Origin of the sequence: Comamonas sp. CMM03 (assembly GCF_019218715.1) — a bacterium.
Lineage (GTDB): Bacteria > Pseudomonadota > Gammaproteobacteria > Burkholderiales > Burkholderiaceae_C > Comamonas > Comamonas terrigena.
The window spans coordinates 284,750-397,216 of record NZ_JAHUXB010000004.1; the positions used below are offsets into that span (position 1 = coordinate 284,750).

The 112,467-nt window shown below is 65.3% G+C and carries 101 protein-coding genes, 2 tRNA genes and 1 pseudogene (2 of these 104 only partly in view); 48 read left to right on the forward strand and 56 right to left on the reverse strand.

Annotated elements, in window-relative coordinates:
• The 9 genes from KW830_RS15175 to KW830_RS15215 all read left to right on the forward strand — a co-directional run.
• On the forward strand, positions 1–223 hold the 3' portion of the coding sequence (locus KW830_RS15175) for a homoserine dehydrogenase (RefSeq protein WP_066536988.1). 1,112 nt of this gene lie to the left of the window's left edge; 223 of the gene's 1,335 nt are visible here — the last part of the coding sequence; its start codon lies off the left edge, out of view; it ends in the stop codon at positions 221–223.
• Positions 224–380: 157 nt separating this feature from the next.
• A complete protein-coding gene (thrC, locus tag KW830_RS15180; protein ID WP_066536987.1) occupies positions 381–1,805 on the forward strand; it encodes a threonine synthase in 1,425 nt (474 codons plus the stop codon).
• Positions 1,806–1,934: 129 nt separating this feature from the next.
• Entirely contained in the window at positions 1,935–2,510 is a 576-nt protein-coding gene (mobB, locus tag KW830_RS15185; protein ID WP_066536986.1) for a molybdopterin-guanine dinucleotide biosynthesis protein B, read from the forward strand.
• Positions 2,492–3,739, forward strand: coding sequence for a gephyrin-like molybdotransferase Glp (gene glp, locus KW830_RS15190; RefSeq protein ID WP_218333608.1), 1,248 nt, complete (start codon positions 2,492–2,494; stop codon positions 3,737–3,739). Before mobB ends, glp begins: the two co-directional genes overlap by 19 nt.
• Positions 3,740–3,749: 10 nt before the next feature.
• Complete coding sequence (gene moaD, locus KW830_RS15195) at positions 3,750–4,001, forward strand: molybdopterin converting factor subunit 1 (RefSeq protein ID WP_066536983.1); 252 nt, start codon at positions 3,750–3,752, stop codon at positions 3,999–4,001.
• Positions 4,002–4,011: 10 nt separating this feature from the next.
• Entirely contained in the window at positions 4,012–4,350 is a 339-nt protein-coding gene (locus KW830_RS15200) for a recombinase family protein (RefSeq protein WP_066536981.1), read from the forward strand.
• Between the two features lie 205 nt (positions 4,351–4,555).
• On the forward strand, positions 4,556–4,930 hold the full coding sequence (locus tag KW830_RS15205; protein ID WP_218333609.1) for a GIY-YIG nuclease family protein: 375 nt from the start codon (positions 4,556–4,558) through the stop codon (positions 4,928–4,930).
• On the forward strand, positions 4,927–5,346 hold the full coding sequence (locus KW830_RS15210) for a hypothetical protein (protein ID WP_066536977.1): 420 nt from the start codon (positions 4,927–4,929) through the stop codon (positions 5,344–5,346). Before KW830_RS15205 ends, KW830_RS15210 begins: the two co-directional genes overlap by 4 nt.
• Positions 5,343–5,849, forward strand: coding sequence for a hypothetical protein (locus KW830_RS15215; RefSeq protein WP_225608719.1), 507 nt, complete (start codon positions 5,343–5,345; stop codon positions 5,847–5,849). Before KW830_RS15210 ends, KW830_RS15215 begins: the two co-directional genes overlap by 4 nt.
• A gap of 55 nt (positions 5,850–5,904) precedes the next feature.
• Here KW830_RS15215 and KW830_RS15220 read toward each other — a convergent pair whose 3' ends face one another.
• Positions 5,905–6,231, reverse strand: coding sequence for a hypothetical protein (locus tag KW830_RS15220; RefSeq protein ID WP_218333610.1), 327 nt, complete (start codon positions 6,229–6,231; stop codon positions 5,905–5,907).
• 19 nt (positions 6,232–6,250) lie between these two features.
• Entirely contained in the window at positions 6,251–6,505 is a 255-nt protein-coding gene (locus tag KW830_RS15225; protein ID WP_066536971.1) for a hypothetical protein, read from the reverse strand.
• Between the two features lie 118 nt (positions 6,506–6,623).
• Between KW830_RS15225 and moaE the strand changes: the two genes are divergently transcribed.
• The 6 genes from moaE to KW830_RS15255 all read left to right on the forward strand — a co-directional run bounded on the left by moaE (position 6,624) and on the right by KW830_RS15255 (position 14,147).
• Positions 6,624–7,118: a molybdopterin synthase catalytic subunit MoaE gene (gene moaE, locus KW830_RS15230; protein WP_218333611.1), complete on the forward strand. Its 495-nt coding sequence runs from the start codon at positions 6,624–6,626 to the stop codon at positions 7,116–7,118.
• Between the two features lie 403 nt (positions 7,119–7,521).
• Positions 7,522–10,137, forward strand: coding sequence for an ATP-dependent chaperone ClpB (gene clpB, locus KW830_RS15235; RefSeq protein ID WP_066536967.1), 2,616 nt, complete (start codon positions 7,522–7,524; stop codon positions 10,135–10,137).
• A 35-nt stretch (positions 10,138–10,172) separates the two neighbouring features.
• Positions 10,173–10,538 carry a hypothetical protein gene (locus KW830_RS15240; RefSeq protein WP_218333612.1) on the forward strand — a complete coding sequence of 122 codons (366 nt, stop codon included), beginning with the start codon at positions 10,173–10,175 and terminating at the stop codon, positions 10,536–10,538.
• A gap of 124 nt (positions 10,539–10,662) precedes the next feature.
• Positions 10,663–12,099, forward strand: a complete 1,437-nt coding sequence (locus KW830_RS15245) for a coniferyl aldehyde dehydrogenase (RefSeq protein WP_218333613.1) — start codon at positions 10,663–10,665, stop codon at positions 12,097–12,099.
• Positions 12,100–12,409: 310 nt separating this feature from the next.
• Positions 12,410–12,931: a GNAT family N-acetyltransferase gene (locus KW830_RS15250; protein ID WP_066536963.1), complete on the forward strand. Its 522-nt coding sequence runs from the start codon at positions 12,410–12,412 to the stop codon at positions 12,929–12,931.
• A 40-nt stretch (positions 12,932–12,971) separates the two neighbouring features.
• Complete coding sequence (locus KW830_RS15255; RefSeq protein WP_066536960.1) at positions 12,972–14,147, forward strand: class I SAM-dependent methyltransferase; 1,176 nt, start codon at positions 12,972–12,974, stop codon at positions 14,145–14,147.
• A 132-nt stretch (positions 14,148–14,279) separates the two neighbouring features.
• On the opposite strand, the gene KW830_RS15260 is transcribed toward KW830_RS15255, so the two are convergent.
• A complete protein-coding gene (locus KW830_RS15260) occupies positions 14,280–14,834 on the reverse strand; it encodes a hypothetical protein (RefSeq protein ID WP_218333614.1) in 555 nt (184 codons plus the stop codon).
• 189 nt (positions 14,835–15,023) lie between these two features.
• Between KW830_RS15260 and KW830_RS15265 the strand changes: the two genes are divergently transcribed.
• Complete coding sequence (locus KW830_RS15265; RefSeq protein ID WP_218333615.1) at positions 15,024–16,064, forward strand: tRNA-dihydrouridine synthase; 1,041 nt, start codon at positions 15,024–15,026, stop codon at positions 16,062–16,064.
• A 51-nt stretch (positions 16,065–16,115) separates the two neighbouring features.
• Here the strand turns inward: KW830_RS15265 and KW830_RS15270 are convergent, their stop codons facing one another.
• From KW830_RS15270 to KW830_RS15290, 5 genes are all read right to left on the reverse strand, one after another.
• Positions 16,116–17,918, reverse strand: coding sequence for a phospholipase D family protein (locus KW830_RS15270; RefSeq protein ID WP_218333616.1), 1,803 nt, complete (start codon positions 17,916–17,918; stop codon positions 16,116–16,118).
• A gap of 129 nt (positions 17,919–18,047) precedes the next feature.
• Positions 18,048–20,318, reverse strand: coding sequence for a bifunctional (p)ppGpp synthetase/guanosine-3',5'-bis(diphosphate) 3'-pyrophosphohydrolase (locus KW830_RS15275; RefSeq protein WP_066536946.1), 2,271 nt, complete (start codon positions 20,316–20,318; stop codon positions 18,048–18,050).
• Positions 20,319–20,417: 99 nt separating this feature from the next.
• Positions 20,418–20,621 (reverse strand): DNA-directed RNA polymerase subunit omega, encoded by a 204-nt coding sequence (gene rpoZ, locus KW830_RS15280; RefSeq protein ID WP_042417268.1) that lies wholly within the window; start codon positions 20,619–20,621, stop codon positions 20,418–20,420.
• A 23-nt stretch (positions 20,622–20,644) separates the two neighbouring features.
• Positions 20,645–21,265, reverse strand: coding sequence for a guanylate kinase (gmk, locus tag KW830_RS15285; RefSeq protein WP_066536937.1), 621 nt, complete (start codon positions 21,263–21,265; stop codon positions 20,645–20,647).
• Positions 21,266–21,331: 66 nt separating this feature from the next.
• Positions 21,332–22,225, reverse strand: coding sequence for a YicC/YloC family endoribonuclease (locus KW830_RS15290; RefSeq protein WP_066536935.1), 894 nt, complete (start codon positions 22,223–22,225; stop codon positions 21,332–21,334).
• Positions 22,226–22,315: 90 nt separating this feature from the next.
• Between KW830_RS15290 and KW830_RS15295 the strand changes: the two genes are divergently transcribed.
• From KW830_RS15295 to hemW, 4 genes are all read left to right on the forward strand, one after another.
• Complete coding sequence (locus KW830_RS15295; RefSeq protein ID WP_066536933.1) at positions 22,316–23,332, forward strand: serine/threonine-protein kinase; 1,017 nt, start codon at positions 22,316–22,318, stop codon at positions 23,330–23,332.
• Positions 23,329–24,132, forward strand: coding sequence for a PP2C family serine/threonine-protein phosphatase (locus tag KW830_RS15300; protein ID WP_066536931.1), 804 nt, complete (start codon positions 23,329–23,331; stop codon positions 24,130–24,132). Before KW830_RS15295 ends, KW830_RS15300 begins: the two co-directional genes overlap by 4 nt.
• A 189-nt stretch (positions 24,133–24,321) precedes the next feature.
• On the forward strand, positions 24,322–24,927 hold the full coding sequence (gene rdgB, locus KW830_RS15305; protein ID WP_218333617.1) for an RdgB/HAM1 family non-canonical purine NTP pyrophosphatase: 606 nt from the start codon (positions 24,322–24,324) through the stop codon (positions 24,925–24,927).
• A gap of 67 nt (positions 24,928–24,994) precedes the next feature.
• Positions 24,995–26,257 (forward strand): radical SAM family heme chaperone HemW, encoded by a 1,263-nt coding sequence (gene hemW / locus KW830_RS15310; protein ID WP_218333618.1) that lies wholly within the window; start codon positions 24,995–24,997, stop codon positions 26,255–26,257.
• 162 nt (positions 26,258–26,419) lie between these two features.
• Here the strand turns inward: hemW and KW830_RS15315 are convergent, their stop codons facing one another.
• The 3 genes from KW830_RS15315 to KW830_RS15325 all read right to left on the reverse strand — a co-directional run bounded on the left by KW830_RS15315 (position 26,420) and on the right by KW830_RS15325 (position 28,591).
• Complete coding sequence (locus KW830_RS15315; RefSeq protein ID WP_218333619.1) at positions 26,420–26,608, reverse strand: CsbD family protein; 189 nt, start codon at positions 26,606–26,608, stop codon at positions 26,420–26,422.
• A gap of 200 nt (positions 26,609–26,808) precedes the next feature.
• Positions 26,809–27,126: an I78 family peptidase inhibitor gene (locus KW830_RS15320; protein ID WP_066536909.1), complete on the reverse strand. Its 318-nt coding sequence runs from the start codon at positions 27,124–27,126 to the stop codon at positions 26,809–26,811.
• A gap of 130 nt (positions 27,127–27,256) precedes the next feature.
• Entirely contained in the window at positions 27,257–28,591 is a 1,335-nt protein-coding gene (locus KW830_RS15325) for an SPOR domain-containing protein (RefSeq protein WP_218333620.1), read from the reverse strand.
• Between the two features lie 458 nt (positions 28,592–29,049).
• Between KW830_RS15325 and KW830_RS15330 the strand changes: the two genes are divergently transcribed.
• Positions 29,050–31,290, forward strand: a complete 2,241-nt coding sequence (locus KW830_RS15330) for a hypothetical protein (protein WP_218333621.1) — start codon at positions 29,050–29,052, stop codon at positions 31,288–31,290.
• Positions 31,291–31,458: 168 nt separating this feature from the next.
• Here KW830_RS15330 and KW830_RS15335 read toward each other — a convergent pair whose 3' ends face one another.
• The gene (locus KW830_RS15335; RefSeq protein ID WP_066536904.1) at positions 31,459–32,085 is read right to left on the reverse strand and encodes a TetR/AcrR family transcriptional regulator; all 627 of its coding nucleotides are present in this window, start codon (positions 32,083–32,085) and stop codon (positions 31,459–31,461) included.
• 107 nt (positions 32,086–32,192) lie between these two features.
• Between KW830_RS15335 and KW830_RS15340 the strand changes: the two genes are divergently transcribed.
• From KW830_RS15340 to KW830_RS15350, 3 genes are read left to right on the forward strand one after another with little or no spacing between them, the layout of a single operon-like run.
• Positions 32,193–33,716: an efflux transporter outer membrane subunit gene (locus tag KW830_RS15340; RefSeq protein WP_218333622.1), complete on the forward strand. Its 1,524-nt coding sequence runs from the start codon at positions 32,193–32,195 to the stop codon at positions 33,714–33,716.
• 59 nt (positions 33,717–33,775) lie between these two features.
• A complete protein-coding gene (locus tag KW830_RS15345; RefSeq protein WP_218333623.1) occupies positions 33,776–34,951 on the forward strand; it encodes an HlyD family secretion protein in 1,176 nt (391 codons plus the stop codon).
• 7 nt (positions 34,952–34,958) lie between these two features.
• The gene (locus tag KW830_RS15350; protein ID WP_218333624.1) at positions 34,959–36,509 is read left to right on the forward strand and encodes a DHA2 family efflux MFS transporter permease subunit; all 1,551 of its coding nucleotides are present in this window, start codon (positions 34,959–34,961) and stop codon (positions 36,507–36,509) included.
• 148 nt (positions 36,510–36,657) lie between these two features.
• On the opposite strand, the gene KW830_RS15355 is transcribed toward KW830_RS15350, so the two are convergent.
• The gene (locus KW830_RS15355; RefSeq protein WP_218333802.1) at positions 36,658–38,538 is read right to left on the reverse strand and encodes a radical SAM protein; all 1,881 of its coding nucleotides are present in this window, start codon (positions 38,536–38,538) and stop codon (positions 36,658–36,660) included.
• A gap of 376 nt (positions 38,539–38,914) precedes the next feature.
• Here KW830_RS15355 and KW830_RS15360 point away from each other — a divergent pair, with 376 nt between their 5' ends.
• The 3 genes from KW830_RS15360 to KW830_RS15370 all read left to right on the forward strand — a co-directional run bounded on the left by KW830_RS15360 (position 38,915) and on the right by KW830_RS15370 (position 41,542).
• Entirely contained in the window at positions 38,915–39,838 is a 924-nt protein-coding gene (locus KW830_RS15360) for a DMT family transporter (RefSeq protein WP_255578440.1), read from the forward strand.
• A gap of 190 nt (positions 39,839–40,028) precedes the next feature.
• Positions 40,029–41,369, forward strand: coding sequence for an MFS transporter (locus KW830_RS15365; RefSeq protein ID WP_115594690.1), 1,341 nt, complete (start codon positions 40,029–40,031; stop codon positions 41,367–41,369).
• Positions 41,370–41,465: 96 nt separating this feature from the next.
• Positions 41,466–41,542 (forward strand) — tRNA-Gln (locus tag KW830_RS15370).
• 183 nt (positions 41,543–41,725) lie between these two features.
• Here KW830_RS15370 and nirK read toward each other — a convergent pair.
• Positions 41,726–43,192, reverse strand: coding sequence for a copper-containing nitrite reductase (gene nirK, locus KW830_RS15375; protein WP_218333625.1), 1,467 nt, complete (start codon positions 43,190–43,192; stop codon positions 41,726–41,728).
• 183 nt (positions 43,193–43,375) lie between these two features.
• On the reverse strand, positions 43,376–44,926 hold the full coding sequence (gene norR / locus KW830_RS15380) for a nitric oxide reductase transcriptional regulator NorR (RefSeq protein ID WP_218333626.1): 1,551 nt from the start codon (positions 44,924–44,926) through the stop codon (positions 43,376–43,378).
• A 150-nt stretch (positions 44,927–45,076) separates the two neighbouring features.
• On the opposite strand from norR, the gene ytfE reads away from it, so the two are divergent.
• Positions 45,077–45,772 carry an iron-sulfur cluster repair protein YtfE gene (ytfE, locus tag KW830_RS15385; RefSeq protein WP_192334226.1) on the forward strand — a complete coding sequence of 232 codons (696 nt, stop codon included), beginning with the start codon at positions 45,077–45,079 and terminating at the stop codon, positions 45,770–45,772.
• A 58-nt stretch (positions 45,773–45,830) separates the two neighbouring features.
• Here the strand turns inward: ytfE and KW830_RS15390 are convergent, their stop codons facing one another.
• The 10 genes and pseudogenes from KW830_RS15390 to KW830_RS15430 form a co-directional block, all read right to left on the reverse strand.
• Positions 45,831–46,625 (reverse strand): N-acyl homoserine lactonase family protein, encoded by a 795-nt coding sequence (locus KW830_RS15390; protein ID WP_218333627.1) that lies wholly within the window; start codon positions 46,623–46,625, stop codon positions 45,831–45,833.
• Between the two features lie 12 nt (positions 46,626–46,637).
• Positions 46,638–47,864, reverse strand: a complete 1,227-nt coding sequence (locus KW830_RS15395; protein WP_218333628.1) for an ABC transporter substrate-binding protein — start codon at positions 47,862–47,864, stop codon at positions 46,638–46,640.
• 52 nt (positions 47,865–47,916) lie between these two features.
• Complete coding sequence (locus KW830_RS15400; RefSeq protein ID WP_066536877.1) at positions 47,917–48,765, reverse strand: alpha/beta fold hydrolase; 849 nt, start codon at positions 48,763–48,765, stop codon at positions 47,917–47,919.
• Positions 48,762–49,115, reverse strand: coding sequence for a hypothetical protein (locus tag KW830_RS15405; RefSeq protein WP_066536875.1), 354 nt, complete (start codon positions 49,113–49,115; stop codon positions 48,762–48,764). Before KW830_RS15405 ends, KW830_RS15400 begins: the two co-directional genes overlap by 4 nt.
• Positions 49,112–50,005 (reverse strand): NAD(P)-dependent oxidoreductase, encoded by an 894-nt coding sequence (locus KW830_RS15410; RefSeq protein WP_192334235.1) that lies wholly within the window; start codon positions 50,003–50,005, stop codon positions 49,112–49,114. The genes KW830_RS15405 and KW830_RS15410 overlap by 4 nt, the downstream gene beginning before the upstream one ends.
• Positions 50,002–51,432, reverse strand: coding sequence for an NAD-dependent succinate-semialdehyde dehydrogenase (locus KW830_RS15415; RefSeq protein ID WP_218333629.1), 1,431 nt, complete (start codon positions 51,430–51,432; stop codon positions 50,002–50,004). The genes KW830_RS15410 and KW830_RS15415 overlap by 4 nt, the downstream gene beginning before the upstream one ends.
• A 20-nt stretch (positions 51,433–51,452) precedes the next feature.
• Positions 51,453–52,430, reverse strand: a complete 978-nt coding sequence (locus KW830_RS15420; RefSeq protein ID WP_218333630.1) for a tripartite tricarboxylate transporter substrate binding protein — start codon at positions 52,428–52,430, stop codon at positions 51,453–51,455.
• A gap of 65 nt (positions 52,431–52,495) precedes the next feature.
• The gene (locus KW830_RS21365; protein ID WP_255578667.1) at positions 52,496–52,930 is read right to left on the reverse strand and encodes an NAD(P)-dependent oxidoreductase; all 435 of its coding nucleotides are present in this window, start codon (positions 52,928–52,930) and stop codon (positions 52,496–52,498) included.
• Positions 52,916–53,392: pseudogene (locus tag KW830_RS21370) on the reverse strand (NAD(P)-dependent oxidoreductase); the annotation flags it as partial. The gene KW830_RS21365 and the pseudogene KW830_RS21370, both read right to left, overlap by 15 nt.
• Positions 53,393–53,979: 587 nt before the next feature.
• A complete protein-coding gene (locus KW830_RS15430; protein ID WP_218333632.1) occupies positions 53,980–54,963 on the reverse strand; it encodes a LysR substrate-binding domain-containing protein in 984 nt (327 codons plus the stop codon).
• Positions 54,964–55,059: 96 nt separating this feature from the next.
• On the opposite strand from KW830_RS15430, the gene KW830_RS15435 reads away from it, so the two are divergent.
• Together KW830_RS15435 and KW830_RS15440 are read left to right on the forward strand one after the other, a co-directional pair.
• Positions 55,060–56,448: a D-serine ammonia-lyase gene (locus KW830_RS15435; protein WP_218333633.1), complete on the forward strand. Its 1,389-nt coding sequence runs from the start codon at positions 55,060–55,062 to the stop codon at positions 56,446–56,448.
• A gap of 76 nt (positions 56,449–56,524) precedes the next feature.
• Positions 56,525–57,703 carry a DSD1 family PLP-dependent enzyme gene (locus KW830_RS15440; RefSeq protein WP_218333634.1) on the forward strand — a complete coding sequence of 393 codons (1,179 nt, stop codon included), beginning with the start codon at positions 56,525–56,527 and terminating at the stop codon, positions 57,701–57,703.
• A 116-nt stretch (positions 57,704–57,819) separates the two neighbouring features.
• Here the strand turns inward: KW830_RS15440 and KW830_RS15445 are convergent, their stop codons facing one another.
• The 3 genes from KW830_RS15445 to KW830_RS15455 form a co-directional block, all read right to left on the reverse strand.
• The gene (locus tag KW830_RS15445) at positions 57,820–59,058 is read right to left on the reverse strand and encodes an FAD-binding oxidoreductase (protein WP_218333635.1); all 1,239 of its coding nucleotides are present in this window, start codon (positions 59,056–59,058) and stop codon (positions 57,820–57,822) included.
• Between the two features lie 43 nt (positions 59,059–59,101).
• Positions 59,102–59,452 carry a RidA family protein gene (locus tag KW830_RS15450; protein ID WP_218333636.1) on the reverse strand — a complete coding sequence of 117 codons (351 nt, stop codon included), beginning with the start codon at positions 59,450–59,452 and terminating at the stop codon, positions 59,102–59,104.
• A gap of 178 nt (positions 59,453–59,630) precedes the next feature.
• Positions 59,631–60,647, reverse strand: coding sequence for a LysR family transcriptional regulator (locus KW830_RS15455; RefSeq protein ID WP_218333637.1), 1,017 nt, complete (start codon positions 60,645–60,647; stop codon positions 59,631–59,633).
• Between the two features lie 209 nt (positions 60,648–60,856).
• On the opposite strand from KW830_RS15455, the gene KW830_RS15460 reads away from it, so the two are divergent.
• Positions 60,857–61,840 carry a tripartite tricarboxylate transporter substrate binding protein gene (locus KW830_RS15460; RefSeq protein ID WP_218333638.1) on the forward strand — a complete coding sequence of 328 codons (984 nt, stop codon included), beginning with the start codon at positions 60,857–60,859 and terminating at the stop codon, positions 61,838–61,840.
• A 77-nt stretch (positions 61,841–61,917) separates the two neighbouring features.
• Entirely contained in the window at positions 61,918–63,456 is a 1,539-nt protein-coding gene (locus KW830_RS15465) for an amidase (RefSeq protein WP_218333639.1), read from the forward strand.
• Positions 63,457–63,671: 215 nt separating this feature from the next.
• On the opposite strand, the gene KW830_RS15470 is transcribed toward KW830_RS15465, so the two are convergent.
• From KW830_RS15470 to KW830_RS15480, 3 genes are read right to left on the reverse strand one after another with little or no spacing between them, the layout of a single operon-like run.
• Complete coding sequence (locus KW830_RS15470; protein WP_218333640.1) at positions 63,672–64,472, reverse strand: amino acid ABC transporter permease; 801 nt, start codon at positions 64,470–64,472, stop codon at positions 63,672–63,674.
• The gene (locus KW830_RS15475) at positions 64,469–65,131 is read right to left on the reverse strand and encodes an amino acid ABC transporter permease (protein WP_218333641.1); all 663 of its coding nucleotides are present in this window, start codon (positions 65,129–65,131) and stop codon (positions 64,469–64,471) included. Before KW830_RS15475 ends, KW830_RS15470 begins: the two co-directional genes overlap by 4 nt.
• Before the next feature lie 3 nt (positions 65,132–65,134).
• Positions 65,135–66,037, reverse strand: coding sequence for a glutamate ABC transporter substrate-binding protein (locus tag KW830_RS15480; RefSeq protein ID WP_066537409.1), 903 nt, complete (start codon positions 66,035–66,037; stop codon positions 65,135–65,137).
• A gap of 209 nt (positions 66,038–66,246) precedes the next feature.
• On the opposite strand from KW830_RS15480, the gene KW830_RS15485 reads away from it, so the two are divergent.
• Complete coding sequence (locus KW830_RS15485; protein WP_218333642.1) at positions 66,247–66,870, forward strand: glutathione S-transferase family protein; 624 nt, start codon at positions 66,247–66,249, stop codon at positions 66,868–66,870.
• A gap of 157 nt (positions 66,871–67,027) precedes the next feature.
• Positions 67,028–67,411, forward strand: coding sequence for a cytochrome c (locus KW830_RS15490; RefSeq protein WP_218333643.1), 384 nt, complete (start codon positions 67,028–67,030; stop codon positions 67,409–67,411).
• Between the two features lie 277 nt (positions 67,412–67,688).
• On the opposite strand, the gene KW830_RS15495 is transcribed toward KW830_RS15490, so the two are convergent.
• Entirely contained in the window at positions 67,689–68,894 is a 1,206-nt protein-coding gene (locus KW830_RS15495; protein WP_218333644.1) for a serine hydrolase, read from the reverse strand.
• Positions 68,895–69,176: 282 nt separating this feature from the next.
• On the opposite strand from KW830_RS15495, the gene KW830_RS15500 reads away from it, so the two are divergent.
• The 4 genes from KW830_RS15500 (at position 69,177) to KW830_RS15515 (ending at position 73,196) form a co-directional block, all read left to right on the forward strand.
• Positions 69,177–70,538 (forward strand): NTP/NDP exchange transporter, encoded by a 1,362-nt coding sequence (locus KW830_RS15500; RefSeq protein ID WP_218333645.1) that lies wholly within the window; start codon positions 69,177–69,179, stop codon positions 70,536–70,538.
• Positions 70,539–70,567: 29 nt separating this feature from the next.
• On the forward strand, positions 70,568–71,485 hold the full coding sequence (locus KW830_RS15505) for an aldo/keto reductase (protein WP_218333804.1): 918 nt from the start codon (positions 70,568–70,570) through the stop codon (positions 71,483–71,485).
• A gap of 555 nt (positions 71,486–72,040) precedes the next feature.
• Positions 72,041–72,406: an Arm DNA-binding domain-containing protein gene (locus KW830_RS15510; protein ID WP_218333646.1), complete on the forward strand. Its 366-nt coding sequence runs from the start codon at positions 72,041–72,043 to the stop codon at positions 72,404–72,406.
• Positions 72,388–73,196 (forward strand): IS5 family transposase gene (locus tag KW830_RS15515; protein ID WP_218333805.1). Its coding sequence is split into 2 segments (ribosomal slippage): positions 72,388–72,718 and positions 72,718–73,196, totalling 810 coding nucleotides; the frame shifts between segments, so codons are not numbered across the junction. The genes KW830_RS15510 and KW830_RS15515 overlap by 19 nt, the downstream gene beginning before the upstream one ends.
• Before the next feature lie 100 nt (positions 73,197–73,296).
• Here the strand turns inward: KW830_RS15515 and KW830_RS15520 are convergent.
• The 9 genes from KW830_RS15520 to ureE form a co-directional block, all read right to left on the reverse strand.
• Positions 73,297–74,475 (reverse strand): restriction endonuclease subunit S, encoded by a 1,179-nt coding sequence (locus tag KW830_RS15520; protein WP_218333647.1) that lies wholly within the window; start codon positions 74,473–74,475, stop codon positions 73,297–73,299.
• A 10-nt stretch (positions 74,476–74,485) separates the two neighbouring features.
• Entirely contained in the window at positions 74,486–76,120 is a 1,635-nt protein-coding gene (locus KW830_RS15525; protein WP_218333648.1) for a class I SAM-dependent DNA methyltransferase, read from the reverse strand.
• Positions 76,114–79,206 (reverse strand): type I restriction endonuclease subunit R, encoded by a 3,093-nt coding sequence (locus KW830_RS15530; RefSeq protein ID WP_218333649.1) that lies wholly within the window; start codon positions 79,204–79,206, stop codon positions 76,114–76,116. The genes KW830_RS15525 and KW830_RS15530 overlap by 7 nt, the downstream gene beginning before the upstream one ends.
• A gap of 13 nt (positions 79,207–79,219) precedes the next feature.
• Positions 79,220–79,426: a helix-turn-helix domain-containing protein gene (locus KW830_RS15535; protein ID WP_218333650.1), complete on the reverse strand. Its 207-nt coding sequence runs from the start codon at positions 79,424–79,426 to the stop codon at positions 79,220–79,222.
• A 489-nt stretch (positions 79,427–79,915) separates the two neighbouring features.
• Positions 79,916–80,005, reverse strand: a tRNA-Ser gene (locus KW830_RS15540).
• A gap of 53 nt (positions 80,006–80,058) precedes the next feature.
• Positions 80,059–80,724: an urease accessory protein UreG gene (gene ureG / locus KW830_RS15545; protein WP_066536813.1), complete on the reverse strand. Its 666-nt coding sequence runs from the start codon at positions 80,722–80,724 to the stop codon at positions 80,059–80,061.
• Entirely contained in the window at positions 80,721–81,431 is a 711-nt protein-coding gene (locus KW830_RS15550; RefSeq protein ID WP_218333651.1) for an urease accessory protein UreF, read from the reverse strand. The genes ureG and KW830_RS15550 overlap by 4 nt, the downstream gene beginning before the upstream one ends.
• Positions 81,428–81,760, reverse strand: coding sequence for a multidrug efflux SMR transporter (locus tag KW830_RS15555; protein WP_218333652.1), 333 nt, complete (start codon positions 81,758–81,760; stop codon positions 81,428–81,430). The genes KW830_RS15550 and KW830_RS15555 overlap by 4 nt, the downstream gene beginning before the upstream one ends.
• On the reverse strand, positions 81,757–82,344 hold the full coding sequence (gene ureE, locus KW830_RS15560) for an urease accessory protein UreE (protein ID WP_218333653.1): 588 nt from the start codon (positions 82,342–82,344) through the stop codon (positions 81,757–81,759). Before ureE ends, KW830_RS15555 begins: the two co-directional genes overlap by 4 nt.
• Before the next feature lie 48 nt (positions 82,345–82,392).
• Between ureE and KW830_RS15565 the strand changes: the two genes are divergently transcribed.
• Positions 82,393–82,863 (forward strand): gamma-glutamylcyclotransferase, encoded by a 471-nt coding sequence (locus KW830_RS15565; protein WP_255578458.1) that lies wholly within the window; start codon positions 82,393–82,395, stop codon positions 82,861–82,863.
• 18 nt (positions 82,864–82,881) lie between these two features.
• Here the strand turns inward: KW830_RS15565 and ureC are convergent, their stop codons facing one another.
• From ureC to KW830_RS15585, 4 genes are all read right to left on the reverse strand, one after another.
• Positions 82,882–84,600: an urease subunit alpha gene (gene ureC, locus KW830_RS15570; RefSeq protein WP_218333654.1), complete on the reverse strand. Its 1,719-nt coding sequence runs from the start codon at positions 84,598–84,600 to the stop codon at positions 82,882–82,884.
• Positions 84,600–84,905, reverse strand: coding sequence for an urease subunit beta (locus tag KW830_RS15575; RefSeq protein ID WP_066536775.1), 306 nt, complete (start codon positions 84,903–84,905; stop codon positions 84,600–84,602). Before KW830_RS15575 ends, ureC begins: the two co-directional genes overlap by 1 nt.
• A gap of 13 nt (positions 84,906–84,918) precedes the next feature.
• Positions 84,919–85,527: a HupE/UreJ family protein gene (locus tag KW830_RS15580; RefSeq protein WP_218333655.1), complete on the reverse strand. Its 609-nt coding sequence runs from the start codon at positions 85,525–85,527 to the stop codon at positions 84,919–84,921.
• A gap of 101 nt (positions 85,528–85,628) precedes the next feature.
• Positions 85,629–85,931: an urease subunit gamma gene (locus tag KW830_RS15585; RefSeq protein WP_066536769.1), complete on the reverse strand. Its 303-nt coding sequence runs from the start codon at positions 85,929–85,931 to the stop codon at positions 85,629–85,631.
• A 246-nt stretch (positions 85,932–86,177) separates the two neighbouring features.
• Here KW830_RS15585 and KW830_RS15590 point away from each other — a divergent pair, with 246 nt between their 5' ends.
• The 7 genes from KW830_RS15590 to urtE all read left to right on the forward strand — a co-directional run bounded on the left by KW830_RS15590 (position 86,178) and on the right by urtE (position 96,877).
• A complete protein-coding gene (locus KW830_RS15590) occupies positions 86,178–89,798 on the forward strand; it encodes an ATP-binding protein (RefSeq protein WP_218333656.1) in 3,621 nt (1,206 codons plus the stop codon).
• Positions 89,795–90,772 carry a response regulator transcription factor gene (locus KW830_RS15595; protein ID WP_218333657.1) on the forward strand — a complete coding sequence of 326 codons (978 nt, stop codon included), beginning with the start codon at positions 89,795–89,797 and terminating at the stop codon, positions 90,770–90,772. Before KW830_RS15590 ends, KW830_RS15595 begins: the two co-directional genes overlap by 4 nt.
• A gap of 148 nt (positions 90,773–90,920) precedes the next feature.
• Complete coding sequence (gene urtA / locus KW830_RS15600; RefSeq protein ID WP_218333658.1) at positions 90,921–92,189, forward strand: urea ABC transporter substrate-binding protein; 1,269 nt, start codon at positions 90,921–90,923, stop codon at positions 92,187–92,189.
• 116 nt (positions 92,190–92,305) lie between these two features.
• Positions 92,306–93,907, forward strand: a complete 1,602-nt coding sequence (gene urtB / locus KW830_RS15605) for an urea ABC transporter permease subunit UrtB (RefSeq protein ID WP_218333659.1) — start codon at positions 92,306–92,308, stop codon at positions 93,905–93,907.
• A 132-nt stretch (positions 93,908–94,039) separates the two neighbouring features.
• The gene (gene urtC, locus KW830_RS15610; protein WP_218333660.1) at positions 94,040–95,260 is read left to right on the forward strand and encodes an urea ABC transporter permease subunit UrtC; all 1,221 of its coding nucleotides are present in this window, start codon (positions 94,040–94,042) and stop codon (positions 95,258–95,260) included.
• Positions 95,257–96,129: an urea ABC transporter ATP-binding protein UrtD gene (urtD, locus tag KW830_RS15615; protein WP_218333661.1), complete on the forward strand. Its 873-nt coding sequence runs from the start codon at positions 95,257–95,259 to the stop codon at positions 96,127–96,129. Before urtC ends, urtD begins: the two co-directional genes overlap by 4 nt.
• 55 nt (positions 96,130–96,184) lie before the next feature.
• Positions 96,185–96,877, forward strand: coding sequence for an urea ABC transporter ATP-binding subunit UrtE (gene urtE / locus KW830_RS15620; protein WP_218333662.1), 693 nt, complete (start codon positions 96,185–96,187; stop codon positions 96,875–96,877).
• Positions 96,878–96,978: 101 nt separating this feature from the next.
• Here urtE and KW830_RS15625 read toward each other — a convergent pair whose 3' ends face one another.
• Positions 96,979–97,953, reverse strand: a complete 975-nt coding sequence (locus KW830_RS15625; RefSeq protein ID WP_218333663.1) for a tripartite tricarboxylate transporter substrate binding protein — start codon at positions 97,951–97,953, stop codon at positions 96,979–96,981.
• Between the two features lie 1,089 nt (positions 97,954–99,042).
• On the opposite strand from KW830_RS15625, the gene KW830_RS15630 reads away from it, so the two are divergent.
• Positions 99,043–100,605, forward strand: coding sequence for a PAS domain-containing methyl-accepting chemotaxis protein (locus KW830_RS15630; RefSeq protein ID WP_218333664.1), 1,563 nt, complete (start codon positions 99,043–99,045; stop codon positions 100,603–100,605).
• Between the two features lie 90 nt (positions 100,606–100,695).
• Here KW830_RS15630 and KW830_RS15635 read toward each other — a convergent pair whose 3' ends face one another.
• From KW830_RS15635 to KW830_RS15665, 7 genes are all read right to left on the reverse strand, one after another.
• The gene (locus KW830_RS15635; protein ID WP_218333665.1) at positions 100,696–101,526 is read right to left on the reverse strand and encodes an urease accessory protein UreD; all 831 of its coding nucleotides are present in this window, start codon (positions 101,524–101,526) and stop codon (positions 100,696–100,698) included.
• A gap of 110 nt (positions 101,527–101,636) precedes the next feature.
• Positions 101,637–102,164 carry a nucleoside deaminase gene (locus KW830_RS15640; protein ID WP_225608723.1) on the reverse strand — a complete coding sequence of 176 codons (528 nt, stop codon included), beginning with the start codon at positions 102,162–102,164 and terminating at the stop codon, positions 101,637–101,639.
• Between the two features lie 257 nt (positions 102,165–102,421).
• Entirely contained in the window at positions 102,422–102,838 is a 417-nt protein-coding gene (locus KW830_RS15645; RefSeq protein ID WP_370626142.1) for a cupin domain-containing protein, read from the reverse strand.
• Between the two features lie 151 nt (positions 102,839–102,989).
• A complete protein-coding gene (locus KW830_RS15650) occupies positions 102,990–103,766 on the reverse strand; it encodes an ABC transporter permease (RefSeq protein ID WP_172591775.1) in 777 nt (258 codons plus the stop codon).
• A 17-nt stretch (positions 103,767–103,783) separates the two neighbouring features.
• The gene (locus KW830_RS15655; protein WP_066536706.1) at positions 103,784–104,614 is read right to left on the reverse strand and encodes an ABC transporter ATP-binding protein; all 831 of its coding nucleotides are present in this window, start codon (positions 104,612–104,614) and stop codon (positions 103,784–103,786) included.
• A gap of 59 nt (positions 104,615–104,673) precedes the next feature.
• A complete protein-coding gene (locus KW830_RS15660) occupies positions 104,674–105,708 on the reverse strand; it encodes an ABC transporter substrate-binding protein (RefSeq protein ID WP_066536701.1) in 1,035 nt (344 codons plus the stop codon).
• Between the two features lie 75 nt (positions 105,709–105,783).
• On the reverse strand, positions 105,784–106,809 hold the full coding sequence (locus KW830_RS15665; RefSeq protein WP_218333667.1) for an ABC transporter substrate-binding protein: 1,026 nt from the start codon (positions 106,807–106,809) through the stop codon (positions 105,784–105,786).
• 329 nt (positions 106,810–107,138) lie between these two features.
• Between KW830_RS15665 and KW830_RS15670 the strand changes: the two genes are divergently transcribed.
• Positions 107,139–107,792, forward strand: a complete 654-nt coding sequence (locus KW830_RS15670) for a flavin reductase family protein (RefSeq protein ID WP_066536696.1) — start codon at positions 107,139–107,141, stop codon at positions 107,790–107,792.
• A 132-nt stretch (positions 107,793–107,924) separates the two neighbouring features.
• Here the strand turns inward: KW830_RS15670 and KW830_RS15675 are convergent, their stop codons facing one another.
• From KW830_RS15675 to KW830_RS15685, 3 genes are all read right to left on the reverse strand, one after another.
• On the reverse strand, positions 107,925–110,222 hold the full coding sequence (locus KW830_RS15675) for an NADP-dependent malic enzyme (RefSeq protein ID WP_066536694.1): 2,298 nt from the start codon (positions 110,220–110,222) through the stop codon (positions 107,925–107,927).
• A gap of 206 nt (positions 110,223–110,428) precedes the next feature.
• A complete protein-coding gene (locus tag KW830_RS15680) occupies positions 110,429–111,916 on the reverse strand; it encodes a nucleobase:cation symporter-2 family protein (protein ID WP_192334262.1) in 1,488 nt (495 codons plus the stop codon).
• A 323-nt stretch (positions 111,917–112,239) separates the two neighbouring features.
• A protein-coding gene (locus KW830_RS15685; RefSeq protein ID WP_066537384.1) for an ArgE/DapE family deacylase crosses the window boundary here: on the reverse strand, positions 112,240–112,467 show its 3' end. Its footprint extends 1,041 nt past the window's final position; 228 of the gene's 1,269 nt are visible here — the last part of the coding sequence; the start codon falls outside the window, past its right edge; it ends in the stop codon at positions 112,240–112,242.

Genomic DNA, 112,467 nt, shown 5'->3' on the forward strand with positions numbered 1-112,467 from the left:
GGCCAAGATCACCACGCTGCTGGCCAACACCGGCATCAGCATCGACGCCGTGCTGCAGCGGGAAGCCGATGAAGTGGGTGGCGAAGGGTCGACCCAGACCGATCTGATCATCCTGACGCACGACACGCGCGAAGGCGACATGGACAAGGCGCTGGCCGAAATCCAGGGCCTGCCCACCGTGCTGGCCCCGATCACCCGCATCCGCAAGGAAGAGTTGAACTGATTCTCCCCGTGAGCGGCTGCGCCGCCGCCCCCGTGCCGGCTGTGCCGCAGGGGGCTGGCGCTTTCGCTGCGGGGCGCCCCGGCCCGGCGCTCCTGGGCCGGGCCCAGCCTGTTTTCCGGTAGCGCCCGGCGCTACCGACCTCTGACAAGGAAGCACCATGCTTTATCTGTCCACCCGCGGTCACGCCGACCGCAAACGCTTTTGCGACATCCTGCTGGAAGGCCTGGCTCCCGATGGCGGCCTGTACCTGCCGGTGCAGTACCCCCAGATCGACGATGCCAAGCTGACCCAGCTGCGCACCACGCTGGCCACCCAGGGCTATGCCGCGCTGGCGTTCGAGATTCTGTCGCTGTACATCGACGACATTCCGGCCGACGATCTGCGCGCCCTGTGCGCCAAGACCTATACGAAGGAAGTCTTCGGCACCGAGGCCATCGTGCCGGTGCGCCAGCTGGACGGCGTGCTGCACATCGAAGCCCTGTCCAACGGCCCCACGCTGGCCTTCAAGGACATGGCCATGCAGCTGCTGGGCAATCTGTTCGAGTACGAACTGGCCCGCCGCGGTGAAGAGCTGAACATTCTGGGCGCCACCAGCGGTGACACCGGCAGCGCGGCCGAATACGCCATGCGAGGCAAGCAGGGCGTGCGCGTCTTCATGACCAGCCCCCATGGCCGCATGAGCCCTTTTCAGCAGGCGCAGATGTTCAGCCTGCAGGATGCCAACATCCACAACATCGCCATCGAAGGCGTGTTCGACGACTGCCAGGACATCGTCAAGGCGGTCTCCAACGACCACGCCTTCAAGGCCAAGTACAAGATCGGCACCGTCAACTCCATCAACTGGGCCCGTCTGCTGGCCCAGGTGGTGTACTACTTCGCGGGCTATCTGCAGGCCACGCGCAGCAACAGCGAGCAGGTGAGCTTCACCGTGCCCAGCGGCAACTTCGGCAACATCTGCGCCGGCCATGTGGCACGCCAGATGGGCCTGCCGATCGCCAAGCTGGTGGTGGCCACGAATGAGAACGATGTGCTGGACGAGTTCTTCCGTACCGGCGTCTACCAGGTGCGTGGCGCGGCCAACACCTATGAGACCTCCAGCCCCTCGATGGACATCTCCAAGGCCAGCAACTTCGAGCGCTTTGTGTTCGACCTGGTCGGCCGCGATGGCGCGCGCACCAAACAGCTGTTCGCCGAAGGCGTGGCCAAGGCCGGCAAGTTCGATTTGAGCGCGGATGCGGCCTTCCAGGGCGCCAAGGCCAAGTATGGCTTCGAGAGCGGCAAGAGCACCCATGCCGACCGCCTGGCTACGATCAAGGACACCTTCGAGCGCTTTGGCCAGATGATCGACACCCACACCGCCGACGGCGTGAAGGTGGCGCGCGAGCACCTGGGGGCCGAGCCCATGATCGTGCTGGAAACCGCCTTGCCCATCAAGTTTGCGGAGACCATCGAAGAGGCGCTGGGCCGTCTGCCCGACCGTCCTGCCAAGTTCGACGGCATCGAAGACCTGCCCAAGCGCGTGGTGGTGATGGCTGCCGATGTGGACCAGGTCAAGGCTTTTATCACCGAACACTGCAAGTAACACTGTGCAGCGTTAAGCTTGAAAAGCACCTGGAGCCTGGCTGCAGGTGCTTTTTTCTTTTGGATTCAGAATGCGATCCAGCGCAATCCCATATTGCGCCGGTAGCTATCAAAACCGATACTCACCACCATGAAGGCCATTGGCTTTGTCGCCTACTCCGGCGCCGGCAAGACCACGCTGCTGGAACGCATCATTGCCGAGCTGCGCGCGCGTGGGCAGACGGTGTCCAGCGTCAAGCATGCCCACCATGATGTGGACATCGACATCCCCGGCAAGGACAGCTGGCGCCACCGCCAGGCCGGCGCCCAGGAGGTGCTGCTGGTCTGCGACCGGCGCCTGGCCCTGGTGCGCGAATTCGGCGAGACGCGGGATCTGGATGTGCACGCCATGCTGGCCGAGCTGGACCCGCGCGTGGACTGGGTGCTGGTGGAAGGCTTCAAGCAGGGCGACCTGCCCAAGATCGAGCTGTGGCGCCAGCCGGAGCCCGGCAGCAAACCGCGTGCGCTGCGCTTTCCGCAGGACCCGCAGGTGCTGGCGCTGGCCACCGACGACCCGGCCGCCTTGCCCCAGCAACCACCGGCCGGCGTGGCGCTGCTGGACCTGAACCAGCCTACGGCCATCGTGGACTGGATGCTGGCGCATGCCGGCCGTTTGGAATACCGGGCTGCGGCCCAAGGAAGCACTGCATGCAGTCCCCGACTTTGACCTCCCTTGACGACGCACTGGCTGCGGTGCTGGCCCAGGCCCAGCGCCTGGATGGCCCGGAATCGGTCGATCTGTTCAGTGCCGACGGCCGGGTGCTGTGGTCGGATTGCGTATCCGCCCTGCAGGTGCCGCCGCAGGACAACTCGGCCATGGACGGATACGCCGTGCGCCTGGCCGATGTGCCCACGCCCGGCACGGTGCTGCCGGTGAGCCAGCGCATTCCTGCCGGCCACGTGGGCACCGATCTGCTGTCCGGCACGGCCGCGCGCATCTTCACCGGGGCCCCCGTGCCGCCGGGAGCGGACTGCGTGCTGATGCAGGAAGACTGCGAAGCCCTGGAGAACGCCGATGGCAGTGTCGGCGTGCGCATCCAGGCGGTGCCCAGGCCGGGCCAGCACATCCGCCGTGCGGGCGAGGACATTGCCCTGGGCGGCACCATCCTGGCCGCCGGCACGCGGCTGACGCCACCGGCCCTGGGCCTGGCCGCCAGCATCGGTCTGGCGCAGCTGCCCGTGGCCCGCAGGCCGCGCGTGGCCCTGTTCTCCACCGGCGACGAACTGGTGCTGCCCGGCACCGTGGCGCCGCAGGACATGCCGCCCGGCAGCATCTACAACAGCAACCGCTACTTTCTGCGCGCGCTGCTGCAGCGCCTGGGTTGCGAGGTGGTGGACGGCGGCATCCTGCCGGACGACCGTGCACAGACCGTGCAGGCCCTGCACACCGCGGCCCAGGACTGCGACCTGATCCTGACCAGTGCCGGTGTCTCCGTGGGCGAGGAAGACCATGTGAAGCCCGCCGTGGAGCAACTGGGCGAGCTGGGCCTGTGGAAAATCGCCATGAAGCCCGGCAAGCCGTTTGCCTATGGCAAGGTCGGTCGGGCCGATGGCGGGTGTGCCCACTTCATGGGCCTGCCGGGCAACCCGGTCTCCAGCTTCATGACCTTTCTGGTGCTGGTGCGACCGTTTGTGCTGCGCCTGCAGGGCATGCAGGAGGTGGAACCCCGCGCGGTGGAGGCCGTGGCCCATTTCGATCTGCCCAAGGCCGACAAGCGCCGCGAGTTCCTGCGCGTGCGCCACGACGGCCAGGGCGGGCTGGAGATCTTCCGCAACCAGAGCTCGGGCGTGCTGACCAGCGCCGTCTGGGGCGATGGCGTGGTGGACAACCCGCCGCAGACCACGATTGCACGCGGTGACCGCGTGCGCTTCATTCCGTTCGCGGAATGGTTCTGAGGACAATTCCATGAATATCACCGTGCGCTACTTTGCGTCCATCCGCGAAGCCATGGGCAGCGGCAGCGAAGCGCTGGACACCGCTGCCGCCACCGTGGGCGCGCTGCGCGACGAACTGATGGCCCGCGGCCCCGCCGCCGCCCAGGCCCTGGCCCATGGCAAGGCCGTGCGCATGGCCTTGAACCAGGACATGTGCAGCGCCGATGCACCACTGAAAGCCGGCGATGAAGTGGCTTTCTTCCCGCCGGTGACCGGCGGTTGAGAGCTTGCACATGAGCGAGACCCCCAAGGACGTGGACGCCGCCATCAGCGCCCGCACGCGGCTGGCCCTGAGCGAAGCCAAGGCACGCGGCGTGCAGCTGGGCAAGGCCGGTGCCGACAACATCCGCGCCACCGTGGAAAAGCGCAAAAGTGCGGCCGATGCCTTTGCCCGGCAGCATGCGGCCCTGTTTGCCGAGCTGGTGGCCCAGGGCCTGACCCACCGCAAGATGGCCGAGGTGCTGAACGAGCGCGGCATTGCCGCCGCCAAGGGCGGCCCCTGGACCCATGGGCAGGTGCAGCGCATTCTGAACCGCTATGCCGACTGGGCGGCGGAGTCCGGCGCGAAGTAAGGCACGCGGGGAGGGCGCGCGGGAGCCGGCGCCTGCTGCTGCAGCTTTCGCGGTGGGGCTCTACAATCTGCGTTCCAGGTGCCAAGGGGGCGCCTGCCCGCACAAGAGGCTCTCACCCCTGTTTTGACGCATTGCATGTTCTGACAGACATGGTTGCCGTACGGGCCCAGCGCGGGGGGCTGTGCATGCAACCTGGAGCCCTGTCATGACAGTTTCTCTTCTGCTTTCCTCCCAGGCGCGGCGCGCGCGGGTGCAGGACTACAAGCAAATTTTCCCTCCTTTGGGCATTTATGCCGTGCGCTGCGAAGCCGCAGGGCTGCTGCGCCTGGGCGCCAGCCGCCATGTGGATGGCACGCTCAACCGCTTGCGGTTTGAGCTGGCCCACGGCACCGCGCGCGATGCCGCACTGGCCCAGGCTTGGGCCCGCCATGGCGAAGCGGCGTTTTCCTTTGCGGTGCTGGACCGTGTGAAAGAGCGCGCCGATCCGGATTTTGATTACGAGGCCGAACTGCAGGCCTTGCTGGCGCTGTGGCAGGGCGAGCTGCAGGCCGCTGCGTGCGCCCCTGGAGGCCAGCCATGAGCGCGGCCGCACTGTACTTTGGAGCTGCCTTGCATCGTGCCCATGCCGTGCTGCAACAGCGCCTGGATGAACGCCTGGGCGACTGGCATGGGCTGAGTCTGGGGGGCTACCACCTGCTGCAGGCCCTGGAGGCCACCCCGGGTCTGGCCCTGCCGGCCTTGGCCCGCGCACTGCTGCAGCCCATGGTGCCCACACTGCGCCAGGTGCTGCCCATGGAGAAGACCGGTCTGCTCGAGCGTGTGGACGGACGGGTGCGGCTGCGCCCGGCGGGCCGCCAGTTGCTGGTGGAGGCGCGACAGACGGTGGAAGCCGCCTATGCCCGCGCCTTGCAGGCCCCGGGCGTGGAGGCCGACCGTGTCGCGGTCTGCCTGCCGCTGCTGGAGCAACTGGCCCTTGCGGTGCGGGGGATGCGATGACGATGCGGGACATGGCGCCGCACACGCTGGCGGAGCAGGCCCTGGTGGACGAACTCAAGGTGCGTGCCCGTGTGCGGTTGAACCGGGCGCGCCGCGAAGGGCTGGCCGGTGCGGAGCGCTTGCGCGATGCCTTGCACGAGGTGGCCCGCGGGCAGGGCTTTACCGACTGGGAGCACGCACGCCGCGTGCTGTCCGGCCTGGCCTTGCCCGGGGATGACATGGGCAGCTTCTGGCATGCGCCGCGTACCGGAATGCTGCTGAACCTCTGGTTCAGCAGCTATGTGCAGGCACAGGCCGTGCTGCAGCAGCTGGGCGAAGGCTTTTTGCTGCCTTACCGGCGCCAGTGCTTCATTGTGCAGGCGCCTTTCATCGAAGCGCTGGGCGTGAATCCGGCCGATCCCGGCTGGGCTGCAGCCGGGCACGATCTGGTGGCAGCCTATGGCACGCCGGTCTGGCGGGGGCTGGCGTGGCAGCGTCTGCGCGCCTCCGTGGGAACAGGGTGAGCCGCGCCAGGGCAGCCTTGGGCCGCCCTCTGGGCTGCAGCCCGTGCCGGATCGCTCAGGCGGCGGCCACCGGGGGCGGCAGCTGCGGTGCACGCCATTCCAGCAGCTCGGCCAGGCGCTGCACCACCCAGCCGGCCTCGGCAGGGCTGACCACCGAGCCTTCGTCGCTCAGGCCCGCATGAAAGCCCAGCAGCACGCCTTCCTCGCTGGAATTGCCGCTGTAGTACAGCGTCTGCGCCTGCTCCACCAGGTGGCAGGCCAGGTCTTCGCACAGCTCGTAGCGGGTTACCACTTCGGCGATGGGCGTCTTGAGCACGCCGGCGCGGCTGCGGAACAGCGCGGCAAAGCTGTCGGGGGGCTGGATTTGGCTGGTGTCGTCCATGGCAATCGGAATCCAGGGCTCAATCGGGTTCGAACAGGCGCTCAAAACGCACCAGATCCTCGGCCAGCTCGCAGGTCACCAGCTGGCCCTGCTTGCCGTCGCTCTTGCGCTGGGCCGAAAACAGCGTGGCCTTGCCGCGGAAGCCGTAGTCGGGCAGGTGGATCAGCGTGTACATGTGCGGCACAAAGCTCTGGTGCTCAAAGATGATGCGGTGCTCATTGCGCGGCGAGGGGTAGAGCATGTACTCCAGCGTGTGGATGGTTTCGGTGGCCATACGGGTCGACTCAAGGAGGGCAGCGGAGCAGCGCCCCGGGGCGGCAATGCTACCGCGTGCCGGTGGGGCATGCAGCCGGGGTGGAATTGGGGCCGGGGCTGCTGCGACAATCGTGGGCATGTCCTCTGCCCGCACCGCACCCCTGACCGCGCACCCGCCTGCTGCGCGCGTGGTCATCCAGACCCAGGACTTCGACCTGGGGATCGAAGTCGCCGCCCTGCGGGCGGGCGATGCGGGCGTGGGCGCGGTGTGCAGCTTTGTGGGGACGGTGCGCGACCGCAATGCAGGTGACGCCGTCTCGGCCATGGAGCTGGAGCACTACCCGGGCATGACCGAAAAAAGCATCGAAGCCATCATCGACCGTGCGGTGGCGCGCTTCGGTATCCATGCGGCCAAGGTCATCCACCGCGTCGGGCCGCTCGCGCCCATGGACCAGATCGTGCTGGTGGCCGTCACCTCGGCCCACCGGGGAATGGCTTTTCAGGCCTGCGAGTTCATCATGGACTACCTCAAGTCCGAAGCGCCGTTCTGGAAGAAAGAGCAGACGGCCGACGGCGCCCGCTGGGTGGATGCGCGGGTCAGCGACGAGCAGGCCCTGGCCCGCTGGGCCTGACGGCCGCGCCGGCGCCGGGCTGTCTGCCGGCAGGATGCGGGCCATGCTCCGAGGTCGATAGCTGTTGCCGCCCATGCTGCCTGGTGGTGGCGCATGAAAATGCGTCAAACCCAGGGTGCATGCAGGCAGGCAGTTCCTGCATCGGGAGCAATGGGCGGGGCGTGGTCTCGCCCCTGAGATAGGTTGGACCGGGTGGCGGGCCGGCAGACCGCTCTTTTGGCTGACAGACAATGGCGTACCGGCCCGGCACAGTGCAGTCCGGTGGGGGTGGACGCAGGTGCGGCGAGCTTGATCCAGGTCAAGCGTTCGCCGGACCGAGCGGGACAGGCGCCTTGAAGGCGGCTGAAATGTCCCCACGTGAAATGCAGTCCTAATACTTTGCTGTTGAGAAAGCTTTGCAACCATGCGTATCGACAAGCTCACCACCAAATTCCAAGAAGCCCTGGCCGATGCCCAAACCCTGGCACTCGGCAACGACCACAACCGCATCGATCCCCTGCACCTGTTGGCAGCCATGCTGCGCCAGCAGGACGGCCCCAAGGCGCTGCTCGAGCGTGCTGGCGCCAAAGTCAGCGCCATGCAGACGGCCGTGGAAAACGCCATCAAGGCGCTGCCCACCGGCGACAGCGGTGCGGAAGTGCAACCCAATTCCGACCTGATCAAGCTGCTGCAGGCCACGGAGAAAGAATCCATCAAGCGCGGCGACCAGTTCATCGCCAGCGAACTGTTCCTGCTGGCGCTGGCCGACAGCGATGTGCAGGCCGCCCGGCTGGCCAAGGAAAACGGCCTGTCCCGCCGGAGCATGGAAACCGCCATCGAGGCCGTGCGCGGCGGACAGAAGGTGGACAGCCCCGAAGCCGAAGGCCAGCGCGAAGCGCTGAAGAAATACACCCTGGACCTGACCGAGCGCGCCCGTCTGGGCAAGCTGGACCCGGTGATCGGCCGCGATGACGAGATCCGCCGTGCCATCCAGGTGCTGCAGCGTCGCAGCAAGAACAACCCTGTGCTGATCGGCGAGCCCGGCGTGGGCAAGACCGCCATCGTGGAAGGTCTGGCCCAGCGCATCGTCGAAGGCGAAGTGCCCGAGACGCTGAAAGAAAAACGCGTGCTGGTGCTGGATATGGCCGGCCTGCTGGCCGGTGCCAAGTACCGCGGCGAGTTCGAAGAGCGCCTGAAATCCGTGCTGAATGAAGTGGCCAAGGAAGAAGGGCGCATCATTCTGTTCATCGACGAAATCCACACCATGGTGGGGGCCGGCAAGGCCGAAGGCGCCATGGATGCCGGCAACATGCTCAAGCCCGCACTGGCGCGGGGCGAGCTGCACTGCATCGGCGCCACCACGCTGGACGAATACCGCAAGTACATCGAAAAGGATGCTGCGCTGGAGCGCCGTTTCCAGAAGGTGCTGGTGGAAGAGCCCTCGGTGGAAGACACCATCGCCATCCTGCGCGGTCTGCAGGTGCGCTATGAAGCCCACCACGGCGTGGACATCACCGACCCCGCGATCGTGGCAGCCGCCGAACTGAGCAACCGCTACATCACCGACCGTTTCCTGCCCGACAAGGCCATCGACCTGATCGATGAGGCCGCGGCCAAGATCAAGATCGAAATCGACTCCAAGCCCGAGGAGATGGACAAGCTCGAGCGCCGCATGATCCAGCTCAAGATCGAGCGCGAGGCCATGAAGAAGGAAAAGGACGAGGCGTCGCAAAAGCGCCTGGCCTTGATCGAGGAAGAGCTCGAGAGCCTGGAGCGCGAGTACGCCGATCTGGAAGAAGTCTGGAAGAGCGAAAAGGCCAGCGCCCAGGGCTCCGAGCAGCTGCGCAAGGAAGTGGACCAGATCCGCATCCAGATCGACGAGCTCAAGCGCAAGGGCGACTTCAACAAAGTGGCCGAGCTGCAATACGGCAAGCTCCCCGAACTGGAGAAGAAGCTCAAGGAAGTCCAGGCCAGCGAGGCCGATGGCGGCGTGGGCACTGCGCCCAAGCACCGTCTGCTGCGCACCCAGGTCGGTGCGGAAGAGATTGCCGAAGTCGTCAGCCGCGCCACCGGCATCCCGGTGGCCAAGATGATGCAGGGCGAAAAAGACAAACTGTTGCACATGGAAGCCAAGCTGCACGAGCGCGTGGTGGGCCAGGACGAGGCTATCTCGGCCGTGTCCAATGCCATCCGCCGTTCCCGCTCGGGCCTGTCCGACCCGAACCGGCCGCTGGGCAGCTTCCTGTTCCTGGGCCCCACCGGTGTCGGCAAGACCGAGCTGTGCAAGGCGCTGGCAGGTTTCCTGTTTGACAGCCAGGACCACCTGATTCGCATCGACATGAGCGAATTCATGGAAAAGCACAGCGTGGCACGGCTGATCGGCGCGCCCCCCGGCTATGTGGGCTATGAGGAGGGCGGCTACCTGACGGAAGCCGTGCGCCGCAAACCCTATAGCGTGGTGCTGCTCGATGAGGTGGAGAAAGCCCACCCCGACGTGTTCAACGTACTGCTGCAGGTGCTGGACGACGGCCGTCTCACGGACGGCCAGGGACGCACGGTGGACTTCAAGAACACGGTGATCGTGATGACCAGCAACATCGGCTCGATGCTTATCCAGAGCATGGTCGGCCAGGATGCCGAGGACATCAAGGAAGCGGTGTGGGGGGAACTTAAAACCAATTTCCGACCCGAATTCCTGAACCGCATCGACGAAACCGTGGTCTTCCACGGACTGGATGCCAAGAACATCGAAGCCATTGCCCGGATCCAGCTGCGCCTGCTCGAAGGCCGTCTGGAAAAGATGGAGCTGCAAATGCAGGTCTCGGAGCAGGCTTTGGCGGAACTGGCTAAAGTGGGCTTTGACCCGGTCTTCGGTGCCCGTCCGCTCAAGCGGGCCATCCAGCAACGCATCGAGAACCCGCTGTCCAAGCTGCTGCTCGAGGGCAAGTTCCCGCCCAAGAGCGTCATCGAAGTGGCGGTGGATCCGGTGCAGGCGCCCGGCGTGTTCCAGTTCACGCAAGCTGTCCCCATGGGCAGCTGAGCTGAAGCCCGCCGGCACACATGAAAGGTGATGTTTTGAACGATTTCGCACACACGGCAGCCCGCTGGGCTGTCCGCATCTTCCTTCTTGCGGCAGGTGCGGTGTTCTTTCTGTGTCTGCTTGCCGTCGCCAGCCTGCTGGCCCTGGCCTGGGGCGCCCGTGCGCTGTGGGCCCGGCTCACCGGTCGCCCGGTGATGCCCTGGGTCATGCCCACGATGCGCCCTGGCACCTCTTGGGGCATGTACCGCAGCAGCGGCTGGGCCAGCACCATGGCCGGTGCGGCCGGCGGCGCAGCCCATGATGCCGCTGACAGCACCGACGGTGCCGACAGCAAGCGCAGTGGCGTGCTGGCCAGTGTGGCACGCGACATCACCGACGTGCAGCCGCGCGAAGTGCGCTGATATTCTGTTGCTTCCACCAGTGCCATGGCGCTGGTGGGCTTTGGCAACAGAGAGGGCCAGCATGGCTGGCCGCGACAGGGACTCCCACCGGCAAGCGGTGGTTTCACAGGATGCACGGCCACGCATGAACCCAGTTTCCCCCCTGCAACAGGCTTTCGACCTGCAATACCTGGCCAGTCGCCAGCACCTGGAAGTGCCGGCCATGTTGCGCAAGGAGCGTTTGCTGCGCGTGCAGCGCATGCTGGACGAGCATGGCCCCGTGCTCACCGCAGCCGTGCAGGCCGACTTTGGCATCCGTTCGCCGCAGCTGACCGAGTTTGCCGACCTGCTGGTGCTGCGATCCCAGCTCAAGCAGGCACTGCGCAGGCTGGAGCGCTGGATGCGCCCCCGCCACGTCTGGACCCCGCTGCACCTGCTGCCGGCGCGTGCGCGCATCGAGCGCCAGCCGCTGGGCGTGGTGGGCATCATTTCCCCCTGGAACTACCCGCTGCAGCTGTCGCTGGGCCCGGCTATCACCGCGCTGGCTGCGGGCAACCGCGTGATGCTCAAACCCAGCGAACTGGCGCCGCACACCGCGGCCCAGCTGGCGGTGGCGGTCGAGCAGTACTTTGCCCCGGACGAGTTCTGCGTGGTCCAGGGCGACAGCTATCTGTCCAGCCAGTTTGCCGGCCTGCATTTCGACCATTTGATGTTCACCGGCTCCACCGCAGTGGGCCGGCGCGTGGCCCAGGCCGCGGCTGTGCACCTGACGCCGACGACCCTGGAGCTGGGAGGAAAGTCGCCCTGCATCCTGGCTTCCGACTGCGACATGGCACAGGCGGCGCTGCGCGTGGCCCATGGCAAGCTGCTCAATGCCGGCCAGACCTGCATTGCGCCCGACTACGTGCTGCTGCCCCGTGGGCAGGAGGCGGCTTTCGAACAGGCCTACCGCCAGGCGGTGGCGCAGCTGTTCCCGCGCATCGTGGGCAACCCGGATTACGCCTCCATCATCCACCAGCGCCACCTGGTGCGGCTGCGCAATCTGCTGCAGCAGGCCCAGAGCCTGGGGGCCCAGGTGCAGGTGATCGACCCTGCCCAGGGCCAGCAGGCGGCGGCCCCCGGCTGGGGGGATGCCGCACAGCGCCAGATGCTGCCCACCCTGGTGTGGAATGTGCAGCCCACGATGACGCTGATGCAGGAGGAGATCTTCGGTCCCGTCCTGCCCGTGGTGCCCTATGACCGGCTGGACGATGCCATTGCCGCCATCAATGCCGGGCCGCGCCCGCTGGCGCTGTACTGGTTCGGCAAGGACGAAAAGGCGCGCGACACCGTGCTGCGCCGTACCGTGAGCGGCGGTGTCACGGTGAATGACACCCTGCTGCATGTGGCCCATGACAATCTGCCTTTTGGCGGTGTGGGAGACAGCGGCTGGGGCGCCTACCATGGCGAGCAGGGGTTCCTGCGCTTTTCGCACCAGAAGGCGGTGTGCCTGCAGGGGCGCTGGTCTGCCGTGCAGTGGCTGTACCCGCCCTATGGCGCCCGCTTCGACAAGATCATGGCCCTGCTGCGCCGATGGGTGTGACGCACGCAGCGCTTGCCGCGGTGTGGCGGGCGTTCCGCTGCGCCGATTCGGGGCGCCAGCGCACGGCCCAGGGCGGGGCCGGCAGCTGTCTTTAGGGGCGCGCTCCGTGATTCCGCGGCTGCAAGGCCCATGGCAGGCCAGCGGGCTGTGGGTCTGAAACAGGCGCTATCACATCCGCTATACCACGGCAAGAAGGGCTCTACAGCCGTACTGGTGCAAATGGCTACAACATTAGGGCGTGCGTCTGCGGAGCGTTTCACAGACAATTGCGACCTTTCGTTTTTCAACTGCTGTTTTCGTTTCGCTTTCCATGTCCAGTTACCAGGTCCGTCCCGCTACGCTTCGCGATGCGAAGGCCATCGCACAGATCCACACTTCGTCCGCCCAGGAGGTTTACCGAGGTATCGTGCCAGACGACCAATTGAAGGCCATGTCGTCGGTAGAGAAGCGCCAGGCCTATTGGCGCGAGGCCATTGAATATTGTGAGCCCCAGGTGCAGGTTGCCATTGATGGCGACAAGATCGTGGGCTTTGTCGGTTTTGACCGTTCCCGTGACGAGAAGTCGCGCCAGACCACCGGTGAGATCTGGGCCATCTACGCGGCCCCGACCCATTGGGACCAAGGCGTGGGCGTGGCCCTGTGGGATGCCGCCCGTGACGGTCTGGTCGAAGAAGGCTGCACCAACGTCACCTGCTGGGTGCCGCTGCGCAATGAACGCGCTCTGCGCTTTCACGAGTCCGCCGGCTTCAAGCGCGAGATGACCACGGCCAAGACCGCGGTCGTCGGTGGTGTCAAGATCGAGGAAGTGCGCCTCAAGCGCGCCTTGAGCTAAATCTTCGTTTGCGGGCTGTTCAGCCCAGAAAGTGCACCCCATGCTGCAATGGCAACACCAGGGCAAGGATTTCCAGGCAGCATGGCACAGCGAAAGCGGTGCCCCGGCACCGCGCCGGCTGCAAGTGGTGGACGACAGTCTGCCCGCGGATACCGCCTATCGCCTGGCCTGTGAAGGCACTTCCCTGCTGTGGCAGGGCGACTTCCAGAACGCCCGCCACCTGCTGGACGCGCTCAAGCGCCGTCTGGACAAGCCGGTGCGTGCCGAGTCTGCCAAGGCCCGGCACCAGCGGCGCCAGGCCGGAGCCCAGGCCGATGCGCCCACCTTTCCCCATGCCTTTCACCTGTACCGCCAGTCCCAGGCCCAGCGCGCCCGCGTGCTGAACAGCCTGCTGGTGGTGGTGCAGCCCGACTACGTTATCTCGCTGCGCCGCGCGCCCGATTGGCGGCTGGCCTTCAACGAAGCCTGGGGGGCGGCTGCCGTCCTCAAGGGCCCGCGTGTGGTGGCCTTGCGGGAATTGCTGGGTGTGGTCGCCGCGCACGAGTGGCGCAAGAAAGGCGTGCCCATGCCCTTGCTGGGGGACGATGTCCGTGTGCATGCGCACTACGGTGTGTTCTCTCCGGTGCGGGGCGAGTACCTGGATCTGGTGGCCGAAGCCCCGCTGCCGGAAGCCGGCGAAGCCCTGGCTTTCGACATTGGCGTGGGAACCGGTGTGCTGTCGGCGCTGCTGTTGCAGCGTGGCGTGCAGCGCGTGGTGGCCACTGACCTGTCGCCCCGCGCCATCTCCTGCGCCAAGGACAACTTCCGCCGCATGGGGCTGAGCGACCAGGTGGATCTGCAGACCTGCGACCTGTTCCCCGAAGGAAAGGCCGGCCTGATCGTCTGCAACCCGCCCTGGCTGCCGGGCAAGGCCACGACCACGCTGGAGCAGTCGGTCTACGACCCCGACAGCCGCATGCTGCGCGGTTTTCTGCAAGGTCTGCGCGCCCATCTGGCACCGCAGGGTGAAGGCTGGCTGATCCTGTCCGATCTGGCCGAGCATCTGGGCCTGCGCAGCCGTGCACAGCTCGAAACCTGGATTGCCGAGGCCGGTCTTGCCGTCGCCGGCAAGCTGGACACCCGTCCCCACCATGGCAAGGTCCAGGATGCCCACGATGCGCTGCACAGCGCCCGTGCCCAGGAAGTCACCTCGCTGTGGCGCCTGGTGGCCCAATAAGGCCGTAGCGCCGCCCGTGCGGATGCACGGCGGCCTACCCGTCGTTCTCCTCCCTTTGCTGCTGGGCGGCTGCAGGAGCCGTGCTCCAGAGCGTCCAGAGCCGATGCCAGTGCCCAGAGAGGGCCCTGGTCACTACGCAAGCTGCAGTGACGGCGGCAGACCCGGGCCGGCAGCGGCTTCGTCCGCACTTTCCATTCCCTCCATGCCTTCAGCCATCGGCGGCGGTGCCAGCAGCACCGCCAGCTGGGTGCGCAGGCAGTGGATGCGGCGTGCGCCCCCCTGGCGCACCAGGGTCTGCATCCAGCGCGCGCAGGCCAGACGCAGGCTGGGCAGATCGGGGGCCTGCAGCAGCAGCTGGCGCAGCTGTGGTGCCAGATCGCATTCCTGCTCGTGCAGCAGGCGCTCGCACAGCTCCAGCAACTGGGCGCGCAAACGGGCCAGACGCACCGGGGCACTCAGCGCTGGGCCTTCGGGTGCGGGTGGGGTCTCGGTCAGATAGCCGGCGGCCAGCAGTTCCTGCACCAGGGCCGCGCCCTGGCCGTGGAACAGGGCTTCCAGCACCGGGCGGGGTGTGCCTTCGGCCATCAGCAGTACCGATCGCTGGCGCAGCGTGAACGCGGCCCGGCCGGCCAGTGCCTGGGCGGCCAGCGGGGTGCGCAGCACCAGACAAGGAGGGCTGTGGGACATGGCCCGATTGCAGCACCGCCGCATGACAAAGCCATGACCCCTGCAGCCAGCAGGGAGGTTGGGGACAATAGCGGTCTCCGAGCGGCGTTGCTTCACCAGAGAGCACCGCCGCCTGCGCTCCTGTGCGGGGCGCCATCTGCCGATTTGACTTGAATATGTGACCAGGCCCAGACCCGCCTGGGTGACCCCATGAAACTGTTGCTGGCCCCGATGGAAGGGCTGCTGGACTTTGTGCTGCGCGATGTGCTGACCCAGGTGGGCGGCGTGGACCGCTGTGTGTCGGAATTCATCCGCGTCAGCGGCTCGCTGCTGCCCGACCGGGTGTTCCTGGGCTATATGCCCGAGCTGCTCAACGGCAGCCGCACGCTGGCGGGCGTGCCAGTGCGGGCGCAGCTGCTGGGTTCGGACCCGGTTAGCATGGCCGAGAACGCTGTCAATCTGTGCCGCCTGAACCCCGAGGGCATCGACCTGAATTTCGGCTGCCCGGCCAAGACCGTGAACCGCCATGGGGGCGGGGCTTCGATGCTGCAGGACCCGGAAGCCATTGCCCGGCTGGTGACCGCCGTGCGCCATGCCGTGCCGGCGGCGCTGCCGGTGTCGGCCAAGATGCGCCTGGGCTTCCACGACCGGGGCCTGATGCGCGAATGTGCCCAGGCCATGGCGGAGAGCGGGGCCTGCGAGATCGTGGTCCATGCCCGCACCAAGCTGGACGGCTACCGCCCGCCGGCCTACTGGGAGCTGATTCCGCAGATCCAGCAGGCAGTCAAGGTGCCGGTGATTGCCAACGGCGAGATCTGGACCGTGCAGGATGCGCTGCGCTGCCGCGAACAATCGGGCTGCAGCGATCTGATGCTGGGGCGTGGCAGCGTGGCCGACCCCGGGCTGGCCTGGGCGCTGCGCGCCGCCGTGGCCGGCGGTGTGGCCCAGGCCGATGCCGTTCCCTCCGCGCAGCCGCCCGTCGTGTCCTGGGCGCAGATGCTGCCGCGCCTGCAGCGTTTCTGGGACCTGGTGTGCCGTGACCTGAACCCCGGCCAGCGCGCCGGTCGCCTGAAGCAGTGGCTGAACCTGATGCGCCGCCGCTACCCCGAGGCCGAAGAGGCTTTCCAGACCGTGCGCGTGATGACCAACCAGCAGGTGGTGGGCGACTGGATCCGCGCACAGCATGCGCGCCACGGGGTGGACTGGGCCCTCAGCGACCCTGCCAGCCTGCCGCACGTCGTCGACCGGTAAGAGGGCTGCAGGCAGCTCCACTTGCACCGCTGCCGCCCGTGGGAGCGGGGCTTACAGCAGGTGGTCCGGGGCCAGCGGGCCAATCAGGCGGATCAGCATGCGCAGCGGCAGACTGGCATCGGGCTCGCTGGTCTGGTCGCCCCAGTCGCTGCCGCTGGGTGCACGCCACAGCAGGCGCTTGCCGTCCTCCAGGGTGACATGCCAGGCCGATTCGTCCAGGCTTTCTTCGATGTTGCGCGCGGCCTCGGCCGACAGCTTGCGTGAGGCCACCAGCAACGCGATTTCGGTGTTCTGCAGCTGGGAACGCATGTCCAGGTTCATCGAGCCCACCACGGTCAACTGCCCGTCCATCACCATCAGCTTGGTGTGGAGCATGGCGCGCGACTGGCCGCTGGAGCCACTGATCTGCCCGGCCGAGCTGCGCAGCGTGCTGCGGCTGCCGGGCTGGACGCTGCGCAGCTCATACAGCTGCACGCCCATGTCCAGCAGCTCCTGGCGGTGGCGGGCATAGCCGGCATGGGCCAGCGGGGCATCGTTGGAGGCCAGCGAATTGGTCAGAATGCGCACCTGCACGCCGCGCTGCACGGCACGGCGGAAAGCGGCCTTCATGTCCGCTCCGGGCACGAAATAGGGCGACACGATCAGCAACTGGCTGCGCGCCCTGTCCACCAGGGCCAGCAGACCGTCGACCACGCTGTCCTGGGCATCAACCGGAGCCAGCACCCGGCCCAGGGCCTTCTGGTTGGCGGTGGGTGCACGGGGGAGGGCGGGGCGTGTGCCGCTGGCGGCCGAAGGTAGGCCGGCCAGCAGGGAGCTGTCGTCTTCGTCCTCCGGCGGTGCGGGGCTGTCTTCGTCCGGGGACGGCGCGCTTTCATCGGGTAGGGCCACCTTGGTGGGGCGGTCGGCCAGCACCACGCCGGGTGCCCAGATCCAGGCCATGGTGGCCAGGTCCATGGGCGGCAGCAGTAGGAGCTGCTGCTGGGTGAAGGCCTGGGCTTCATCGGCCGGGCTGGGCGGGCTGGCGCGGTGCTGCAGCCTGGCGTGCTGCGCGGGGCTGAGCATGGCATCCAGTTCGGTCAGGCTCAGCAGCGATTCCACCGGGTAGGCACGGGGGTCGTTCCAGTAGGTGTCAAAGCTGCGCGAGAGCAGGCGCACCACGGCGCCGCCTGCCATGATGTCCAGGTCGATGAAATTGTCGCTGTCCAATCCGTCAAAGTAGGCATCACCCAGGTTGCGCCCGCCGGCAATGCCCACCATGTTGTCCGCCAGGAACAGCTTGTTGTGCATGCGCTGCTGGGCGCGGCTGAAATCGGTCAGCGTGCTCAGGGCGCGCAGCGGCGGCGAGCTGCGCGCGCCCATTACCGGGTTGAACATGCGCATTTCCACGCCGGGGACAAAGGCCATGCGCATGACCTGGGCGTCCTTGCCGGCGCTGTGGAAGTCGTCCAGCAGTATGCGTACCCGCACACCGCGGGCGGCGGCACGGGCCACTTCCTCCAGCAGCCGGGCGGTGCTGGCATCGGCATGGATGGCGTAGTACTGGATGTCCAGCGTCTTCTGGGCAGCCTGCACCAGGGCCAGGCGGCTGGTGTAGGCCGCTTCGGCACCGCCCAGCAGCACAAAGGCCGAATGGTAGGGCGTGCCGGCCTGCTGGCGCTGCCGGGCCAGCAGCTGGCCCAGGGGGGTGGCTTCCGGCTGTGCCAGCGCGCTGGAGGGGGTGCGCTGCACCTGTTGGGGCAGCTGGGCGCAACCTGCGAGCCACAGACTGCCCAGGCACAGCAGCAGGGCACAGGTCCAGCGGTGCCAGGACAGGAGGGGCAGGCCAGGGGCGGGCAGAGCGGTCCGAACGGTCATGCGCCAGGGTACCAGTTCTGCATGTCGGCACGCTGTCGGACACGGGACGAATCACGGTGGCCCATGTGCATGCCAGGCGCATGAAAAAGCCGCACCCTGGAGGATGCGGCGTGCCCGAGCCTGCGGTGCTTAGTCCTGCGGGAAGATGCGCACGGCGCGCACCACGGTGGGGATGCGGCGCAGATTGCGCAACGCGCTGTCCAGCTGGTCCAGGTTGTGGACCGAGATGATGAAGCGCAGGTCGGTGGTTTCCATGGCCGCTTCGTCGTCCATGTCCACATGGCGGATGTCCACATTCAGCGCCGACAGCTCGCCCGCCACCCGGGCCAGCACACCCTTGCTGTTCTTGATGGTGACGACAATGCCGCTCTCGAACAGATGCTGCTGGCTTTCCTCACCCCATTCCACGGCGATGAAGCGTTCGGCATCCTTGGCCTGCAGGCGCTTGGCATTGGCGCAGCCGGCATGGTGCACCACCAGGCCGTCGCCATGGCCCAGATAGCCCACGATGGGGTCGCCGGGCACCGGACGGCAGCAGGGCGCATAGCGTATGGACGCAGTGCTGGGGCTGTCCAGCACCACCGTACCCTGGCTGAGCTTGTCCTCCTTGGCGGTGAAGCGCGACTGGGTCAGCAGCAGCGCATCGGGGCGCTGGCCATGGTTGGAGAGCTGGGCCAGGATGTGCGAGGCCACCAGACTGGAGATGCGCCGGCCCATGCCGATGTCGGCCATCAGCTCCGCCCGGCTGCGGCTGCCGGTCTTGCGCAGCACCTCGTCCCACAGCGCCTGGTTGGCTTCGGAGCCATCGGGTGTGGTGGCAATGCCGGCCTGGCGCAGCGACTGGTTCAGCAGTTTTTCGCCCAGTTCCACCGATTCGGACTGGGCGGTGTTTTTCAGGTGGTGGCGGATCTTGGAGCGGGCGCGCCCGGTCTTGACAAAGCCCAGCCAGGCCGGGTTGGGCGTGGCGTCGTCCGAGGTGATGACTTCCACCACATCGCCGCTCTTGAGTTCGGTGCGCAGTGCCACGTACTCGCCGTTGACCAGGGCGGCCGTCACATGGTTGCCGATGTTGCTGTGGATGGCATAGGCAAAGTCGACCACGGTGGCGCCGCGCGGCATGGCCAGGATCTTGCTCTTCGGCGTGAACACATAGATGGAGTCCGGGAACAGGTCCACCTTGACGTGGTCCCAGAACTCGGTGGCATCGCTGTTCTCGTTCTGGATGTCCAGCAGCGACTGCAGCCACTTGGTGTTCAGGTGGGCATCCTCGCCGGCCTGGGCCTTGTACAGCCAGTGCGCGGCCACACCGGCTTCGGCCACGATGTGCATCTGCTCGGTGCGGATCTGGAATTCCACGCTCACGCCCGAGGGGCCGACCAGCGTGGTGTGCAGCGACTGGTAGCCATTGTTCTTGGCAATCGCGATATGGTCCTTGAACTTGCTGGGCACCGGCTTGTAGAGCTGGTGCAGTACGCCCAGCGCGGTGTAGCAGTCGATGACCGTGGGTACGACGATGCGAAAACCATAGATGTCCGTGACCTGCGCAAATGTCAGGTTGTGGCGGATCATCTTCTGGTAGAGCGAGTACAGCGTGCTTTCACGCCCCATCAACCGGGCGTGGATGCCCATGCGGGCAAAGGCGCTGTCGATTTCCCCCTGCACCCGCTGGACCAGATCGCGGCGGCGGGCGCGGGACTTGGCAATGGCCTTGTCCAGCGTGTCATAGCGCCAGGGATGCAGGTGGCGGAAGGCCAGGTCCTGCAGCTCGCGGTAGGTCTGGTTCAGTCCCAGCCGGTGGGCGATGGGAGCGTAGATTTCCAGCGTCTCCGACGAGATGCGGCCCCACTTGCTGCGCGGCATGTCGCCCATGGTGCGCATGTTGTGGGTGCGGTCGGCCAGCTTGATCAGGATCACGCGCACATCGCGCGCCATGGCCAGCAGCATCTTGCGGAAGGACTCGGCCTGGTTCTCTTCGCGGGTGTTGAACTGCAGCTTGTCCAGCTTGGTCAGGCCATCGACCAGTTCCGCCACGGCTTCGCCAAAGCGCTCGGTGAGGTCGTCCTTGGTGATGCCGCAGTCTTCCATGGAGTCGTGCAGCAGCGCAGCCATCAGGGCGGGCGCATCGAGCTTCCAGTTGGCGCAGATGCCGGTGACGGCAATCGGGTGGGTGATGTAGGGGTCGCCGCTGCTGCGCCACTGGCCGGTGTGGGCCATGTCGGCATAACGCCACGCTTCGGTGACCTGGGCAATGCTGGCCGGGTCCAGGTACTGCAGTTGGCTCAGCAACTGGTCGAAATGGGCAGCCGAGACCTCCGCAGCAGTGCGCTTGCCGCCGTCCGGGAGTGCGGAGCGGGCAATGGCAGGATCAGTAGCATCAGACGTAGGTAGGGCCGCGTTCATGTCTCAAATGTATCGCGGTCGGAGTATTCCGCGGATAGAAATAAAAAAGCACCGGGATACGGTGCTTCTATTGTCTAGCGGAAATGCTGCAGTGCCAAATCAACCCGGCACTTTCTTCAGCATCTCGAGGCCGACCTTGCCTTCTGCGATTTCGCGCAGAGCGGTCACGCCGGGCTTGTTCTGGCACTCCACCTTGGGGGTGTGGCCTTGGCTGAGCATGCGGGCGCGGTAGGTCGCGGCCAGCACGAGCTGGAAGCGGTTGGGGATCTGCTCCAGGCAGTCTTCAACGGTGATGCGTGCCATCGGGGTTCTCCAAGGAATTCAATTCAGGAAAGATTGAGCGACTCGAAGACGTCGGACCGCAGGCGAAGCTGGGAGGCGTATTTGAGGCGCTGTGAGTGGATGATCGCTTTCAGGTCAAAAAGCGCACTCTCGAACAATTCGTTGATTATAACGAAGTCGAACTTTCCGACCTGGGCCATCTCCTCTTCGGCATTCTTCATGCGCAGCTCGATGACTTCGGGGGCGTCCTCGCCCCGGTTTTCCAGGCGCGAACGCAGCTCTTCCCAGCTGGGCGGCAGGATGAAGATCAGTATCGCCTGCGGAAAGGCGGTACGCACCTGCAGTGCACCCTGGTAGTCGATCTCCAGCAGCACGTCCTCGCCCTTGGCCAGGCGGTCCTGGATGCCTTTCTTGGACGTGCCGTAGCGCTTGCCGTGGACATTGGCCCATTCGACGAAGGCGTCATTGCCGACCATGGAGTCGAATTCGGCATCGGAGGCGAAGTAGTACTCGCGACCGTGTTTTTCCTGGCCGCGGGGCGCGCGGGTGGTGTGCGACACCGAGGGATAGACCCGCGCATCGAAGGAGCGCAGGGCCTTGACGAGGCTGGATTTGCCGGCGCCACTGGGCGCTGCGACGACGAAGAGGTTTCCGGGAGTTTCCATAGTTCTATGGGTGCCTGGGGAGGGCTTGCAAAAAGGGCGCTTGCGCGCCCTGGTGGTGTGGTGTGGTCACTCGATGTTCTGGACCTGCTCGCGCATCTGCTCGATCAGGACCTTCATGTCCACGCTGATGCGGGTCAGCTCCAGCGCGGCGGATTTGGAGCCCAGGGTATTGGCTTCGCGGTGCATTTCCTGGATCAGGAAGTCCAGGCGCTTGCCGATCTCGCCACCCTTCTTGATCAGGCGGTCGACTTCGTCCAGGTGGGAGCTCAGGCGGGTGATTTCCTCGGCCACATCGATGCGGATGGCAAACGCCGTGGCTTCGCTCAAGGCGCGGTCCTGGGCGGCTTCCGGCGTGACCTGGCCTTCGGTCAGGCCCATGGCTTCCTGCCAGCGCTCCAGGAAGCGCTGACGCTGCTGCTCGACCAGCTGGGGCACCAGCGGGCCGGCCTGTCCGGCCAGGGTGCGCAGCTGCTTGGTTCGGTCCAGCAGCATCTGGGCCAGGCGCTTGCCTTCGCGTTCACGGGCGGCAATCAGCTCGCCCACGGCCTGTTCGGCCAGCGCAGGGGCAATCTCGGACCAGTCCACGGCGCTGCTCTGGCCCTGGCCGCACAGGCGCAGGGCGTCGGCCACGGACAGGCCCTTGGCGTCGGGCAGCCAGGCCTGGACCTGGTCCTGCAGCGACACCATGCGCTGCAGCAGCGCGGGCGAAGGCTGGGGCAGGGAGGCGGAGGCATCCTGGTCGATGGCGGCGCGCACTTCGACCTTGCCGCGTTTCAGACGGGCGGTCAGCAGGGTGCGCAGCGCGGGTTCCTGGGCGCGCAGCTCGTCGGGCAGACGGAAGGTCAGGTCCAGGAAACGGCTGTTGACCGAGCGGATTTCCAGCCCCAGCCGTACGTTGCGCGAAGACGCCTCACCGGCCTCGGCACTGCTGCCGTGCTGGGCGCTGGCGTAACCGGTCATGCTGTAAACTGCCATTGGACTTTCGATGGTTGCTTGCGAATTCGCTGATTATCCGGCTTCCGCCCTGACCTTGAGGTTTACCAGCACAAAATGTCGACTGCACGGCCCAAACCGGCCCCTCTGCCGCCCGACACCCTCATCGGGGAATACCGCCTGCTTGGCCGCTTGGCGGCCGGGGGCTTTGGGGTCGTCTACCTGGCGGTCGACGCCATGGGTCAGCAAGTGGCGATCAAAGAATACATCCCGGCCGCCCTCAGCACCCGCGCGCCCGGCGCCCTGGTGCCGCAGGTGGAGCCGGAAAACACCGCGCTCTACCGCCTGGGCCTGAAAAGCTTCTTCGAGGAAGGTCGGGCGCTGGCGCAGATCTCCCACCCTTCGGTGGTGAGCGTGCTCAACTTCTTTCGCGAAAACGACACGGTCTACATGGTGATGAACCACCTCAAGGGGGCCACCTTGCAGGACTTTGTCATCACCGCCCGGACCCGCAGGCAGGGCAAGGTGCTGCGCGAATCGACCATCCGCTCGCTGTTCGACGAGGTGCTGCACGGCCTGCGCGCCGTGCACCAGCACCGGATGCTGCACCTCGATATCAAGCCGGCCAACCTCTTCATCACCGACGACGACCGGGCCGTGATGATCGACTTCGGTGCTGCGCGCGAGGCGATCAACAAGGAAGCTCCGTTTGTGCGCCCCATGTACACCCCGGGCTTTGCTGCGCCCGAGATGTACCTGCGGGATGCCCGCCTGGGCCCGTGGACGGATCTCTACGGGGTGGGGGCCTGCATCTACGCCTGCATGACCGGACTGCCTCCCAGCGATGTGCTGCAGCGCCAGAAGAAGGACCGCCTGCCCATGGCGCTGGGCCGGCTGCGCGGTATCTATTCCGACAACCTGCTGGATGTGGTGCGCTGGTGCATGGCCATGGACCCGCTGGCCCGGCCGCAGTCGGTGTTTGCGCTGCACAAGGCGCTGAGCCATGGTGCGTGCCGCCGCTACACCCCCTTGTCGATGGCCGAGAAAGTGCGGCTGCAGCTGGAAGCGCTGCTGACCGACCCGCCGCGCCCGGCCACCACCCGTTACCGCCCCACGCAGGCACTGGCGCGATGAAGTTCGCGGTCTTCCAGCTCAGCCGTCAGGGCGGGCGTGCTGTCAACGAAGACCGCATGGGCTATAGCTACACCCGTGAAGCCGGGCTGTTTCTGCTGGCCGATGGCATGGGCGGGCACGCCGATGGCGAGGTGGCGGCGCAGATGGCGCTGCAGTCCATTGCCGCCCGGTTCCAGCGCGAGGCCACGCCCGCGCTGGCCGATGTGAAGGGGTTTCTGGAAGCCTCGCTGCTGTCCGCCCACCACCAGATCCTGCGCTATGCGCGAACGCGCTACCAGTCCGACACCCCCCGCACCACGCTGGTGGCGGCCGTGGTGCAGCAGGGCCAGGTCTGCTGGGTGCATTGCGGCGATTCGCGCCTGTACTGGGTGCGCGCGGGCCGGCTGCTCCAGCGCACGCGCGATCATTCCTTTGCCGAAATGGCCCGCAGCGGGGCCCTGCTGCCCGGCGATGCGGTGCAGAACCGCAACGTGTTGTTCACCTGCCTGGGCGCGACCCAGCGCCCGGTGTTCGATCTGGAGGGGCCGCACCGTCTGCTGCCGGGCGACCGGCTGCTGCTGTGCTCCGACGGTTTGTGGGATGCGCTGCCCGATGCCGCGCTGCTGCACGGCCTGTGCACCGCGCCGCTGGATGCCGCCGTCCCCGCGCTGGTGGATGCCGCACTGCAGGCCGCCGGCGCCCACAGTGACAATGTGACGGCCCTGGCCGTGGAATGGCAGCCGGGCATGGAGCTGCCCGGTGGGGTGGCGGCCCCGGCCGGGAGCTTCGGCCTGCGTGCACCCAAGCTGCCTGGCGGCTAGGGCCTGAATCCATGCAGCCCGTCGCCATGCGCAGGGTTGGGCCCTGGGGCTGCAGACTCCCCGATCGGCCTGCAAGGCCTTGCGGCTTGGGCGACACTCGGCGGCATGGCCGCCCATGCCGGGTGGCTGCGCTATCAAAAACAATAGCTGTTTACGCCCTTTGTGCCTGCGTAAGAGCCCCATCTGACCATGAAAATCGTTCTCGCCTCCAACAACCGCGGCAAGCTGGCCGAGTTGCAATCCATGTTCGCACCCTTGGGTGTGGAGCTGATCTGCCAAGGCGATCTGTTTGAAGGCGAAGCGCCCGAGCCGTTTGGCACCTTTGTCGAAAACGCGCTGTCCAAGGCCCGTTTCGCTGCCGAGAAGACCGGTTTGCCCGCCATTGCCGACGATGCCGGCCTGTGCGTGGACGCCTTCGGCGGCCTGCCGGGGGTGGACACGGCCTACTACTGCACCCAGTTCGGCATGGAAAAAAGCGATGCCAACAATGTCACGGCGCTGCTGAACAACCTGGAAGGCCAGGCCAACCGCCGCGCCGCCATGGTCAGTACTCTGGTGGGTGTGCGTTCGCCCAAGGATCCAGAGCCGCTGATTGCCGTGGGCCGCGTGCGCGTGGAGATCGCCACCGAGCGCCGCGGCAGCAACGGCTTTGGTTTTGACCCGGTGCTGGTCATTCCCGAATTGGGCAAGACCTTCGCCGAAATGGACCCCGCCTTCAAGAATGACCACAGCCACCGTGGCCGCAGCACCCGCGCGATGATGGATCTGTTACGCCACAGCTGGCTGGCCGTATGAGGCACTGCGCCGGCGCCTGCTGGCACGCAGGCCGCAGGCTGGAGCATGGTGCACCGCTGAGAGTTTTATGAATATTCCCATCCATCCCGCTGCATCGCTGGAGACACAGGCCCCGCTGGGCCAGGCTCCCAAGGATGTGCAGCATTACATGCGCGCCGGCACGCTGGGCCTGCCGGCGCTGCCACCGCTGTCGCTGTACATTCACCTGCCCTGGTGCCTCAAGAAATGCCCGTACTGCGACTTCAACTCGCATGAGCACCGCGAAGGCGGCGGCGTGCGGGACATCCCCGAGCAGCGCTATATCGATGCGCTGATGGCCGACCTGGAAGCCAGCCTGCCGCTGATCTGGGGCCGCACTGTGCACAGCGTGTTCATTGGCGGCGGCACGCCCAGCCTGTTCAGTCCGGAGTCCATCGACCAGCTGATCAGCGGTCTGCGTGCGCGCCTGCGCATGGAGCCGGACTGTGAAATCACCATGGAGGCCAATCCCGGTACCTTCGAGAAAGACCGCTTCCGGGCCTTTCGCCATGCCGGCATCAGCCGCCTGTCGATCGGGGTGCAGAGCTTCGACGACCGCTTTCTGAGCGCCATCGGCCGTGTGCACAGCGGCGACCAGGCGCGCGCGGCGGTGGAGGAGGCGGCGGGTGCCTTCGAGACCTTCAACCTGGACATCATGTATGCGCTGCCCGGCCAGACCGAGCTGGATCTGGTGCGCGATCTGGAAGCGGCGCTGTCCTTCAAGCCGCCGCACATCTCCATCTACCACCTGACCATCGAGCCCAACACCTACTTCGCCAAGTACCCGCCGCAGGTGCCCGAGGACGATGCCGCCTACGACATGCTGGACCGCATCACCGCCATGACCGGTGCAGCGGGCATGCAGCGCTACGAAATCTCCGCCTATGCGCGCGACGGCCACCAGTGTTTCCACAACACCAACTACTGGCAGTTCGGCGACTACCTGGGGATTGGCGCGGGCGCGCACGGCAAGCTCAGCTTTGCCCACCGCATTGTGCGCCAGGTGAAGATCCGGGACCCGCAGCGCTATATGGACGCCGCGCTGGCCGGCCATGCACTGGCCAGCGACACCGATGTGCGGCGCAAAGACCTGCCGTTCGAATACATGCTCAACGCCCTGCGCCTGCGCAGCGGCTTTGCGGTGCAGGACTATCTGGACCGCACCGGTCTGCCCATCAGCACCATCCGCAGCGCACTGGACGAGGCCGAGCGCAAAGGCCTGATCACCCAGTCCCTGGGCCGTGTGACGCCCACCGAGCGCGGGTTCGACTTCTTGAGCGACCTGCAGGAGCTGTTTCTGGCGCCAGAGTGAAGGGCGGGCCGGCGGGCTTCTGGCCTGCGGGGCGGCCTGTGGCGGCGGCCGCCGTGCAGGACGGGGCATGGCGCACCCGCCGCGGCAGTCGACGGCCGCAATAAAAAACCGGCCAGAGGCCGGTGTGGGCGGTAACGGCCGTGCGGCCGGGGCGGTCAGCCCTTACTTGGATGCCTTGCGCGCATCGTCCACGGCTTCTTTCACATCGCCCACTTTCTTCTGGGCGGCGCCTTCCACCTGCTTGGCCAGTCCCTTGGCCTGTTGCTCGGGGCTGTCGATCAGCTCGCCGGCTTTTTGCTGCACCTTGCCTGCAGCTTCCTTCAGCGCACCTTTGACTTGGTCGGTATTCATACGGGGATTCCTCTCGTGAACATGCGGTCAGGTGGCGACGGACGGCTTCCGTGCCTGGGGCTACCTTAGGTCACAGGGAAAAACCCGAAGGCCGGTCTGCGCCGTAGCGGACCGTGGGGCTGCACCTACGGCTGTAGGTCGGTCGGCTGCGGTAACAGGCGGGAGTGCCTGTCAGACAGTCCGGTGATCGGCTGTGCGCTTCAGCCGCAACTGGCCGTGGTGAAACGGCCGGTGGCATCTACCAGCAGGTTCAGGCGTTCGGCATTGAATTCCAGCGTGGTGGCCTGACCGGGGCGCAGCACACGGGCCATCAGCGCGCCGGAGCGGCGGCGTGCTTCTTCCACATGCTGCACGGTGTTGGTCTTGCCCACGGCCCACTGGGCGGCCGCAGCGTCACAGCGTTGCAGCGGCTGGGCCGGCGCGCCCGGATTGCCGTGACCAGGGCCACCCGAACCCATGCCTGCACAACCGGTCAGCGCAGCCACCAGCGGAATACCCATCCAAAGCACAGTACGCATAGATCAACCTCTCTCAAAACAATAGCATGCACCATACCAGCAGCCTTTGGTAGGCGGAAGGCTACACATGCAAGTAATTGTCACGAAAGGCGGCCGTGTGTCCACCTCCGCCGGTGCCGGCATGGCGGAATCAGTCGGGCAAGTGGCGGAAGACCTGGGCTTCCAGCTTCATGCCCTGGATCTTGCTGGCTGCGGCCTCGGCCTGGGCGCGGCTGTCGAACGGGCCCACGCGGATGCGGGTGACCTCGCCCTGGCGTGATTCCAGCAACTGGGTGAAGACCGGCTGGCCGGCTTCACGCAAACGGCGGGTCACGCGCTGGGCGTTGTCTGCCTGGGCGTAGAGGCCGCTGTTCAGGTAGTACTTGCGGGGCTGCAACACGGTCTTTCCGGCGGCGGCGTGTTTGCTGTCGGGCTTGTCGGCCTGGTCCGCTTTGTTCGCTTTGTCCACTTTGCCGGGGGCCTTGTCGGTCTTGCTGCCGGCCTTGTCCTTGGTGCGCTCGTTCGGGGTGGCGGGGCTGGCGTGGTCGGCCTTGTCCGTGGAGGGGGTCTTGGCGGAAGCCGGTGCTGCGGGCACCGGCGCCGGCTTGGCGCTCTCAGGCAATGCCGCCAGGGCTGGCGCTGCGGAAGCGGTCACGGCCGCAACGCTGGAGGCCGCCAGGGCCGAGGGGACCACCGCAGCCGCGGGAGCGCCGGGGGCGGCGGAACCGGTCTGACCGGGCTGTTCCAGTGGGGACAGCGGAGCGGGGTTGCCGGCTGCAGGGTCGGATGCAGGGGGGCTGTCCGGCGCAGCGGGCGCGGTCTCTGCCGCAGCAGGGGGCGCCGGGGGCGTGTCTGTGGCCGGGGTGGGTGCCAGGGCCGCCAGGGCACGGGCGGTGTCCTGCTGGGTGGGGCCGGTGTGGACGGGGCCTGCGGGCGTGGACAGGGTGCTCAGCCCCCAGACCAGGCCGGCCACCAAGAGGGCGCTCAGCGCATGGCCGGTGGTGGCCCATTGCAGGCGGATGGGGGTGGGGGCCTGGGTTTCCAGCAGGGCCATGGCCTCGCCCAGGGTGCGCGACCGGGTCAGTGCCTGCATGGTGCGCTCGCGCACCGCGCGGTGGTAGAGGGCATTGCCTCCCAGGCCGGGCAGCAGCACGGCCAGCAGCACCAGCAACAGGGCCAGTGCCAGGGCCGCAGGGCGGGGCAGCAACTGGTTCAGGCCCAGGGTCCACCACAGTGCCACCACCGCCAGCAGCACGCCGGCGTACACGGCGGCATAGCGCCACAGACCGCGCAAGGCCATCCAGCCCAGGGTGCAGCAGCCGGCTGCCCAGTTCCAGCTGGGCAGGGGTTTGCCGAGCGCGTCAAAGCGCTCGAACTGTCGCTGATAGTAGGCCGTCTGCAGCGGGCCGATGGCCGCCTGGTAGAGGCGGGGCATCAGCGGGTTGTCGGCTGACAGGACTGGGGGTGCGTGGTGCTCCGAAGACATGCGTCGAATTGTGTCATGCAGGGGCCGCTTCCCACGCATCTCTGGCACAGCGTGGCATGGCCGCATCGCTTGTGGGGGCGCGCCGGTCCGCAAAACCGGGTGGGGCAGCAGTGGACCAACATGGAAAATGCGCGGTGCAAAGCGACACGTTTGCAAACAAATGTTGCGCATGTCCCATGGCCGCGGCCTGCCGCCCCGCAGGTGGGACGGTGTCCCGCAGACGGTCACTGTGCTTCCGAGCCAATGTGGGCGCGGGCTGGCGGCCTATTTAGCTGAATTGCTATGTATTGCAGAGCGACTGGTGCGTGCTGTGCGGTCGGCCATGGCCCCGGGGTCATTTGCTGCAGGGCAACATGCAGCGCGCCTACACTGGCGCCTTTCGCACGCGGGCCGGGCTTTTGCGCGGTGCGCCGTGGCAGGCCAAGAGGCCTGCAGTTTTGTACCGTCAGACCGTTTTCATGCAGCAGCAAGCAACAGGGTACGCATGGCAGTTCTTCCGCGCCGGCGGGGTAGAGCAGGTGGCCATCCGTACCGGACAAGATATCGCGAACATCGCTTCGCTGGACCAGAAACTGTGGGTGGCCCTGGCCTGTCCCACCCGGGGGATCGAATTCGACCCCGCCACCCTGGACTTGATCGACAAGGACCACGACGGCCGTATCCGCGCACCCGAATTGATCGAAGCCTGCCAGTGGGCCGTGGCCCAGGTGCGCCACCCCGATGTACTGACCAGCGGCAGCGATGTGCTGCAGCTGAGCAACCTGGACACCGAGGGCGTATCCGGCGCCGCCTTGTACGCCGAGGCCCAGCGCATCCTGCGCCTGCTGGGGCGCGAAGGCGCCTCCACCGTGACCCTGGCTGATGTGCGGGAGCGCCTGACCATGCTCAACGCCCTGGCCTTCAACGGCGACGGGCTGCTGAACCCGGTCAAGCTGCCCGAGAACGATGCCCGCAAGGCCCTGGTGCAGCGCATCATGGATCTGTATGGCAGCGCCGTGGGGGTGGATGGTGAGCCCGGCATGGGCCGGGCCCAGCTGGATGCCTTTTTTGCCGATGTGCGTGCCATCCATGCCTGGCACGCCCAGGCCGGGCAGCACCACTGCGTGCTGGCATCGCAGGCGCAGGCGGTGGCCGCCGCACAGGCACTGACGGCCATCCAGGCCAAGGTGGAAGACTTCTTCGCCCGCTGCCAGCTGGCCGCCTTCGACGCCCGGGCGCTGGCGCCGCTCAGCCCCAGCGTGGAAGGCTATGCCCTGCTGGGGGCGCAGCAGCTGTCGCTGGCGTCCCAGGCCATTGCCGATCTGCCGCTGGCACCCATCAGCGCCGACTGTGTGCTGCCGCTGGCTGAGGGTGTGAATCCCGCCTGGGCCGACGCGCTGCACGCGTTGCGCACCCACGCGGTGGCGCCGGTGCTGGGCGATGATGTGCAGGTGCTGACGGCGTCGCAGTGGGCCGCGCTGAAGACCCAACTGGCACCATGCCAGGCCTGGCTGGCAGCGTTTCCAGCCTCCCCGCTGGGCGCCATGGACGCTGCAGAAGCCCAGGCCTTGCTGGACAGTGGTGAAGAAGCTGCGCTGCAGGCCCTGATTGCCCACGATACCGAAGAGAAAAGCCATGGCGAACAGGCCACTGCACTGGAAAAGCTGATCCGCCTGCAGCGTGACCTGCTGCGCCTGCTGAACAACTTTGTCTCGTTCGCCGACTTCTACAACCGGGGTGAAGCGGCCGCCTTCCAGGCCGGCACGCTGTTCCTGGACGGCCGCAGCTGCGATCTGACGGTGGACGTGGCCGACCCCGGCGCCCACGCCACGCTGGCCGGGCTGGCCAAGGTCTATCTGGCCTACTGCGAATGCCGCCGGGGCACGGACAAGCGCCACATCGTGGCCGCGTTCACCGCCGGGGATGTGGACTATCTGATGGTGGGCCGCAACGGCGTGTTCTATGACCGTACGGGCCAGGACTGGGATGCCACCATCACCAAGATCATCGAGAACCCCACCAGCATCGGCCAGGCCTTCTTCTCGCCGTACAAGAAGTTTCTGCGCATGGTCGAAGAGCAGGTCGCCAAGCGCGCTGCCGCCAAGCAGGAGACCGTGACGTCGGGGATGGACAGCACGGCGGGCAAGCTGGTCGACATGGCCAAGCCGGCAGCTGCTGCTGCGCCGCAGGCTGCCGCGCGCAAGACCGATGTTGGCACGGTGGCGGCCATCGGCGTGGCGCTGGGCTCTATCAGCGCCGTCATGGTGGGCATCTTCGGCAAGTTCATCGAACTGGGCCCGTGGATTCCCGTGGCGCTGCTGGGCATCATCCTGGCGATTTCCGGCCCCAGCATGCTGATTGCCTGGCTCAAGCTGCGCCAGCGCAGCCTGGGACCGATCTTGGACGCCAGCGGCTGGGCCATCAACGGCCGCATGAACATCAACCTGCGCCTGGGGGGCATGCTGTCGCAGACCGCCAAGCGCCCGGCTTCCGCCACGCTGCGCATGGGAGACCCCTATGCTGACGGCCACAAGGGCCGCTGGGCCACCGGCGGCGCGCTGGCGGTGGTCCTGCTGCTGGCACTGTGCTGGCGCATGCAGTGGCTGGATGCGGTGCTGCCGACCGACTGGCAGCATGGCGCTCCGGCGGCGATCGCCCAGGGGTCTGTGGCGAATGCCGCGGATGCAACGAGCGCGGGAGATACGGTCCGCGACCACTGACCACACCCACACGTCCCCGCGCCCCCGCAACGTGACCCAGCCCCTTCGTGCACAGCGAAGGGGCTTTTTTGTGGCCGCATGGGCCGGGGCGTGCTGCGCCAGACCAGCGCCGGGTGATCCGGCCGCGTGGGGTGCCCGGGGCGCGATCTTCAGTGGGGAAAAGAGGGACTAGCGCTGCGCGCCTGCCGGGGCTGCCGGGGCGTAGAGGTGCAGAAAGGCCTCGACCCCCCGGTCGGCACAGGCATCCAGCTCGGCGGGGGCGGGCAGCGGCAGGTGCTGGAACAGGAAGCGCTCCAGCAGCTCGGCCTCCAGCAAGGCCAGCAGATGGCGTGTGGCCAGCTCGGCCGGGGCGCTGCGCAATGCGCCGCGGTCCATGGCCTGCTGCAGAAAGCCGCTGATCAGGGCATGGCCCCGGCGCGGGCCCTGGTCGTAGCAGCGGGCCCCTACCTGGGAGCGCTCGCCCTCGGCCACCAGCAGGCGGCGCACGGCCGTGACCTCGGGGGCATAAAGCAAGGCCAGAAAGCGCCGGCCAAAGGTGCGCAAGGCGGCCGGCAGGTCCTGGCTGTCGGCCTGCAGGGCCAGCATGGTGTTCTGAAAGTCGGCCTCCGAGGCCTGGAACATCACTTCCACAAACAGCGCTTCCTTGGACGGGAAGTAGTTGTAGATGGTGGCTTTGGAGCCGCCCAGCCGGGCGCAGATCTCGGACATGGAGGTGCGCTCGAAGCCCAGTTCGCCAAAGGTGGCTGCAGCCACATCCAGGATGGCTTGCCGCTTTTCTTCCGTTTTCGTCCGCATGTGCGCGCAATGTCCTCGGGTTGGTGTGTTGTCTTTCAGTGTAGCGCTTGGATGGGAGGCGGTTCAGAATCTATACTGTACCGTACAGTTCATTAATAAAGTATTCCATGAGAACATGCAAAGCTTGTGCGCCTGGGGCAGCCCGTCCCGTGCGCACCGCCTGGCTGGCACTGGGCCTGCCGGTGCTGCTGACCGCCTGCGCCCAGCTGCCCGACTGGCAGGGCAAGGCGGTGCTGCAACAGCCCGTCCCGCAGACGCTGCAGGCGGCGGCCGGTGCCCCGCAGGTGGCCTGGCCGCAAGACCGGTGGTGGCTGCGTTACGGCGACAGCCAGCTGGACAGCCTGATCGCCGAAGCACTGGAGCACGCACCCGACATGGCCGCCGCAGCCGCCCGCGTGCGCCAGGCCCAGGCGCTGCTGGGCGTGAGCGAGGCGGCCACGGCGCCACAGCTGTCGGCCAACGCCAGTGCCAGCGGCGACAAGTTCAGCTACCACTATCTGACCCCTTCTTCCATGGTGCCGCGCGGTCTGAACGATGTCGGTCGCGCCACGCTGGACCTGGGCTGGTCGCTGGACCTGTGGGGCCGACACCGTGCCGCCGTGGCCGCTGCCTCTGGCGAGCTGCAGGCGCGCCAGGCCGATGCGGCCCAGGCCCGTCTGGTGCTGGCCAGCAGCGTGGCGGCGGCCTACGCCGATCTGGTGCGCCTCACGGTGACCGAGCAGACCCTGGCGCAATCGCTGCAGGTGCGCACCACCACGGCCCGGCTGTTTGCCGAACGTTTTGCCCATGGACTGGAAAACCAGGGTGGCGTGCACAGTGCCAACGCTCGGCAGGCGGCAGCCCGGGCCGAATGGCTGCAGGCCCAGGAGCAGCTGGCGCTGCAGCGCCACCGCATTGCCGCGTTGATGGGGGCAGCGCCCGACCGGGGGGCCGCCATCACCATCCCGGCTTCCACCTTGCAGCAGCCCTGGCAGCAGCAATGGGCCTTGCCGGACCAGTTGCCGGCCAGCCTGCTGGGCCGCCGCCCCGATGTGGTGGCGGCACGCCTGCAAGCCCAGTCCCTGGAGTCGCGCGTGGCCGCCAAGCAGGCCGAGTTCTACCCGGACGTGAACCTGAGCGCCTTCATCGGGGTGCAGTCCCTGGGCCTGGACATGCTGACCAAGGGCGGCTCCAGCATGGCCAGCGTGGGCCCGGCCATCAGCCTGCCGCTTTTCAACGGCGGCCGTCTGCGCTCCGAGCTGGGCGCTGCGCGTGCCCAGTACGACGAGGCGGTGGCCCTGTACCAGAACACGCTCAACCACGCGCTGCAGGAAGTGGCGGACAACGCCGTGAGCCAGCGGGCGCTGCAGCAGCAGCTGCAGGCCATGGAGCAGGCTGTGCACGCCGCCACCGAAGCCCACCGCGTGGCCCGCAACCGCTACGAAGGAGGGTTGGCCACGCACCTGGATGTGCTGTCGGCCGAAGACCAGTTGCTGGCCAGCGTGCGCCAGCTGGTGGATGTGCAGGCCCGTGCGCTGTCGCTGGACATTGCGCTGCACCGCGCGCTGGGCGGTGGCTGGCAGGAAGCCCCGTCGCCACAGACCGCCCAATCCTCTGCGGCCCCGGTCACCCCCCGCATTCCTCCGGCGTGATGTGCGCCTGCGGCACCCGAATTCCCTGAATTTCCCAAATTGATTCTGCGAGAGCTTTTATGACTGACAACGCTTCTTCCGTGAGCGCCCATCCCGTGGTGCGCGAGCAGCGCCGCAACAAACTGCTGGCCGGTCTGGCCGGTGCGGTGGTGGTCGCCAGCGTGGCGGGCGGTGGCTACTGGTGGCTGCATGCCTCCCACTTCGTCTCCACCGACAATGCCTATGCGGCGGTGGAGGTGGCCCAGGTCACTCCGTCCGTGGGCGGTACCGTGCTGGAGGTGCTGGTGAAGGACACCCAGGCCGTGCAGCAGGGGGAGGTGCTGGTGCGCATAGACCCCACGGATGCCCGGCTGGCGCTGGCCCAGGCCGAAGCCGAGCTGGCACGCGCCGTGCGCCGCGTCAGAGGCTATGTGGCCAATGACGGCGGCCTGAAGGCCCAGGTGGCCGCCCGCGAGGCGGACCAGAAGAGCGCCGCGGCCCAGCTGACGGCGGCCCAGGCCGATATGGCCCGCGCCACCATCGATCTGCAGCGCCGTGAAGCCCTGGCCCACAGCGGCTCGGTCTCGGGGGACGAACTGACCAACGCCCAGAACGCCTTTGCCGCTGCCAAGGCCCGTCTGGCATCGGCCCAGGCGGCGCAAGCCCAGGCCGAAGCCAACCGCGAAGCCGCCGTGGGCGCCAAGCAGGTGAACGCCACGCTGATCGAAGGCACGACCGCCGAGACCAACCCCGAAGTGCTGCTGGCACTGGCCCGCCGCGACCAGGCCCAGGTGGATCTGGACCGCACCACGGTGCGGGCGCCGGTGACCGGTGTGGTCGCCAAGCGCAGCGTGCAGCTGGGCCAGCGCGTGGCGGCGGGGGCGCCGCTGATGTCGGTGGTGCCGGTGCAGCAGATGTATGTGGATGCCAACTTCAAGGAAGGCCAGCTGGGCAAGGTGCGCGTGGGCCAGAGCGTGGAGTTGCAGGCCGACCTGTATGGCAGCCAGGTGGTCTACCACGGCACCGTGGCCGGCTTGAGCGGGGGCTCGGGGGCGGCGTTTGCCGCCATTCCGGCCCAGAACGCCACCGGCAACTGGATCAAGGTGGTGCAGCGCCTGCCCGTGCGCGTGCAGCTGGACCCGGCCGAGCTGGCCGCCCACCCGCTGCGTGTGGGCCTGTCCATGAACGTGACGGTGGACACCCGCAGCGGCGGTGAGCCGGCAGCCCGCGTGGCGTCCACCACGGCCGCGCAGTGAGCTGCCGATGGCTGAAGCAAACTCTGCGCCGCTGACCATCGGCGGCAAGCCGCTCACCGGCGGCATGCTGTGGCTGGCGGCCCTGGTGCTGGCCGCTGCCAACTTTGTGGCCGTGCTGGACATGACGATCGCCAACGTCTCGGTGCCCAGCATTGCCGGCAACCTGGGCGCCACCACCAGCCAGGGCACCTGGGTGATCACCAGCTACGCCGTGGCCGAGGCCATCAGCGTGCCCCTGACCGGCTGGCTGGCAGCGCGCTTTGGTGCGGTGCGCGTGTTCTCCGTGGCCATGGGCCTGTTCGGTGTGGCGTCGCTGCTGTGCGGGATGGCCAATTCGCTGGGCTTTCTGGTGTTTGCGCGCATCCTGCAAGGCTTTGCCGGCGGCCCGCTGATGCCGCTGTCGCAGACGCTGCTGCTGCGCATCTTTCCGCCGCGCATGGCGCCGGCCGCCATCGGCCTGTGGTCCATGACCACGCTGATTGCGCCGGTGCTGGGGCCGATTGTGGGCGGCTGGATCTGTGACAACTACAGCTGGCACTGGATCTTTCTGATCAACATCCCCGTGGCCATCGGCTGTGCGTTTGCGGCCTGGAACCTGCTCAGGCGCTACGAGCTGGCGCTGCGCCGCAACCCCATCGATACCGTGGGCCTGGGCCTGCTGATCGTCTGGGTGGGCGCATTGCAGCTGATGCTGGACGAAGGCAAGAACCTGGACTGGTTCGCCTCGCCCACCATCGTGGTGCTGGCTGTGGTGGCCGCTGTGGGCTTTGCGGCCTTTCTGATCTGGGAGCTGCATGAAGAGCATCCCATCGTGGACCTGCGCGTGTTCCGTCACCGGGGCTTCACCATGAGTGTGCTGACCATCAGCCTGACGTTTGCGGCCTTTTTTGCCGCGAATGTGTTGACCCCGCTGTGGCTGCAGAGCTTCATGGGCTACACGGCGACCGATTCGGGCATGGTCACGGCGTGGACCGGCCTGTTTGCACTGTGTGTGGCGCCCATGGCGGCCGGCCTGTCAGCCAAGGTGGACCCGCGCCGGCTGATCTTTGCCGGCGTGCTGTGGCTGGGTCTGATGACCTTCTGGCGCACTGTGGCCACCACCGACATGGGCTACTGGGACATTGCGCTGCCGCTGATGTTCATGGGCTTCGGGCTGCCGTTTTTCTTCATCCCCACCACCGGGCTGGCGCTGGCCAGCGTGGAGCCCCAGGAGATGGACAACGCCGCCGGACTGATGAACTTTCTGCGCACGCTCTCGGGCGCCGCTGCGGTGTCGCTGGTGAACACCGCCTGGGAAGATGGCACGACGCGCCAGCACGCCGAGCTGGTCGGGCTGACCGACCGCAGCGGCGAGGTGCTGCAGGGGCTCAGGGCCTCGGGCATGTCGCCGGATGCGGCCCTGTCCGCGCTGGACCAGCTGCTGACCAGCCAGAGCGTGATGCTGGCCACCAACCAGATCATGTTCACCATCGCCATCTGCTTTGTGGTGGGAGCCTGTGTGATCTGGTTGGCCCCCAAGCCCACGCGGGTGGTGGAGCCAGGGGCTGGAGGGCATTGAGCGGCCCCGCCCGTGCACGACCCGTGTCCCTGCGAGCCTGCAGCCGCGGGCCAGGGGGCACGGGGGTGGATTTCCGTGGAACGGACAGCGCCCAGGCGTGGCCAGGGATCCGGGGCCGGGATGTGCCCAGTTGGCGCCTGGTCGACGCCTAGCCGCGCGTGCGCAACGCCTTCTCGATCTTGTTGCGCGGCACGGTGGGCTTGGGGACCTTGAACGGGAACCAGCTGCGCACGTCCTCTTCCACGCCGATACCGTGCATGAAGTTGTAGATGGCTTTCTTCAGCACCGCGCCCAGGGCATCGTGGTCCACGCCGGTGGGGTCGATGAAGGCGATGTCGTTCTTGGCAAACGTCACCTCGGGCAGCGGCACCAGCTGCACGCCATATTCCACCGGGTTCAGGCCCACGGGCGAGTGCACCGTGCAGGCAAAGCGGTGGAAGAAGCCGCTCTGGATGCAGCCGTTCTCGAACAGCTGGCGCACATATTCCAGCGCGTCCACTGTGTCCTGGACGGTCTGCGTGGGAAAGCCGTACATCAGGTAGGCGTGCACCAGGATCCCGGCCTCGCTGAAGGCCTTGGTCACGCGCGCCACCTGCTCCACGGACACGCCTTTTTTCATCAGGTCCAGCAGCCGGTCGGAGGCCACCTCCAGACCGCCCGAGACCGCAATGCAGCCGCTGTCGGCCAGCAACTGCGTCAGCTCGGGGCTGAAGGTCTTCTCGAAGCGGATATTGCCCCACCAGCTGATGTCGCTGCCGCGCTCGATCAGCTCGGTAGCCAGGGCCTTGAGCGCCTTGGGGGGTGCCGCTTCGTCCACAAAGTGAAAGCCGGTCTGCCCGGTCTCGGCCACGATGGCGTCGATGCGGTTGGCCAGCTCCACGGCGCTGGCGCCTTCGTAGCGGCCGATGTAGTCCAGGCTCACATCGCAGAAGCTGCACTTCTTCCAGTAGCAGCCATGGGCAATCGTCAGCTTGTTCCAGCGCCCGTCGCTCCACAGCCGGTGCATGGGGTTGAGCATGTCCAGCAGCGACAGGTAGTCGTGGATGGGCAGGCCGTCCCAGGTGGGCGTGCCCACTTCGGCAAAGGCGATGTCGGCTTCCATCATGTTGATGTACTGCACGGCACCGGCATCGTTGCGCACATAGGTGCGCACCAGGCGCGAGCGGCCGCGCTCGCCGCGCAGGTGTTCCAGCAGGGCCAGCAGCGGGCGCTCGCCCGCGTCCAGCGTGACGAAGTCGAAGTGGTCGAACACGCGCGGCTCGGTCAGCTCGCGCAGCTCGGTGTTCACGAAGCCGCCGCCCAGCACCGTGGTGATGTGGGGAAACTCGGCCTTGATGGTCTGGGCAATGCGAAATGCCGCATACACCGAGCCGGGAAAGGGCACGGACAGCAGCACCACCGTGGGCCGCTGGCGCCAGATGGCCTTGCGCGTCAGCTCGGCCAGGGTCTCGTCCACCAGGGTCTGGGGTGCGGCCAGGGCCTGGGCCAGCGGCTCGAAGGTGGGCTGGCTGCCGGCCAGCGATTCGGCATAACGCACAAATTCGAAGCGCTCGTCGGCCGCGTCGCGCAGCACATCGGCCAGGTCGTTCAGGTACAGCGTGGCCAGGTGCTTGGCACGGTCGGCCTGGCCCAGGGCGCCAAAGGCCCAGCCCAGCGGGTCGCCGCTGCCGTCATCGAGGTAATGCTCCAGCGCCGCAAAGCGCGGCCCTTCGGGCAGCCAGCCACGGCCGACGATGCGGTGGCTGAGCGTGCTGTCCTTGCCCTGCAGATAGGCAATCACCTTGTTGATGGTGGCCAGGTACTGGTCGCGCTGACCCATGAAGCTTTGCACGGCGGGGCTGAAGGCACGGTCGGGGTCGGCGTCGTACTGGGCCTGCACCAGATCGATCACCTGCTGCAGCCCGTCCCTGGACAGCAGCTGCAGCACCAGGGCTAGCGCCAGGTCTTCCTGCACCGCATCCACGCCGCGCCCACGCAGAAAGCCCGTCAGGTAGGCGGTGGACGGGTAGGGCGTGTTGAGCTGCGTCATCGGCGGGATGAGTGACAGCACACGGACAGGAACGGGCGTGGTCATGGGGCAGAAAGGGCAAAAAAGAGGGCAGGGCAGTGCCCGGGCCAGGCCCGCATTGTCCCAGCATGGGGCCGGGGCTGCAGGGGCGGGGGCTTGGCGCCGTGGCCGGCGGCGAAGGATGCCATCGCCACACGCGGGATCAGAGGGGTGGACGGGGCACACCACGCGCCGGCATGCTGCTCCTAAAATGCAAGTTGCCTGTGCGCATGGTGCGCCGGCCTGACCTGCCTGTGCAGCACTGCCCGGCCGGAGCCCCTGGCCTCCGACCCGCGCGCGACAGGGCTGCACACCGCCGGTGGGGCGGCTTTTTATTTGTGAAAGAGGGTGGACGCCGATGTCCTCCTTGCCCGGGGGCGCGGCCCCCGCTTCGGCCGGTACTGCCGGTATGGCGTCGCGTTCGGCCTTGCTGGGCATTGCCCTCACGCTGTCGGCCTGTGCGCTGTTCGCTCTGCTGGACAGTGCCACCAAATATGCGGGCCTGATGTTGCCCATGCTGCTGGTGCTGTGGCTGCGCTTTCTGGCGCAGGCGCTGGTGACCACGGCCTTGGTGCTGCCCCGGCACGGCCTGGCGGCGCTGCGCACGGCGCACCCCAGGTTTCAGGCCAGCCGGGCCCTGTTCGGGATTTCCACCTCGATCTGTGCCTTCTTCTGCATCCAGAGCATGCCGCTGGGCAACTTCACGGCGATCTGGTCGGCCTGCCCCTTGCTGGTGGTGGTGGCGTCGGCCTGGCTGTACCAGGAGAAGGTCAGCCCCGTGCGCTGGCTGCTGCTGGCGGCGGGCCTGGCCTGCGTGATCGTCATCGTGCGGCCGGAACGCAGCGACCAGGCCCTGGGCTGGCAGGCATTGCTGCCGGTGGGCTTGCTGGTCAGCGGCTCCGGTTACCTGCTGCTGGGCAGCCGCTTGGCGCGGCTGGACGCGCCGCACACCACGCAGCTGTATTCCACCTGGCTGCCCATGCTGCTGACCACGCCGTTTCTGCCCTGGTTCTGGCAGGCCGTGGAAGGCTGGCAGCTGTGGCTGGCGGTGGCGGCCATGGGGCTGTGCAGCGGCGTGGGGCATTTGATGCTGCTGCAGGCCTATACGCACGCCACGCCGTCGGTGATCTCGCCCTTTCTGTACAGCCAGATCGGTTTTGCCATGGGCGTGGGCTGGCTGTTGTTTGGCCAGGTGCCCGATGCGCAGTCGCTGCTGGGCATGGCCGGCGTGGTGCTGTGCGGCATCTGCAGCATGTGGTTGAGTGTGCGCGGGCGGGCGTGAGTCGCCCGTCTGCGCATGTGGCTGTCCTGCGGGCAGCTGCACAGGAACAGCGGGCGCAGTAAGGTGCGCCCTGTATGGAATGAGAGAGCAGCGAGTGCGTCAAGACGATTTTTCCCCTTCCCCTCCTCCCCGCAGTGCGACAGCCCCCGTGGTGGCCGATGGCCTGCCATTGCCGCAGCGGCACATCGCCATGGCCGTGATCCTGTTGGGCCTGGTGCTGTGCGTGATGGACAGCACCATGATGAACATGGCCTTGCCCCAGGTGGCGCGCCAATGGCAGGTGGACCCGGCGCAGACGCTGTGGGTGGTGAATGCCAACCAGATCGCTTCCCTGGTGCTGCTGCTGCCGCTGGCCGCGCTGGGCGACCGCATGGGCTATCGCCGTGTCTACCTGGGGGGCATGGTGATCTTTGGCCTGGCCAGTGTGGGCGCGCTGCTGGCGCCTTCGCTGCCCTGGCTGATCGTGGCGCGTGCGCTGCAGGGCCTGGGCGCGGCCGGGGTGTTGAGCGTCAACGCCTCGCTGGTGCGGCTGATCTACCCGCGTGCCCAGCTTGGCAAGGGCATGGCGCTCAACTCCCTGACGGTGGCCCTGTCGTTTGTGGCCGGCCCGGCCGTGGCGGCGGCAGTGATTTCGCTGGGCGACTGGCGCTGGCTGTTTGCCCTGCACCTGCCACTGGCCCTGGCCATCAGCTGGCTGGGCACACGCTCGCTGCCGCAACCGGTGCCGCAGGCCGCCGCCGCACAGCAGCCGCTGTCCTGGCTGGACGGCGTGCTGAACATCGTGATGTTTGCCAGCCTGTTCCTGGGTGTGGACCGGCTCAGCCACCTGCAGCCCGGCGGCAGCCTGTGGCCGGCCGCGCTGTGGCTGGGGCTGGGGGTGGGCGTGGGCGCCTGGTATCTGCGGCGCCAGCGCCGCCTGAGCGCGCCGATGTTTCCGCTGGATCTGCTGCGTATCCCGGTGTTTGCGCTGTCCATGTGCGCTTCCATCACGGCGTTCTGTGCCCAGACCATGGCATTTCTGGCCCTGCCGTTCCTGTTGATTGAGGCGCGCGGCTTGCCCACGGGGCAGGCCGGGCTGCTGATCAGCGCCTGGCCGCTGGCCCTGGCCATCTCCGCGCCCTGGGTGGGGCGGATGATCGGCCGCTGGCCGGCGGGCCGCCTGGGCGCCGTGGGCATGGCGCTGTTTGCCCTGGGGCTGTGGGCACTGGCGCTGCTGCCGCAGGATGCGTCGAACTGGAATGTGGTGTGGCGCATGGCGCTGTGCGGTATGGGCTTCGCCTTCTTCCAGTCGCCGAACAATTTCACCATCGTCACATCGGCGCCGCTGCACCGCAGCGGTGCGGCCAGCGGCATGCTGGGCGCCGCCCGCCATGTGGGCCAGGGCCTGGGCGCGGTGCTGCTGGCGGCGGCCTTCTTGGTGTGGAACCGTGAGCCCGGCCAGGCCGAGCAGTACGCGCTGCTGCTGTCCGGGTGCTGCGCGGTGCTGGCCGGCTGCTTCAGCGTGCTGCGCAAGGCGCCGGCCAAGGCGTGAGTGCAGGGGGCGGTAGCCACCGGACCGCACATTGCAAAGAATTTGTCGCGAATTTTCTGGAGCGACAAAAAATGCTGCTAGAATTGCAGCTTCTCTAGGGGAGTCGCCAAGCTGGTTAAGGCACCGGATTTTGATTCCGGCATGCGAAGGTTCGAATCCTTCTTCCCCTGCCAAGATCTGCAAACCCCGACTGCGCAAGCAGTCGGGGTTTTGCTTTTTCTGCCGGCCAATCGATCGGCGTTTCTGCGCGTGCTGTGGGTTCCGTCTGGCAGTACCGAAGGCCCCCAACCGCAACGCCCTTGCAGGGCAAGGGCGTCATTCGCAGATCCGCCGGCGCGGGCACCGGCGTGGCGCGGTCAGTGGCCGTGTGCGGCGTTCGGGTCCGAGACCCCGGAGTACACCCCGGGCTCTGCCTGGCCGCTCACCTCCAGAATGCCGACCAGACCCTTGCCGGTGCGTGACAGCGCATGGTCCACCAGCAGGTAGTTGCCGGGCACCTGCGGGGTCAGCTCGACGATGGCGGCACCTCCCGGTGGCACCACCGTGGTCTGCACGTTGTGCTTGATGGCGGTGAGCGAGGCTTCGTCATACACCTTGTCAAACACTTCGCCGATCACGTGGAAAGACGAGATCTTGTTGGGTCCGCCCACGCCGAAGTAGATGCGCACCTTCTCTCCCACCTTGGCCTTGAGCTTGTGCTCCTTGGTCAGCGCCCCCACGGCGCCGTTGAACACGTAGTACTGCGGCAATTCCGCGGCCATCTTGTCGAAGTCCACTTCCTGGTGGGTTTTGGCCCCGATGGGACGGGTGGTGTACATCTCGCCCTGCATCACATAGAACTCCTTGTCCACCTGGGGCAGGCCGCCTTCAGGCTCCACCAGAATCATGCCGTACATGCCCGCCATGATGTGGTGGGGCACCAGCGGCGTGGCACAGTGGTACACGTACAGGCCGGGGTTCAGTGCCTTGAAGGTGATGGTCTTTTCCTGGCCGGGCGGCACCTGGGTGTGTTCGCCGCCGCCCAGTCCGCCGTTGACGGCATGCAGGTCGATGGAATGGATCATCTTGCTGCTCTTGGCATTGGCCAGCGTCAGCTCCATGGTGTCGCCTTGCTTCATGCGCAGCATGGGGCCGGGCACCTGCTTGTCGAACGTCCAGTAGGTGAAGGTGGTGCCGTCGTCCAGCTGGCCCACCAGCTCCACGGTCTCGATGCGTTTCTGGTGCTTTTGCGGGCCCGCGGCCTTCACGGCGGGGGGCACGGCACTGGGGTCGGCAGCAATGCTCACGGCACCGGCCAGGGCCGGAGCCATTGCGGCGGCCGGCGTGTACAGGGCTTCGGGACCGGGGGCGTTCTTTTGCACGGCCTTTTCGGCTTCGACCGTGGTGCCTTTGACCTCCAGCTTGCCTTCCATGCCGATCTGGCGGTGGCCGGGGATGGTGCAGTAGTAGCTGAAGGTGCCGGCCTTGGTCACCTGAAAGCGCAGCGTGGCCGGGCCCGTGTCGGCATTCACCTTCTTGGAAACCACATTCAGGCCTTCGACGGCCAGATCGTGCTCGGCACCTTCGCCGCTCTGGAGCACGATCTCCACCGTGTCGCCCACTTCGGCCACGATGGTGGGGTTCACCTGGCCCTTGGCGTTCACATAGACCATCTTGCCGTCGACGATGTTGGTCGTCAGTGCCACTTTGCGCACCTGGGCGGTGGCGGCTTTTTTGGCGGCTGCGGCGGCGGGTGCCGCCTGTGCACTGCCGAGGCTGGGCGCCAGATTCAGTGCCAGGGCGATGGCGAAGGCAACGGGGGTCAGGCAACGTGTCGAGGTCATACGCTTCTCCTTGTAATCCCGGCAATCGGACTGCGGTACCCAGAAATTTGGGCATCGCATCTGCTGCCGTTGAAGGGAATTCTTCGGAGATTCAGAGGACGTCGATTTGCGTTGGATCAAGCGCGAAATGGCGTGGCGCAGGCCAACCACACAAACCGCGTAGGGCCAATAAAAGGAGTGCAATCAGCCTTTTATGCCCAGACGACGCGCCAGTTTGTGCAGATTGCTGCTATCAATCTGCAAGCTCTTGGCGGCGGCGCTCCACACGCCCTGGTGCTGGCCCAGCGCCTGTTCGATCGCGTTGCGCTGCACATGGTCCACCTGCTCGCGCAGGGAGCTGAAGGTGCTGCTCACCTGGCCTGCCGCCGCGCCCGGCAGGGCGGCACCGGGGGCGAGTGCCGGTGCCGACAGCGGCGCGGCCTCCAGGTCCAGCGAGGCCGCGTCCAGGCTGACGATGTCGGTGCGGCGTGCCCCGTAGCTGACGGCCTTGAGCGCGGCGCGGCTGATGACATGCTCCAGCTCACGCACATTCCCGGGCCAGGCATAGCGGCGCATCGCAAGCTGGGCATCGCTGGTCAGGCGCAGGCTGCGCAGGCCCAGGCGGCTGCGGTTGAGTTCCAGAAAACGGCCGGCCAGCAGCAACACATCGTCGCCGCGTTCGCGCAGCGGCGGCACATGCAGGGGGTAGACCGACAGGCGGTGGAACAGGTCGGCGCGGAAGCCGCCGTCGCGCACCTGTTCGTTCAGGGCGCGGTTGGTGGCGGCAATGATGCGCACATCCACCTTGCGCGGCTGGTCGGCGCCCAGGCGCTGGATCTCTCCGTTCTGCAAGGCGCGCAGCAGCTTGGCCTGCACGGGCAGCGTGAGCTCGCCCACCTCGTCCAGAAACAGGGTGCCCTGGTCCGCACTTTCAAACCGCCCGGCGCGGGCGGCCACTGCTCCGGAAAAAGCGCCCCGGGCATGGCCGAAGAGCTCGCTTTCGGCCAGGGTGTCGGGCAAGGCAGCGCAGTTCACATGCACCATGGGCTGCTGGCGCCGGCGTGACAGCTGGTGCAACCGGCGTGCAAACAGCTCCTTGCCCACGCCGGTTTCGCCCAGCAGCAGCACCGGCATATCGGTTTCGGCCACCACGGCCAGTTCCTGTTGCAGCCGCAGGAGAGCAGGGCTTTGGCCCACGATGTCCTGCAGTGCGGCGGGCGTGGCATCGGAAGGCTGGGCGCTGCGCGACAGGCGCAGTGCCCGCACCTCGGACTCCAGGTGCGCCATGCGCACCGTGGCCTCGATCAGCGGCACCCGCGCCTGCAGGCGCTCCTGGGCCTGGTCGTCGAACGTACCGATGTCCAGGGCGTCCAGCGTGATCACCCCCCAGTGCCAGCCTTCGATGGAAATGCCCAGCCCCATGCAGTCGTGCACGGGCAGCGCCTGGCCTGCACGTTCGGTGAGCAGGCCGTCATAGGGGTCGGGCAGGCTGCTGTCGTGGTGAAAGCGTGTGAGTTCGCCGCTGCGGGACAGGATGGTGGCCAGGCGCGGGTGCTGGCTGACGGTGAAGCGCCGGCCCAGGGCTTCCTGCACCAGGCCTGCCGCGGCCACCGGGCGCAGGCATTCGCCTTCCAGCCGCAGCAAGGCCACTGCGCCGCAGTGAAATTCGGCTTGCAGGCTTTCAACCAGCCGTTGCAGGCGCACGGCCTGCGGCAATTCGGTGGAAAGATCGGAAAGGACCAGGGAATCGAGCATGGTGAAAACAACCGGATGGGGTATTTGTGACCGGGCGGGGCGGGGTGCATCCTACCCATGGATGCGCTAACTGCTTGATTCTCAAGGAGGGGGGTACAGGCATGGTTTGCGCTAGCGCAAAGGCATCACCTGTTACCTCAAAGGTTTGCCATGTCTCTCATCCACCAATCCGTCGGCAGCATTGCCAAACAAATCCCCGGCGCCACTGCGGTGTTCCACAAATACGACCTGGATTTCTGCTGCGGCGGTAAGCACAGCCTGGCCCAGGCAGCGCAGGCCAGGCAGGTCGATCCTGCGGTGGTCGAAGCCGAGCTGATGCGTTTGCCGGCCGTGGCCGCACAGGCCGATGCGGAGTCGGCGGCGGTTGCGGCCTGCGATGCCGGCCACAGCGACGTGCTGATCGAGCACATCCTGCAGCGCTACCATGAAGTGCACCGCCAGCAGTTGCCGGAGCTGATCCGCCTGGCCCACCGCGTGGAGCAGGTGCACGGGGACCGCGACGATTGCCCGGTCGGTCTGGCTGCCCATCTGGAAGCCATGTTCCAGGCGCTGCAAAGCCATATGCTGAAGGAAGAAAAAATCCTGTTCCCGCTGCTGCTGGCCCAGCACAACGCCCAGGCCCGGATGCCGATTGCGGTGATGCGCCATGAGCACGACCAGCACGGCGCTGAATTGCAGAAGCTGCTGGATCTGACCGACCACATCACGCCGCCGCGTGCCGCCTGCACCACCTGGCGTGCGCTGTACGGCGGGCTGCGCGAGTTCAAGGAAGACCTGATGCAGCACATCCACTTGGAAAACAATGTGCTGTTCCTGCACACGGAGCAGGCTGTGGCTGCAGCGTGACAGGCGCTGTCGCCTCGGGACAGCTGCGGCGTCTGCGAGACCGGGGCGCTCCAGATGCTCAGGCGATGCGGTGGATAGATGAACCTGGCAACTGCAGGGGCGGGAACAAGGCGCAGACCTGTGGGTCGTGCCCAGGGATGATCTGGTCCGGGCCGTCCGCCAGCTGCCGGATCAGCGCATAGCCGCCCAGCATGTCCTCCAGGCTGTGGATGGCGGGAAACGGGTTCAGCTTTTCCAGGTTCTCGTAGTAGTGCGCGGCGTCGGAGGTCAGCACCACCCAGCCTCTGGCGGTCATCACGCGCACTACCTGCAGGCCGTCGGTGTGGCCGCCGACACGGTGAAACTCGATGCCGGGCGCAAACCGGTGCATGCCATCGACCAGCCGGACATCGCCGGCATACAGGCGCTTGAGCACGACGGAAATATCGTCAAGTGCGAAGAAGTGGTTCTGCTTCGCATCGCACATGCACCTGCCGGTGGCGTAGGCCATCTCGCGCTGCTGCAGCCAGATGCGGGCGTTGCGGAACTGGTTCACATTGCCGGCATGGTCGTAGTGCAAATGGGTGATCGCGACATCGCGGATGTCGTCGGCCGCAATGCCCAGTGCGCCGAGCGCCTGGACCGGCTCCTGCAGAAATGCACGCTGGCGGGCGAGGGCGGAGACCTGGCTGAAGCCGGTGTCCACCAGCAGCAACTGGTCGCCACCGCGCACCAGCCAGACAAAGAAGTCCAGCGGCATCAAGGCATCCGGATCGCCGTCGACGGGGTGCAGAAAATTGCTCTGCCGCACCCGCGCGACGCTGGCGTACCGGATGGCGAGGACCTCATAACGGGGCAGATCGTCTGGCTGCATTCTGCTGGCCGCCTACTTCTTCACCAGAGGGCATTTGCTCTGATCCAGGCTCTCGAACGCCTCCTTGCCCGGCACGGTGTCCTGCACGCTGTAGTAGTCCCAGGGCTTCTTGGATTCCGACGGTGTCTTCACCTTCACCAGCAGCATGTCGTGCACCATCTTGCCGTCGTCGCGCAGCGTGCCGTTCTTGGCAAAGGCATCCTGGATGCGCATGCGCTTCATGGCCTTGATGACGTCGGCGACATCGTCGCTTTGGGCCTGCTCGACCGCCTTCAGGTAGGTGCGGATCGCCGAATACTGGCCTGCCTGCAACGCGGTGGGCATGCGCTTCATTTTCTTCATGAACTTGTCGGCGAACTTGCGCGATTCGTCGTCGTAGTCCCAGTAGAAGGATTCGGCAAACATCATATTGCCCGCGTTCTTGAGCCCCAGCCCATGCACGTCCATGATGCTCATCAGCATGGCCACCGTCGCCTGGCCGCCGGTCCCCAGGCCGAATTCACGGCCTTGCTTGATGGCGTTCTGCAGGTCCAGGCCCGCCGTGGCAATGGCCACCGCATTGGCCTTGCTGCCGTTGGCCTTGACGATGTAGGAGGCAAAGTCGTTGCCGGGGAAGGGGTAGCGTGACGAGCCCACCACGCTGCCCCCCGCGGCTTCGATGAACTTCCTGCCATCGTTTTCCAGCGAGTGCCCGAATGCATAGTCGGCCGTCACGTAGTACCAGGTCTTGAAGCCCTTCTTCACCAGCGATTTGGTGCCCACATTGGCCAAGGCATACGAGTCGTAGACCCAGTGCACATTGTTGGGCGTGCAGTCCTCGTTGCTGATGCGCTGTGCACCAGCCCCTGTGACGATGGACATGCGCCCCTTTTCCTGGGCGATCTTCATTGCGGCCAGGGCCACGGCGCTGTTGCCCAGTTCGGTCACCGCATCCACCTTGTCGCGGTCCAGCCATTCACGGGTCTTGGTCGAGGCGATGTCGGCCTTGTTCTGGTGGTCGGCGGTCACGATCTCGATGGGCATGCCCAGCACCTTGCCGCCGAATTCCTCGACCGCAATTTCGGTGGCAACAATCGAGCCCTTGCCCACGTTGTCCATGAACGGACCGTTGATGTCGGTGAGCACGCCGATCTTGACCACGCCGTCCGAGATCTTCGCGCCCCCGGCTTGCGCGTGGGCTGCGCCGGTGAGCAGTGCGATGGCGGAAAGAACGAGGGCCGTTGGGGGAATGAACTTCATGGTGTGTCTCCTGCGTTGTCTGGCGCGTTGTCTGGCTTGGCGGAGCGGGGTTTCACGGTTGAATCTGCCGGAGCACCGGCATCAGGTGCGCGATGAAGTCGGCGGGGGCCTCGCTCATCGGGAAATGGCCGAGGCCGGGCATGATCGACAGCTGCGCCCCGGCAATGCTCTGGGCAAGGGCCCGGGAGTCATCGGGCGTGCAGGAGTAGTCGTACTCGCCGGTCAGCAGATAGAGCGGGCATTGCGCCGTGTCGATGCGGCCCGCCAGCGCGCGCAGATCGCCTTCGGCCTTGTAGAAGTGGAGATCGCCCTTGAACACCCCGGGCCCGCTTTGCATGTAGTGCCACAGGGTTTCCCAGCGGTCCACCTCCTTGGCGTGCGGGCCGATCAGGCCGGACACGATGCCGGCGCAGACTTCGCCGCCGTGCACATCCGGACGGTGCAGCCATTCCAGGTTGTAGTAGGGCGCGACATGGGCGCCCGATTGCAGGCCGATCAGGGCCTTGAACCGCTCCGGGTGCTGCAGCGCCAGGTGCAGCACCACACGGCCGCCGATGGAGCACCCCATGGCGACGGGGCGGTGAATGTCCAGCGCATCCATCACTCCGAGGATGGAGTCCACATAAAGCTGCGAGGTGAGCTGGTACTCGTGCTGTTCCCAGCCTTCGGGGGGCGAGGACTTGCCGTGGTAGGGCAGATCGAAACAGATCACCTGGAAGCGTTCGGTGATCTCCGGGCAGTTCATCAGGCCGCGGTATTGGCGCGAGTCGCTGCCTGCCGTGTGCAGGCACAGCAAGGGCTGGCCCTGGCCCGCCGTTTCCACATAGATGCGGTTGTTGCGGCCTTGGATGGTGACGTGGACGTAGCCGCCCGAGATGGGTTCCATGTGTTGGCGGTTCATTGCACGATCCCTCCGAGTGACTTGACCAGATCCTTGAAGTACAGGAGATTGCTCATGAACGGATGCTGGTCGCCTTCCAGCCGCAGGTGCTTGAACTTGATCATCGCCATCAGATCGTGAAAGCCCGGTGTGGGCGTGCTGGCGTAGTACCGGCTCCAGGCCTGGGCATCGGCCGCCAGCCGGAACGTCCAGCGCGGCATCACGAAAGGGCCGCTCTGGATGCTTTCTATGCGTCCCTCGTGGATGCGGACCAGCCATTCCTTCTCGCCGCTTTGCAGCAGAAACGTCACATGGACGAATCTGCCGCGGTGGACGAGCCAGTCATTCAGGGGAACAGGGGTGGTGCTCATGGTGCGGCTTTCGTGTCGGCAATCACGCGGTACATCACGGGGTAGTAGTGGTCGGCGAAGCCCGCGTCGATGGATTTCTGCAGCTGCTGCGCGGTCAGCGCGGTGATGGCGTTGTCCAGCTGCACCGTACTGGACAGCTCCAGTGCCAGCTTCAGGTCCTTGAGGGCATAGGCCGTGGAGAACATCTTTTCCGGGAAGACATCCTTGGCCAGGTAGTTGGCTCCGGTGAGATTGAGGGCAAACGAGGCCGCCGACCCCAGACCCAGCGCATGGGCGAGCAGGTCCTTGGACACGCCCGACTTTTCGGCCATGGCAAAGGCTTCGGCCAAGGTGTGCACGGTGTTGAGCAGCACCATGTTGTTGAGGATCTTCACGACCTGCCCGGCGCCGGTCGGGCCGCAGTGCAGCACGTCACTGCCCATGCAGTCGAGATAGGGTTTCACGGCGGCGAACTGCGATTCGCTGGCGCCCACGGTGATCAGCAAGGTGCCGTTGTTGGCGGCTGCCCGGCTGCGGGCCACGGGGGCATCCACCAGGTCGATGCCGGCGGTCCCCAGGGTGGCGGCCAGCTGGCGCGTGCGTTCCACATCGCTGGTGCTCATGTCGACAACGGTCTGGAGCGCACGGGCGTTGGCCACCAGTCCGTCCGGACCGTTGCAGACCGCCTCGACATGCTGGATGGCCGGCAGCGACAGGAACACGATGCGGGCGGTTTCGGCAATCTGCTGCACGCTGCTGGCAATCACGCCATCGTCGGCCAGCGCACGCACGTTGTCGGCGTTGAGGTCGGCAGCCAGCACCGTGCAGCCGGACTTCTGCGCCAGATTGCGGCACATGCCCATGCCCATCACGCCCACGCCGATGAAACCGAGGATGGGTTTGCTGCTCATGCCAGACCTCCCTGGCGCACGCACTTGACCTTGAGGAACTCACGCAGCCCCTCAGTGCCGCCTTCGGAGCCCAGGCCGCTGTCCTTGTAGCCCCCGAACGGGGTCTCGGGCAGCGAGGCCTGCAGCTCGTTGATGCAGACAACGCCGCTTTCGATCTCGTTGGCAAACCGGTGTGCCAACTGCATGTCGTTGGTGAAGGCATAGGCCGCCAGGCCAAAGGGCAGGCTGTTGGCCTCGTGCAATGCCTCGTCCGCATCCTGCACGGGGATCAGCAGCGCCACGGGGCCGAAGGGTTCGATGCGCGAGACATCGGCTTGCTTGTCGCGCACGGCCAGTACCGTGGGCGCGTAGAAGAAGCCCGGCTGGTCCAGGCTCTTGCCGCCGGCCAGCAGCGTGGCCCCGGACTCGACGGCGTTCGCCACCAGCTGGGCAATGGCGCTGCGGCGGCGCTGGTTCTTGAGCGGCCCCATCTGCGCCTTGGCATCAAAGGGATCGAGCACCTGCAGTTTCTGGACATGCTCCACAAACCTGGCGCAGAACGCGTCGTAAATGCGGGCGTGGACCAGAAAGCGCGTGGGCGAGGTGCAGACCTGGCCCGCATTGCGGTACTTGGTGGCCACCGTGGCGGCCGCCACCTTGTCGATGTCCACATCGCTCCAGACGATCACCGGGGCGTGGCCGCCCAGCTCCAGCGTGGCCTTTTTCATCTGCGCGGCGGCCTTGGCCCCCAGTTGCCTGCCCACTTCGGTGCCGCCGGTGAAGGTGATCATGGCGATATCGGGGGCGTTGCAGAGCTGGTCCGCAATCTGCGCCGGGTTGCCGAACACCATGTTGACCAGGCCTGCAGGGGTGCCGGCGCGCTGGCAGGCCTGGGCGATCAGCAGCGCCACGCCGGCGGTCTCTTCCGAGGGTTTGATGACGATGGCGCAACCTGCTGCCAGGGCGGCACTGATCTTGCGCGACGGGGTGATCGCAGGCGCGTTCCAGCCTGCAAAGCCGCCGACCACACCCACCGGTTCCAGCTGCGCAATCTGCTGGATGCCGGGGGTGCGCGCGGGAATCACGCGGCCATACAGGCGGCGGGCTTCTTCGGCGGCCCATTCGAACATTTCGGCCGCGACATCGACTTCCTTCTGCGCTTCGCTGTAGGGCTTGCCGAGCTCGCTGGTGATCTGCGTGGCCAACCGCTCGCGGTCTGCGCGCATCTCCAGTGCGATCTTGCGCAGCAGGTCGGAGCGCTGGACGGCGCCGCTTTTCTTCCACGCGGACTGGGCCTTGCTCGCACTGTCGATGGCGCGGGCCACATCGTCGGATGACGCCATGGTGTAGCTGCCAATCACCTGGCCGGTCGACGGCGAAACCACCTCGAAGACCTCGGTGGACGCGCCCGCGACGAAGCTGCCCTGGATGAACTGTGAATATTGCATGTGTCGGTTCTCGCAGCCCATCAGTCGAGCGTGATGTTGGATTTTTTGATCACGCCCGCCCAGTGCGCCGATTGCTTCTGGATGAAGTCCTTGAACTGCGCAGGCGTTCCGGTGAGCGGGTACTGGTCCAGGGTCAGCAGCCTGGCCTTGACTTCCGGGCTGGTCATGATCTCGTTGACGGCGCTGTTCAGCTTGGTGACCACATCGGCGGGCAGTCCTGCCGGGCCCATCAGGCCGTTCCAGGGTTCTGCGGCAAAGCCGGGCAGCTTGGTCTGGCCGATCACCGGCGTGCCCTTGAGCCCTTTTTCCGGCGCCGAACTGGCCGAGGCCAGAATGCGCAGCTTGCCTGCCTGCACCTGCGGAATGGCCACCACGCCGGCCAGGAAGGCCAGGTCCACACGGCCGGCCGCCAGGTCGATCACCGCTGCGGAATCGCCTTTGTAGGGCACGTGCAGCGTGTTGATGCCGGTGTCACTCTTGAACCATTCGCCCGCCAGGTGGTTGATGGCGCCATTGCCCGCCGATGCGTAGGTCAGCTGATTGCCTTTCTGGCGCGCAAACTGGACCAGATCGTCATAGGTCTTGAACTTGGAGTCCGGCGGAACCGTCAGGTAGTAGGGGTAGCTGGCCACCAGGCCGATGGGGGTGAAGTCCTTGATCGGGTCGAACTGCACGCCTTTTTGCACGTAGGGGATGATGGACAGCGTGCTGCTGCTGCCGATCATCAGCGTGTAGCCGTCGGGGGCTGCCTTCTTCACCTGGTTGGCCGCCACGGCGCCACTGGCGCCGGCCCTGTTGTCGATGATGAAGCTCTGGCCGAACTTCTGGGTGAGCCTTTCGGCCAGGATGCGGGCCACGATGTCGGTGGGGCCGCCGGCGGAGAAGCCGACCGTGATGGTGACCGGTTTTTCCGGGTAGCCTGCCGCCGATGCGAGGGTGGAGAAAGCAAGGCCGGTGGCCGCTGCCGTAGCGAGCACGGCGCGTCGGGTGAAGTTCATTTTTTTGTCTCCTGGATATCGTTGTTGTCGCTGCAGTTTTTTGGTCGCAGTCGTTGTGGGTCCGTTCAGAGCCGGATCTTTTCCACCCCGTTGACCTCGGCCCAGTAGTCGGTCAGGCAGGAGGTGTCCTGTCCGGCCTTGCCGGCGGCCAGCGCCATGCGGAACACGTTCTTGGCGGTATCGCAGACCGGCAGGGCCACCTGCGTGGACGCTCCGGCGCTGGAGGCGAGCGAGATGTCCTTGTAGCCCAGCGCCAGGTCAAAGCCCGGGCTCAGGTCCCCGGCCAGCACCTTCTTGGGCCACTTCTCCTTCAGCTGCCCATTGCTGGCGGTGGTGTTGACCAGCACGTCGAAGGTCTTGGCCGTATCGAGTCCCAGCGACTTGGCCAGCACCAGGGCTTCGGAGTTGATCTGGCAGTAGCACAGCACCATCATGTTGTTGATGATCTTGGTGCGCGTGCCGCTGCCGGCATGGCCGCAGTGGTGGATGGTGGTGCCCATCTGGTAGAGCACCGGCTCCACGGTGGGTAGGTGCTGGGCATCGATGCCCAGCATGAACAGCGACTCGCCGCGGTCGGCATGCATGGCAAGGCGGCCCACGGGGGCGTCACCAAAGACAAAGCCCGCCTGGGTGAACGCGTCGTTCAGCAGATCGACCGTGTCCACATCGATGGTGCTCATGTCGATGTAGATGGCGCCGGGTTGCAGGTTCTGGAGGATGCCGTTCTCGCCCAGCGCCACCTGCTTGACCTGCTTGGGCCCGGGCAGCATGGTGAAGACGATATCCACGCTGCGGCACAGGCTGGCCACATCGGGGGCCACGACCGCACCTTCCGTCCCCAGTTGCTGCGCGGCGCCGGTGTTGATATCGAACACCGTCACGCGTTGCTGGTGCTTCAGCAGGGAACGGGCGAGCGCGAACCCCATCCGGCCAAGGCCGATGAATCCAATATCCATTGTTTTTGTCTCCTGGTTGTTTTGTAAAAATTTATCGGTCTGCCGCTGTTAAAAGGAAGAGAAATAATCTTGGTGATATGAGTTTTTGGTATTTCTAGGAAGAGGCCGGTGTCTCCCTGGAAACAGCGCTGCAGGCACCACCAAGCCGTTGCTCCCTGAAGGGCTGTCCACCCATATGGCATGGCCGCGCCTGCATGCCACCGCCAACACGTCGTTTGCAGGCGCATGTGCGTGGCTAGGAGTGGTCGGGCAGACATCCCGAAGCTGGCGCTGCGGGCGTTGGACGTTGGGCAATGCAGGGAGGGGCTCTCGCTGGCGCTGCCGTGCAGGGGCGGTAGCCCATGGGGTGTCGACTGCCCGCCGTTCTGCCTAGGGCGGACTGGACGCACGGGCCGGTCAGCGCAGCACGAGACAGCAGGTCTTGGTGCGCTGTGATACCGGCCATGCGGTGAACCCCGGTGAAAGGGGGGCGCCCACGGAGAACCGTGGGCCGCCAGCCAGGACGTTGCGGTCAGCCACGGGTGCCGTGGACCAGGAGATGGGCCTGGAGGGGAGCCGCGTACCTTGTGGGACGGCTGCAGCAGTCCGCCAAATCAGGCGGACTGCGTGCTGCGCAGCGCCAGGGTCTGGAGCAGGCCTTGCCGCTGTTCCTCAAACGCCTGGGCTTGGGCCAGCAGCCATTGCTCGATGGCATCCAGCACCCGCGATGGCTGGCGTGCGCGCACAAACATATAGGACGCCTGCGCGGGCACGCGGCACCCGAACAAGGGCACCAGCCGACCTGCCGCCACATCGTCCAGGACCAGGGCGGTACGGCCAAGCGCTACGCCCTGCCCGGCGCAGGCCGCACTTTGCGCCAGCATGGCCAGGTTGTAGGTGCGGCCCAGGGTCCAGTCCGGGGGGGGCAGTCCCATGTGCGCGAACCAATGCGCCCATTCCGCGTGGGTGCTGGCCCCTTCCCACGGGCTGAAATCGTGCAGCAACATAGTCCCCGTCAGTCCCTGGGGCGTTGCCAGTGCCGGGTGTGCGGCCAGAAAAGCCGGGCTGGCCACGGGAACCAGCCATTCGCTGAGCAGTTCGCAGGCGTGCAGATCGGGATAGTTCCCAAGGTCAAAGCGCACCGCTGCGTCCACGCCGTCGCGCAGCATGCGCCCGCGGTCCAGCGCGTGGAACTCGGCCTGTACGCGCAGATCGATCTGCGGGTGTTTCTGGAAGAAGGTCCCCAGCCGGGGCGTGAGCCAGGCCATCGCAAAGGAGGGCGCGCAACTCATCGTCACCGGTTGCCCCTCGCTCTCCTGCCGCAGATCGGCCAGCGTGTTTTCAATGGATTGCAGCGATTCGCGCAGCACCCGGCCCAGCAAGCGCCCCTCAGGCGTCAGCGTCAGCGCGCGCGGTGAGCGCAGCAGCAGCGGGCGGCCCAGCCACTGCTCCAGCTGCTTGACCTGCTGGCTGACGGCGCCCTGGCTCACGCACAGGTCTTCGGCCGCGCGCGTGAAGCTGCCATGCCGTGCTGCCGCGTCAAAGCAGCGCAGCCAGGACAGCAGCGACGGTGAGAGCAGGCGTGTGGAGGTGCTCATTATTAGTATGGTTGAGGTTGCCTTGACTATAAGTGACTTGCATCCAGTCTGGGGCGGGCCAAGAATGGGCGCTTCCCTGTGAAAGACTGCCACGCAATGCCCACCTCCGCCCCCACCCTGATGCGCTTGAAACAATCTCTCCCCTTGCTGTGGCTCAACCCGACGCGTAGTACCGCGGTGGCCGCGCAGGAGGTCGGTCACGCTCTCGCCACCACAGGCTCCGAGAGCCCGGCAGAGAGCCAATACATTAGTCTGGCTGATATTGAAGCCGCCCGGTCGCGCTTCGAGCGCTTTGCGCCGCTGCTGGCCAAGCTGTTTCCCGAACTGGCTGCGTCGGGCGGTGTGATCGAGTCCGCACTGTCCCCCGCGCCTGCTGTGGCGTCGTTGCTGGGCATGGCCCCTGGGCAGGGGCGCGTGCTGATCAAGCAGGACCATGCATTGCCGGTGGCCGGGTCGATCAAGGCGCGCGGCGGGCTGCACGAAGTGCTGGAATTTGCCGAGCGGGTGGCCATTGCCAACGGCCTGCTGCCCAGCCAGCCCAGCGCGGCAGACTATGTCGCGCTCCTGAGCGAGCGCGCACGCGAGGTGTTTGCCCGCCACAGCGTGGCAGTGGGCTCCACCGGCAACCTGGGGCTGAGCATTGGTGTGATCGCCTCGGCCTTGGGCTTCAAGGCGAGCGTGCACATGTCGGCCGATGCCAAGGCCTGGAAGAAGGACCGCTTGCGCCAGCGGGGTGTCGAGGTCGTCGAGCATGCGGGCGACTACGCCCAGGCAGTGGCCCAGGGCCGCGCACAGGCCGCAACCGATCCCCTGGCACATTTTGTCGACGACGAGCGCTCTCTCTCGCTGTTCCTGGGCTATGCGGCCGCCGTCTTCGGCTTGCGCCGCCAGCTGGCAGAGCAGGGCATTGTGGTGGACGCCCAGCACCCGTTGTTCGTGTACCTGCCGTGTGGTGTGGGCGGGGCTCCGGCGGGCATTGCCTTCGGCATCCGCCAGATTCTGGGCCCCCATGCGCACTGCTTCTTTGCCGAGCCGGTGCAGTCGCCCTGCGTGCTGGTGCAGATGATGGATGGCTCCGACGGCCCGCAAGGCCCGCACCCCACGGTGTATGACTACGGGCTGCACAACCGGACCGAGGCCGACGGCCTGGCCGTGCCGCAGGCCTCGCGCCTGGCCAGCGCCGCCATGCGCGAGGTGCTGGGCGGTATCTACACGGTCGAGGATGGGCAGCTCATGCGCTTTGTCTACCAGCTCGAGCAGGCCGAAGGCCTGCGCGTGGAGCCCTCGGCAACCGCCGGCATGGCTGGTCCGTCGATGCTGCTGGGTACGCCCGAAGGGCAACGCTATCTGCAGGAGAGTGGGCTGCAGGCGCATCTGGCACAGTCCACGCATGTGGTCTGGACCACTGGCGGGCTGTTCGTTCCGCCTGCGCAGTACCAGCAGTTCTGGGAGGCCGGGCGCGACCTGCTGGCCCAGCAGCCGTAGGATTCTCTGCCGCATCCTGCGGCGTGCACCTCACTGCCATTTCTTGCCCGTCTCCATTGCCATCGCCATCGCTGACATGTCCATTTTCACTGTGCCTCCCGCAGCCTCCATCGGCGCACCGATTTCCGATATCGACACGCCGGCGTTGCTGCTGGACCTCGATGTCTTCGAGCGCAATCTCGACGACCTGCAGGCCCGCGCCGATGCCGCAGGCATGGCCTTGCGTCCGCATGGCAAGGCGCACAAATGCCCGGCCGTGGCCCTGGCACAGATCGCACGCGGTGCGGTCGGCATCTGCTGCCAGAAGGTGTCCGAAGCGATTCCATTCATAGAAGCCGGGGTGCGTGACATCCACATCAGCAACGAGATTGCCTCCCCCGGCAAGGCACGCCTGCTGGCGCAGCTGGCCCGCCATGCACGCATGAGCGTGTGTGTGGACGATCTGCAGCAGGTCGACTGGCTGGCGGCTGCAGTGCAGGAAGCCGGGGCCGAGCTGACCGTGCTGGTCGAGATCGACATCGGCCATGGCCGCTGCGGTGTGGCCGATCTGGAGTTGATGACCCGTATCGCGGCCCGTATCCAGTCGCTGCCCCGGCTGTCTTTCGGCGGCCTGCAGGCCTACCACGGCACGGTGCAGCATGTCCGCCTGCCGGAGGAACGCCAGCAGATCATCGACGCGGCGAACGCGCGCATCCGCCAGGCCAGGGCGCGCCTGGAAAGCGAGGGACTGCCCTGCGCGGTCGTGACCGGCGGAGGCACCGGGAGTGCCGACATCGACTTCGCCAGCGGCGTCTACACCGAGCTGCAGGCCGGCAGCTACGCCTTCATGGATGTGGACTACAGCCACAACCAGCCGTCCGGCGCGGGCGTGTCCTCTTTCGCGCACAGCCTGTTTCTGGCGACCCGCGTGATGAGCCGTGCCGCAGGCACGCATGCCGTGCTGGATGCAGGCCTGAAATCCATGAGCCTGGAAAGCGGTCTGCCCCAGGTGTGGAATGCGGCCCAGGCCCGGCCCGATGCCGTGCTGGCCTGCACCGGTGTCAGTGACGAGCACTGTACGGTCGGGTGGGGCGCAGAGGCGGCCAGCACAGCCGGAACCACGGCCTTGTCCGCGTTGCCTGCCCTGGGGGAACTGGTGCTGCTGGTGCCAGGGCACGTGGACCCCACGATCAACCTGCACGACAGCCTGATTGGCTACCGGAACGGCGTGGTCGAAACCATCTGGCCCATTGCGGCGCGCGGTCTGAGCCGCTGAACCCTCCTCCTTCAGGGCGCCTCTACGGCATGCTTGGGGGGCGTGTGTGCCGATTCACCGTGGGCGTGCGGACATCCCCTATGGGTGGCCGCACCCGGGGCGAGGCCTGCCGGCGTTCAGCCAAAGCGCGACGGATCGTAGGGCGCAGGGTCCACATACGGTGTCTGGCCGCACATGCGTTCGGCCAGAAGCCGGGCAGACGCGGGACCCAGGGTGAAGCCCTGGTGGCCATGGCCAAAGTGGAACCACAGGCCGCGGTGGCGGGGTGCCGGGCCGATGACGGGCAGCATGTCCGCAGAACACGGGCGGGCACCCAGCCAGGGCTGTGCTTCGACCGGCTGGCCCAGGCCCAGAAGCCGCTCGGCGGCGCGCTCGGCCACGTGCAGCTGCACCGGTGTCGCCGGTGCGCCGGCGCTGGCAAATTCGGCCCCCGTGGTCAGGCGCAGACCGCGTTGCATTGGCGCCAGCACCACACCATGGTCGGTGTCGAGCACAGGCCGGCGCAGCGTTCCGCCACCCTGGTAGTGGCGGTGGTATCCCCGCTTGGCGAAAAGCGGCAGCCGGTAGCCCAGTCGGCGGGTGTGCGCCTCGGCCCAGGGGCCGAGCGCCAGGACGGCTGCCTCGGCCTCCAGCGCCCCGTCACGGGTCTGAACGCGCCAGCCCAGTCCCGTCTGCTGCAGGCTGTCGGCGTCGCCTTCGGCGATCCGGCCACCACGCTGCACGAACAGTGCGGCATAGTGTTCCACCAGCGCTCCCGGATCGGAAATGGTCCAGGGATCCCGCCAATGGATGGCGCCCGCCGGCGTTTCGCGCAGGCCGGGCTCCAGCTGGACCAGGGCCGGTCCGTCCAGTGCGGCCCAATCCAGTCCATGGGCCTGTGCGACCTGGGTGGCATGGCGCAGCGCCGTCTCCAGCAAGGCGGGTTGCCGGTACAACTGCAGCCAGCCTTCCTTGCGCACCAGGTGCTGCGCGCCCGCGGCGGCCATCAGCGGCTCGTGTTCGGCAATGCAGTGTGCGATCAGCCGTGCATAGGCGGCGCAGGTGTTCGCGTACGGCGCGGGGGCCGAAGACTGCCAATAGCGCAGCAGGCGGCCTGCCAGGGAGGGCAGGGCCGTCCAGTGCACATGCACGTCATTGCCTTGCCCGGTCGCCACGCGCCACAGTGCCTGCCAGCTGCGTGGGAAGGCGTAGGGCTGCACGGCCTCGCGCTGGATGAAGCCGGCGTTGCCGTACGAGGTTTCGCGCCCCGGCGGGCGGCGGTCCACCAGCACGACCTGGCGGCCGCGCTGCTGCAATGCCAGCGCCGTGCTGACGCCGACCATGCCTGCGCCGAGAACCAGGACTTCGGATGCCATGGTGTGTGTTCCTGTCTGGGGGAGTTCGGGGAAAAGAGGGCGGTCAGCCGCGCAGCGCCGCCACGACCGCAATCTCGATGCGGGCCGGGGCCACCAGTTCGGTGCAGACAGTCGCGCGCACCGGCAGCGGATCGGAGAAGTGGCTGGCGTAGGCGGCATTGAATGCGGCGAAGTCCTCCTTGTGCGTGAGGAAGACGTTGACCGACACCACGTCGGCAAGCGACAGGCCTTCGGTGGCCAGCGTGGTGGCAATGCGCTCCAGCGTCAGGTGCGTCTGCGCCGTGATGCCTTCGGGGATGCTCCCATCGGCGGCAAACGGCATCTCGCCGGACAGGAAGGCCAGGCCGGCGGCCGTGCGGATCTTGGAAAAGGGGAGGGCGGGCATGGTGGACATGGAAGGAACTCCTGGGTGCAAAAAAACGAAAGGCAGAAAGGCGCTGGAAAGGCGCTGAAGCGCACCATTCTGGCGGGCCGCAGTGCCCGCCAGGTCCACCGTGCTGCGCAGAAATCAGAATCGTCGATTGCCGATCCAGCAATTAGGCACCTAGCTCCACCCACCGGCACGCCGCCTTTCACGCGCCGGGCAACCGGCCGTCCGCTGCGTTGTCCACGTCGTCCGCATCGCCGCCGCCGTTGCCATCGGCACGGATGGCTGCCACCAGGTACTGCACAAAGGCGTGCACGGCTTCCTGCAGATTGCGCCCGGCCAGGGTCTGGACTTCCAGATAACGCTCGTTCATCTCGCGGTCGCGCAGCGGCACGGCCCGCACGGCGTTGCCGCCGCGCCGCGTGCGGACCGACAGCTCGCCATAGAACGCCACACCCAGTTCACTGGCGGCGGCGTAGCTGACCAGCGCGTCGGCATGGTTGCTCACCAGCACCTGGCGGTACCGCAGCCCTTGGCGGCTGCAGCTGATGTCGAGCAACTGCCGCAATGTGCTGCTCTTGAGCGGCAGCACCAGCGGGTAGGCCGTCACTTCGCGCAGCGACAGTTGCGGCCGTGAGGCCAGCGGATGCTTTTCTCCCAGCACGGCCATGATGGGGCAGGGGTGGCGCAGCTCCACGCGGATGTCCGGCTCGGGGACCGAGCTGAGGGTGATGCCGATGTCGACCTCGCCATCTCGCACGCGCCGCGCCACATCGCCCTGCGAGCAGACGTCCAGCCGGAACGCAACGCCCTCGTAGCGGCGCTGAAACTGTGCGATCAGCATGGGAATGAAGTCATGGGCAAAGCCTTCAACCGAGGCGATGCGCACCTGCCCCGTGCGCATGCCTCGCAGCGACTGGATTTCGCTGGTGACACGCTCGATGTCCTGCTCGACCCGGCGTGCGTGGGCGGCCAGCAGTTCGCCCGCCGAGTTCGGCACCATACCGCGCGAGCGGCGCTCGAACAGCAAGGTGTCCAGGTCGCTTTCCAGCCGCGCAATCTGGCGGCTGACCGCAGAGGGGGCTACGTTCAAGCGCGTGGCGGCCTCCTTGATGGAACCCGTGCGCACCACTTCCAGGAAATAGCGCACGGCCGCTTCCTGCAGCACCCGGCTGTTGGCTGTGGCAGGACCGATTCCTGCTCCGGTATCTGTTTTCCCCATCGTGCCATCCTTCTCACACGTATGAATTCTATTTTTGGCAATGAAATATTCTAAACATTGCGCTTGTGGCATCGGTTGAGCACTCTTAGCATGAACTCGTATTCAGCACGTCCAGCGCAGCCACGGTGTTTGCGGAGCTATCCGGATCGTTGTTCCTGCGCTGGTGTTTTTCCCTCGTCCCCTTGCCTCACCGAACCTGTCGCTTCATCATGAAATCCATCACCGCTTTCACCCGCTTGGCCGTGGCTTGCTCGTTGAGCCTGGTTGCCGCTGCCCCCGCTCTCGCTGCCGATGCCTACCCATCGAAGCCCGTCACGCTGGTCATCCCGTTCTCGCCTGGCGGCGCCACGGACGTGATCGGCCGCCTGCTGGGCCAGAAGCTCGGTGAAAAACTGGGCCAGCCTGTGATCATCGACAACCGCCCGGGCGCGGGCACCATCATCGGTGCGACGTATGTGGCCAAGGCCCCGGCCGACGGATACACCTTGCTGGTCAGCTCCGGCAGCACCTTCACCGTCAACCCCGCCATCCGCCCCAACCTGCCTTACGACCCGGTCAAGAGTTTCGATCCCATTGGGATTCCTGCACGCACCGGGCTGATCGTGCTGGCCAACAGCGCCGTGCCGGTGAGCGGCGTCAAGCAGTTTGTGGATTACGTCAAGAAGTCCCCTGGCAAATACGCTTTCGGCTCCTTCGGCAGCGGCACGACGGCCCACTTTGCGGGCGAGCTGGTGCTGGCCCGCACCGGGATCGACATGACCCATGTGCCCTACAAGGGCAGCGCACCGGCGATGACAGACCTGATCGGTGGGCAAGTTCCTTTCTCGGTCGATACCGTGGCCGCCGCCATCCCCCAGATCAAGAACGGAAAGATCAAGGCCGTCGCCGTGACCACGGCCAAGCGTTCCTCCCTGCTGCCCGATGTGCCTACCTTCGCCGAGGCCGGTTTCAAGGACATCGACATGGACACATGGCTGATCATCGTTGGCCCCAGGGGCATGCCGGCCAATGTGAAGGCCAAGCTGGAAGCCACGCTGGCGGAAGTTGCGGCCGCCCCCGACGTGCAGGAAAAAATGAAGGCCCAGGGCTTTGACCCCGCCTATGCCAACAGCGCCGCAGCCGCCACCTTGATCCGACAGGAAATGCCTGTGATGAAGAAGCTGGCCGACAGCGCGCACATCACCGCCGATTGATACCGCACCCATCAACCTCGCTGCTGGCCGTCAGCACGCGGGGGGTTTTTGTATCTATACCTATGAGAGAGACATCCATGCACACCGCCCCGTCATCCAGTCCGTCGCTGGTCGAACTGTCTGCCGTCGAACTGCGCCGCCTCATTGGTGCGCGGCAGATTTCGCCGGTTGAACTGCTCGATGCCTGCATCGCCCGCATCGACAGCGTCAACCCTTATGTCAACGCTGTCACCGCGACCTGTTTTGACCGCGCGCGCAGCGAAGCGCATGCCGCCGAAAAGGCCGTGATGGCGGGCGAGCCACTGGGGCTGCTGCATGGCCTGCCGCTGGGCGTGAAGGACCTGGAGCCCACCGAAGGGCTGCTGACCACCTGGGGCTCGCCCATCTACCGCGACCATGTGCCGACCCAGGACATCGAGCTGGTGGCCCGCCTGCGCCGCGCGGGCGCCATCGTGGCCGGCAAGACCAATGTGCCGGAGATGGGCGCAGGTGCCAACTCGCGCAACGATGTCTGGGGTGCGACCGGCAATCCCTTCAACCCCAACCTCAACGCCGGCGGCTCGTCGGGGGGATCAGCAGCGGCACTGGCCTGCGACATGCTGCCGGTGTGCACCGGCTCGGATACCGGTGGTTCCCTGCGCATTCCGGCCGCCAAATGCGGCGTGGTGGGGTTCCGCCCCTCGCCGGGCATCGTTCCCAGCGTGCGCAAGCTGCTGGGCTGGACGCCGCTGTCGGTCGTGGGGCCCATGGGGCGCACGGTGGAAGATGCCTGCCTACAGCTGGCGGCCAGCGCGGGCGTGCATGCCGGTGATCCCTTGAGCTACCCGCTGGATGCCGCTTCTTTTCTGCACCCTGCGCGCACCGACCTCAGCCGCTTGCGCGTGGCATGGACGGAAGACTTTGGCGCCTGCGACGTCGATGAGGGCATCCGCGCCACGTTCCGGCAGAAGATTGCGGCCATGCGCCACCTGTTTGCGGCCTGCGACGAAGTCAAGCTGGACCTGGGCGATGTGCACCGCTGCTTCGACGTGCTGCGCGCCGAATCCTTTGTCGCCGGCATGCAGGCCGCCTACGAGCGCGATCCCGACAGCCTGGGCCCCAACCCGCGTGCCAACTACGAAATGGGGGCCCGCATGAGCCTGCTGGACGCCGCCTGGGCGCAGGCAGAGCAGACGCGGCTGCTCAAGCGCTTTCAGGACACCTTCGCCGACTACGACCTCATCCTGTCGCCGACCACGCCGGTCTCGCCCTTCCCGTGGACGCAGCTGTACGCCGCCCAGGTTGGGGGCCAGCAGCAGGCCAACTACTACCGCTGGCTGGCACTGACCTATGTGGTCACGCTGACCACGCACCCGGCCATCTCGCTGCCTTGCGGCACAGACCATGCCGGCATGCCCTTTGGCCTGCAGGTGGTGGGTGGCTTTAGGCGCGACCACGAGCTGCTGGGCGCCGCCCACGCGATGGAACAGGCGTTCTCCACCCAGGAGGCACTGCGCCGTCCACGCCCGGACCTGGCCGCGCTGCGGCCCGCAGAGCCGGCGCTGACCTCCATCGTCACGGCGCCTCCCGTGCTGCATGCACAAGGCGCTGCCGTGGAGGCCGTGTCAGCGGTTTGATGGACTGATGCCCTGGTGCCCTGATGCACGGGGATGCGAACAGCATGGAAACCATCCGTTTGAGCCAGACACGCTCAAGCGGTTGGGCTCCACGCTGTTCGCACTTGGTGGTGGTTGGTGGGTGGTCGTCGGCAGCCCTGTTACCTGGTCACCTTGCCACCCATTGCCCGTGGTGTGGCAGGGCGTACCGGATGCCCCCGCGGCCCGGTGCAGGGTCAGTGCATTGGCCTGCTGAGCCGTTTGCTTGCCCTGGAGATGGCGTAGTTGACCAGGCAGTAAAGCAGGGCCACCACCAGGTACACCGGCACCAGCGCGTGGTAGTTGGCAATCAGCACCTTGGCGTTCTGCATCAGTTCACCGTAGGTCACCACGTAGCCAAAGGTGGTGTCCTTGACCACGATGACCAGTTGCGCCACCAGCGCCGGAACGATGTAGCGCAGAGCCTGCGGGAAGACGATGAGAAAGAACACCTGCGCTTCCGTCATGCCCAGGCTGCGCGCCGCATCGGTCTGGCCGCGGGGAACCGCCAGCACGCCGGCGCGGTAAACCTCGGCCACCACGGCCGCGGTGCTCAGGCCGATGGGCAGGGTCAGCATCCAGTAGGTGCTGAGCTTGATGCCAAGCGTCGGCAGCACCAGAAAGCACACATAGATCAGCAGCAGCGTCGGTGTACCGCGCAAGAACTCGATGGCCGCAACGCTGGGCCAACGCACCAATTTCAGGCGCGACAGGCGCCCCAGCAGCAGCACCAGCCCGAAGGACAGCGCAATGGCAGCTGCCATCGCTGACGATTTCAGCGTGCCGAGCAGGCCCTTGGCGAGGAAGGCCCAGGTCGTTGGCCAGGCAAAGAATTCCCAGAACGGAGCGTCCAGCTGCCCTGCGTCATGGAACTGGTAGCCAATGGCCACTGCCAGCGCCAACAACATGGCCGCGGCCATGACGCTTGCCATCCGGGTGGTGATGCGGGCGCGCGGGCTGGGCGCCGCAAACAGAATGTCTTCCAGAGGGCGGCTCATCGCAGTATCCGCAGCTTCTTGTCCAAGGTGGCGCCTGCCCAGGCGATCAGCAATCCGGTCGCCACGTACAGCGCGGCGGCCACCGCGAACGCGGCCATGCCTGCAGCGGAGTCGTTGGCGATCTTGGACACCAGCGAGGTGAGCTCCCGCCCTGCAAGCGGCACCTGCGACGCCAGCGAGGTCGACAGCATCAGCGCAATCAGCAGCGATGTCATCGGCTGTACCACCGAGCGCAATGCCTGCGGCAAGATCACTACGGCAATGATGTGCCGGGGTCGCATGCCCAGGCTCAGCGCGGCTTCGATCTGGCTGCCGGGAATGGTGTTGATGCCCGAGCGCAGGTAATCCGCCGTGAAGGCCGAGCACACCAGCGTCAGGGCCAGGATCACGCTGGGCTCATAGTCGATCACCACATTCAGGTCGGGCAGCGCGAACACGATGAAGATCAGCAGCGCCACGCTGGGGATGTTGCGAAAGATCTCGACATAGCCGGTCAGCACCCAGCGCAGCGGCGACACCGGCAGCAGCCGCAGCACCGCCACCGCCGTGCCCAGCAGGAACCCGGGCACGAACGACACGAGCGTGAGCTTCCATGTCAGCAAAAGAGCCTGCCAGAAGGCAGGCCCGTACTCGGTCAGAAGCCTGGAAACCTCAGCCATCGCTCAGGGGTGGGCAGGCGGCGTCGGGACGGCGGTGCTGCCGGTGCGTTGTCCGATGGAGACCGTCCAGAGCTTGGCCCAGGTGCCATTGGCTTCCAGCTTTTTCAGGAAAGCGTTGACGAAGGCCACGCCGTCCGAGCCCTTGGGCAGTCCCACGCCGTAGGGGTCCTGTGCGCCGAAGGGGGCACCCGCCAGCCGGGCGTTGCTGACGCCCAGGCTCAGGGCGTTGAGCAGCAGCGTGTAGTCGGTCACGTAGGCATCCACCCGTCCCTGGCGCAGTCCGTCCAGGGCTTCCTGGTGCGTCTGGAACTCCTGCACGACCGCCTTGGGCGCGTACTGGGCCAGGATCGCCGGCCCCGTGGAGCCTGCCTGCGTGGCCACTTTCTTGCCAGCAAGATCGCTGTACGACTGGATCGCCTTGTTGTTCGCCTTGACCAGCACCCCGGCCTGCGAGGTGTAGTACGGGCCGGCAAACGAGATCTTCTCGGCGCGGGCCGGGGTGATGGAGTAGGTGGCGAACACCATGTCCACCTGGTCGTTGATGAGCACCTGCTCGCGTGTCGACGAATTCACCTGCGTGAACTGGTACTTGGCGCCATCGCCCAGGATATAGCGCGTGAGGAGCTGGGCCAGGCCCGCGTCGAAGCCGCGGATCTTTCCATCTTTTTCGTTGAGCAGCGAGAACAGATTCGACGTCTGCGTGCCACCAAAGCGCATCGTGCCGGCCTGCTTGATCTTGGTGGCCCAGCTGCTCGATGCGATGGTCGCTGCATCGGCGACCGGGCCCTGGGCGATCAGCGCGTCAAACGCGGCGGCATTGATCGGTGTGCCCTGTGCGAAAAGCGCGCCACTGGCCGTGATCGCCAGCGCCGCCACGGTGGTTTTCAGAATGGATGGGATCGGCATGGGGTCTTCCTGAATGGTCTGTGGCGCCAATGTGGAGCGGTGCAAGGCACGCACCGCGCGTTCTGTTCAAGCGCCAGAATGCATTGTGCGCACGATACAGCCTTTCTGCGCGGTCACCACCGTCACGCTGGCACAGCGTCGACATTTGGCGCCGCATACACTCGCTGCAACCGTCACTTCATACAAACTCCTCACCAGAAAGGCATGGCATGTTGCGTGTGCTGGGCAAGGCGTCGTCCATCAATGTCCGCAAGGTACTCTGGGCCTGTGCCGAAATGGACATCCCCTTTGAGCGGGAGGACTGGGGCGTGGGTTTCCAGTCGACCCACACGGCTGCATTCATGGCTCTAAACCCTAACGCCATGGTGCCGGTCATTCAGGACGGCGATTTTGTGCTGTGGGAGTCGAACTCCATCATTCGCTATCTGGCGAACCGCTACCACGGCGCCGGGATATATCCGCCCGAAGCACAGGCGCGGGCGCGGGTCGACCAATGGATGGACTGGCAGGCGACGGACCTGAACAAATCCTGGAGCTATGCCTTCATGTCGCTGGTCAGGCATTCCCCGGAGCACCAGGACCGCCATGCGCTGGCCACCGGCTGCAGCGAATGGTCCAGGCATATGGCCATCCTGGACCGGCAGCTGGATGCCACGGGTGCCTATGTGTGCGGCGAGTCGTTCTCTCTGGCCGACATCCCGGTAGGCCTGTCGGTGAACCGCTGGTTTGAAACACCGCTGGCGCACCCTGACTATCCGGCGGTACAGGATTATTACGAGCGTTTGAGCCTGCGGCCGGGCTATCGCCTGTACGGCCGAAACGGAACCCCGTGAGGGATTGGTTGGGTTTGGAGCCTGGCGGGATTCGCGTGGCGGGTGTGGGTCCGTATGGCGCCGAAGGTCGTACCATGCTGCGCATCCTGTTCGCGCTGGGGAACCCGTGTGCCTCTGCTTTTGCGCCCACCAACCTGCGCCCTACGAAACGAAAAAAATGACAGCCAGAGAATTAGGGATCGCCTTGCTCGGAGCCATGGCGTTCGCTCTGCCTCCATCTGCTTTTGCGCAGAACACCAATGGGAAGAATCTCTACACACAGCGATGTGCCGTGTGCCACGGAGCGGATATCAAGGGCACGGGGCCATTGGCCAGGAAAAGCAATCCACCCACACCGGACCTCACCACCGCTGCTTTCAAAAAACGGCTGGAGAGTTATCCGGGCGTCATCGTGTCCTCGGTCATACTTCGCCCGAACGGGGACCTGATACCCAGAACGTTGAAGGAGAACGGGGTGAAGATTGCTCCGCATTCCTGGACCGTTCAGGATTTTCGAGACCTGAACAAATACATGGGAGACGTGATTTCAAAAAGTCGATGACCTGCACCGTGCCTGTCTGTGGTGCAAGTTTGAGAATATGTTTTGAAATCAATGGGCTGAAATCAATGGGCTATTGGTGTCTTGACGTGGGGTGCAGCAAGCGCATGTTCCACTGAATGCATCGGCTCACGCCTGCTGTCAGGGTGTTTAGGGCAGTTTGGCTCCGGTGGGGCGCTCCTGGCCAGGGGCGACCGTTGTGAAGCCGGTTGGCGCATGAGGCAAGGCCGCGTGTGCAAGGCCAAGCACGCTGCGCCATTGGCCCACGGTCCCCACTCGATCAGGAAGGCTTTGCCGCCTCGTCGTCGATGGCCTGCTGCACCTCGCGGTAGAAGTTTTCACGCGCTTGCGTAGCTTTGGGGTCGCGCGCACCGCCGGCCCAATTGGCGTTGGACACAATCACCAGCTTGCGTTGCGGATCGATAAAGATGCCCTGCCCAAAAATTCCGCGGGCCGTATAGCTGCCATCGTCGTAGGTCCACCATTGGTAGCCGTAACCACGCCCGGGAAGGCCGATCTCCGTGCGCTTGGTGGTCGCTTCCGCCCACCAGCCGTCGGGCACGATGCTCTGGCCGTTGACCTGGGCGCCATTCAGAATGAACAAGCCCATGCGGGCATAGTCGCGCGGCGTGGCCTGCACGCAGCAACCGCCAATCTCCTTGCCGGTCTTGCTCAAGATCCAGGTGGCTTGCTGCTCCATGCCTGCTGGCACCCAGATCTTCTCAGACAGGTAGGTGGCCAATGGCTTGTGGGTGGCCTGCTGCACCAGCGTTCCCACAAGATTCGTCTCGCCGGTGCTGTACAGCCAGCGGGAGCCGGCAGGTGCTTCCCGCGGAAGCTTGCGCATATAGCTCACCAAGGCTTCCACGCCTTCCTCGGGCTGGTGGTTGTTGAACCTGGCCACGTCCGACTGGGGGGCGGCATAGTCTTCGTTCCACTTCACGCCCGACGTCATAGTCAGCAGCTGCCGCACGCTGACATCGTCGTAGGCCGAGCCCTTGAGGTCAGGGATATAGAGGCTCACCTTGTCGTCCAGGCTCTTGATGAAGCCATCCTTCACCGCGGCACCGACCAGCGTGGAGGTGAAGGACTTGGCGACCGAGAAGCTGGTCCAGCGCCCCTGCCCATCAAAGCCCAGGCCATAGCGTTCCAGCCGCAGCTTGCCGTCGTGCACCACCAGCAGCGCGGCACTGCGCTGACCGGCCATGTAGGCATCCACATCGCTTTGGAGCTGGAGAGGTGGCCCTGGAGGCAAGGGGGAGGGGCTGCCACTGACCGGCACCACGTTCGCTTTGGCGAGTATCGGCAGGCGGTCCAGCGCACGGAAGGCCGCATCGCGTTGCGGCACGGTCCAGAACAGCACATCGCGGTTGGTCGGCACGGTGGCCAGCAGCGCCCGCGTCTCCTTGTCCAGACTGAACCAGCCCCCCACGACAGCGGCAGCCAGAATGGCCAGGCTACCCAGCACCACCTTCTTCAATGACACGTCCGTCTCCTTGGGGTTGAGCAAGAACCGTTGCCCCCAGCAGGGGCAGGCCGTTGCGCATCGCCTCGGCTTGCCTGGATACTACGCAGGCGTTATGGGCCGCAGGGAATGCTGTTGCTCCATCTCGACAGGTGATTGCCCTAGCGCCGCAGCACCGCTTTCGGTTCTAGGTCCGGTCTCATCCAGGTGAAGTCTTTGCCAGAACTCCGATTGGAATGGACGCAGGGCCTGTGAACGGGCTACCAAAATCTGGTCGATTCACTTCTCACTTCAGTCTTTGACATGGCCATTCCCCCCTTGGGTAGCGTGCCGGGCGCGGCGTCATACACGCATCGGCTTTTGCGCCGTGTGGTTGCCGTCGAGCCCGATGAAGTGAAGGCGGTGCTCTTGGGCTTTGCCTGGTTCGGCTGCCTGCTGTCGGGCTACTACCTGCTGAGACCGCTGCGGGATGCCATGGGTCTTGTGGGTGGGCCGCAAGAGCTGCGCTGGCTTTTCACCGCCACCTTCGTCACGATGCTTTTGCTGGTGCCAGCGTTTGGCTTCCTGGTCACGAAGTTGTCACCGCGCCGGTTTGTACCGCTCGCCTACCGTCTCTTCGCGGTGACCTTGCTGGCATTCAGTGCTGCGATGGCCATCCATGCGGACAGCGTGTGGCTGGGCAGAACCTTCTTTGTGTGGGTGAGCGTCTTCAATCTGTTCGTTGTCAGCATTTTCTGGAGCGTGCTGGACGACTGCTTCAGCAGTGAGCAGGGCCGCAGGCTCTTCGGATTCATCGCTGCAGGAGGGACGTTTGGCACCATCGTCGGACCCGCTTTGGCTGCAGCGGCCGTGAGCGTGCTCGGCCCCATGGCGCTTGCTTTGCTCGCTGCCTTGCTCCTGGAGGTGGCATTGCGTTGCTTCCGTGGGATATATCCCGCCCCATCCAGGGAAGGCGGCGACAGCGCTCAGGCAGCACATCCCCAGTCGAGCCCATTGGGCGGCCAGGTGTGGGCGGGGCTGTCCTTGATTGCCAGGTCCCCCTATTTGTTGGGTATATGTGCGTATCTGCTGCTGCACACCGCTGCGTCAACGTTTCTGTACTTTGAGCAGGGCCGCATCGTTGCCGAGTCGTTGACCGATACCGTCTCCAGAACCCGGTATTTCGCGGCAGTCGACTTCAGTGTCTCGTCGCTGACGCTGGCATTGCAAGTCTTCCTCACCGGACGCCTGATGAAGCGATTCGGGCTGGTGCTCTGCTTGGCCATACTGCCAGTGGTGACGGTGGTTGCGTTTGGCGCGCTCGCGCTGGCGCCGACGCTCCTGGTTCTCGCCTTGGTGCAGGTAGCGCGGCGCGCGCTGGATTACGCGATTGCCAGACCGGCGCGCGAGGTACTGTTCACCGTGGTCAACCGTGAAGAGAAATACAAGGCGAAAAACGCCATTGAGACGCTGGTGTACCGTGGAGGCGATGCGGTCAGTGGCTGGTTGTCTTCGGCGCTGTCTGCAGTCGGTGTCGGGCTGGGAGGCATTGCTGTGGTGGCCATGCCTGTAGCCGCAACCTGGTGTGCGCTGTGCGTCTGGCTCGCCAGGCGTCAGGACCGCATGCGGCAGAGGGCTGATGCCGCAACCACCAAGGAATCTCTCACCACTTCGGAGGCCACATGACCCAACCCATTGGACCGTGCTCTACAGGCATCAACCGGGCACAGCTCCTGCGAGCCACTGCGGCGGCAGCGCTCTCCGCCACCCTGGGGCCAGGTGCGTTGGCCGCTACAGCCGGGGCCCAAGGAGGAAAGATGCGCACACGAAGAATTCCCTCGACGGGCGAGCTGCTGCCAGTGGTTGGTTGCGGCACCTGGCAGGGCTTTGGCCATGCCCCAGGCAGTGCCGAGTATGCGCGCCTGCCAGGGGTGGTGGAGGCGCTCTTTGATGCAGGCGGCACGGTTCTGGACAGCTCGCCCATGTACGGTCGCTCCGAAAAGACCACCGGGGAGCTCCTGGCGAAGTCGAACCACCGTACCAAGGCATTCCTGGCGACCAAGGTCTGGACTTCCGGGCGCGAGGCTGGAATCCGGCAAATGGAAGCATCCATGTCGCTGTTGGGTACGAACAAACTGGACCTGATGCAGGTGCACAACCTGGTGGACTGGCAGACGCACTTGGCGACGCTGCGTGAGTGGAAAAAGCAGGGCAAGGTCCGGTATGTGGGGATCACGCATTACACCTCCTCAGCATTCCGCGAAGTGGAGGCCGTGCTCCGGCGCGAGCCACTGGATTTCCTGCAGATTAACTATGCGGTGGATGACCAAAGCGCTGCCGAGACGCTGCTTCCTCTGGCGATGGACAAGGGCGTCGCCGTGCTGATCAATCAGCCGTTTGGCGGAGGAGGGCTGCTGCGGGGGCTGCGGGAGAGGCCTTTGCCAGACTGGGCGCAGGAAATCGGCTGCACCAGCTGGGCGCAGGTGTTGCTGAAGTTTGTGCTCAGCAATCCGGCCGTCACTTGTGTCATTCCAGGGACCAGCCGCCCGGAACATATGCTGGACAACGCCCAGGCAGGGATGGGCGTCATGCCGGAGCCGTCGTTCTGGCGGCGGCGCTCGCTCGGCATCTGACTGGGAAGGGGGTGACGGGCTGGTCTGCGGTGACCCTGCGGCCGGGCTCGCGCTGAGCCATCACATCGCCAATCGCTTGCTCCTTCGTAGGTAACCGGAGATATGGTGAGCGGTGACCGATTTCTCGTGGATCGGCGCGGCTTCGCCCGACGGCCGCTCCAGGCTCTGGTGTTCCGCTGACTGCCTTCATCAGAGCCGCTGTGCTGTGAGGCATCAGCAAAAAAACTTAGGCAACAAGGCAAGAAGCCCGCAGCGCAATGTTTAGCTATGTAGATCCAGATAAAAAGGCGCCGGAAAGGCACTTTTTTATTGGGTATCTGGCGGAGGCTGTGTCCGCCGTGAAGCTGTCTTGATTTGAACAGTATGTCTTGGTTGTTTTTGTAGGTTATTGATTTATATTTATTTTTTAAATTTCCTTGTCTTGATGTGTCTTTTTGAATCTAGCTCAATCAATATTTCTATGGTAGAAACAATGGTGTAAATAAAATATGTTGAGGTTCGACTTCGGCGCTACTCGCGTGCTCCAGTGAAGTCGAGTGAGTCACGGTGAGTTGAATGGCAAAAAAGGCAAAAGAACTGACGGCGCTAGAGGTCGGCCGCTTAAAAGAGCAGGGGCATCATGCAGTCGGTGGAGTAGCTGGACTGTATCTCTACGTTTTAGATACGGGTGCACGCTCTTGGGTACTGCGAACCATGGTCGGCGACAAACGTCGCCACATCGGATTGGGAGGCTTCCCTGAAGTCACTTTGGCTATGGCGCGAGAAAAAGCACGTGTGGCTAAAGACAGCGTTGCTCAAGGAATTGATCCCATTGCAGAGCGAGCTGCTGCGGCCAGCCGACTAAGAGTGGCTAACACCACTTCGTCGCAGGCCCCCCCAGAGCGGTTATGCTCGCTGCCCTCATGGCACGACGACCCATAAGCAAAGAACTGTGGCGACAGCTACAACCAGTGATCCCGGCCTTCGTGCCTTCTGCCAAAGGCGGTGCGCGCAAGCTCGCAGTCAGCGATGAAGCCGCCCTCAACGGCATCCTGTTCGTGCTGCAAACAGGCATTCCATGGGAAGACCTTCCCCAATCTCTTGGATACGGCAGCGGCATGACTTGCTGGCGGCGCCTGCGCGACTGGAATGTCGCTGGTGTCTGGGGCCAGCTGCACCAGGCCATGCTGATCCGCTTGCGTGAACATGACCAGATCGATTGGAGCCGGGCCAGCATTGATGGCTCCTCGGTACCAAGCCCCCGGGGGGCCAGGAAACGGGCCCTAACCCCACGGACAGAGGCAAGCTCGGCTCCAAGCGACACATCGTCGTAGATGCCAGGGGCATTCCTCTGGTGATCTTGGTCAGCGGTGCGAACAGGCATGACTCCAAGATGTTCGAGAAGTGCGTGGACGCGATTCCTGCGATTGCAGGCTTGCCAGGGCGTCCCCGTAAAAGACCCGCCAAGCTGCACGCCGACAAAGGCTACGACTTCAAGCGATGCCGAATCCACCTGAGGCAGCGGGGCATCATCGGCCGGATTGCCAGGCGAGGCGTTGAGAGCAGCCAGCGGCTGGGCAAGCACCGGTGGGTGGTGGAGAGGACGCACAGCTGGTTTGCAGGCTTTGGCAAGCTGCGAATCCGCTTTGAACGACGGCTGGATATCCACGAAGCGCTGTTGAAGTTGGCGGCAGCGATCATCTGCGCACGCTTCGTGGATCGGTGGTGTTAGCCACTCTAATTCCTTGTCCCTGCTGCTCGACTGCCGATTAGCGAGCAAAGGTGACGTCGGCTTTCTTGGCACACGGCAATGGTTTGCGTTGGGCCATGATCTATGACACCGTGACTTGGCCGTTCATCAGCAGGGGCAGGAGCCAATCGCGGAGTTGGGCAAGTTGCTGGTTTTCTACAGCGTTGACAGCCATCTTTTCGTAATGAGCTTTAACCGCATCTTCAAAAAAACAAAGGATTTCTTCTTTTGCCAATATTACTGGGCATTTATTTATATGGCCGTTGGTTAGATTGTTAATATTTGTCCCAAGGCATTGATTTTTTATATAAGCCTTGAACCAAAAAGATTGAAGAAATGTATTTACAAAATATCTTGCGTTGGCATGCGGTGTGATTTTTGAGCAGAAGGCTCCATAGCCCAAAGGCTCGTCGAAGAAATAGATGCCATTTTTTCCAACATGCTCCTTGCTACCGCTTGACATGACAATCAGGGTTGAGAATTTTGTTAGGGTCTGTGCCGAGCTAACTCGGCTAGAAGGCACATAAACCAAATCACCTGCATCAACAACATTCCCCGTAACATTGGTTGCGCGGAGAATACCGATCGCGCCACTCGAGCTCGAAGTGCAAACATCCTCTTTTCCATAAGTCACACCTCGCTCAAGCGAGATGTACTGTTCGAGTCGTCCAGATTCCCAGTCCTCCGGAATTTCCCGTTTCAGCGTGGCGTTGTAGACCATCTTGCCGCCGGAGGATTTGTAGGGTTTTCCGTGGACGTCGGGGAAGTCGAACTGCACAAACCAGTAGTCGTACAGCGCCTTGGCCATCGCCTCCAGCTCGGCGTTGATGCGGTTGTTGCAGTCGATTTTGGCGTCGAGGGCTGAGAGAATGGCGGCGATTTTCTTCTGCTGATCTTTTTCGGTGATAGCGGGCACAGCCATCTCATGCAACTCGTTCCGATTGACGCCAGGAACGGCACTTTTGTCAGATGTATGAATCCGGCCAAGACAACTCAGTAGGTAATAGATGTACTTCGGATCATTACCCTTAAAAGTGGTGACATAGAGTGCTGTGTTATGTGGCCAGTATTTGCCATTTACGTAATACATTTCCCCGAGCGTGCCGTATCGTCCAGTGACAACGCCTTGGCCCTCAACCATGTATTCATCGTGATAACCAGTTACTCCGGCCGAGCTTATTACTGGGTAAGGTCCGGGACGTCGCTGATTTTCGGGAAGGTCGTAACCACGTTTCAGATTTAACAAATCACCAAGACGCATATGCGCTGCATTAGCCATGACGCAACCCCGCCAATTTCTTCCTGATTTCCTGCTCCAGCCCCGCCGACTCAGCAAACAGCGCATCCAGCCGATCGGTAAAGCCTTGCAGCTTTTCAGTAAACTGCGTCGGAGTCAGATCGCTGTATTCAATCTTCACCTCGAAATACTGCCCAGCGCTCAGGCTGTAATTCTTGGCGGCGATGTCGTCGTAGCTCACCACCACCGAAAAATCTTCCACCGCCTGCTTGGCATTGAAGGTGGCGATGATGTCGTCTTCTTCTTCGTTCGCCAGCAAGGTTTTCTGGTTCTTGCCGTCCTTGACCTTAGTGCCGAGGTTGGAGGCGTCAATCAACACCACATCGGCCTTGTTGGCCGCGTCGATGAACAGAATGGAGACGTTGGTGCCAGTAGTGGCGAAGATATTGCTGGGCATGGACACCACGCCGGCCAGCATTTTGTTGTCCACCAGATGCTGGCGGATACCTTTGTCAATACCACTTTGCGCGGTGATGAAGCCAGTGGGCACCACCACCGCTGCTTTGCCACCGGACTTGAGCGAGTAGATGATGTGCTGCAAAAAGAGCTGGTAGATGGCCATTTTGTCCACGGCCTGCTTGGGAATGTTCGGCACCCCGGCAAAGAAGCGTTCCTGATGCTCTTTGGTGTCTAGCTCGTTGCGGAAATCGGAGAAATCCATCTTGAACGGTGGATTGCTGACGATGTAATCGAATTTCTTGAGTGCTTTGCCATCCCGGTGGTAGGGGTGGAGCATGGTGTTGCCCTGAATGATGTTGGGGATGGAGTGCACCAAGTTGTTCAGGATCAGGTTCAGGCGCAGCAAGCTGGAAGATTTTTGCGAAATGTCCTGTGAGTAGATGCTGCAACGCTGCTCGCCGATGGCGTGGGCGATGTTCATGAGCAGCGTTCCGGAACCGGCCGAGGGGTCGTAGCAGCTCACGTTGTTGACTTTGCCGCGTACTGATTCGGGCACCAGGATGGCGGCCATGATCTTGGCCACGGCGTGCGGGGTGTAGTACTCGGCGTATTTGCCGCCGCTGTCCTTGTTGTAATCCTTGATCAGGTATTCAAACAGCGCGGCGTAGAAATCGTATTTTTCGTTGAAGATGCGCTCAAAGCTGAAATCACCCAGCTTGTTGATGATGGCGCGGCAAAAGGCGTCGCGCTTGGAAGGGTCGGTGATGAACTCACTGACGCGATCGAACAGCGTGATCTTGGCGCCGCCATCGGTTTTGACGGCGAAGATGTCGTTGTTGGTAATGGCGATGTCGCGCAGGGTGTCGTCGAACAGCTTGGCAAATTCCGGTGCGTTCTGGCGGCCAAACAGGTGGGCGATGAAATGCTCGGGTTTCAGGCGGGCGGTGTCTGGCCCCATCTGCATTTGCAGCATTTCCACGTCGTCTTCGCTCATGGCCGCGATGGCGGCTTCCCAACTCTCGACTTTGGCAAGCTCTGGCCGGATTTTTTTGACCTCGAAGGCGAACTTGTCGTTCAAAAATTTATAGAGAAAGACCTGGGTGATGATCTTGAATTCGTTGCCATCGTTGCCCAAGCCATAGGCGGCGCAAATGGCCTTTAGGCTGTCGATCAGTTCGCGGGTGCGTTGTTCAAATTGTTGCGTTACCAAGGCTGTGCTCCGGTGCTGAGTCCGCCGCCCATGCGGCTGCCAGCAGAAAATTCATTCATGTATTCGGCCACCACCAGCTGATTGATGGTGCGGGTGGCGTCAGGGGTAAGTTTGATGTGCTGGCGAGTGTAGAACTCACCAATCACAATGGGCTGCATCATCCGTTCGAAATAGCTTTCGTTATTCAAGAGCTGCGTGTTTTGCAGCACCTGGTCGTCGGCCTGGGCCTTGACGCCAGAGAGCGCTTCAAACAGCTTGCGCTCGGTCTGGGTAACGCTACTACCTTCCTGCAGGCGTTTGTGGATGCGGGTGTATTTGGCATCACCCCGATATTTCGTGCGAAGCTGGTTGTTTTGGCGATTCAGCTCTTTGACCTTGTCGTGGATGGCATTGAGCGCGCTGATATTGGCAGTCATCTCTTCCTGACTGACTTCGCTGAGTTTCTTTTTCTTGAACAGGCGTTCGAGCTCTTCGCGCAGGGTGATGAATTTGGGGTCACCTTGATCAAAGTTGTCCGCCAAGGCTTCCCGTGTCTGGCGCAGGGTGTTTTTCAACTTGTCGGCAAGCACCAGTTCCTCTTCCCGGATCTTGGCGAATTTGAAGATCACATCTTCCAGCGCGACGTTGAGCAGTTGGCTGGTGTCGGTGGCGGATTCGATGCTCTCTTTCAAGTTGAGCAAGTCGAGATGGTTGCAGGTTTCGCGGTAGAGCTGGCCCAGCTTGTGGAAATCCAGCTGCTGCAAAATCGCATAGTCGCCTTGCAGGCGGATTAGGTTATAGAGGTTGCGGGCGTCGCCCAGTGCTTTTTTGAGTGCCAGCACCGTGGCACGGTCTTGGATTTGGCTGAGCTGCTTGGAAAACTCTTCGGCATTTTCAATATTGAAGCTGAACAGGATGTCCTTGATGGCTTCGATTTCCTGGGTGATCTCTTCGGAGGATTTGAACAGGTTGGAGTAGTGCTCGATCTCGTCGCCCAGCTCGGATTGCAACTCGTCAAAATAGTCTTTATTGGTTTTGTCGAACTCTTTACGGATGTCGGCAAAGTCAACCACATAACCGTAGCGGAAATCCTTGTAGGTACGGTTGACACGGGTGAGCGCCTGCAGTAGGTTGTGCGCCTTGATGATGCGGCCGAGGTAGAGCTTTTTCAGACGCTTGGCGTCAAAGCCGGTGAGCAGCATGTTGTAGACAAACAGCAGGTCGATCTTGCCGGCCTTGAAGTCTTCAACCCAATCCTTGCGTTCGTCCTTGCTGCCGACATCGTGCAGGATCAGGGCGGCAGTTTTGGCGCGGTTTTCCAGCAGCGTGCGGGCGGCGTAGCTGTCGGGCTGGGCAGCGGCGATCACCGCTTGCGCGGCATAGACCGCCGTGAAGATGCGGAACATCTCGCGTGCCTGATCGGCACTGTCGCAGATTACCATGGCGCCGATGCCGGCGTCGCCCAGGGCGCTGCGGCTTTTCTCGAAATCACGCACGATGTAGTCGAGCATGGGCTCGACAAATTTTGGGTGCGAGTAGATGAGCTTGCGGTCAATGTCTCCCTGCTGCAGCTTGACGGCGGCCAGCGCCTCTTGCAGCGATAGCTTGTAGTTGGTGGCGATTTCTTCGCGGATCAGGCGCAGGGTGTAGCCGTCAGCAATTGAGGCGTTGTAGTAATACTTGTGGATGTAATCGCCAAACAGGGCGCGTGAGTTGTAGTCATCGCCCAGCAGAGGTGTGCCGGTAAGGCCGATCTTGATGGCGTTGCGGTCGGACTGGCTGAGGTTGGCCAGAAAACTGCCCTGAGGGTTGTAGCTGCGGTGCACCTCATCCAGAAAATAGATGCGCTGGATGCTGAAGTCGTAATCCTCGGCGTGCACCACATCCGGATCATCTTGAAACTTCTGGATGTTGACCACGGTGATTTCAGGCTTGCCACTGTGGTTGTGCAATACCTGCGTGGTTTTGATGTCACGGGCAAAGGCGTCGCGGCTGTCGATGGTGTGCACCACCAGCCCGCGCCCGGAGAATTCCCGCTGCGCCTGAATGAGCAGATCCAGCCGGTCGACGATGCAATAGAACTTCGGGATAACGCCTTTGCGTTGGAAGTAATCGGTGAGGAAGCGGGTGTTGTAGTAGGCTAGTGCGGTTTTGCCGCTGCCCTGCGTGTGCCAGATGATGCCTTTTTTGACCCCCGCATCAAGTTTTTTCTCGATGGCTTTGGTTGCAAAAAGCTGGGGATAGCGCATGACGTGCTTGTGCAGGCCGTCGCTTTCATAGACATAGGCCAGCGCAAAGCGGAGAACGAAAGCCAATCGGCCACGGCTGAGCAGGGACGTGCAAATCCGGTTGGTGGGCGTATTGGGCGACTTGTTGGTCAGAAACTCCGGGCTGTGCTTGATGACATTGAGGTTGTTGTCGCGCAGTACGTCGTTTTCGAGCGCATCGTCTTCAGCAGCCAGAAGCTGGGTGAGGTCCAGTGCTTCTTCTTCACGGAAATAGTTGAAGACGGGCGCGTCATAGGATGGGCTTGCGTAGAACGCACCCTCGATGGGCTGCGGCGAGCCATCTTCGTACTCCATGTTGTTGGAAAAGAGCATCAACTGCGTGATGTTGATGAAGCGCCGGAATTTTGGATTGCGGCTGCGCGTGGTGATGCGGTTTCGCTCGGCCAGCACACCTTCGCGGTTGTTGGGCTTTTTGACCTCGATGAAGGCCAGCGGCATGCCATTGATAAGCAGGGTGATATCGGGGCGAAACTCGTCGTCGCCATTTTTGCAGGTCAGCTCGGTGACGACGTGGAAGCTGTTGTTGTCGAAGTTTTCGAAGTCGATCAGGCGGATGCCCGAGCGTTCTGTCAACCGGTCGTAGAACGCTTTACCGAGATCTTCGTTATCCAGCAAAAGCTTGACGTCGGCCAGCAGGCGGGCGACGTCGTCTGAACTCAAATCAGGATTGATGCGGGTGATGGCTTGGTTGAAAAGTGCCGGGAAGATGTTGGTATCGATATCCCAAATGGCACCCTTTAGGGACAGATAGCTGTAACCCAGCCGCATCAGGTGCAGGATGCACGGGATCTTGACCCGCGAGTCTTCGCTGAAAACCATCGTTGCTGCTCCCTTATTTATCGTGCCGAACAGAACCGTTCGAATCCTCGTCAGCGCCACCCCCCCGCACCCAATCATCTACCTCGGACACCTGGAATTTCCACAGCCGCCCCACGCGGTGCGCGGGCAGCCCCTTACGTTCGATCCAGCGGTAAATCGAATCGCGCGTGACGCCCAGATGCTCGGCAATCTGTTCGACAGATACCCACGGCTCACTCATGGAAGGGCTCCAGTTGGTGGAAGACGGGTGGCATAGAGTCGCAATCAATCGTAAAGGGCGTAATTTATCAGCTACAGGATTGGCCAGCCAGATTTCGAAGCAAAAAGCTTCCCAGGCTCACTTGGCTTCTTGATCGTTCAGCGCGTGAATGTGAATCGACCAGGATTTCCTAGAATCTTGGCGTTCAAGCAAACACAGCTCCCAACCTCTGGGAGCGACGGATATGCTGCAATGATCTGTCGCTCATGTAATGCCCCTGAAAGACCGGAACCGCTGCACAGCAGACACATGCTTAGTAGGCATGATCGAAATAAGAGGTGGTGTTCTCGGCTGCGGTGTTGGAAGACCACTATCCAGTGGCCGCTGATGTAAGCCGCTGTATGCGCGCAGCACTGTCCAGATTTGTCCATTCCAAGCTCAAATCTAATGGTAGAAAGGATGGTGGAAAAAATAAAAAAGCGCCGTAAAGGCGCTTGTTTATTGACTATCTGGCGGAGGCTGTGAGATTCGAACTCACGGAAGGATCACTCCTTCGGCAGTTTTCAAGACTGCTGGTTTAAACCACTCACCCAAACCTCCGAAGCCGTCAATTCTACACAAAGCGCGGCGGCCTCCGGGGCCGCGCGGCGCAATCAGGCGGTCTGCAGCAGGCCCTGGCGTTCGATGAACTGCACCACCTCATCCAGCCCGTCCAGGGTCTTGAGGTTGGTCATCACAAAAGGCTTCAGCCCCTTGGGCGTGGTGCGCTGCTTCACGGTGTCGCTGCGCATGATGTCCAGGTTGGCGCCCACATGCGGGGCCAGGTCGGTCTTGTTGATGACGAACAGATCGCTCTTCGTGATCCCAGGGCCGCCCTTGCGCGGGATCTTCTCGCCGGCGGCCACATCGATCACATAGATCGTCAGATCCGACAGCTCAGGGCTGAAGGTCGCCGCCAGGTTGTCGCCGCCGGATTCGATGAAGACGATGTCGGCATCGGGAAAGTCCTTGAGCATGCGGTCAATGGCTTCCAGGTTGATGGACGCGTCTTCGCGGATGGCGGTGTGGGGGCAGCCTCCGGTCTCCACACCCATGATGCGCTCGGCAGGCAGCGCGCCGCTGATGGTCAGCAGGCGCTGGTCTTCCTTGGTGTAGATGTCGTTGGTGATGGCGACCAGGTCCCATTTGTCGCGCATGGCCTTGCAGAGCATCTCCAGGATCGTGGTCTTGCCCGAGCCCACGGGCCCGCCAATGCCCACGCGCAGCGGCGGCAGTTTCTTGGTGCGGTGGGGGATGTGGTGCAGTGCAGAGGTGGTCATGATCTGAAAAGGCGTGAATACAGATGTTCGTGCTGGGCCGACAGAATCGCCAGCATGGGAGAAAAGGCTTGCCGTCCATGGTCTGGCAGGGCCAGGGCATGGTCAACCGCCTGCGGTATGTCCTGGGTCAGCTGCGCCAGGATGCGCTGGCCTGCGCTCTGGCCCAGCGGCACGGCCTTGATGGCGGCCTGCACCATGTTCTCGGCCCAGCCGAAGGCATAGGCCAGCAGCGCGTCGCGGCCCGTGGCGCCGGTGCAGTGCGCCGCAAACGAGAACGCTATTGGGTAGCTGGCATCCTGCGTGCCCAGCCAGGCGATGGTGGGCTGCAGCGCCGCATCACCGGCATGGCGGTTGCGCAGCCAGTCCACCAGCGAACGGCCCATCTGTTCGGTCTGCAGCCGCAGCTCGCTGGTTTCGCGTGTGGTGCGCACCCATTGGTTGAGTGCAGCAATGCGCTCGCGGTCATCGCTGTGCCAGGCCGCTGCCGCCTGCGCAATCACCGCCATGTCGCCGCGGGACTGGGTCAGGTGCAGCTGCTGCACCAGCCAGTGTGCGGCTTCGCTTTCGTTCGTGACCAGCTCCGCCTGGATGGCGGATTCCAACCCTTCCGAATAGGAAAATCCGCCGATCGGCAAGGCGGGCGAGGCCAGCCACATCAGCTGCAGAAAGCTGGCGGGCGCAAGCTGCAAAGGGGCGCTGCTGGTCATGCAGGTTCTCCGCGCAGGCTCAGAAATTTGAGGCCCACAATGCCCATCACGATCATGCCGAAACAGGCCATGCGGGCCAGGCTGCGGTCTTCATCCAGAAACAGCATGCCGTAGGCGGCGGTGCCCACGGCGCCAATGCCCACCCAGACGGCGTAGGCCGTGCCCACGGGAATGCTGCGCGTGGCCAGCGACAGCAGGTACATGCTCGCCGCGATGAACGCCACGCAGAACAGGCTGGGGCCCAGGCGTGTGAAACCTTCGGTGCGCGGCATGGCGGCGGCGTAGAAGATCTCGCACAGGCCGGCGGCGATCAGGAACAGCCAGTTCATCCGTGGTTGCACTTTCCGTGGTCATGCCCGTGACCATGATCGGGCGCATGGCCGTGGTCATGGCTGTGCCCATCGGAGTGGCTGTGCGTATGGCCATGGTGGTGGTGGCTGTGGCCGTCATTGGTCACATGGCCGCCGTAGGCTCCGCCTTCCGGCTCGAACGGCAGATCGGCTTCCACCACGGTCATGTGCATGCTGCGCAGCATATCGGCCAGCACATGGTCGGGCTCGATCTTCAGATGGTCGGGCTGCAGCTCGATCGGGACATGGCGGTTGCCCAGGTGGTACGCGGCGCGCATCAGGTCGAAGGGCGATCCGTGCACGGCGCAGGCGGTGATGTGCAGCACTTTCTGCGGCGCCGCCAGCACGCGGACCAGCGATCCATCCTCGGCCACCAGTACGTCGCCGCCGCGCACGGCCTGGCCGCGCGGCAGAAAGATTGCCAGTTCGCGGCCCTGGCTGTCGGTGGCGGCAAAGCGGCTCTTCTGGCGCACATCCCAGTCCAGCTCCACGGTCGCAGCGCGTTTGAGCAGGGGGGCAGACAGGCCTTGGCCTTGGGGCAGCAGTTTGTTGGCGGTCAACATGGTGAATTCAGGTGCAAAAAGGACTTTGAAAGCGATAGCATGACATGCATGTCAAGAGACGATTTCCAGCCTTTTCCTGCGGCGATGCCGCCCTGGCACAGCTGCGGTGCAGAGCATGTGGCGGTGTACGGCACGCTGCGCGAAGGCGGCAGCAATGACATCCGGCGCTTTCAGCCCGGCATCGCGCAGGTGGGTACCACCTGGCTGCAGGGCAGCTTGTGGGACATGGGCCAGTGGCCCGGACTGCAGCTGGATGGCTGCGGCCCGGTGCTGGCCGAGGTTTACCCCTTGCATCCCGCGCTGGAGCAGCAGCTGGACCGGCTGGAAGACATCTGGCCGCAGGATCTGGGCCAGTACCGCAAGCGGCTGCTGACCCAGACCGTGCAGCAGGGGGATGGGCTGGTCGTGACCTGCCGCATGATGGTGTATGAAGCCCTGCCGCAGGCCCTGGCCCGCTGCCCGCGCGTGCCCGCCGGTGACTGGCTGGCGTGGTTCAGGGCGGGCAAGCCGCAGGGCTAGGCAGGGCATGCGCGGCCCTCAGAACAGGAAATAGCGCTGCGCCATTGGCAGGCTGTGCGCGGGCTCGCAGGTCAGCAGGTCCCCGTTGGCACGCACGGCATAGGTCTGGGCGTCCACTTCCATATGGGGGGCCAGGTCGTTGTGGACCATGTGCTGCTTGCGCACGCCGCGAATGCCTTTCACGGCCGACAGCGTCTTGTGCAGGCCGAAGCGCTGGCCAATGTCCGCGGCCAGACCGGCTTGCGAGACAAAGGTGAGCGAGGTCCTGGCGATGGCGCCGCCAAAGCTGCCGAACATGGGCCGGTAGTGCACCGGTTGCGGCGTGGGGATGGACGCATTGGGGTCGCCCATGGCGGCCATGGCAATGAAGCCGCCTTTCAGGATGCAGGCGGGTTTGACCCCAAAGAACGCGGGCTTCCACAGCACGATGTCGGCCCATTTGCCCACTTCGATGCTGCCCACTTCGTGGCTGATGCCGTGGGCGATGGCGGGGTTGATCGTGTACTTGGCGATGTAGCGCTTGACGCGGAAGTTGTCGTGGCGCGCGCCGTCACCTGGCAGTGCACCGCGTTGCAGCTTCATCTTGTGCGCGGTCTGCCAGGTGCGCAGGATCACTTCTCCCACACGGCCCATGGCCTGGCTGTCGGAGCTGAACATGCTGATTGCGCCAATGTCGTGCAGGATGTCCTCGGCCGCAATCGTCTCCTTGCGGATACGGCTTTCGGCAAAGGCCAGGTCTTCGGCAATGCCCGCATCCAGGTGGTGGCAGACCATCAGCATGTCGACGTGTTCGTCCAGCGTGTTGATGGTGTAGGGGCGTGTGGGGTTGGTGGAACTGGGCAGCACGTTGGCCTCGCCCACCACCTTCAGGATGTCGGGCGCATGGCCGCCGCCCGCGCCTTCGGTGTGGAAGGTGTGGATGGTGCGGCCCTTGAAGGCGGCCACGGTGTCTTCCACAAAGCCGGACTCGTTCAGCGTGTCGGTGTGGATGGCCACCTGCGTGTCGGTCTCCTCGGCCACGGTCAGGCAGTTGTCGATGGCCGCGGGCGTGCTGCCCCAGTCTTCGTGCAGCTTCAGGCCGATGGCCCCGGCACTGATCTGCTCGTGCAGGCCCTGCGGCAGGCTGGCATTGCCCTTGCCCAGAAAGCCCAGGTTCATGGGGAAGGCGTCGGCGGCCTGCAGCATGCGTTCCATGTTCCAGGGACCGGGCGTGCAGGTGGTGGCAAAGGTGCCGGTGGCCGGGCCCGTGCCGCCGCCGATCATGGTGGTCACGCCACTGGTCAGCGCCTCTTCGATCTGCTGTGGTGCGATGAAGTGGATGTGGGTGTCGATGCCGCCCGCGGTGACGATCAGTCCCTCGCAGCTGATGATCTCGGTTCCCGGGCCGATGATGATGTCCACACCCGGCTGCGTGTCCGGGTTGCCCGCCTTGCCGATGGCGGCAATGCGGCCGCCCAGCAGGCCGATGTCGGCCTTGACGATGCCCCAGTGGTCGATGATCAGCGCATTCGTCAGCACCGTGTCCATGGCGCCCTGCGCGCGGCTGCGCTGGCTTTGCGCCATGCCGTCGCGGATGGTCTTGCCGCCGCCGAATTTCACTTCTTCGCCATAGCCGCCTGCGGCCAGCGTGAAGTCCTTTTCGACTTCAATCAGCAGCTCGGTGTCGGCCAGGCGCACGCGGTCGCCCACGGTGGGGCCAAAGGTTTCGGCATAGGCGCGTCGGTCCATCTGTGCCATCACAAGTCTCCCTGTACCAGGCCGCGAAAGCCGTAGATTTTGCGGTCGCCGCCCATGTCCACCAGTTCCACCGTGCGTTGCTGGCCCGGCTCGAAGCGCACGGCCATGCCGCTGGCGATGTTCAGGCGCATGCCGTGTGCGGCGTCGCGGTCGAAGGACAGTCCCGCATTGGTTTCGGCAAAGTGGTAGTGCGATCCGACCTGGATCGGGCGGTCGCTGGCATTGCGCACCACCAGGGCCACGGTGCGGCGGCCCGGGTTGAGAGGGTGGGCACCCTCGTCCAGTAGCAGTTCTCCGGGGATCATGCGGGCCTCCGGTTTATGCCAGCTTGGTCAGCATGAAGGCACCCAGGGCCGCAGTGGCCCCGCCGCCGAGCTTGGCAGCCCACTGGTGGCGCTGCATCACGGCCTTCCCCAGCACCATGCCGCAGACATGCAGCAGGCCCGATCCCAGCGCAATGCCGGTCAGGGCACCAACCGCGGCCCAGCCCGTGTCCCCCGCCAGCTCAAAGCCGTGGGCGGCGCCATGGAAGAAGGCAAACACGCCGGCCAGCGCGGCGGCCAGCACCCAGGGCATCTTCTTTTGCACGGCCACCAGCAGGCCCAGCACCAGCACGGAGGCTGCAATCATGGGCTCCACGCCCGGCACCCACAGGCCGGCAAAGCCCGCCAACGCACCGGCCACCAGCAGTGCGACAAACGCAGCCGGCGCGCGCCAGGCGGGCGTGACGGTCAGTGCGCTCCAGGCGCCCACTGCCAGCATCGCGGCCAGGTGGTCGGCGCCGGTGAACGGGTGGGCAAAGGCATGGCTCATGCTGTCCAGGAAATTGTGGTGACCGCCGCCATCCGCGCCCACATGGGCCAGGGCGGATAGGGGCAGGGCAGTCGCTGCAGCGGTCAGGGTGGTGAGGAGGTGTTTGGTTTTCATGGCAGTCTGGGCAAGAAGGGGAGAGCCGGCTGGCGAAAGGGCAAATGGCGGCGCAGGGGGCGGTGCAATGTGCGGTGCAGTGGGGGCGGTCGTGGCGGCGCTCAGACGATGGGGTCGTGCACCGTGACCAGCTTGGTGCCATCGGGGAAGGTGGCTTCGATCTGGATGTCGGGAATCATTTCCGGCACCCCTTCCATCACATCGTCGCGCGTCAGCACCGTACGGCCTTCGCTCATCAGCTGCGCCACCGTCTTTCCGTCGCGCGCACCTTCCAGCACATAGGCGCTGATCAGGGCCACGGACTCGGGGTAATTCAGCTTGAGTCCCCGTGCACGGCGCCGCTCCGCCAGAAACGACGCAGTGAAGATGAGCAGCTTGTCTTTTTCGCGAGGTGTGAGTTCCATGCCCACAGGCGATGCAAGCGCTGTGCCAAGTGCTGCACCGCTTTGGCGAAGCCTGTGTGCACAAAAACAGTGCAATCAAAGGGTTGCCTGCTTTTGGTGCATGCATGGTTGTGGTGCATGCGCGAGATCGGGGGGAGGCTGGGCGAAGGCATGCCGCAGCGGCGCAGGCGGGTCGCGCACCTGCCGGGCGCCATGGTGGCGGCGTGTGCATGCGGCGCGGCATGAAAGCTGCAAGCGTGGGCCTCCATGGCCCGTCCCCCGCTGACCACTGTTGCTGACAACCCCCCTGCAGCCGCGGCCGAGCTGGCTGTGGCGGCGCCTGCCGCGCAGCAGGTGGTCAAGGTGCGCCGCGACTACAACACCTGGGTGGCGACGGAGACCTTGGAAGACTACGCGCTGCGCTACACCCCGCAGCGCTTTCGCAAATGGTCCCATGCACGTGTGGCGCACACCGCCTTCGGTGCGGCCTCGTTCCTGATTCTGGAGGCCGTGGGCGCCACGCTGCTGGTGCAGTACGGCTGGGCCAATGCCTTCTGGGCGATCCTGGCCACGGGGCTGATCATCTTTGCGGCCGGTCTGCCCATCAGCATCTACGCCGCGCGCTACGGGCTGGACATGGACCTGCTCACGCGCGGTGCGGGCTTTGGCTATATCGGCTCCACCATCACCTCGCTGATCTACGCCAGCTTCACCTTCATCTTTTTTGCGCTGGAGGCGGCGGTCATGGCCTATGCGCTGGACCTGGCGCTGGACATCCCGCCGGCCTGGGGCTACCTGGTGTGTGCGCTGCTGGTGATTCCGCTGGTCACCCACGGGGTGTCCATCATCAGCCGGCTGCAGGTGTGGACCCAGCCGCTGTGGCTGGTGATGCTGGTGGTGCCGTTTGTCTATGTGGCCATCAAGCAGCCCCAGGTGTTCAGCGAGGTGCTGCACTACGGCGGCGAGCGCAATGCCGGCGCCGGCTTCAGCCTGCCGCTGTTCGGCGCCGCGCTGACCGTGGGCATTGCCCTGATCACGCAGATGGGCGAACAGGCCGATTACCTGCGCTTCATGCCCCAGCCCGTGCCCGGCCAGCGCGGGCGCTGGTGGGCGGGGGTGCTGCTGGGCGGGCCGGGATGGGTGGTGCTGGGCGTGGCCAAGATGCTCGGCGGGGCGCTGCTGGCCTACCTGGCCATTTCCCACGCCGTACCGGCCGAACATGCGGTGGACCCGAACCAGATGTACCTGGCCGCCTACGAGAACGTGTTTCCCCATTACAGCTGGGCGGTGGCGGCCACGGCGCTGTTTGTGGTGATCTCCCAGCTCAAGATCAATGTGACCAATGCCTATGCCGGGTCGCTGGCGTGGAGCAATTTCTTCTCACGCCTCACGCACAGCCATCCTGGCCGGGTGGTGTGGGTGGTGTTCAACACCTTCATCGCCTTCATGCTGATGGAGATGAACGTCTTCCGCGCCCTGGGCGAGGTGCTGGGCCTGTATTCCAATCTGGCCATCGCCTGGATCATGGCCGTGGTGGCAGATCTGGTGATCAACAAGCCGCTGGGCCTGTCTCCGCCGGGGATCGAATTCAAGCGCGCCCACCTGTACGACATCAACCCCGTGGGGGTGGGCGCCATGGCGCTGGCGTCCTGCCTGTCGATCGCCGCGCACCTGGGGGCTTTCGGTCCGCTGGCGCAGGCGTTCTCGGCCGTGATCGCCATGGTCGTGGCCCTGGTCAGCGCACCGCTGATCGCCTGGGCCACCCGGGGCCGCTACTACATCGCGCGCAGCGCGCAGTCGGGGGGCGTCAGCTGCGCGCAGTGCAGCGCCGGCGGTACCGCCACGGCCACCGCCACCTTGCGCTGCACGGTGTGCGACCGCAGCTACGAGGCGCCGGACATGGCGCATTGCCCGGCCTATGGCGGCCACATCTGCTCGCTGTGCTGCACGCTGGATGCACGCTGCGGCGATGTCTGCAAGCCGCAGGCCCACCTGGCCGTGCAGTGGCGCAGCGCCCTGCGCTGGCTGCTGCCCCGGCCGCTGTGGCAGCTGCTGGACAAAGGCCTGGGCCACTTCCTGCTGCTGATGCTGGTGATCGCCCCGGTGCTGGCCGCCGTGCTGGGGCTGCTCTACCACCAGGAGCTGCAGACGCTGGAGCGCGCGGCATCGCCCGCCACGGTGCAGGCAGCGGCGGCCTCGGTCCGGGCCACCTTGCTCAAGGCCTATCTGGGTCTGCTGCTGATCGCCGGCATCGTGGCCTGGTGGCTGGTGCTGGCCCAGAAAAGCCGGCGCGTGGCGCAAGAGGAATCCAACCGCCAGACCGGCCTGCTGGTGCGGGAAATCGCCCTGCACCAGCAGACCGATGCCGAACTGCAGGCCGCCCGCAAGCTGGCCGAAGAAGCACGCGCCATTGCCGAAGCCGCGCGCGAAGCCGCCGACCAGGCCAATCAGGCCAAAAGCCGCTACCTCAGCGCCATCAGCCACGAGCTGCGCACGCCCCTCAACAGCATCCTGGGCTATGCGCAGCTGATGGGGGCGGACAACAGCGTGCCGCCGCACCGCCAGCACGCGGTGCAGGTGATCCGCCGCGGCGGCGAACACCTGCTGTCGCTGATCGAAGGCACGCTGGACATCGCCCGCATCGAATCCGGCAAGCTGGCACTGCAGGTCGCGCCCATGCGCTTTGCCGAAGGCATGCAGTCCCTGGCCGACCTGTTTGCGCTGCAGGCCCAGGCCAAGGGCCTGGATTTCCACTACGACGTCCAAGGCAGCCTTCCGGCGGTGGTGCGGGCGGATGAAAAGCGCCTGCGCCAGATCGCCATCAACCTGCTGGGCAATGCCATCAAGTTCACCACCCAGGGCAGCGTGACGCTGCAGGTGCGCTATGCGCGCCAGATGGCGACGCTGCGCGTGATCGACACCGGCCCCGGCATGGAGCAGGACGAGCTGGTGCACATCTTCGAGCCCTTTGCACGCGGCAGCAGTGCAGGGGGCACGGGCGGCGCCGGCCTGGGCCTGACCATGGCCAAGATGCTGACCGAACTGATGGGCGGCGCGCTGACGGTGGAAAGCCGGGCCGGCGCCGGGGCCTGCTTCCAGGTGAGCTGGTTTCTGCCCTCGGTCGACGACATGGCCGCAGTCGCTGTGGCGCCGTTGCGGGTTCCGGTGGGCTATGCCGGGGAGCGCCGGCGCGTGCTGGTGGTGGACAACGAAGAGGCCGACCGGGGCGTGCTGCTTCAGCTGCTGGCCCCGCTGGGGCTGGACGTGCAGCTGGCTGCCAGCGGCCATGCGGCGCTGGCCCTGGTGGCCGAAGGCTGGGTGCCGCATGCCGTGTTCATGGACCTGGCCATGCCCGGCATCGACGGCTGGGAAACGCTGCGCCGCCTGCGTGCCATGCACGGCAGTGCCATGGCCTGCGCCGTGGTCTCGGCCAATGCCTTCGACCGTGAACTGCCCAATGATGTGGGCATCACCCCCCAGGACTTTCACACCAAGCCCGTGCGCCACAGCGAACTGCTGCTGTGGCTGGGCCGCAGGCTGCAGCTGTCCTGGCAGTACGCGGATGAAACACCGCTTGCGCAGGCGACCCCGGCTCCTGCACCGGAAACGGTCCGTACGGACGGGGCGCCGGCGGCCATGCCCCTGCCGGCTGCGGAGCTGGGCATGGATAGGGAAATTGGCATGCATGTGGACCTGTCCGCGCTGCGCCAGGCCGTGGAGCTGGGCTATGTGCGCGGCGTGCGCCAGGCCTTGCAGGCCCTGGAGGCCGCCCATCCCCAGCATGCGGTGCTGTGGGCGCAGTTGCGCAGCATGGCGCAGCAGTTCGATCTGGAAGGCATGGCGCAGCTGCTGGGGCAGCCGCCGCTGCAACGGAGGGCCGCCGCATGAGTGCGCAAGACGACGTGGTGCTGATCGTGGACGATGTGCCGGACAACCTGGCCGTGCTGCACGATGCGCTGGACGAAGCCGGCTACACCGTGCTGGTGGCCCTGTCAGGCGAACAGGCGCTGCAGCGTGCGCTGCAGGCCCAGCCGGACATCGTGCTGCTGGACGCCATGATGCCGGGCATGGACGGCTTTGAAGTGGCCCGCCGGCTGAAGGCGGATGCACGCACCGCGCCGATTCCCGTGGTCTTCATGACCGGGCTGACCGAGACCGAGCATGTGGTGGCGGCGCTGGCCGCCGGTGGTGTGGACTATGTCACCAAGCCCCTGAAGCCGGCCGAGGTGCTGGCGCGCATGGGCGTGCACCTGGCCACCGCCCGCCGCGCACGGCAGCAGACTCAGCAGGCCCTGCAGGCCCGCAGCGCCCTGGATGCCTTTGGCTACGCCAGCATGACGGTGCGCGTGGGCGACGGGCGGGTACTGTGGCACACCCCGCTGGCGCGCACCCTGCTGCAGCGCTACGGCGGCCTGGGCCTGCCCGTGGTGCCGGCGGCCGTGCAGGAATGGATGGCGCGCCAGCATGCCGCCGTGGTGGCTGGCGGCGCCGGCGAGCCGCCGCGCATGGCGCTGACTGCGGTGCAGCCTGTGGCGGAAGGCGGCGCCGACGGCCGCCTGCTGCTGCACCTGCACCCGCCGATGGAAGAAGGCGAAGCGGGGGAACTGCTGGTGGTCATGCGCGAGGAATCCGGCAGCGCCGCCATCGCCCTGCTGCGCGACGCCTTTGCCCTGACCGGCAAGGAAGCCGAGGTGCTGTACTGGGTGGCGCAGGGCAAGATCAACCGCGACATTGCCGACATCCTGGGCAGCAGCCCGGCCACGGTGAAAAAGCACCTGGAACGCATCCACACCAAGCTGGGGGTGGAAACGCGCACCGCGGCCGCGGCATCGGCGCTGGGGAGGCTGCGCCAGGGCGGTTAGGTGGGCGAGGGAGCGGTGGGCGGCCGTGGCGTACGCCATCCGGCGTATATACGCCAGCCGGGCGGATTTTTAGCATGCAGGTCATGGTGATTGCACTGGCCGCTGGCACAGGCAGCACCACCCCCTTATCCAAGAGAGGAGTTCCTTCATGCCCCGTCGTTTCACCCTCAAGACCCTGGCCGCTGCCGCAGCAGTCGCCGGCATCGGCTTCACGGCCCTGTCCGCCCAGGCCGCCGATACCATCAAGGTGGGCGTGCTGCACGCGCTGTCGGGCACCATGGCGATTTCGGAAACCGCGCTGAAAGACATGGCCCTGATGACCATCGAGGACATCAATGCCAAGGGCGGCGTGCTGGGCAAGAAGCTGGATCCCGTGGTGATCGACACCGCCTCCAACTGGCCGCTGGCCGCGGAAAAGGCCAAGCAGCTGGTCAGCCAGGACAAGGTGGCGGTCACGTTCGGCTGCTGGACCTCGGTGTGCCGCAAGTCGGTGCTGCCGGTTTATGAAGAAACCAACTCCCTGCTGTTCTACCCCGTGCAGTACGAAGGCGAGGAACTCTCCAAGAATGTGTTCTACACCGGCGCAGCGCCCAACCAGCAGGCCATTCCCGCAGTGGAATACCTGATGGGGGATGACGGCGGCAACGCCAAGCGCTGGGTGCTGCTGGGCACCGACTATGTCTATCCCCGTACGGCCAACAAGATCCTGCGTGCCTTCCTGAAGGCCAAGGGCGTGGCCGACAAGGACATCATGGAGGCCTACACCCCCTTCGGCCACAGCGACTACCAGACCATCGTGGCGGACATCAAGAAGTTCGCTGCCGGCGGCAAGACGGCGGTGGTCTCCACCATCAACGGCGACTCCAACGTTCCTTTCTACAAGGAGCTGGGCAACGCCGGCATCAAGGCCACCGATGTGCCCGTGGTCGCCTTCTCGGTGGGTGAGGAAGAGCTGCGCGGCCTGGACCCCAAGCCCCTGGTGGGCCACCTGGCGTCGTGGAACTACTTCATGAGCGTGAAGAACCCCACCAACGACGCCTGGATCAAGCAGTGGTCGGCCTACGCCAAGGCCAAGAAGCTGCCCGGCCAGTCCACCAAGCCGCTGACCAATGACCCGATGGAAGCCACCTATGTCGGCATCCACATGTGGAAGCAGGCCGTCGAGAAAGCCAAGTCCACCGATGCGGACAAGGTGATCGCCGCCATGGCCGGCCAGACCTTCAAGGCGCCCAGCGGCTTCACGCTGACCATGGATCCCAAGAACCACCACCTGCACAAGCCCGTGCTGATCGGTGAGATCAAGGCCGACGGCCAGTTCAACGTGGTGTGGAAGACCAAGGGCCCGATCAAGGCCCAGCCCTGGAGCCCCTACATCGAAGGCAACGACAAGAAGAAGGACGAGCCCGAGAAGAAATAACGCGGCCGCCGCAGGGGTGCGTGCCTGGTGTGCACCCCCGGCGGACATCTGCGGTTTCCTCCACGGCCCGTCCTGTGCGACGGGCCGTTGTCACAACCAGACAGGCAAGAGTTTCTATGTTGTTCAGAATTTTGCGCACGATCCGGCCCTTGCTGGCAGCCGCTGTGGCCTGCGGCGCGCTGTGGCAGGCCCCGGCCCAGGCCCTGACGGCCGAGCAGGCGCTGGCCATGGCCGACGGCGACAACGCCTCGCGCGTGGCCGCCATGGCCGATGCCGTGGCCCATGGCGATGGGCAGCGCACCGCGGATTTCCTGCAGGCCATGCAGGACGGTGAGGTCCAGATTGCCGCAGGGCGTGCATTCATCGTGCGTGCCGGGCAGGGCGTGGACCCTGTCACCGGCCAGCCCGTGGCCGTGCCCGAAGGGGCCGAAGACGTGGGCACCAACAACCGCATCCGCCGCGAAATCGGCAGTGCGCTGGCCTCCCTGAATCTGCTGGTGGGCGACGAGGCCACGCGGCTGGACGCGGCGCGCGCCATGCTCAAAGGCGCCACCCCCGACCGCCTGCCGCTGCTGGACAAGGCCATGGCCCAGGAGCGCAGCGCGGCCGTCAAGGCCGAGCTGGAGCTGGCCCGCTCGGCCGCCCAGCTGGGCAGCGAAGACCCCGCCCAGCGCATCAAGGCTGCGGCCCAGCTGGCGCAGCGTGCCACCCCGGCCACGCGCCTGCTGCTGAACGAGCGGCAGGCCCAGGAAACAGATGAGAAGGTGCAGCTTGCGCTGCAGCGCGCACAGGCCGAGGTGGCCGACAAGCTGGCCTGGGGCGAACGCCTGGGCGTGGCCTTCACCGGCGTGAGCCTGGGCACCATCCTGCTGCTGGTGGCGCTGGGCCTGGCCATCACCTACGGCCTGATGGGCGTGATCAACATGGCCCACGGCGAGCTGATGATGATCGGCGCCTACGCCACCTACCTGGTGCAGGGCGTGTTCCGCAGCTACCTGCCCGAATTCTTTGACTGGTATCTGCTGGCCGCCGTGCCGGCGGCCTTTCTGGCATCGGCCCTTGTGGGCGCCATCATGGAACGCGGCGTGCTGCGCTTTCTGTACGGCCGCCCGCTGGAGACCTTGCTGGCCACCTGGGGCATCTCGCTGGTGCTGATGCAGCTGGTGCGCTCCACCTTTGGAGCGCAGAACGTGGCTGTGGAAAACCCGGTGTGGATGAGCGGCGGCCTGCAGGTGTTGCCCAATCTCACCCTGCCGTGGAACCGGCTGGTCATCATCGTGTTCGCGTTTGCGGTGCTGGCCGGCGTGGCCTACCTGATCGCCCGAACCCGCATGGGCTTGTTCGTGCGCGGCGTCACGCAGAACCGCCCGATTGCCTCGTGCATGGGGGTGAACACCGCACGGGTGGACACCATGGCGTTTGCACTGGGCAGCGGCATCGCCGGGCTGGCCGGCTGCGCCCTCAGCCAGGTGGGCAATGTGGGGCCGGACCTGGGGCAGAGCTACATCGTGGACTCGTTCATGGTGGTGGTGCTTGGTGGTGTGGGCCAGCTGGCTGGCACCGTCTACGCCGCACTGGGCCTGGGCCTGCTGAACAAGTTCCTGGAAGGCTGGACCGGTGCGGTGCTGGCCAAGATCGCGGTGCTGGTGTTCATCATCGCCTTCATCCAGAAGCGCCCGCAGGGCATCTTCGCCATGAAAGGCCGTAGCGCGGAATGACCATGCAGTCATCCCCTGTGCTCTGGTGCCGCTTCCCCTCGCAAGGGGCAATCGCCCCGCTGCAGCGCGGCGCCTGCGCGCTGTCTGCGCCGAACGCGGGCGGCCTCCCATGCTCCGCCAAGGACCACTGATATGACGACATCTTCCTTGAAAACGAATGTGCTGCTGCCGGCCTCGTCCCTGCCGGGGCGTAGACCGTTGCTGAGCAAGGCCGGCTGGTCGGCCTTCATGCTGGCGCTGATCGCCGTGTGTGCGCTGGCACCGGTGCTCAACCTGTGGGTGCCCGAAGGCAGCGCCCTGCACCTGTCGGATTACGCCGTGCGCCTGCTGGGCAAGATCATGTGCTACGCGATCTGCGCGCTGGCCATGGACCTGATCTGGGGCTATACCGGCATCCTGAGCCTGGGCCACGGCCTGTTCTTCGCGCTGGGCGGCTATGTGATGGGCATGTACCTGATGCGCCAGATCGGCACCGACGGCAGCTACCAGAGCAGCCTGCCCGACTTCATGGTGTTCCTGGACTGGAAGGAATTCCCCTGGCACTGGGCGCTGTCGGACAGCTTTGTGGCCACGGTCATCCTGGTGCTGGCCGTGCCCGGCGTGCTGGCCTTTGTGTTCGGCTGGTTCGCCTTCCGCTCGCGTATCAAGGGCGTGTATTTCTCCATCATCACGCAGGCCATGACTTATGCGGCCATGCTGCTGTTCTTCCGCAACGAAACCGGCTTTGGCGGCAACAACGGCTTCACCGACTTCAAGCGCATCCTGGGCATGCCACTGGCCACGCAGGAAATGCGCATGGCATTGTTCGTCATCACCGGCTGCACCTTGCTGGGCTTCTTCCTGCTGGCGCGCTGGCTGGTGGGCAGCAAGTTTGGCCGGGTGCTGCAGGCCATCCGCGATGCGGAGACGCGGGTGATGTTCTCGGGCTACTCGCCGCTGCAGTACAAGCTCACCATCTGGGTCATCAGCGCCATGATGTGCGGCGTCGCTGGTGCCTTGTATGTGCCGCAGGTGGGCATCATCAACCCCGGCGAAATGTCGGCCGCCAGCTCGATCGAGATCGCCATCTGGGCGGCCGTGGGCGGGCGCGGCACCCTGGTCGGCCCCATTGCCGGCGCGTTCGTGGTCAACGGCGCCAAGAGCTGGCTCACGGTGGTGGCGCCGGAATTCTGGCTGTACTTTCTGGGCGGCCTGTTCATTGTGGTGACGCTGTTCCTGCCCGATGGCATTGCCGGACTGGTGCGCAAGCTGCGTCGCCGCAAGCTGGTGGACAGCAGCAAGAGCAGCAAGAGCAGCAAGAGCAGCAAGAGCAGCAAGAGCAGCAAGAGCAGCAAAGAGGAGGGCCGCGCATGACGCCCGATCTGATGGAAGAAGGCACGCGCCGCATGCAGGCGGTGGCGGTCAAGGCGGCGCAGGACACGGAGTCCGGCGGGCGCAAGGCGGGGTACTCGCGCATCGCCACGCCGGGCGAGGTGGACACCACGCACGGCCGCATCCTGTACCTGGAGGACGTGCATGTCAGTTTTGACGGTTTCAAGGCCATCAACGGCCTGAACCTGGACATCGCCCCGGGCGAGCTGCGCTGCATCATCGGCCCCAATGGCGCGGGCAAGACCACGATGATGGACATCATCACCGGCAAGACCCGGCCCGACCGCGGCACCGTGTTCTTCGGCTCCACCATTGACCTGCTGCGCCACAACGAGCCCCAGATCGCCCAGCTGGGCATCGGTCGCAAGTTCCAGAAACCCACGGTCTTCGAGCAGCTCACGGTGTTCGAGAACCTGGAGCTGGCGCTCAAGACCCACAAGGGGGTCAAGCACAGCATGTTCTTCCGGCTCGACAGCACGCAGAGCGACCGCCTGGCCGAGGTGCTGCACACCATCCACCTGGCGGGCAGCGTGCACCGCATGGCCGGCGAGCTCAGCCACGGGCAGAAGCAGTGGCTGGAGATCGGCATGCTGCTGATGCAGGACCCCAAGCTGCTGCTGCTCGATGAACCGGTGGCGGGCATGACGGACGACGAAACTGCGCGCACGGCCGAGCTGTTCCTGCGCCTCAAGGGCCAGCATTCGCTGATGGTGGTGGAACACGACATGTCGTTCATCGCCACCATCAGCGAAAAAGTGACCGTGCTGTGCGACGGCAGCGTGCTGGCCGAAGGCACGCTGGCCCAGGTACAGGCCGATGAGCGCGTGATCGAGGTCTACCTGGGGCGCTGAGACGCTGCTATGAATATGGAGAGCGTGCAGACGCTCCGGAAATGGATGGAACCCGATGCTTGAAGTTCGCAACCTGCACCAGTACTACGGCGGCTCCCACATCCTGCGCGATGTGAGCGTGCAGGCCGTGCCCGGCAGCATCACCGTGCTGCTGGGCCGCAACGGCGTGGGCAAGACCACGCTGCTCAAGAGCCTGATGGGCCTGGTGCCGATCAAGAGCGGCACCATCAGCTGGAACGGCAAGCTCATCCAGGGCATGACGCCGTACGAGCGCGCGCGCAGCGGTATCGGCTTTGTGCCCCAGGGGCGCGAGATCTTCGGCCGTCTGAGCGTGGAGGACAACCTGCGCATGGGCCTGGCCTACAAGAGCGGTCGCACGCCGATTCCGCAGGATCTGTATGCGCTGTTCCCGGTGCTCCAGCAGATGCTGCACCGCCGCGGCGGTGACCTGTCCGGCGGCCAGCAGCAACAGCTGGCCATTGCCCGTGCGCTGGCACCTGCGCCGGGGCTGCTGATTCTGGACGAGCCCACCGAAGGCATACAGCCCAGCATCATCAAGGACATCGGCCGCGTGATCCGCATGCTGGCCAAGGAGCGTGGCATGGCCGTGCTGCTGTGCGAGCAGTACTACGACTTTGCCGAGGAACTGGCCGACCACTACCTGGTGATGGAGCGCGGCGAGGTGATTGCCAGCGGGCCGGGCAGCGAGATGCAGGAAAAAGGCATCCAGAAGCTGGTGGCGATCTGAACGTCAGATGCGGAGGCCCTGGGGCCCGGCGTCTGCGGCACCATGAAAAAAACGACCGCCATAGGAGGTCGTTTTTTGTCGGTCCGGGGTACGGAGGACGGTCAGTCCGCCGTGGCGCCCGAGGCCTTGACGGCGGCGCCCCACTTCTTGATGTCCGCGCTGATCAGCTTGGCGAACTCGCCGGTGGACATGCCAAACGCGTCGGCGCCCAGTTCGGAGATCTTCTGCTTGACGTGGTCCTGTGCCAGGATGTCCTGCACATACTTGTTCATGCGCTCGGCCAGGTCCTTGGGCAGGCCCTTGGAGCCGATCATGCCGTACCAGGGTTCCACCTCGAAGTTGGTGAAGCCCAGCTCATGCAGGCTCTTGACGCCGGGGAACTTGGGCGAGGCGTGCTTGCTGGTGATGGCCAGGGCCTTGAGCTTGCCGCTATCGATCTGCGGCTTGAGCGGCACTGGGTTGTCGATGGCGTACTGGACCTCGTTGGCCATCACGGCCACCACCAGCGGGGCCGAACCCTTGTAGGGCACATGGGGCACCTTGATCTTGGCCTCGGTGTTGAACATCTCGGCAATCATGTGCTGGGGCGAACCGGCGCCGGCCGAGCCGAAATTGATCTTGCCGGCCTTGGCCTGGGCGATCAGTTCCTGCACGTTGTGGATACCCGACTTGGGGCTGGTCACCAGCAGGAACGGGGCCTTGGCGATGGTGGTGATGGGCGTCAGATCCTTTTCGGGGTGGTAGGGCACGCTCTTGTACAGCGAGGGCGAGATCACCACCGGGCTGCTGGAGCCCACCAGGAAGGTGCCGCCATCGGGCTTGGCACGGCTGACATAGGCGGTGGCGATGTTGCCATTGGCGCCGGCCTTGCTTTCCACGATCACATTGGCGGTGATGCGCTTTTCCAGTTCCATGGCGATGATGCGCGCCAGCATGTCGCTGGTGCCACCGGGGGCATAGGGTTGCACCAGGGTGATGGTCTTGACGGGCCAGGGGTCCTTGGCATGGGCCAGGGGGGCCAGGGCGGCAGTCAGACTCAGGGCGACCGTGGTGGCCAGGATGGTTCGGCGGAACATGTCCACTCCTTCTCACTCTGCCCGCAAAGGCGGGCGTTTTTTGGAAGCGCGATGGCACCGCACAGGCCGTGTGGCAGGCTGGGACCGGGGCTGGCAGTGCGCCAGCCGGGAGTCAGTCGCCACAGTGGGCAGGGGCAGCAGGCACCGCTCTGTCGGGGGGCCCCAGAATGGGGCGGGCGCCGTAACGCCAGTTTCATTTGGTTGTTATATGGTTATCCCTTAATTGTTAACCCTTGAGTCACCACTTTTCTGACAAAAACATGAAAGCGCTTGAAAAAAGGTGCTGCCGCGGAGTGAGCGCTTCGCTGAGTTTCGGTGGGCGCTGGCGGAACGTGGGTGCCAGCATCTGGCAGGGCGCAGCCGGGCTGGGCGCACTGCGCACCGCCGTGGGGAGTACGGAGGCAGGCACCAGCGCATCGGGCCGTGGGAGCGCGGTGGCCGCGGTGGCCGCGGTGGCGGGCAGACTGCAACCGGTGTTGGATTCCGGTTTCAATGCCCCAGTCTTGCCTTGCATCAATTTCTATTCAGATGGAAATTCCATAGAATTTACAAATCGAAACTTTTGCGGATCAGCGCGCGTCCACTCGCCTTGGCGGCGGTGGGGCCGGGTGAGGAAGTGTGATGGAGTATTTCAGGGCACCCGCGTTCTGCCACCGTACCAGGGTGATGACGGACCCGGGAGGGATTGTGTGCCTGTGTGGCAAATCGCTGGACCTGCACCGTGCCTGGCAGCAGGGCATGCCGGGCGCAGATTCGCAATGCGTGCATTGCCGGCGCTGCTATGACAGCCGCGCGCAGCTGATCTCGGCCCGCCGCCAGTCCGGCTGCCATCACCTGCCGCAGGCCCCGCAGCAGCTGCAAGGGGCAGTGGCTGCCGGTGTGCGTTCGCGCCAGCTGTGGCGTGAGAGTGCTCTGCCCGCATGGGGCGCTGCTGCACCGGTGTGCAGCCCTTCCGTTACCGATTCCTCTTCTGCAGATCCCATGCAGCGCGCTTCCTGAAAGCCCTCTTTCCTTTTTTCCTCCCGCTGCTTCGCCTTCTTCTTTTCCCTGACACCATCCGGCGGGCTTTGCCGCGCCACTCTCTTTGCCATGCGCCAGAACCTGCCTGTCACCCTCCACGAGTTCCAGTTTCCCGATGACGAGCTGCTGATGTCCACCACGGACAGCCAGGGCAACATCACCCACTGCAATGCCGCCTTCGTGCGTGTCAGCGGCTTCAGCATGGAAGAGCTGATGGGCCAGCCCCACAGCCTGGTGCGCCACCCTGATATGCCGGCCGAAGCCTTCCGCGATATGTGGGCCACCATCGGCCACGGCCGCAGCTGGAAGGGCATCGTCAAGAACCGCCGCAAGGATGGCGGCTTCTACTGGGTCCACGCCCACGTCACGCCCATCATGCAAGGCGGCAAGCCCGTGGGCTATATGTCGGTGCGGGCCAAGCCCACGCGCGAACAGGTGCAGGCAGCCGAGCAGCTCTATGCCCGCCTGGCGCAGGAGCGGGCCAAGGGCCAGCCCGGCATGGTGCTGCATGCCGGCCATGCGCGCCTGCTGGGGCTGCGCAATCTGTTCGGAAAAATGCAGCGCGCCAACTTCACGCTGCGCATCGCCGCCGTGGTCCTGCCGCTGCTGCTGATGGGCTGCCTGCCCGCCGTGCTGGGCTGGACCGCCGCATGGCAGGTGGGGCTGCAGGCCGCCGCCATGGTGCTGTGGAGTGCGCTGGGCCTGGGCTGGCTGCACCGCACCCTGACGCAGCCTTTTGCGCTGACCCACCGCTTTGCCAAGCAGCTGGCCAGTTGCGAGCTGGACCGCCGGCTGCCGCTGGTGCCGGGCCGCCATCCGATGGCGCTGCTGATGGAGCACCTGCACCAGGTGCATTTCAATCTGCGGGCCATCGTGGGCGATGCGCGCCACGAGATCGACAGCTTCAGCCACCTCTCGCGCGATCTGTCCGGCAGCGCCCGCAGCCTGTCCGAGCGCACCGAACTGCAGGCCGAGCGCCTGCAGCAGACGGCTGCCGCCATGACGCAGCTGGCCGGCAGCGTGGAGCAATCCCAGCAGACCACAGAAGAAGTGCTGCAGCAAAGCGGCAAGAGCGCCGAGCTGGCGGAACGTGGCGGCCAGGCCATGCAGAAGGTGGAGGACATGGTGCACCAGCTGCGCGATTCGTCGCAGCAGATGGGGCAGATCATCACCACCATCGAAAGCATTGCCTTCCAGACCAATATCCTGGCGCTGAATGCGGCGGTCGAAGCCGCGCGCGCCGGCGAGCAGGGGCGCGGCTTTGCCGTGGTGGCCGGCGAGGTGCGCACGCTGGCGCAGCGCAGCGCCGAAGCGGCCAAGGAAATCAAGCGGCTGATCTCCGGCTCCAACGACCGCATCCACCAGGGGGCGGAGCGCATGCAGGAAGCCAGTGCCACCATCTCCCAGGCGGTGCAGTCGGTGGCCCAGGTCAGCCAGCTGGTGCAGGAAATTGTGGAAACCTCGCGCGAACAGGCCCTGGGCATTGCGCAGGTGGACCGTGCGATTGGCGAGCTGGATGCGGTCACGCAGGAGAACGCCCGCATGTCCGAGGTGTCAGCCCATTCCGCCGGCCACATGAGCAGCAACGCCGGTGTGCTGCACCGCACACTGGAAGTGTTCCGCATGCGCTGATGGCCGGTGTGCGGCATGGGCGCCATGCCGCCTTCCGGCTGTGTAAGCGGCAGCGCTGGGCACCACCCAGCGCGGAAAGCGTTTCGCGTTCTACATGGACCAGATGCGGGGCAGCGGGGCTTCCCGCTCCCACAGCAGCCGGCGCCACAGCGCCCAGACCTGCTGCCACAGCTGCATCAGCGGCTCCACCAGCGGGGCCAGGCCGCGCAGCACCAGCACATGGTCGTTGGGGCTGGTGACCCCGCACCACGGGCCCTGGGGGTGGCTGGCCAGCAAGGCGTGTGTGGCTTCCTGCACCTGTTCCCGGCGGGCACGGGACAGGGGGCTGCCGCAGGCAAACACCAGGCTGCCCAGGCAGCGCTGGCCGGCCAGGCCCAGCGGGCCATCCAGCAGCGGCCCATCGTCGGCGCGGATCAGCCCGCGCTCCAGCCAGCGGCCGGGCCATTCCATGTGCTGCAGGAATTCACCGCGCAGCCAGGGCGCCTCGGCGTGGGGCAGACCCAGGGCCGTGATGTCCCAGGCCAGCAGTTCGGCGCCGGGGGCCAGATCCAGTTCCAGCTGGTTGCGGGCCAGGCAGCCGTTGTAGGCAATGGCTTCCAGCGGCAGCCATTCCAGGCGGGCACCGGCATCCAGCCGCAGGCGCGTGCGTTGCAGTGCCGGTTCGCCTTCGCTGCGGTAAAAGCGCGTGGCGCCCGGGGTGGTGACCAGGGCGTGGGCACCGGCTCCGGCGTGCACCTGGATGTCCAGGGTGTCCCCGCCCACCAGCCCGCCAGGCGGATGGACCAGCACATGGTGGCAGATGGCAGGGCCTTCGGGGTAGAGGCTGCGCAGCACGCGCAGCGGGCCGTCGTGGGTGAAATGCGCGGCCGTGCGGCCGGCGCGGTGGTGGTAGTCGAGGGAGAGGTGGGCGTGCCATGGCATGGTCAAGCTGCAAGCAGACACTGTGCCAACTTGGTGCGTATGCCCGTCAGCGCTGCACCATGGCGGCTGGACTGCTCACCGAAGCAGAGCAGGGCCAGCCGGTGTGGATATCAGGAGGAGGGCGGGAACCAGCTGTCCTCGTACACCGCCAGGGCTTCGTTGACCAGGGCCGGGCCGATGCAGGTGATGGCATAGGTGGCGTTGTCGAACACGGTGTGGCAGTCCAGTGTGCTGCCGCGCAGGTCGGGCCGGATCTGCAGCAGCCGCGTATCGTCCAGGCCAAACACCACGCGGCCGATACCGGCGTTGCAGATGGCGCCGGCGCACATGGCGCAGGGCTGGGCCGACGCATAGAGCGTGGCACCCGCCAGCAGCTCGGGCGCCACACGGGGGTTGCCCAGCTGGCGCACGGCATTCATTTCCGCATGGCCGGTGCAGTCGCCCGTCTCGCGGGTGTTGCTGAAGGCCTCGGCCAGGATGCGCCCATCGGCGGCCACCACCACGGCACCGAAGGGCCGGTTGCCGCGGGTGCGGGCCGCATTCGCCCAGACAAAGGCCTGCCGCAGGTATTTGGCATCGGTCGCGGACAGAGGCTGTCCTTCGGGGGGGCGGTCATCCATCATGGGTGCTGCGAGCATGCGCGCCTCCTGGGCGGGTGCGGGTAACAAGGCCGCCTGGGCACAGGCGGGGTTACCAGAGCTATTGCATGTCGCATGCCAGAAACGACTTCTTACATACGCGCCAGGAAGGGCGGCGGGACAGGAGGCGGACGGCGGCCGTGCGACGGCAGGGGGTGAGCGCCGTCGGCGCAGTGCAGATGCGCTGTGCCTGCTATGCAAATCAAAGCGTTAGCTGCGCCGGAACACACTGCCGGCACAACGCCTGCAGACGGGTCTCATGCCGCTGCCGGCGCATCGACATCGGTGGTGACAAACACTTTCTTCACGCGGTCGTCCACTTCCCAGTGGCCGCTGAAGCCGTCGGGCAAGACAAAGCTGTCACCCGCCTGGAAATGGTGCACGCTGCCATCCGGGTCCACCAGGCGGCAGCTGCCTTCGACGATGTGGCAGAACTCGATATAGCCCTGGATGTGGGAGCGGAAGGCCCCGGCCGTGGCTTCCCAGACGCCGGCATTGGCTTTGCCGCCGTTGCCGCTGAACACGTCCAGCGTCTTGTAGGTGGTGTCACCGCGCAGCGGGCGGCTGGGCTGGCCGCTGCGGGCCTGGGACAGGTCGCTGGGGTCGATGCGCACCAGCTTGACAGGAGCGGTGGGAGCGGCGGGGGCGGTGGAAAAGGGGGCAGAGGCAGTCACGGCAGGCATCCAGAGCGGGGCAAGCTGCGCATGGTACAGAGTGCCGGGGGTGCCCAAGGCCGCCAGCCATGTGGGGCATGCGGCTTTGGCCCTGCCCATGCAAAAAGGCCTGCCACCAGGGCAGGCCTTTGCACGTGGCGCGGGGGACCACTCAGTGGTTGTTGGCGCCGCGGTGGGCCCAGGCGGTGGTGCGCTTTTCCACCAGGCTGAACAGCTCGTACATCACCATGGCCATGGCCCCCACCACCAGCAGGCCGGCAAACGCCAGGCCCATCTGCATGGACGAGCCGGCCGAGATCAGCAGGTAGCCAATGCCTTCGTTGGCCGCCGTCATCTCCGACACCGTGGTGCCCACAAAGGCCAGCGTGATGGCGACCTTGAGCGAGCCGTAGAAGTAGGGCAGCGAGCGCGGCAGACCCACCTTCATCAGCACATCCCAGCGCTTGGCGCCCAGCACGCGCAGCACGTCTTCCAGCTCGGGCTCCAGCGTGGCCAGGCCGGTGGCGATGTTGACCATGATGGGAAAGAAGCTGATCAGGAACGCCGTCAGGATGGCCGGGCCAATGCCGATGCCGAACCACACCACCAGAATCGGCACGAAAGCCGCCTTGGGCAGGGCGTTGAAGGCGGTCATCAGCGGGTAGACGGCGGCGTAGGCCAGGCGCGAGCTGCCGATCAGAAAGCCCAGCAGCACGCCGACCACGATGGCGATGCCAAAGCCGGCCATCGTCACCCAGAAGGTGCGCCAGGCGTGGCCGGCGATCACGGCGTGGAATTCCAGGAATTGCTGCAGGATCAGCCAGGGGCTGGGGAAGATGAATTCCGACACCTGGAAGGCCGAGCAGACCACCTGCCACAGCACGATCACGGCGAGCAGCAGCAGCCAGGGGGACCAGCGTTCCAGCAGTTTGTTGTTCAGTTTGTTCATGGCAATGTCCTGGGCGCTTATTGGTTGATCACGGCGCCGTCTTTGCGCAGCGCGCCGATGTGGCCGCGCAGCTCCAGCACGATGTCGGTGAATTCCTTGGTGTAGGTCAGCTCCAGGTCGCGCGGGCGGGGAAAGTCGATCTCGCGGCGCACCACAAAGCGGCCGGGGCTCTTGCTCATCACGTACACGGTGTCGGCCAGGAAGACCGATTCGCGCAGGTCATGCGTCACCAGAATCACGTTGAACTGCTGCTCGGCATGCAGGTCGCGCAGAATGCACCACAGCTCTTCGCGGGTGAAGGCATCCAGCGCACCGAAAGGCTCGTCCAGCAGCAGCATCTTGGGTTCATGGATCAGCGCACGGCAGATGCTGGCGCGCTGCTGCATGCCGCCCGACAGCTGCCAGGGAAACTTGTCTTCATAGCCGCCCAGGCCCACTTTCTTCAGCAGGTTGCGGGCGCGTTCTTCGTATTCCTTGCGCTTGGCCTTGAACTGGCTGCGGTGGGGCTCCACGATCTCCAGCGGCAGCAGCACGTTGTCCACCGTGGTGCGCCAGGGCAGCAGCGAGGGCGACTGGAAGGCCATGCCCGAGATCTTCAGCGGGCCGGTGACGGGCTGGCTGTCGATCAGGATCTTGCCCATGCTGGGCATGCGCAGGCCGGTGGCCAGCTTCATGAACGTCGATTTGCCGCAGCCCGAGGGGCCGACGATGGCGATGAACTCGCCACGGCGCACTTGCAGGTCAATGGCCTCCACCGCGAAATGGTTCTGGGCCAGCAACTCGTCGTTGTAGGCCAGCCAGACGTCACGGAAATCAACAAAGGCGGGGTCTTGGGAGGAAGCCGTCATAGGAATCACTTCAAAGGTCGGTGCCGGGCGGCGCATGCATGGCTGCCCGGCATCCGGGTTTAGCGCTTGGGAAGCACGTCCAGTTCGGCGGCAGAGGGCAGGAAGCTGCCGTTCCACACCGCGTTGGCGGGCACCGGGTTCTTGGTGGCATAGGCCTTGGAGACCTGCTCGGCCATCTGGGCCAGGCGTTCCTTGCGCAACTGGCCAAAGCCTTCGTCGCGTGCACCCTTGCTGTCGATGGCGGTGTCAATCGTCAGCTTCAGGCGCTTGACCTCGAGTGCCGTGTTCACCAGGCCGTCCTTGGCCTTCATCGAGGCGATGGCGGCTTCGGGGTTGGCAATGGCTTCCTTGGCGCCCTTGGCAAAGGCTTTCAGGAAGGCGCGCACGGCCTCGGGCTTTTCGGCGATCAGCTTGGGGCTGGCGATGATCACATTGCCGTAGAGCTGCACGCCGTGGGTGGCATAGGGCAGCACCACGATGTCTTCGCGCTTGACGCCACGGGTCTCCAGATTCAGCAGGCTGGTGAAGGTGTAGCCGGTGACGGCATCCAGGTCGCCGCGCGCCAGCATGGTCTCGCGCAGCGGCGGGTCCATGGTGGTCCACTGCACCTCGCCCACCCCATTGGCCTGGGCAAAGATGGGGAAGGTGCGGCGGCCGGCATCAAAGATGGGGGCGCCCAGCTTTTTGCCGGTCAGGTCGGAGGCCTTGGTGATGCCGGATTTCTTCAGCGCCATCACCGAAGCCGGCGTGGTGTTGTAGATCACCATGATGGCCACGGGCTTGATGGGCGCGTCCGGGTTGTTGGCGTGGAACTCCATCAGCGCGGCCAGGTCGGCAAAACCCAGGTCGTGGGTGCCGGAGGCCACGCGCTGGATGGCGCCTGCGCCGCTGGCGGCCTCGACGTTCACATCCAGGCCGGTTTCCTTGAAATAGCCTTTCTGTTCGGGGTGCACGAACAGGGCGGCCGGGCCCTCGAAGCGCCAGTCCAGCTGGAACTTGAGCGGGGTCAGTGCCGGGCTGGCGGCGACAGCCCAGGTGGTGGCGGTGGTGGCCAGAACGGCCATGGCGCTACGCAGAAAGGAACGTTTGTTCACGGTGCAGATTCCAATGAGGGAGAGTCATTGCCCCTGGGCAGACACCGCAGTGGTGTCTGCCCAAGGGGGCGTGGTTTACTTCTTGGGCAGCACGTCCAGCACGGCGGCGGAAGGCAGGAAGCTACCGTTCCACACGTCTTCGGCTTTCACGCGGGTCTTGGTGGCGTAGGCGTCGGAGACCTGCGAGGCCATCAGCGTCAGGCGGCTGTTGTCCAGGCGGCCAAAGCCTTCCTTGCGTGCGTCGGGGCTGTTGACCACGGTGTCGATGGCCAGCTGCAGGCGGCGGGTTTCCAGCGCCACATTGGCGATGCCGTCACGGGCCTTGACCGACTGGATGGCCTCGGCAGGGTGGGCCATCACGTCCTTGGCACCTTGGGAAAAGCCGGTCAGGAACTTCTTGATGGCTTCGGGGTTTTCCTTGATCAGCTTGGGGCTGGCGATGATCACGTTGCCGTACAGCTTCACGCCGAAGTCGGCGTAGGGCATGACCACCACATCCTGGGCCTTGGCGCCGCGCGCTTCCAGATTCAGCAGGCTGGTGAAGGTGAAGCCGGTGATGGCATCCACATCACCGCGCACCAGCATGGTTTCGCGCAGCGGAGGGTCCATGGCCGTCCAGGCCACATTGCCCACCTTGTTGGCCTTCTCGAAGATGGGGAAGGCCTTGCGACCGGCGTCGAACACCGGGGCGCCCAGCTTCTTGCCCTTCAGATCGGCGGGGGTCTTGATGCCGCTCTTCTTGAGCGCCATCACCGACGACGGCGTGTTGTTGTAGACCACCATCACGGCCACGGGCTTGTTGGGCGCGTCGGGGTTGTTGGCGTGGAATTCCATCACTGAGGCCAGATCGGCAAAGCCCATGTCGTAGGTGCCCGAGGCCACGCGCTGCACGGCACCACCGGAGCCATTGCCTGCATCCACCGTCACATCCAGGCCCTGGCCCTTGAAGTAGCCCTTGGCCACCGGCTGCAGGAAGAAAGCGGCCGGGCCTTCAAAGCGCCAGTCCAGCTGGAACTTGATGGGCGTGTCGGCGGCGTGGGCTGCGCCCCAGGCCAGGGTCACAGCAGCTGCGGCGGCTTTCAGGAAAGAACGTTGGTGCATGGATGCTCCTCACTTCATCGGTTGCAAAAGGGGTCTGCAGCCTTCAGTGCAAGATCGGTGCCATGTGTATACAAAATCGCCGAACGTGTTCTGTGGGGGTGTGTGCACGGATCTGGTGCCGTGCGGGCGGCGCAACACGTGGCCGTGGTGCACGGTTGCAAGTTCTTGGTGCGACGGGCGACAGACGGTATTCCTGGCCTGGCGGCCTGTCGCGGCCCTGCACCAGCGCTGGGCATGGCATTTGCAAGAAAACAGGCCGTACATGCGCCGCATGCAGCGCAGCCTGCTACTCCCCCTGTCGATGCCGGTGACGGCACAGAGAAACTCCAATGACCGAAATTGATTTTGCGCAGCTGGACACCTATGCCCGCTACAAGCTGATGGCCAGCCTGATCGTGCCGCGCCCGATTGCGCTGGTGACCACGCTGGGTGCCGATGGCACCGTGAACGCCGCCCCCTTCAGCATGTTCAACATGATGGGCGAGGACCCGCCCGTGGTGATGCTGAGCGTGAACAAGCTGCAGGATGCGGCGCAGAAGGACACAGCCACCAACATCCTGCGCGACCAGGAGTTCGTGGTGCACATCACCGACGAAGCCATGGCCGCCGCCATGCACCGCTGCGGCGACCGCCTGCCGCCGCACCACAGCGAACTGGTGCACACCGGGCTGACCGCCACGGCATCGCAGAGCGTGAAGCCGCCGCGCATTGCCGAGGCCCCGGTGGCCTTCGAGTGCGTGCTGCACGAGACGCTGGAGACGGAGAGCCGCTATGTCTTCATCGGCCGCGTGCAGTGGCTGGCAGTGCGCGACGGTCTGGTGGACACCGAGAAATGGCGGGTGCGCCTGCAGGAGTTCTTCCCGGTGGGCCGCTTCGGTGCCAGCTTCTACGTCAACTGCCGCGACCGCTTTGCCATCGAAGCCCATGAAGGGCTGGCACAGGCGCGGGATGGGGCCGCCAGCACCGCCATCGACGAAATGTGAGGCGGGGGCCTGCCGCCGGTCTGCCGACGGCACGGCTGCTGCGGCCCATGAAAAAAGCCCCCGGCCGGTGGCAGGGGGCTTGGTGGCTGTCCTCCAGGGACTGCACAGATGCGCTGGCTGGGGCTTAGGTCCTCAGGCCTTGCGCGTCTGGGCCTGTGCGGCGGCCAGGGCGGTCATGTTGACCACGCGGCGCACGGTGCTGGAAGGGGTCAGCACATGGGCTGCAGCGGCGCCACCCAGCAGCATGGGGCCGATGGTGGTGCCGTGGGCTGCCGTGGTCTTGAGCACGTTGAACAGAATGTTCGCGGCGTCCAGGTTGGGGCAGATCAGCACATTGGCTTCGCCGCTGAGGGTGGCGTCCTGCACGGTGCGGCTGCGCACCACGGGGTCCAGGGCCGAGTCGCCGTGCATTTCGCCGTCGCACTCGATGCCGGGGTTGGCCGCGGCAAACAGGTTGCGGGCCGCGCGCATCTTCAGTGCCGACTTGCGGGTGGACGAGCCGTAGTTGCTGTGCGACAGGAAGGCGACCTTGGGAGGCAGGCCGAAGCGGGCCACTTCGTCGGCGGCCATCTTGGCGATCTGGGCCAGCTCTTCGGCGGTCGGGTCTTCGTTGATGTAGGTGTCCGCGATGAACAGCGTACGGTTGTCCAGCATCAGTGCGTTGACGGTGGCCATGCGGTCGGCGCCGGCCTGGTGGCCCAGAACTTCCTCGATGTGGGCCAGGTGCTTGTCGAACTTGCCGACCAGGCCGCACAGCATGGCATCCGCATCGCCCAGGTGCACCATCAGTGCGGCGATCACGGTGTTGGAGCGGCGCACGGTGGACTTGGCACCTTCCAGGGTGATGCCGTCGCGTCCCATCAGCTGGTGGTAGGCCTCCCAGTACTGGCGGAAGCGGGGATCGTCCTCGGGGTCGCAGATTTCCACGTCCACGCCGGGCTGGATGCGCAGGCCGGCCTTGGCAATGCGGGCTTCGATCACGGCGGGGCGGCCGATCAGGATGGGCTTGGCCAGGTTGTCGTCCACTGCCACCTGCACGGCGCGCAGCACGCGCTCGTCTTCACCTTCGGCATAGGCCACGCGCTGGACCTTGCTCTTGGCCGCGGCAAACACCGGGCGCATGAACATGCTGGTCTGGTAGACAAAGCGGGTCAGGCTTTCGCGGTAGGCCTCGATGTCCTCGATGGGGCGGGTGGCCACACCGGATTCGGCGGCGGCCTGGGCCACGGCCGGGGCGATGCGCAGAATCAGGCGCACGTCGAAAGGCGTGGGAATCAGGTAGTCGGGGCCGAACTTCAGTTCCTTGCCCTGGTAGGCGGCGGCCACTTCATCGCTCACGTCCTGCTTGGCCAGGGCGGCGATTTCGCGCACGCAGGCCAGCTTCATGGCTTCGGTGATCTTGGTGGCGCCGCAGTCCAGCGCGCCACGGAAGATGTAGGGGAAGCACAGGACGTTGTTGACCTGGTTGGGGTAGTCCGAGCGGCCGGTGGCCATGATGCAGTCCGGGCGAACGGCCTTGGCCAGTTCGGGGCGGATTTCAGGCTCGGGGTTGGCCAAGGCCAGGATGATGGGCTTGTCGGCCATGGTCTTGACCATGTCGGCCGTCAGCACGCCAGGGGCCGAGCAGCCCAGGAACACGTCGGCACCGTTGACCACATCGGCCAGCGTACGGGCTTCGGTCTTCTGTGCGTACTGGGCCTTGGAGGCGTCCAGGCCACCGGGACGGCCTTCGTAGATCACGCCCTTGGAGTCGACCATGAAGACGTTCTCGCGCTTCACGCCCAGACCCACCATCACGTTCACGCAGGCAATGGCGGCCGCGCCGGCGCCGGAAACGGCGACCTTGACCTTGCCGATTTCCTTGCCCACCAGTTCCAGACCATTGAGCAGGGCGGCGCTGGAGATGATGGCCGTGCCGTGCTGGTCATCGTGGAACACCGGAATGTTCATGCGCTTGGAGAGTTCCTGCTCGATGTAGAAGCACTCGGGCGCCTTGATGTCTTCCAGGTTGATGCCGCCCAGGGTGGGCTCCATCGACGCGATGATGTCGATCAGCTTGTCCGGATCGCGCTCGGCCAGCTCGATGTCGAACACATCCACGCCGGCAAACTTCTTGAACAGGCAGCCCTTGCCTTCCATCACCGGCTTGGCGGCCAGCGGGCCGATATCGCCCAGACCCAGCACGGCGGTGCCGTTGGTGATCACGCCCACCAGATTGCCACGGGCGGTGAACTCGGCCGCCTGTGCGGGGTCGGCTTCGATGTCCAGGCAGGGGTAGGCCACGCCCGGCGAGTACGCCAGCGACAGATCGCGCTGGTTGGACAGGGGCTTGGTGGGGGTGACGGAAATCTTGCCCTTGTTGGGGCTGCGGTGGTATTCACGGGCCGCGTCGCGCAGGGCTTGTTCAGCGGTGGACAGGTTTTGTGTCATAGAAAAAATCTCAACGAAAAAGCTCGGAGCTGTCTGGAAGCTTACCTGATGGCCGCCTCCCGTGGAGGGAAGTCGAACCCCGTGATCAGGCAAGGGATATCGGGTGCAGAGCGCTTTCAGAATGCCAAAGCCCCCTGGGAACGATTCGGCCAGGGGGCGCTAGCCCGGCGGTAGCCGGGACAGAGGCTGCAGGCAGGCGGGATGCCTTAGTGGGCATCGGCCTGGCGTGCGGCCCGGACGGCGGCTTCGGTATCACCCTTGGTGCCGTTGAAGAAAACGTTCAGCAGCACCGCGCAGAGCGAGGCGAGGAGGATACCGGATTCGATCAGTGGATGGATGGCGTGCGGCATCCATTGGCGGAAATTCGGGGCCACCAGGGGAATCATGCCCACGCCGATGGACACCGCCACGATCATGGCGTTGTTGCGGTTGCCCTGGAAATCCACGTTCGAGAGGATGCGGATGCCGGTGGCGGCCACCATGCCGAACATCACCAGGCCCGCGCCTCCCAGCACCACGGTGGGCAGGGATTCGATCAGGGCCGCCATCTTGGGCAGCACCCCCAGCACCACCAGGATGACGCCGCCGGCCACGCACACCCAGCGGCTCTTGACGCCGGTCACCGCCACCAGCCCCACGTTCTGGGAGAAGCTGGTGTAGGGGAAGGTGTTGAAGATGCCGCCAATCAGCGTGCCCAGGCCGTCGGTGCGCAGACCGCGGGTCAGCTCGTCCTGCGAGATCTTTTTGTCCGTCATGTCGCCCAGGGCCAGGAACATGCCGGTCGACTCGATCATCACCACCACCATCACCAGCGACATGGTCAGGATCAGCACCGGGTCGAAGATGGGCGTGGCGATCTCGAACGGCAGGATCACATCGAACCACTTGGCTTCGCTGACCTTGTGGAAGTCCATCAGGCCCATGGCGGCAGTGATGACGCCGCCCACCAAAATGCCCATCAGCACCGAGATATTGGCCAGAAAGCCTTTGCCGAAGCGGGCGATCAGCAGGATGGTCAGCAGCACGATGCCGGAAATACCCACGCCGGTCAGGTCGCCGTACTTGGGGTTGGGGATGGTGGGCACCACGGCAAAGCCCTTGGGCACGGGCGGCAGCGAGGTGCCGGGTGCGCCGGCCATGGCCTGGGCTTCGGACAGCCACTTCAGGTGCTCGGGGTTGGGCACGCTGGGGGCGGTGGGGCCCACGGGGTTGCCGAAGATCCAGTTGATGCCCACGCGCATCAGGCTGATGCCGATCACGGCAATGATGGTGCCGGTCACCACCGGCGGGAAAAAGCGCAGCATGCGGCTGATGACCGGGGCGATCAGGATGGAAATCACCCCCGCCCCGATGACCGAGCCGAAGATCAGTCCCGCACCGGCATGGCCTCCGGTGGACTGGGCCATGGAGATCATTGGACCCACCGCGGCAAAGGTCACGCCCATCATCACCGGCAGCTTGATGCCGAACCACTGCGTGGCGCCCATGGCCTGGATCAGGGTGACGATGCCGCAGACGAACAGGTCGGCGGAAATCAGGTGGGCCACCTGCTCCGGCGGCAGATTGAGTGCGCGGCCGATGATCAGCGGCACGGCCACAGCGCCGGCATACATCACCAGCACATGCTGCAGGCCGAGGGCACTGGCGCGCCCCCAGGGCAGTTTTTCGTCAACAGGGTGGACTGTCGTGGACATGGGGTCTTCCTTGAATCCTTGTGGTCTATCTGTACGGAGCGTGGGCCGTGTGCACGGTTGATTGCGCACAGCGATCCATACAAAAAGTGTATACAAAGTGCGTGCCAGTTTCTGCCCCGTGTTTGTCCGGGTTTGGGGCGGTTTGGCTAGGGATTTGCCCTTGATTGGTGCGTGTTGCGGCAAAAACGGTGCAATGCATTTTTGTGGTGCAAAAGCATTTTTTGCACTGTGAAATGCACCGCCAGGCCGGAACCGGACAGGTCCGGCCGGGCCACAAAAAAACCCGGCCAAGGCCGGGTTCTGTGGAAGGGGTAGGGAGCCGCTCAGGCCAGCAGGTCCACCAGGCTGCGGGCAATCACCTTGGTGGCGCGGCGCAGGTCTTCCAGCACCAGGCGTTCGTCGGAACGCTTGGCGTGGCTTTCCAGCACCGTGCGGGGGCCGGCGCCGTAGATCACGCCGGGAATGCCGCGCTCCACATACAGGCGCACGTCGGTGTACAGCGGCGTGCCCACGGCCGGGGGCTTCTCGCCGAACACCGCCTGTCCATGGGT

What these genes read in the sequence shown, in the direction of transcription:
- urtD (WP_218333661.1), top strand. Translation starts at nt 95,257, where the DNA reads ATGACGCCCGATCTGATGGAAGAAGGCACGCGCCGCATGCAGGCGGTG.
- KW830_RS15450 (WP_218333636.1), bottom strand. Translation starts at nt 59,452, where the DNA reads ATGTCCACCATGCCCGCCCTCCCCTTTTCCAAGATCCGCACGGCCGCC.
- KW830_RS15315 (WP_218333619.1), bottom strand. Translation starts at nt 26,608, where the DNA reads ATGAATACCGACCAAGTCAAAGGTGCGCTGAAGGAAGCTGCAGGCAAG.
- KW830_RS15650 (WP_172591775.1), bottom strand. Translation starts at nt 103,766, where the DNA reads ATGAACAAACTGAACAACAAACTGCTGGAACGCTGGTCCCCCTGGCTG.
- urtA (WP_218333658.1), top strand. Translation starts at nt 90,921, where the DNA reads ATGCCCCGTCGTTTCACCCTCAAGACCCTGGCCGCTGCCGCAGCAGTC.
- KW830_RS15260 (WP_218333614.1), bottom strand. Translation starts at nt 14,834, where the DNA reads ATGTCCCACAGCCCTCCTTGTCTGGTGCTGCGCACCCCGCTGGCCGCC.
- KW830_RS15405 (WP_066536875.1), bottom strand. Translation starts at nt 49,115, where the DNA reads ATGAGCACCACCCCTGTTCCCCTGAATGACTGGCTCGTCCACCGCGGC.
- ureG (WP_066536813.1), bottom strand. Translation starts at nt 80,724, where the DNA reads ATGACCACCTCTGCACTGCACCACATCCCCCACCGCACCAAGAAACTG.
- KW830_RS15455 (WP_218333637.1), bottom strand. Translation starts at nt 60,647, where the DNA reads ATGGGGAAAACAGATACCGGAGCAGGAATCGGTCCTGCCACAGCCAAC.
- KW830_RS15595 (WP_218333657.1), top strand. Translation starts at nt 89,795, where the DNA reads ATGAGTGCGCAAGACGACGTGGTGCTGATCGTGGACGATGTGCCGGAC.
- KW830_RS15500 (WP_218333645.1), top strand. Translation starts at nt 69,177, where the DNA reads ATGGCCATTCCCCCCTTGGGTAGCGTGCCGGGCGCGGCGTCATACACG.
- KW830_RS15535 (WP_218333650.1), bottom strand. Translation starts at nt 79,426, where the DNA reads ATGAGTGAGCCGTGGGTATCTGTCGAACAGATTGCCGAGCATCTGGGC.
- KW830_RS15480 (WP_066537409.1), bottom strand. Translation starts at nt 66,037, where the DNA reads ATGCCGATCCCATCCATTCTGAAAACCACCGTGGCGGCGCTGGCGATC.
- KW830_RS15300 (WP_066536931.1), top strand. Translation starts at nt 23,329, where the DNA reads ATGAAGTTCGCGGTCTTCCAGCTCAGCCGTCAGGGCGGGCGTGCTGTC.
- clpB (WP_066536967.1), top strand. Translation starts at nt 7,522, where the DNA reads ATGCGTATCGACAAGCTCACCACCAAATTCCAAGAAGCCCTGGCCGAT.
- KW830_RS15490 (WP_218333643.1), top strand. Translation starts at nt 67,028, where the DNA reads ATGACAGCCAGAGAATTAGGGATCGCCTTGCTCGGAGCCATGGCGTTC.
- urtC (WP_218333660.1), top strand. Translation starts at nt 94,040, where the DNA reads ATGACGACATCTTCCTTGAAAACGAATGTGCTGCTGCCGGCCTCGTCC.
- KW830_RS15520 (WP_218333647.1), bottom strand. Translation starts at nt 74,475, where the DNA reads ATGCGTCTTGGTGATTTGTTAAATCTGAAACGTGGTTACGACCTTCCC.
- KW830_RS15665 (WP_218333667.1), bottom strand. Translation starts at nt 106,809, where the DNA reads ATGCACCAACGTTCTTTCCTGAAAGCCGCCGCAGCTGCTGTGACCCTG.
- mobB (WP_066536986.1), top strand. Translation starts at nt 1,935, where the DNA reads ATGAAGGCCATTGGCTTTGTCGCCTACTCCGGCGCCGGCAAGACCACG.
- rdgB (WP_218333617.1), top strand. Translation starts at nt 24,322, where the DNA reads ATGAAAATCGTTCTCGCCTCCAACAACCGCGGCAAGCTGGCCGAGTTG.
- KW830_RS15565 (WP_255578458.1), top strand. Translation starts at nt 82,393, where the DNA reads ATGTCAAGAGACGATTTCCAGCCTTTTCCTGCGGCGATGCCGCCCTGG.
- rpoZ (WP_042417268.1), bottom strand. Translation starts at nt 20,621, where the DNA reads ATGGCACGCATCACCGTTGAAGACTGCCTGGAGCAGATCCCCAACCGC.
- urtB (WP_218333659.1), top strand. Translation starts at nt 92,306, where the DNA reads ATGTTGTTCAGAATTTTGCGCACGATCCGGCCCTTGCTGGCAGCCGCT.
- KW830_RS15270 (WP_218333616.1), bottom strand. Translation starts at nt 17,918, where the DNA reads ATGACCGTTCGGACCGCTCTGCCCGCCCCTGGCCTGCCCCTCCTGTCC.
- KW830_RS15210 (WP_066536977.1), top strand. Translation starts at nt 4,927, where the DNA reads ATGAGCGCGGCCGCACTGTACTTTGGAGCTGCCTTGCATCGTGCCCAT.
- KW830_RS15395 (WP_218333628.1), bottom strand. Translation starts at nt 47,864, where the DNA reads ATGAAGTTCATTCCCCCAACGGCCCTCGTTCTTTCCGCCATCGCACTG.
- KW830_RS15335 (WP_066536904.1), bottom strand. Translation starts at nt 32,085, where the DNA reads ATGCGGACGAAAACGGAAGAAAAGCGGCAAGCCATCCTGGATGTGGCT.
- KW830_RS15555 (WP_218333652.1), bottom strand. Translation starts at nt 81,760, where the DNA reads ATGAACTGGCTGTTCCTGATCGCCGCCGGCCTGTGCGAGATCTTCTAC.
- KW830_RS15630 (WP_218333664.1), top strand. Translation starts at nt 99,043, where the DNA reads ATGCGCCAGAACCTGCCTGTCACCCTCCACGAGTTCCAGTTTCCCGAT.
- KW830_RS15325 (WP_218333620.1), bottom strand. Translation starts at nt 28,591, where the DNA reads ATGTCTTCGGAGCACCACGCACCCCCAGTCCTGTCAGCCGACAACCCG.
- KW830_RS15225 (WP_066536971.1), bottom strand. Translation starts at nt 6,505, where the DNA reads ATGGCCACCGAAACCATCCACACGCTGGAGTACATGCTCTACCCCTCG.
- KW830_RS15320 (WP_066536909.1), bottom strand. Translation starts at nt 27,126, where the DNA reads ATGCGTACTGTGCTTTGGATGGGTATTCCGCTGGTGGCTGCGCTGACC.
- KW830_RS15415 (WP_218333629.1), bottom strand. Translation starts at nt 51,432, where the DNA reads ATGCAATATTCACAGTTCATCCAGGGCAGCTTCGTCGCGGGCGCGTCC.
- KW830_RS15215 (WP_225608719.1), top strand. Translation starts at nt 5,343, where the DNA reads ATGACGATGCGGGACATGGCGCCGCACACGCTGGCGGAGCAGGCCCTG.
- KW830_RS15585 (WP_066536769.1), bottom strand. Translation starts at nt 85,931, where the DNA reads ATGGAACTCACACCTCGCGAAAAAGACAAGCTGCTCATCTTCACTGCG.
- KW830_RS15340 (WP_218333622.1), top strand. Translation starts at nt 32,193, where the DNA reads ATGAGAACATGCAAAGCTTGTGCGCCTGGGGCAGCCCGTCCCGTGCGC.
- KW830_RS15255 (WP_066536960.1), top strand. Translation starts at nt 12,972, where the DNA reads ATGCTGCAATGGCAACACCAGGGCAAGGATTTCCAGGCAGCATGGCAC.
- KW830_RS15360 (WP_255578440.1), top strand. Translation starts at nt 38,915, where the DNA reads ATGTCCTCCTTGCCCGGGGGCGCGGCCCCCGCTTCGGCCGGTACTGCC.
- KW830_RS21365 (WP_255578667.1), bottom strand. Translation starts at nt 52,930, where the DNA reads ATGGGCACCACCATCCACCACTGCGGCCATGCCGGCAGCGGCACGCGC.
- KW830_RS15580 (WP_218333655.1), bottom strand. Translation starts at nt 85,527, where the DNA reads ATGAAAACCAAACACCTCCTCACCACCCTGACCGCTGCAGCGACTGCC.
- KW830_RS15655 (WP_066536706.1), bottom strand. Translation starts at nt 104,614, where the DNA reads ATGACGGCTTCCTCCCAAGACCCCGCCTTTGTTGATTTCCGTGACGTC.
- KW830_RS15550 (WP_218333651.1), bottom strand. Translation starts at nt 81,431, where the DNA reads ATGACCAGCAGCGCCCCTTTGCAGCTTGCGCCCGCCAGCTTTCTGCAG.
- KW830_RS15680 (WP_192334262.1), bottom strand. Translation starts at nt 111,916, where the DNA reads ATGTCCACGACAGTCCACCCTGTTGACGAAAAACTGCCCTGGGGGCGC.
- KW830_RS15510 (WP_218333646.1), top strand. Translation starts at nt 72,041, where the DNA reads ATGGCAAAAAAGGCAAAAGAACTGACGGCGCTAGAGGTCGGCCGCTTA.
- KW830_RS15435 (WP_218333633.1), top strand. Translation starts at nt 55,060, where the DNA reads ATGCCCACCTCCGCCCCCACCCTGATGCGCTTGAAACAATCTCTCCCC.
- gmk (WP_066536937.1), bottom strand. Translation starts at nt 21,265, where the DNA reads ATGGAAACTCCCGGAAACCTCTTCGTCGTCGCAGCGCCCAGTGGCGCC.
- KW830_RS15590 (WP_218333656.1), top strand. Translation starts at nt 86,178, where the DNA reads ATGGCCCGTCCCCCGCTGACCACTGTTGCTGACAACCCCCCTGCAGCC.
- KW830_RS15365 (WP_115594690.1), top strand. Translation starts at nt 40,029, where the DNA reads ATGGCCGTGATCCTGTTGGGCCTGGTGCTGTGCGTGATGGACAGCACC.
- ytfE (WP_192334226.1), top strand. Translation starts at nt 45,077, where the DNA reads ATGTCTCTCATCCACCAATCCGTCGGCAGCATTGCCAAACAAATCCCC.
- KW830_RS15625 (WP_218333663.1), bottom strand. Translation starts at nt 97,953, where the DNA reads ATGTTCCGCCGAACCATCCTGGCCACCACGGTCGCCCTGAGTCTGACT.
- KW830_RS15200 (WP_066536981.1), top strand. Translation starts at nt 4,012, where the DNA reads ATGAGCGAGACCCCCAAGGACGTGGACGCCGCCATCAGCGCCCGCACG.
- KW830_RS15205 (WP_218333609.1), top strand. Translation starts at nt 4,556, where the DNA reads ATGACAGTTTCTCTTCTGCTTTCCTCCCAGGCGCGGCGCGCGCGGGTG.
- KW830_RS15410 (WP_192334235.1), bottom strand. Translation starts at nt 50,005, where the DNA reads ATGAGCAGCAAACCCATCCTCGGTTTCATCGGCGTGGGCGTGATGGGC.
- KW830_RS15675 (WP_066536694.1), bottom strand. Translation starts at nt 110,222, where the DNA reads ATGACACAAAACCTGTCCACCGCTGAACAAGCCCTGCGCGACGCGGCC.
- KW830_RS15330 (WP_218333621.1), top strand. Translation starts at nt 29,050, where the DNA reads ATGCAGCAGCAAGCAACAGGGTACGCATGGCAGTTCTTCCGCGCCGGC.
- KW830_RS15400 (WP_066536877.1), bottom strand. Translation starts at nt 48,765, where the DNA reads ATGAACCGCCAACACATGGAACCCATCTCGGGCGGCTACGTCCACGTC.
- KW830_RS15475 (WP_218333641.1), bottom strand. Translation starts at nt 65,131, where the DNA reads ATGGCTGAGGTTTCCAGGCTTCTGACCGAGTACGGGCCTGCCTTCTGG.
- norR (WP_218333626.1), bottom strand. Translation starts at nt 44,926, where the DNA reads ATGCTCGATTCCCTGGTCCTTTCCGATCTTTCCACCGAATTGCCGCAG.
- KW830_RS15355 (WP_218333802.1), bottom strand. Translation starts at nt 38,538, where the DNA reads ATGACGCAGCTCAACACGCCCTACCCGTCCACCGCCTACCTGACGGGC.
- KW830_RS15220 (WP_218333610.1), bottom strand. Translation starts at nt 6,231, where the DNA reads ATGGACGACACCAGCCAAATCCAGCCCCCCGACAGCTTTGCCGCGCTG.
- KW830_RS15420 (WP_218333630.1), bottom strand. Translation starts at nt 52,430, where the DNA reads ATGAACTTCACCCGACGCGCCGTGCTCGCTACGGCAGCGGCCACCGGC.
- KW830_RS15290 (WP_066536935.1), bottom strand. Translation starts at nt 22,225, where the DNA reads ATGACCGGTTACGCCAGCGCCCAGCACGGCAGCAGTGCCGAGGCCGGT.
- KW830_RS15295 (WP_066536933.1), top strand. Translation starts at nt 22,316, where the DNA reads ATGTCGACTGCACGGCCCAAACCGGCCCCTCTGCCGCCCGACACCCTC.
- ureC (WP_218333654.1), bottom strand. Translation starts at nt 84,600, where the DNA reads ATGGCACAGATGGACCGACGCGCCTATGCCGAAACCTTTGGCCCCACC.
- KW830_RS15430 (WP_218333632.1), bottom strand. Translation starts at nt 54,963, where the DNA reads ATGAGCACCTCCACACGCCTGCTCTCACCGTCGCTGCTGTCCTGGCTG.
- KW830_RS15640 (WP_225608723.1), bottom strand. Translation starts at nt 102,164, where the DNA reads ATGCTCGCAGCACCCATGATGGATGACCGCCCCCCCGAAGGACAGCCT.
- KW830_RS15265 (WP_218333615.1), top strand. Translation starts at nt 15,024, where the DNA reads ATGAAACTGTTGCTGGCCCCGATGGAAGGGCTGCTGGACTTTGTGCTG.
- KW830_RS15440 (WP_218333634.1), top strand. Translation starts at nt 56,525, where the DNA reads ATGTCCATTTTCACTGTGCCTCCCGCAGCCTCCATCGGCGCACCGATT.
- thrC (WP_066536987.1), top strand. Translation starts at nt 381, where the DNA reads ATGCTTTATCTGTCCACCCGCGGTCACGCCGACCGCAAACGCTTTTGC.
- KW830_RS15635 (WP_218333665.1), bottom strand. Translation starts at nt 101,526, where the DNA reads ATGCCATGGCACGCCCACCTCTCCCTCGACTACCACCACCGCGCCGGC.
- moaE (WP_218333611.1), top strand. Translation starts at nt 6,624, where the DNA reads ATGTCCTCTGCCCGCACCGCACCCCTGACCGCGCACCCGCCTGCTGCG.
- KW830_RS15485 (WP_218333642.1), top strand. Translation starts at nt 66,247, where the DNA reads ATGTTGCGTGTGCTGGGCAAGGCGTCGTCCATCAATGTCCGCAAGGTA.
- KW830_RS15345 (WP_218333623.1), top strand. Translation starts at nt 33,776, where the DNA reads ATGACTGACAACGCTTCTTCCGTGAGCGCCCATCCCGTGGTGCGCGAG.
- glp (WP_218333608.1), top strand. Translation starts at nt 2,492, where the DNA reads ATGCAGTCCCCGACTTTGACCTCCCTTGACGACGCACTGGCTGCGGTG.
- KW830_RS15390 (WP_218333627.1), bottom strand. Translation starts at nt 46,625, where the DNA reads ATGCAGCCAGACGATCTGCCCCGTTATGAGGTCCTCGCCATCCGGTAC.
- KW830_RS15670 (WP_066536696.1), top strand. Translation starts at nt 107,139, where the DNA reads ATGACCGAAATTGATTTTGCGCAGCTGGACACCTATGCCCGCTACAAG.
- ureE (WP_218333653.1), bottom strand. Translation starts at nt 82,344, where the DNA reads ATGTTGACCGCCAACAAACTGCTGCCCCAAGGCCAAGGCCTGTCTGCC.
- KW830_RS15575 (WP_066536775.1), bottom strand. Translation starts at nt 84,905, where the DNA reads ATGATCCCCGGAGAACTGCTACTGGACGAGGGTGCCCACCCTCTCAAC.
- KW830_RS15275 (WP_066536946.1), bottom strand. Translation starts at nt 20,318, where the DNA reads ATGAACGCGGCCCTACCTACGTCTGATGCTACTGATCCTGCCATTGCC.
- moaD (WP_066536983.1), top strand. Translation starts at nt 3,750, where the DNA reads ATGAATATCACCGTGCGCTACTTTGCGTCCATCCGCGAAGCCATGGGC.
- KW830_RS15470 (WP_218333640.1), bottom strand. Translation starts at nt 64,472, where the DNA reads ATGAGCCGCCCTCTGGAAGACATTCTGTTTGCGGCGCCCAGCCCGCGC.
- KW830_RS15245 (WP_218333613.1), top strand. Translation starts at nt 10,663, where the DNA reads ATGAACCCAGTTTCCCCCCTGCAACAGGCTTTCGACCTGCAATACCTG.
- urtE (WP_218333662.1), top strand. Translation starts at nt 96,185, where the DNA reads ATGCTTGAAGTTCGCAACCTGCACCAGTACTACGGCGGCTCCCACATC.
- nirK (WP_218333625.1), bottom strand. Translation starts at nt 43,192, where the DNA reads ATGACCTCGACACGTTGCCTGACCCCCGTTGCCTTCGCCATCGCCCTG.
- KW830_RS15250 (WP_066536963.1), top strand. Translation starts at nt 12,410, where the DNA reads ATGTCCAGTTACCAGGTCCGTCCCGCTACGCTTCGCGATGCGAAGGCC.
- KW830_RS15460 (WP_218333638.1), top strand. Translation starts at nt 60,857, where the DNA reads ATGAAATCCATCACCGCTTTCACCCGCTTGGCCGTGGCTTGCTCGTTG.
- KW830_RS15350 (WP_218333624.1), top strand. Translation starts at nt 34,959, where the DNA reads ATGGCTGAAGCAAACTCTGCGCCGCTGACCATCGGCGGCAAGCCGCTC.
- KW830_RS15530 (WP_218333649.1), bottom strand. Translation starts at nt 79,206, where the DNA reads ATGGTTTTCAGCGAAGACTCGCGGGTCAAGATCCCGTGCATCCTGCAC.
- KW830_RS15465 (WP_218333639.1), top strand. Translation starts at nt 61,918, where the DNA reads ATGCACACCGCCCCGTCATCCAGTCCGTCGCTGGTCGAACTGTCTGCC.
- hemW (WP_218333618.1), top strand. Translation starts at nt 24,995, where the DNA reads ATGAATATTCCCATCCATCCCGCTGCATCGCTGGAGACACAGGCCCCG.
- KW830_RS15445 (WP_218333635.1), bottom strand. Translation starts at nt 59,058, where the DNA reads ATGGCATCCGAAGTCCTGGTTCTCGGCGCAGGCATGGTCGGCGTCAGC.